The sequence below is a fragment of the Micrococcus sp. H39-S4 genome (assembly GCF_027158145.1).
In the GTDB taxonomy this organism is placed as follows: Bacteria; Actinomycetota; Actinomycetes; order Actinomycetales; family Micrococcaceae; genus Micrococcus; species Micrococcus luteus.
This window is the reverse complement of the sequence record NZ_JAPVLT010000001.1, coordinates 312,303-409,263: the sequence shown is the minus strand read 5'-3', so window position 1 is coordinate 409,263 and position 96,961 is coordinate 312,303. Positions and strand designations below refer to the sequence as shown.

Genomic DNA, 96,961 nt, shown 5'->3' with positions numbered 1-96,961 from the left:
CCGGCTCGTCGAAGGCCAGGCCGTCACGAACTGGAAGCAGGCCCTCGCCCAGCTCGCCGCGGCCTACCCCGACCGGATCAACCCCTACCTGTGACCACCCCGCTTACACAGACAAGTTGACACGCCCCCTTCTCATCCAAGGTGTCCCCGTGCTCCGTCATCTGGAAAGTGTCCGTCAGCACAATCCCATTGAACGGTTCGTACCCGACCGCCGCGGCATCGTCCCCGCGCGCCGCGGCCTGCTCCACCATGAGGCCGTGGAACGTGGCCTCGATGTTGATGGCCGCAATGTAGTAGGCCATAAGCAGCAGCTCATTGGCGTGCAGCTCCTGCGTGTACTTGCGCAGCAGATCCTCCGGCCGGATCAGCCCGGACTGCAGCAGCCGCACCACGAAGGTGCCCGTGCCCGTGAACGGATCCAGCACGTGCACGCCCTCATCCGTGACGCCCACACCGAAGTTCTCTCGCAGCGCCTCGTCCACGGCACGGAGGATGAAGTCCACCACCTGCACCGGCGTGTACACGATCCCCAGGGATTCCGCCGTCCGCGGGAACGCCAGCTTGAAGAACCGCTCGTACAGCTCCGTGATGATCTTCTGCTTGCCCTCGGCGCTCTCGATGCCCTCAGCGCGCACCCGCACACCCCGGTAGAACTCCTCGAGGGAGTCCACCTCCGTCTCCAGGTTGCACGAGTCCAACACCTGCACCATGGCGTCCATCACCTGGGACACCGGATTGTGCGCCGCGAAGGAGTAGTCCTCGAACAGCGCCTCGAACACGGGCTTCGTGATGAGGTGCTGGGAGAGCATCTCTACCGCGTCCCGCTCGGTGATGGACTCGTTCAGGTTGCCCTGCAAGCCCTCGAGGAACGCCGCGAACTCCTCCCGCGGCCGCAGGTCCGGGCCGTCCAGGATGCCGCGGATCCGGGTGATGTGCCGATCCGCAATGCCCTTAACGTCCTTGGCCCAGTCCTCCCAGTAGCGCCGATCCCCCACCTTGCGCACCAGACGCGCGTAGATGGCGTCCTTCCACTGCTGAGCGTCCTGCATGGCGAACAGGGCCTGACGCGTGCCCCGAACGGACTTGTCCTCGCCCGAGCCGGGAGCGCCGTCGTCCTCCGCGGCGTCCCCCGAACCGATACCGATTACCTGCACCCGGTCCTCCACAGACCGGCCCAGCGCGATCTGGTTGACCATCGCTTCGAAGCGGTCATCGTGGGCGCGCAGCGCCTGGAGCACGTCCCACACCACCTTGTACGCCTTCGAATCATTCAGCGCGGACTCCGGGTCCGCCGTCGCATCCACCGCGATGGGCAGGATGATGTAGCCGGTCTTCTTCCCGTCTGCTTTCCGCATGACCCGCCCCACGGACTGCACCACGTCCACCTGCGAGTTCCGCGGGCTCAGGAACAGCACCGCGTCCAGGGTGGGGACATCCACGCCCTCCGAGAGGCACTTGGCGTTGGAGAGGACCCGCACCGTGTTCTCCCCCGCCGACTGCTTCAGCCAGTCCAGCTCCCGTACCCGCTGCGCCATAGGGAACGTGCCGTCCACATGGGAGGCCTCCACCCGCAGGTCCGGGGTCATGGGGTCCGTAGAGGTGGCCAGCTGACGGCTCACCTGCTCGAACTGAAGGGCCAGCTGCTTCGACTCCTTGATGTTCCGTGCGAACGCCACCGCACGGTGCATCGGCGCGGCATCCACCTCATCCAGCCGGCCGCCGTCCACCCCGCGCTTGGCCAGCCCGTTCCAACAGCCCACAATCCGCGCGGCGTCGTCCAGGTCCAGGCCCTCGGTGTCCGCGAGCATCTGCTGGAAGGAGGCGCCGATCGCGTTGGTGTCCACCGCAAGGATCAGCACCTTGTAGTCCGTCAGGTGGCCCTGCTCCACCGCCTTGCCGAACCCCAGCCGGTGGAACTCCGGGCCGTAGATGGACTCATCGTCCATCGAGTAGACCGTGACCTGGTCCTGCGCGGCCTTCGCCTTGGCCTCCTGCACGTAGATGCGCGGCGTGGCCGTCATGTACAGGCGCTTGGCCGCCCGGATCTTCGCAGCGTCGTGGACCATCGTGAACACCGAGCCGTCCTGGCCCTGCTCGGTCACACCCGTGGTGCGGTGGGCTTCATCGCAGATGACCAGGTCGAACTCAGCGAGGCCGAGGTCCTGGGCCTGCCGGACCACGTCGATGGACTGGTACGTGGAGAAGACCACCGTCACAGCCTCGTCCCCGGTGGAGACGGCCGCGCGGGCCGCGAGCTTCGCCGGGTCCGTGCTGGCCGGGAAACCCAGGTCCGAGGCAGCGATGTCCTCACTGGCCCGGCGCCGCCCCACAGAAGCGTCCGAACACACGGCGAACGGGCGCAGCGGTACGTCCGCATTGGCCGTCCACTCATTCAGCGTCTGCTGCAGCAGCGCAATCGACGGCACCAGGAACAGCACCGTGCCGCCCACCGGCACCATCCGCTCCACCAGCTTCAGCGACGTGAACGTCTTGCCCGTTCCGCAGGCCATGATCAGGCGGCCACGGTCCTTGGTCTCGAACCCGGCCACGACGTCGTCGATCGCCTCCCGCTGGTAGCGACGGGGCTCCTTGCGTGGGCGCTGGGTCAGCTCCTCCGGACGCTCGAACGTGAAGTCGGACCAGTCGATGGCCGAGTCCACCAGCGTCTGGATCCCCACCCTGGTGACGTCCTTGGACTGGCCCGCCCGCGCGGCTTCCGCAGACGAGGACCACTCGAGCGCCGTGTCAATCACCATGCCGTTGGCGAAGTCCACCTTGCCCAGCTCGGTGAAGAATGAGTCAATGCTGCCCTTCTGCAGCTTCTTCTCCGGATCGAAGAACTTCACCTGGACGCCGGTGAGTTCACCGGTGTAGCGATCCTTCGCGACGATGTCGATACCGTTGTCTGGCCTATTCTCCCGACCGGGCCATTCGTTCCACAGCCACACGTTCGAGAACTGGTCTGCGAACTTCGGCTCCACCTCGAGGAAGCGCTTGGCCAGCCGCTCGAAGCGACGGCCCTGTTCCTGGCGGGAGAGCTCCGAGAGCCAGAGACGATCAAGCACCTCGTCGAAACCGACGCGGGACTCACCCCCAGGGTCCGCCTGGTCCATGGCGGAGGGGTCTGTCGAGGATGCGGCGTCCGGCGTCGAGATGGTCATGCGGACCATTGTGGCCCGTGAGCCGTAGCCGCACCCAACAGGCCTCGGGGTGTCGCTTGACGGACAACCTAGTGACACGACGCAAGCAGGAGAGCGCAACAGCGCTGTACCACGATAAAGCCCAGCGGGCCGGGACGCGTGGTCCCGGCCCGCTGGATGTGTGACAAGAGCGTTCCCCAATGGGAATTGCTGTCATCACATGGATTCACGTGTCAGCGGACACGAGTAGGGCGGATGCGAATGGTACGACGGATGCGAATGCGCACACGGGTTGCCACTGCAACCACCTCCTTCCAACTCGTAACGTCCCGACTCGTTCATTCGAGCCGTCTCCAAGACACGTACGTTTGGAATCCAACTGACAAGTTGACTCCGGGCACGATCTCGGAACTTCCTCGGGGCGGACGCGTTGCAGGCGTCCGCCCCGAAGTTTTTGTCAGAGCATGCAGCTCACGCAGCCCTCGACCTCGGTGCCCTCCAGCGCGAGCTGGCGCAGGCGGATGTAGTAGATCGTCTTGATGCCCTTCGTCCACGCGTAGATCTGCGCGCGGTTCAGGTCACGGGTGGTGGCCGTGTCCTTGAAGAACAGCGTCAGGGACAGGCCCTGGTCCACGTGCTGCGTCGCCGCGGCGTACGTGTCGATGATCTTCTCGTAGCCGATCTCGTACGCGTCCTCGTAGTACTCGAGGTTCTCGTTGGTGAGGTACGGCGCCGGGTAGTACACGCGGCCGAGCTTGCCCTCCTTGCGGATCTCGATCTTCGAGGCCACCGGGTGGATCGAGGAGGTCGAGTTGTTGATGTACGAGATCGAACCCGTCGGCGGGACGGCCTGCAGGTTGCGGTTGAAGATGCCGTGCTCCATGACGGAGGCCTTCAGCTCACGCCAGTCGTCCTGCGTGGGCAGGGCGATGCCGGCCTCAGCGAACAGCTCGGCGACGCGCTCGGTGGCGGGCGCCCACTCCTGGTCCGTGTACTTGTCGAAGAACTCCCCCGAGGCGTACTTCGAGTCCTCGAACCCGCCGAACCGCTGGCCGGTCTCGATCGCGATCCGGTTCGAGGCACGCAGCGCGTGGAACAGCACCGCGTAGAAGTACATGTTCGTGAAGTCGATACCCTCCTCGGAGCCGTAGTGGACGCGCTCGCGGGCCAGGTAGCCGTGGAGGTTCATCTGCCCCAGGCCGATGGCGTGGGAGGCCGCGTTGCCCTTGGCGATGGACGGCACCGACTGGATGTCGGACATGACCGACACGGCCGTCAGCGCCCGGATCGCGGTCTCCACGGACCGGCCGAAGTCCGGCGAGTCCATGGTCTTGGCGATGTTCATCGAGCCGAGGTTGCACGAGATGTCCTGGCCCACGTGGGCGTAGCTCAGGTCCTCGTTGTACTCGGAGGCCTCGGAGACCTGCAGGATCTCGGAGCACAGGTTGGACATGGTGATGCGGCCCTTGATCGGGTTCGCGGCGTTCACGGTGTCCTCGAACACGACGTACGGGTAGCCGGACTCGAACTGGATCTCGGCGATGGTCTGGAAGAACTCGCGCGCGTTGATCTTGGTCTTCTTGATCCGCGCGTCGTCGACCATCTCGTAGTACTTCTCGGTCACGGAGATCTCGGAGAACGGCACCCCGTAGACACGCTCGACGTCGTACGGCGAGAACAGGTACATGTCCTCGTTCTTCTTCGCCAGCTGGAACGTGATGTCCGGGATCACGACGCCGAGGGAGAGGGTCTTGATGCGGATCTTCTCGTCCGCGTTCTCGCGCTTGGTGTCGAGGAAGCGGTGGATGTCCGGGTGGTGCGCGTTGAGGTACACCGCTCCGGCGCCCTGGCGCGCGCCGAGCTGGTTGGCGTAGGAGAAGGAGTCCTCGAGGAGCTTCATCACGGGGATGACGCCGGAGGACTGGTTCTCAATCTGCTTGATGGGCGCGCCGTGCTCGCGGATGTTGGTCAGCGAGAGGGCCACGCCACCGCCGCGCTTGGACAGCTGCAGGGCGGAGTTGATGCCGCGGGCGATCGACTCCATGTTGTCCTCGATGCGCAGCAGGAAGCAGGAGACGAGCTCGCCGCGCTGCTTCTTGCCCGAGTTGAGGAACGTGGGGGTGGCCGGCTGGAAGCGGCCGGCGATCATCTCGTCCACCAGGTGGGTGGCCAGCTCCTGGTCGCCCCGGGCCAGGTGGAGGGCGACGACGGCGACGCGGTCCTCGTAGCGCTCGAGGTAGCGCTTGCCGTCGAAGGTCTTCAGGGCATACGAGGTGTAGAACTTGAACGCGCCGAGGAAGGTCGGGAAGCGGAACTTGGCCTTGTAGGCACGATCGAACAGGCCCCGGATGAACTCGAACGGGTACTGCTCGAACGTCTCGGTCTCGTAGTAGTCGTTCTTCTGCAGGTAGTCGAGCTTCTCCTCCAGGTCGTGGAAGAACACCGTGTTGGTGTTGACGTGCTGCAGGAAGTACTGGCGCGCGGCCGCGTGGTCGGCCTCGAACTGGATGCGACCGTCGGCGCCGTAGAGGTTCAGCATGGCGTTGAGCTCGTGGTAGCCGAGGTTCTGCCACTCGGCGGGCATGTTCTTCGCCTGGCGGATGAGGTCCGCCTCGGTGGGTGCGGTGGTGGTCATGTCCACAGTCCTTCCAGGCCGCCGCGGACGCGTTCGACGTCGTCGGGCGTGCCCATCAGCTCGAATTTGTACATGAGGGGCACCTGGCACTTGCGGGAGATGATGTAGCCGGCCAGGCAGTAGCCCTCATGGAAGTTGGTGTTCCCGGACGCGATCACGCCCCGAATCCAGTGACGGTTCTCCGGGACGTTGAGGAACTTGATCACCTGCTTCGGGACCGCGCCCGGCCCGCTGCCCCCGCCGTAGGTGGGGGTCAGCAGGACGTACGGGGCGGTGGCCCCGAGGGTGGGCTCCCGGGTGATCAACGGCAGTCGAGCCACCCGGTCCTCGGGCAGCTCGAGCTTCTCGACGAAGCGGTGCGTGTAGTTGGAGGCGGAGGAGAAGTAGATCAGTCCCGCGTCGGTGGGGACGAGCCCCTGCGCCTCGGCCGAGCGGATGTGGCCCGGGTCCGCGGCGACGGTCATGTCGACTCCGGTCAGGCCACCGATGCCGCGGCGGACTCGGCGAGCTCGGCGATCTTGTCCGGGCGGAAGCCGGACCAGGAGTCGGTCTCGGTGACGACGACGGGGGCCTGCATGAAGCCGAGGGCACGGACGCGCTCGAGGGCGGCGGGGTCCTGGGACATGTCCACGACCTCGTAGGCGATGCCCTTCTTGTCCAGTGCACGGTAGGTGGCGTTGCACTGCACGCAGGCCGGCTTGGTGTACACGGTGACGGTCATGGCGATCCCTGTTCCTTCGTGGTCTCTGGTGGTCTGCGGGTGTCGGCGCGGCGCTCGCGAGGTGCATCGCGGGGCGTGCCGAACATCTGCGTCGATACTACATCTAGTGATCACGGCCGGGAACCATCCCTACATGTAGTAGTCACACCGCTGTAGTTACGTATCCCCACCCTCTGCCCATCCTGTCCACACCCTGCTGTGCGAGACGATCCGCGCGGACATGCGGGACACGCCGGGACCGAGGTCGACTGTCCACAGCCGGTGGAGATCTCGGGGCCGGGTTCCCACAGCCGGAAAGTCGGGTTCGCCACGTCCGCGAGCGGCGTGTCCGGCCCCCGCGGACCACTACATGTAGGAGCCCGCCGCCGGCCGGCGTCGGAATACCCCGTGACCACCGGGGGTTGCCCCGGCATGAGCACCTCCCCCACCGTCACCCGCAATGACGCCGAGTCCCGCTACGAGCTCCACGACGGCGGCACACTGCTCGCCGTCCTCGACTTCCGGGACAACGGCGCGGCCGTCTCCCTGAACCGCGCGTTCACCATCCCGGTGCACCGCGGCCGGGGCCACGCCGCCGCGCTGACCGCGGGCGCCGTCGAGGACATCGCGACGAACGGCGGCCCCGCAGGGGGCCGCCGCATCGTGCCGATGTGCTGGTACGTCGCCCAGTGGTTCGACGAGCACCCGGAGAAGAGCGCGCTGCTCGCGCCCCGCTGACCGGCGCGGTCAGGCCGCGACGCGGTGCCGGCGCACCACGGCCAGGACGCCCGCGGCCAGCACCGCGACGGCGACGGGCCACGCCGCCGGACCACGCCCGGTCTCGACCGTGTCCGGCACCGTGTGCTCGCCGTCGGCCGGATCCGCAGGGGTCTCGGGCTCCGCCGGCGAGGTGGGAGTGTCGGGATCGGCCGGCTGGCCCGGAGCGTCGTCGAACAGGCCGGCCACGGGGAAGGTCACGAACCCCGGGATCCGCCCGTTCTCCCAGTCGTAGAGGTCTACGCGGGGATCGCCGAACCGCACGGTCACCGTCCGCGTCGTCGTCACGCCGTCCCTCGTGGCCCGCAGGGTGACGGTGTCGGATCCGGTGAAGCCCTCGGGCGCCTGGTACACGTAGCCGCGCGGCCCGCCGGTCTCCTCCTCCGTCACCTCGACGACCCGGCCCTCGGCCGGGCCCGCGACGAGCGTCAGCGGCGCCGCCTCATCGCCCGGGTTCGAGGAGATGAACACGTATCGCTCCCCCGGCGCCGCGAGCAGGGTGGTGTCCCAGACGGTGGGGAGCATGTGGAAGCCGAGCTCATGACGCTGGTCGGCGCGCAGTGGCTCGCCCGGGTCAGCATCGGTGAGGTCGGCGTCCGGACCGTAGGTGAGGGCGGCCACCTCGCCGCCCAGGACGTAGAGGGCGTAGACGACGGGGCCGGTCCCCGACTCGCCCAGGCTCCGCCGGGCCGCGGCGACGTCGAAGTCACCGCGCTCCAGCTCGTCGTCGTACGTGAACGGGACCTCGGTCTCGGCGCCGCGGGCCTCCCCCTCCAGCACCGGAGCCACCGTCAGGCGGACGTCGGACTCGTCCACCTCGAACTCGGTGCCGAAGGAGGCGCCGGTCTCACCCTCCGCGCTGGCCACGAGGAAGGATCCGCCAGGCAGGCCGTGCTCGGCGGTCCATCCGGCGGGGTGGGCGGGTGAGGCGAGGGCGGGGGTCGCCCCCACGAGAAGGACGCCGGCGCCCAGGGCGGCGGCGAGGCGGGTTGGTCGGGCGGTGCGCATCGTGCTCCTCCAGGGGTGCGGTGCTGCGACGGGCCGAAGGGTTCCCCGGCTCGGACGCCCGAGGTCGACCGGATGCCGCACTCGCCGCGTCGGCACGAATCTACGCCGCACGGACGTGATGCGGGTCACCGTCCGGTGACGAAGCGCTATCGACTCGGTCACGGCGACGCCCGATGCGGATCGGGCCGGCCTGCCGACGCGGCGCGTCAGCGGGACGCGCTGGGCGAGGGGCTTGCCCCGGAGGAGGGGCGCGGGGTGGCCTGCGCCGTGTCGGCCGGGCTGGGCGACGGGCTCGCCGATGCGGCGTCCCGCCCCCGCTGGTCCTCGGCGTCCCGGCCGGACGCGCTGGCGGAGCCCGAAGCGCTGGAGGAACTGGGCGAGCTCGACGACGGCAGCACCGGCTTCTGGGTGGCGCGGAAGTTGCGCACCCGCTGCACCGGCTCCGGGACGAAGTCCGAGGGGACGGAGCCGCCGTCGGCGCCGGTGCCCTCGATCTTGATGGGGCCGGTGAACCCGGACGGTTCCGCCGTGCGCGCCCCGCTCGACCCGATCACGCCCATCTCCCCGAGCGTCGCGGCCAAACTCTCCAGCTCCTTGCGATGGCCCTCGACCACGCTGGAGGCCAGCTCCTTCGCCGCGTCGTCCGAGCCGTCCTCCGCCTCCGTGGCGGAGATCGTCAGCGCGCCCTGATAGAGGCGGCGCATCTGGAGCAGGTAGATCCGTCCTGCCTCCTCCGGCTCGGCGGCGGCCAGCACGTTCTTCTCCCGGTCGGACAGGAGTCCGGCGCGCAACTCGTCGCCCACGATCTGGGTCGGCTCCGCGTCCTCCGTGGACTCGGGCTGCGCAGACGGGGTCGACTCGGCACCCGCACCGCGCACGTCATCCGAGGGGACGCCCCAGCCCTCGAGCATCGACTCGAGCCGGCGCGCCCGCTCCTCGTGCTCGGACTTCATCCGTTCGGCGGTGGCCCGGATCTCCTGGTCCACGCCGTCCTTGCCCAGCACCTCATCGGACTGCTGGATCGCGTCGCGGTGGTTGCGCAGCAGCAGACCCGCGAACTGGATGTCCGCCGCGAGCGGGTCGGCGGACGTCTGGCTGGGGCTGGCCAGCACGCCCTCCAGGTAGGTGTTCCCCGCCTCCGTGCCACCGGTCTGTCCGGGCTCCTCGGCGACGCTGCAGCCGCCGGTGGCCAGGGTGATGCTCAGGAGCGCCCCTCCGACGGCCACGCTCCAGCGGCGGGGGCGCACGCGGGCGGGGGCGATGTCGGCTCGGCTCATGGGCGCAGGTCCTCTCGGCGGTCGTCACCCGGTCACGGGGTCAATGGCGGTCCGACGCGGTCGGCCGCCCCGGCCTCCCCAGGGTACCCCTCCGGCCTCCCTGCCCCGGGGTCGCCGCGGCCTCAGGCGACGCGGGTGGCCTGCACCACCCAGTTGTTGAAGGCGTTCCCGGCCATCCCGGTGCCCGGCACGAGGTCGCACGTGATCAGCGTGACCTTCGCGTCGTCGCCCCCGGGCTCCCAGGCCCAGCGGTGCGCCGGATCCTGGGTGAGCGCCTCCTTCTCCACCGAGACCGCGTCCGCGTCCGCCTCGAAGGCGGCCTGCGTGCCGTCGTCGTACGTCACCACGACGACGGCGCCCGCCCGCACGTCGCCCAGGTTCCAGAACACGTCCCGCACGCCGTAGTAGACGACGTGCCCGGCCAGGACCCCCGCGTACGGGGAGCGCTCCCCCGGCGTGGTGCCCCACTGCGGCGGACCGTACCAGCCGACCGTCTGCGGCTCCGGGTCCAGGTCGCCGCCCTCGTCCAACTGCGTGAGGTCGATCCCCGCTCCGACGATCTGCTCGCCGTCCTGGTGGACGTCCACGTGCACGGGTGTCGCCGTGATCTCGTCCCACGGGGCGGCGGGGCCGGAGAGGTGGGCGGCCGCGGCGGGGGCCGGCTCCTCGGTGGGGGTCGGCTCCTCGGACGGCGTGGGCTCCGCCGATGTGGGCGTGCCGGCGGGTTCCTGGGTCCCGCCGGGAACCGCCGCTTCGCCCGTGGGTGCCGCGGAGGACGGGGTCGGCGTCGGGGTCGGTGTGGCCGTCGGTGCAGGGCTGGGCGTGGAGCGTGCTGAGGACGACGGCGACGGGGTCGCGGACGCCGTGGCGCTGAGGGTGGGGGCAGCGCTGATCGGCACGGCGCCGACCGCCAGCACCCCGCGCAGCGCGAGGAACACGAGGCCCAGGCACAGCAGCACCAGGACCACCCACAGGGCGCGTCGGACGGTGGTGTTCATCCGGGTTCTCCCCTCGTCTGCATCGGCCCGGCCCGCCCGGGGCCGTGTCCGACGACGGCATGGTCTCACGCGCTCCGGCCTCAGCCCGGCGCGTCGTCCGTTCGGGACGGCCGAGGCGGCCGGGACGCGGGTGCGCCCCGGCCGCCTCGGCGCGGGCGCCGGGTCGATCGGAGTGGGCGTGGAGTCGCCCGGCAGGTCGAGCACCTCGACGGTGAACTCGACCGTGCGGGTGACGCCGTTCGCGGTCACCACCACGGTGGAGGTGTGAGGTGGGTCAGGGACACCTCGACCCCATCTGCCACATGTGCATCTGGTGAGCGCTGCCTGACCACAGCCGCCGAATCACTCACTCTTCATGTGAGACGCCGCATCCCCGGGCTCGGCATAGCGGTCCCAGACGAAGGCCTGCAGCCGACGGGCGATCGCCTCCAGCGTCTCGGCGGCGAAGTGGTCCTCCCGCCATGCCGCGTGCAGTCGCACCGTGAGCGTCCGCCCCTGCGCGATGACCCGCACCGGCGTCAACCCGAAGGCCGGGTCCTCGGTGACGACGGCGACGCCCGCCCCCGTCGCGACCAGGGCCTGGGCCACCCGCCCGGAGTTCGCCTCGACGAGGGCCGGCGGCGTGAGGCCCGCCACGGCCACGGCGCCGTCGAGGACGCGCCGCGCCATGAAGGTGCGGGCGGGCGCGACGACGGGCTGGGCCACGAGGTCGTCGAGGGACACCCGCGTCCGGCCCGCCCAAGGGTGACCCGGGGCGACGTACGCCCAGACCGGCAGGTCCATCAGCGGCAGCGACGCGACGGAGGGCGGCGGCACCGTCGGCATCACCACGAGGTCGTGCCGCGCGACGGCGTCGAGCAGCGAGTCGTCCAGCTGGGTCTCCGCGACGCGCGGGCGCGGGTCCTCCTCCCCGAAGGTGGCCACGAACGGCAGCACGACGTCGATGAGGGTGGTGCCCGGCGCGGCCACGGCCACGTCCGTGAGCCGACCGGAGGCGAGCGCGCGGGCCGCCTGCTCCGCCCGTCGATGGGCGACGAGGACCTCGCGCGCCACCGGGAGGAACGCCTCGCCGGCCGTCGTCAGCTCGAGCCGACCGGCGACCCGGGCGAACAGGGGCAGGCGCAGCTCACGCTGAAGCCGCTGCAGCTGCCGACTGAGCGCGGACTGTACGAGATCCAGGCGGATCGCGGCCCCCGAGACCGTGCCGACCTCTGCCACCGTGACGAAGGCCCTGAGCAGTTTCTCCTCCATGCCGAATGAGCATAGCCACCATGCAAGATCATCACTGGACGGCATGCACTCAACGCCCCACCATGGGAGGACGCGGCCCGACGCGTCGTCGTCGTGCCCACCCGTCGTCCCCGCTCCCGTGAGCCGTCCCCAGGAGGCATCCCCATGACCGCCACCCCCGACCTCGAGCAGACCCGCCACCTGGCCACCGAGCTGCCCGGCCCTCGCTCCCGTGAGCTCGCCGAGCGCCAGAAGCGCGCCGTCCCGGCCGGCGTGGCCACCACCATGCCGGTGTACGCGGCCCGCGCCGCGGGCGGCATCCTCGAGGACGTGGACGGCAACCGCCTGATCGACCTGGCCTCCGGCATCGCCGTCACCTCCGTGGGCGCCTCCCACCCGCGCGTCGTGGCCGCCGTCCAGGAGCAGGTCGCGCAGTTCACCCACACCTCGTTCATGATCACGCCCTACGAGGGCTACGTGGCCGTGGCCGAGCAGCTGGACCGCACCAGCCCGATCCCCGGCGAGACCCGCACCGCCCTGTTCAATTCCGGCGCCGAGGCCGTGGAGAACGCCGTCAAGGTGGCCCGCGCCTACACCGGCAAGCAGGCCGTGGCCGCGTTCGACCACGCCTATCACGGCCGCACCACCCTGACGATGGCGCTGACCGCCAAGTCCATGCCCTACAAGCACAGCTTCGGACCGTTCGCCCCCGAGATCTACCGCGTGCCCGGCTCCTACCCGCTGCGGGACGGCCTGTCCGGCGCCGAGGCCGCGCAGCGCGCCATCTCCGCGCTGGAGAAGCAGATCGGTGCCGACAACCTGGCCGCCGTGATCATGGAGCCGATCCAGGGCGAGGGCGGCTTCATCGTCCCGGCCGAGGGCTTCCTGCCGGCCGTGGTCGAGTGGTGCAAGGCCAACGACGTCCTGTTCATCGCGGACGAGGTCCAGTCCGGCATCGCCCGCACCGGCGCCTGGTTCGCCTCCGAGACCGAGGGCATCGAGCCGGACCTGATGGCGACCGCCAAGGGCATCGCCGGCGGCATGCCGCTCTCCGGCGTCACCGGCCGCGCCGAGGTGATGGACTCCGTGCACCCGGGCGGCCTCGGGGGCACCTACGGCGGCAACCCCGTCGCCACGGCGGCGGCGCTCGCCGTGTTCGAGGCCGTCGAGGAGGACGGTCTCCTGGAGAAGGCCCGCCGGATCGAGCAGGTCATCCGCGAGCACTTCGCGCAGAACGCCGACGACCGCATCGCCGAGGTCCGCGGCCGCGGCGCGATGATGGCGATCGAGTTCGTGGACCCCGCCACCGGCGAGCCGGACGCGACGCTGACCGCCACCGTGGCCGCGGCCGTGCGCGCCGCCGGCGTCATCCTGCTCACCTGCGGCACCTACGGCAACGTCGTACGCTTCCTGCCGCCGCTGACCATCGGTGAAGACCTCCTCAAGGAGGGCCTGAGCGAGGTCACGAACGCGCTGCAGTCCGCCTGAGCCCCCGCCACCGGCGGACCGACGACGACGGCCCCGCATCCCTGCCCGGGATGCGGGGCCGTCCGCCTGTCGGCGGAGGACTCAGATGTCGTCCTCGTACGCGGGGCCGCCTTCGTTCTCCATGGCCTCGATGCGCCGGGACTTCTCGGCGGTGAAGATCCGGCGGACCCCCGTGCCGCCGAACTCGTCCTCCGGGACCAGCCCGACGCCGTACTTCAGCAGGGCCTTCTCCAGACGCAGACGCTCGTCCACCCGCAGGTCGGCCAGCCCCTTCTCGAAGCGGCGCAGCTGCTCCTTCTCGAGACCGGCCGCGGTGGCCAGGGTGCGGACACTGACCTGGGCGAGAGCGCGGCCGGCGCGCGCCACGTCGAAGGTAATCGGGGTGGGGTACATCAGACATTCTCGATTCTGCAGTTCTCGACGGGGATCCGGTCCATGATGGCCACGCCCCGGATGAAGGGACAAGGGCGCGCCAGCCTAGAACCCGCTGTGTGACAGGCGCGTCGCTGACGGAGACGGCCCCGGCCGACGATCGGGGAGAATATGGCGGTCATCACTTCCCCACCCCCCGAGAAAGGGGGCTCCATGAGCCACGTGACCTCCTCCCCGCCCGCGACAGGGCCGGGTCTCAAGAAGACCCTCTCGTCGCTCGACGCCTACGCCATGGGCTTCGGCGCCATGATCGGCTTCGGCTGGGTCGTCCTCGTGGGCGGCTGGCTCAAGGACGCCGGCACCATGGGCTCGATCATCGCGATCGTCTCCGGCGGCCTGATCATGACCGTCGTCGCGCTGGTGTACGCCGAGCTCGTCGCAGCGATCCCGAAGGCCGGCGGCGAGCATCACTACCTGCTGCGTGGCATGGGCGCGCGGTGGAGCTTCCTCGGTTCGTGGGGCATCACGGGCGGCTACATCTCGATCGTCGCGTTCGAGGCCGTCGCCCTCCCCCGCACCGCCGCGTACATCTGGCCCGAGATCGAGTCGATCCCGCTGTGGAACGCCTTCGGCTCGGACGTCTACCTCGTCTGGGCGCTGGTCGGCGCCGGGGCCGCCGTGGTCATCACCTGGATCAACTACATCGGCGTCAAACTGGCCGGCATCGTGCAGACGATCGTCGTCGCCACGCTGCTCGTCATCGGCGCTCTCCTGGTGTTCGGGGCCGGAACGGGTGGCTCCGTCGCGAACTTCGAGCCCCTCTTCACGGACGCCCGGGGCCTCTTCACGGTGATGGTCGTCGTGCCGTTCCTCTTCGTGGGCTTCGACGTCATCCCGCAGTCGGCCGAGGAGCTCAACATGCCCCCTCGCCGCATGGGCGTGATGATCATCGTCTCGGTGGCCGCCGCGACCCTCTGGTACATCATGGTGATCCTGACGAACGCGTCCTCGATGCCCCGTGAGCAGCTCGTGAACTCCGACCTCGTGACGGCTGACGCCATGGCGGCCCTGTTCCACAGCCCGGCCATGGCCAACGTGCTGCTCGTGGGCGGCATGGCCGGCATCCTCACCTCCTGGATCGCCCTGCTCATGGGCGCGGCTCGCCTGCTCTACGCGATGGGCGTCTCGGGCATGCTGCCCCGCTGGTTCGGACACATCCACCCGAAGTACCGGACCCCGTCGAACGCGGTGCTGTTCATCGGCGTGCTCTCCATCGCGGCGCCGTTCTTCGGCGCGGGCGCCCTGGGCTGGTTCGTCGACTCCGGATCCCCGTCCATCGTGTTCACCTACATGATGGTCTGCGTCGTGTTCCTGCTCCTGCGCCGCCGCGAGCCGGAGATGGACCGCCCCTTCCGCGCGGGCGGCGCGACCGCCGGGCGAGTGCTGGGCGTGACCGGTGTGATCCTCACTGCGGGGCTGCTCAGCCTCTACATTCCGGGGATGCCCGCCTCCATCGCCCCGATGGCCTATGCCTTCTTCGGCCTGTGGTGGCTGCTCGGCTTCGTTTTCCTGTTCCGCATCCCGCGCGGGATCACCCCGGGCGAGGACGCAGAGGAGCGTCTGCTGGAACGTCTGGCGCGTCACTGACTCATCGCTCCCGCCTCGCCGGGGGACGCGGACGGGCCCGCCTCCGGTCACCGGAGGCGGGCCCGTCGTCGTCGTGGGGTGTCAGTCCTGGACGAAGTACGTCTGCTTGTTGACGAACTCGTCCATGCCGAGCGGGCCGAGCTCGCGGCCGAAGCCGGAGCGCTTGACGCCGCCGAAGGGGATCTCCGCCCCCTCGCCCGCCGGCGTGTTGACGTTGGCCATGCCGACCTCGAGCTGCCGGGCGATCCGCTCGGCCTTGGCCTCGTCCTGGGAGAACACGGCGCCGCCCAGGCCGTACTGGGAGTCGTTGGCGAGGGCGAGCGCCTCGTCCGCGGACTCCACCTTGTAGACGACGGCGACGGGGCCGAAGAGCTCCTCGCGGTAGGCGTCCATCTCGGAGGTGACGCCCGTGATCACGGCCGGGGCGAAGCGGGCGCCCGCCTCGTCCGTGACGGTCCCACCGACATGGACGGTCGCCCCCTGCTGCCGGGCCCGCTCCACCTGCTCGGCCAGGCGCTCGGCGGCACCGCGCGAGGACAGCGGGGTGAACACCGTCGGGTCCTCGTCGGCGGCCTCCCCGGGCTTCATGGCCTCGGCCAGGGACACCAGCTCGGCCACGAAGGCGTCGTGGATGTCCGCCGTGACGATCATGCGCTTGTTGGAGTTGCAGGCCTGGCCCATGTTGTACATGCGGGTCGCCCACGCGGTGCGGGCGGCCTCGGCCGGGTCCTCGGCGTCGAGCACGATGTACGGGTCCGACCCGCCGAGCTCGAGGACGGCCTTCTTGAGGTGCTGGCCCGCGAGCGCGCCGATCACGGAGCCGGCCCGCTCGGAGCCGGTCAGGGACACGCCGGCCACGCGCGGGTCGGCGATGAACTCGGCGATCTGGTCGTGCGTGGCGAAGACGTTGGTGTACACGCCGGCCGGCACGCCGGCGTCGTCCATGATCTGCTGCACGGCCAGGGCCGAGCGCGGGCAGATCTCGGCGTGCTTGAGCACGATCGCGTTGCCGAGCATGAGGTTCGGCGCGGCGAAACGGGCGATCTGGTAGTACGGGAAGTTCCACGGCATGACGCCCAGCAGCACACCCAGGGGCAGGTGGCGGATCATGGCGCGGCCGCCCCCGTAGGTCTCGATGGGGCGGTCCGCGGCGAGGGTGGGGCCCTTGTCCGCGAAGTAGCCGAAGATGGCCGAGCTGAACTCCGCCTCCTCGACGCCCTCGGTCACGCGCTTGCCCATCTCGGTGGCGATGATCTGCGCGAGCTCGTCCTTGCGCTCCTCGAAGAGGTCCGCGACCTTCTGCACGATGGTGGCGCGCTCCTCGATGGGGCGGGCGGCCCACGCACGCTGGGCGGTCTCGGCGGCGGCCAGCAGCTGGTCGACCTCACCGTCGGCGAGGGTCGGGAAGGTCTCCACGACCTGGTCGGTGCTGGGGTCCTGCACGCGATAGCCGGTGGGGGTGCTCATGAGTGCGTCCTCTCGTTCGGGTCCCGGACCACGGCAGTGCCGTCGTCGTCCGGACGGATGATCGGGATGGGTCGGGTCGAGTCCGTCTGCGGCAGGGTCTCGCCACGGAAGTAGGCCGGGTGGCGCAACCGCGTCCACATCATCAGTACCACGCCGATGGCCAGCACGCCCATGCCCAGGATGAACACCGTGCCCACGCCGAACACGGTCGAGCCGGAGCCGTAGTCGGGGTCGGTGGAGTCCAGCGCGGTCACGCAGAACATCACCAGCAGCACGAGGCCGGGGAGCACCGCGAAGATCGGCTCCTGGCTGTCCGGGTTGCCCGCGCCCATGGCGGGCCTCGGCGACTGACCTACGGACCGCCGGCCGCGTGTCATGCCGGCACGGACGCGCCGCCCCTCCGCGTGAGAGGGGCGGCGCGTCGACGGATCTGTGTGCGGCGGGCTGTCAGTCGGTCAGTCCCAGACGACGGCGGGCCGCGACCAGCACCCCCGCGGCGGCGGCGCCGAGGCCGGCCAGCCACCAGCCGGTGGACTGCCCCGTCTCGACGGTGTCCGGGGTCGTGTGCTGCTCGTCGGCGTCGTCCTCGACCGGAGCGGGCTGCTTCTCCGCGCCCTCCGGAGCCGGGGCGGCCTCGTCGCCCCGGAACGCGGCGAGCGCCGCAGCGGTGTGCGGGTCGGTCAGGTCGAGCGGCTTCCCATTGAGGACGCCGTCCTCGGCATCGAGGAAGCCGTCGTACGCGGCGGGGATCTCCTCGCCGACATGCACGGTGACGGTCTGGACATGGGCGACATGGTCGCTGTGGAAGTCGACGGTGAAGGTGTCCGTGCCGACGAAGCCCTCGTCGGGGATGTACCAGGCACGGAGCTCGGAGTGCTCCGAGTCACGGAACGCGAAGACCTCACCGTGGGCCGGCTCGGCCACGACCGCCGCGTAGGTGTTCTCCATCGTCGGCGCGGCGACCAGGTGAACGATCTCGGCACCCTCCACCCCAGGTGCCAACTGCATGGCCGAGTCCCAGGCCAGGGGCCGGTCCCCGAGGTGGCCCGTCTGCGGTCCGTCGACGGAGTGCACGGCCGCCCCCTGATCGTCGGCGAGGTCAGCGTCCGCCTGGAGCGTGATGCCCATGTTCAGCATCTGCCCGTCCACTTCCACGTCGTACCGGACGAGGCCTTCCCCGGCCGCGCCGAGCGCGCGGCGGGTCTCGAGGACGTCCACGACGCCGCCATCGATGACGTCCAGGGCCGTGAACTCGACCTCCTGGCCGCCCTCCAGGCGGGTGCCGTCCTCGGCCACCGGGGTGAGCGTGAGCGTGAGGTCCTCCGGGTCGTAGCCGTCGTAGGTCTGGAAGAAGGCGGCGGTGACGTTCTCGTGGTCGACGGCCTGGAAGGAGCCGGCCTGGGGGCCATGGCCGTCGTCCCAGGCGGCGGCGGGGCCGGCGAGGGCGACGGACGTGACGAGGCCTGCGGTGGCGACGGCGGCGGGCAGGTGACGGAGGGAGGGACGACGGGTACGGATGACGGACATGGCAGCTCCTCACTGAGTCGGCCGGACAGGGCCGGCGGCCCCCGCCTCTGCAGCACCGGCGTTCCGGGCTCCACGGGTGGGGACGCCTCGAGTCTGTCCGCCGAGAGCCTGCCGTGAAAGGGCTGTGCGACGTCGATGCGTGATCGACGCGGGACTGCAACCCGGCCGTGACCGGCGGGGGTGCTGTGCGGGCGCGGAGCGCAGAGGGGTCACGACGGCGAGCCGGCCGCCACGACGACGAAGGCCCGGTCCGTACGGACCGGGCCTTCTGACGGGTGGAGGTAAGGGGATTCGAACCCCTGACCTTCTGCATGCCATGCAGACGCGCTACCAACTGCGCCATACCCCCAGGTGGGTGGTGACTCCGTTTCCGGCGGACCGGCCGGAGCACCTGGATAGGATACCCGGCCCGCGGCAACCGCGCAAACCGGCTGGGCGGCGTCGATGGACCGACGCGGCCCCACGGCCTAGCGTGCAGGAGACACCCCCACGCCCACCGCCCACCAGGAGGCCCCCGATGTCCCCCACCGACGCACCGATCCCCACCGCGCTGATCGGCTATGGGTTCGCCGGGAAGACGTTCCACGTCCCCCTGCTTCACGCCACGGAGGGACTCGCGCTCACCCATGTCGTCTCGAGCCGCCCGGACGCGGTGCACGCGGATCTGCCGGACGTCGTCGTGGTGCCCGACGTGGACGCGCTCCTGGCGTGGCACGACGTGGACCTCGTGGTGATCGCCGCCCCGAACGACCAGCACACGCCGCTCGCGCGCGCCGCCCTCAGGGCGGGCAGGCACGTGGTGGTGGACAAGCCGTTCACGCTGAGTCTCGCCGAGGCGCGGGAGCTGCGCGACCTCGCGGCCGAGACGGGGCGGGTGCTGCGGGTGTTCCAGAACCGCCGCTTCGACAGCGACTTCCTGGGCATCGCCGAGCTCGTCCGCTCCGGCCGGCTCGGAGACGTCGTCCACCTCGAGTCCCGGATCGACCGCTTCCGCCCGACCGTCCGGAGCCGCTGGCGGGAAGCCTCGGTGCCCGGGGGCGGCATCTGGTTCGACCTCGGACCGCACCTGGTCGACCAGGCGCTCCTGCTCTTCGGCGTCCCCGAACGCGTGGACGCCGACCTCGCGGCCCTGCGTCCGGGTGCCCCGGTCGAGGACTGGGCGCACTGCGTGCTGCAGTATCCGGGCCGGCGCGTGGTCCTGCAGGCGTCGATGCTCGTGGCCGGCGGCAGCCCGCGCTTCGCGGTCCACGGCACGCGTGGCACCGCGGTGAAGGAACTGCCGGATCAGCAGGAGGCGCAGCTGCGCGCGGGTCTGCTCCCCGGCGCCGAGGGCTGGGGCGTCGACCCGGACCCGATCCTCCTGCACGACGGGGAGGGGAACACCGAGCGCGTCCCCGCGCCCACCGGAGCCCAGCAGCGGTCCTACACGGGTGTGCGCGACGCGATCCTGGGCCGCCCGAACGGTGACGCCGCCACCCCCGACCAGGCCGTCGCCGTGATGGCGGTGCTCGAGGCCGCCGTCGCCTCGGCGCGGGAGGGCCGTGCGGTGGAACCCGCACTCACGGCGGTCGAGCGCGCCGCGTACCCCGGCGTGTCCCCCGCACCGACCGCGGCGGAGCGACATCACCGCAGTGCCGCAGCGCGGTGATGTCGCAGGGCGGCGGTCGCCGCCCGGGCCCGCACGGGAGCCCGACGACGACGAAGGCCCGGTCCGTACGGACCGGGCCTCCTGACTGGTGGAGGTAAGGGGATTCGAACCCCTGACCTTCTGCATGCCATGCAGACGCGCTACCAACTGCGCCATACCCCCAGATGTGTGCGTCACCCGCGATGTTCACGCTCCGTTTCCGGGCCGTTCGCCTCGCTGGCAACTCGACCAGCGTACACGGTCCCCGCGCGGGCGCCAAATCGGCGTCCGGGCCGAGGCGCGCTCAGATGCCGTAGCCCTCGAGGGTCCAGTCGCCCCAGCCCTCGGCCCCGGTGTCGGCAGTGAACGCGCCCTGCAGCACGGCGGCGCGAGCGTTGCCGATCCGTTCCATCGCCGCGAAGGCCTCGCCCTCGTGACGCAGGAGCAGCCCCGTGGCCGCGCGGATCAGCGCACCGTGGGCCACGACGAGCAGAGTCTGGGCACCACCGTCGCGCGGAGTGTCTGCCCAGTGCGGGGGCACGTGTCCGCGCAGCGCACGCAGGGCCCGCTCGCCGCCCCCGCGCAGGGTCTCCCCGCCCACGGGGCCGGCGTCGAGAGCCGGCTCGGGCCGCCAGAGGCGGTGCTCGTCCGGCCAGCGTTCCGCGATGGAACTGAGCTCCAGGCCCTCCCACTCTCCCCCGGCCAGCTCCATCAGCTCCGGGTCGACGGCCACGGACGCCGCGCCCACCCGGGCTTGGAGGACGATCTCGGCCGTGCGCCGCGCCCGGGCCAGCGGGGAGCACACGGCCACGAGCTCCTCCGCGTCCTCGATCAGGTCGCCCACGGGCCCGCCGGCGGCGCGACGCGCCTGGCCCTCCCCCTCGGCGTTCAGCTCGATGTCCGTGTGCCCCTGGTACCGGTCCAGGGCGTTCCAGTCGGTCTCGCCGTGTCGCAGCAGGATCAGGCGCATCTCCCGGCCCGCTCAGGAGGCGTGCGAGGCGGAGGCGCCGTCGTCCTGGGTGGCCGCGTCCGGTCGGGTGCTCTCCTCCGGCAGGCCGAGGTCGATCGCCGGGGTGTCCTTCCACAGGCGGTCCAGCGCGTAGAACTCGCGGTCCTCGCGATGCTGGACGTGCACCACGAAGTGTCCGTAGTCGAGCAGCACCCAGTGGCCGTCGGACCGGCCCTCGCGACGCAACGGCTTGAGCTGCTCGTCCTTCAGCAGCGCCTCCTCGACGCCGTCGACGATCGCGTTGACCTGACGCTCCGAGGCGCCGGAGGCGATCAGGAAGGCGTCGGTGAGGCCGAGCCGCTCGGCGACGTCGAACGCGACGATGTGCGTGCCGAGCTTGTCCGCGGCGGCGGCCGCGGCGGTGGTGAGGGCGTCCAGGGTGGTCTGGGGAACGGTCACGAGGTCTCCTCTTCCGAGACGTAGAGGTGGTGCTTGGCGATGTATTGGACGACGCCGTCCGGGACGAGATACCAGACGGGCCGGCCCCGGCGGACGCGCTCCCGGCAGTCCGTGGAGGAGATCGCCATGGCGGGGATCTCCATCAGGGAGACGTCGGCGCCCAGGCCCATGTCCGAGAGGTCGTGGCCGGGACGGGTGACACCGACGAAGTGCGCCAGGTCCCAGAGTTCGTCCACGTCCTTCCACGTGAGGATCTGGCCCATGGCGTCCGCGCCGGTGATGAAGAACAGCTCGGCGTCCGGGTGCAGGCGGCGCAGGTCCCGCAGCGTGTCCACGGTGTAGGTCACGCCGGGGCGGTCGATGTCCACGCGGGAGACGGTGAACCGGGGGTTGGAGGCGGTGGCCACCACGGTCATGAGGTAGCGGTCCTCGGCCGGGGAGACCTGCCGGTCCGACTTCTGCCACGGCTGGCCCGTGGGGACGAAGACGACCTCGTCCAGCTCGAACTCGGCGGCCACCTCGGAGGCGGCCACGAGGTGCCCGTGGTGGATCGGGTCGAAGGTGCCGCCCATGATGCCGAGGCGACGACGGTGCGCGCCCCCGGCGGTGGGCGCGGGGACGGGTGTGCGGGAGGCGACGGTCATGCGCTCAGGAGACGAACGGACGGCCCGCCGCGTCGCCCCCGGCGGAGGCGGCGACGCGGCGGGCCGGTGAGACGTCAGTGACCGGAGGTGTGCGAGCCGCGGCCGGTGCCGTGGTGCTGGACCGCGGTGGTGGGCTCGGGCAGGCGCAGCGCGCGGGAGCGCATGGACATGGTGGCGGCCAGGGCGGCCATCAGCAGCGCGAAGACGAGCAGGCCGTACCAGATGGGGTCCATCGGCAGCTCGTTGACGACGTGGTGGCCCTCCTCGGCGGCGGCCAGGATCAGGGAGGTGTTCAGCATGGATGCTCCTCGGTGCAGCGGGTCAGACGGCCGGGCCGGGGCCGGGCCGAAGGGGTCCTGGTGTCCATCGTAGCCCGGCTCAGCGGCGGATCTGCCCGTCGCCGCGCAGGATCCACTTGGTGGTCGTGAGCTCCTCCAGGCCCATGGGCCCGCGGGCGTGCATCTTCTGGGTGGAGATGCCCACTTCGGCGCCGAGGCCGAGCTCGCCGCCGTCGGTGAAGCGCGTGGACGCGTTCACGATGACGGCCGCGGCGTCCACCTCGGTGATGAACCGCTCGGCCGCGGCCAGGTCGTTCGTGACGATGGCCTCGGTGTGGCCCGTGGACCACCGGCCGATGTGCTCGATCGCCTGGTCGAGGGAGTCCACGACGCGCACGGCCATCTCCATGTCCAGGTACTCGGTGCCCCAGTCCTCCTCGGTGGCGTCCACGGCGTCCCGGGCGTGGTCGCCGCGGTCGGCGAGCGTGGGCAGCCAGGCCCGCGCGGCCTCGTCCACGTGCAGCAGCACGCCGGCACGGGTGAGGGCGCGCAGCACTTCTCGGCCCACCTCCTCCGCGTCCCGGTGGAGCAGCAGGGTCTCGGCCGCATTGCACACGGAGGTGCGGTGGGTCTTCGAGTTGAGCACGATGTCCACCGCCATCTGCTTGGGTGCGGAGGCGTCCACGTACAGGTGCACGTTGCCCTCACCCGTCTCGATCACGGGCACCCGGGCCTCACGGACCACGCGCTGGATCAGCTCACGGCCGCCGCGCGGGACGAGGACGTCCACCGCGCCACGGGCGGCCATCAGGGCGGCGACGCCAGGACGTCCGAGGTCGTCGATGCCCTGGATGATGTTGGGGTCGAAGCCCTGGTCCACGAGCGCCTCCCGCAGCACCTGGATCAGGACCGCATTGGTGGACTCCGCGGCCGAGCCGCCGCGCAGGATCACGCCGTTGCCCGACTTCAGGGCGATGCCGGCGATGTCCACCGTGACGTTCGGACGGGCCTCGTACACGGCGCCCACGACGCCCAGGGGCACCCGCACCTGGCTCATCCGCACGCCGTTGGGCAGCGGGCCGCCGCGGACCACGGTGCCCACGGGGTCCGGCAGGCCGGCCAGGGTCTCCAGGGCGAGGGCCAGCGCCTCGACGCGCGCCTCGTCCAGCTTGAGGCGGTCCAGCATGGCCGCCGAGGTGCCGGCCTCGCGGCCGCGGCTGCGGTCCTCGCGGTTGGCCGTGATGATCGCGGCCGCGTTGGCGCGCAGGGCCTCGGCCATGTGGCGCAGGACGGCGTCCTTGCGGACGCGGCCGGCGGTGGCCAGCTCGGGCACGGCCTGACGCGCCCACTCGGCCCGTTGGCGGACGGCCTCCTCGACCTCGGGCGTCGGCGCCTCGGCGTCCTGGCGGCCGGACTGATCCTGGGGTGCGGTGCTCTCGGTGGTCTGCATGCCCCCAGCCTATCGAGCGCCCCGGACGAGGCACGAGGCCCCGGTCCGTCGCCGCGGCCGGAGCCCGTGCCGGTCAGCGCTGCGGCGGAGCCAGGCGCACCCAGTCGTCGGCGTGCACGACGACGCCGTCGTAGCCCGCGCCCAGGTCCTCGCGGAGGTCGGCGGTCGTCCGCCCGAGCATGGCGGGCAGCTGCGACGAGGAGTACTGCACGAGGCCGCGCGCCCGCACCCGGCCGTGCGCGTCCACGATCTCGACGACGTCGCCCGGCGTGAAGTCGCCCGTGCAGCCGGTGATGCCCGCGGCCAGCAGGGAGCGGCCGCGGTCGATCGCCCCGGCCACCGCGCCGTCGTCGATGACGAGCCGGCCCCGGACCTCCGCCGTGAGGCCGAGCCACGCCGCGCGCGCGGACCGGCGGCGGCCGGTGGCGGAGAACCACGTGCCCACGTCCTCCCCCGCGAACGCGGCGCCCGCGTTCGCGGCCGAGGTGAGCAGGGTCGGGATGCCGGTGGTGGCCGCGATGCCGGCCGCGTCCACCTTGGTCACCATGCCGCCCGTGCCCACGCCCGCGGAACCGGGCACGCGCACGTCGACGCCGGCCAGATCGTCGTCCGAGGTGACCTCCGGGATGCGCCGTGCGTCCGGGTTCGAGGGGTGGCCCGTGTAGAGGGCGTCCACGTCCGAGAGCAGGACCAGCAGGTCCGCCTTGCAGAGGTTGGCGGTGAGGGCCGCGAGGCGGTCGTTGTCACCGAAGCGGATCTCGCGCGTGGCCACGGCGTCGTTCTCGTTCACGATCGGCATCACGTCGAGCGTGAGCAGCCGCGACAGAGCGCGGTGCGCGTTCGTGTACTGGGTGCGCCGCATGAGCTCCTCGGCGGTCAGCAGCACCTGGGCCACCTCGGTGTCGTGCCGGCCGAAGCTCGTGGTGTAGTGCGCCATGAGCTTGCTCTGTCCGACCGCCGCCGAGGCCTGCTGGGTGGCGGTGTCCTTGGGGCGTCGGCCCAGCCCGAGGTGGGGGAAGCCGGCCGCGACGGCACCGGAGGACACGAGCACCACCTGGGTGCCCTTCTGCCGCTCAGCGGCGAGGACGTCCACGAGGCGGTCGATGGCCTCCACGTCCAGGCCGTCCGGGGTGGTCAACGAGGACGAGCCGATCTTCACGACCACCCGGCGTGCGGCCTGCATCGTCTCCCGCGAGGTCACGGGGTTGGCCCGCGGGTCCTCGGAGCCGCGCGTGGCGGGGGTCGGATAGCGGGTGACGACGGTGCGCCGCACGGACATGGATCATCCCTCTCGATCGTCGGTGCCGTTCCACAGGCCGGAGCGTCGCTCGGCCTCCATCTCGGCCCGGGTCGCCGCACGGGCGGCGCGCCGGGCATCCTGCTCGGCGCGCTTCTCCGCGCGGGTCGCGCGGGTGCGCTCGTCGAGCCGCAGGTCGGTGCCCCGGGGCCCGGCGAGCAGCTCGGCCCCCGCGGACAGCGTGGGCTCCCAGTCGAAGACGACGCCCGTGACGTCGTCGCCGATCACGACGGCGTCGCCCGGCTTCGCACCGGCCTTGAACAGGCCGTCCTCGACGCCGGCCCGCTGGAGCCGGTCCGCAAGGTAGCCGATCGCCTCGTCGTTCTGGAAGTCCGTCTGGGCGACCCACCGCTCGGGCTTCTCGCCGCGCACGCGGAACAGCGGCTCGAGGTTGCGCTCCTCGCGGCGGATCGTGAATTCGGCCCGCTCGCCACGGCGGCGATGCCGGCGCGGCACCTCGACGGGCGCGGCCGGCACGGGCTCGACCACCCGGGAACGGGCCTCGGCCACGAGCTCGGCCATGGCGTACTTGAGGGCGTCCAGGCCCTCGCGGGCCAGCGCGGAGATGTCGAAGACCCGCAGGCCGCGGCCCTCGAGCTCGTCGCGGACCATGTCCGCCATCGCGGCGCCGTCGGGCAGGTCGGTCTTGTTCAGGGCGATGAGGCGGGGCCGCTCGTTCAGCGGCACGACGCCCTCCCCGCCCTGGGAGAAGACGGGCTCCACCGCGTAGGCCTCGAGCTCGGCCTCGATGGCCTCGAAGTCGGCGATCGGGTCCCGGTCGGACTCGAGGCTGCCGCAGTCGAGGACGTGCACGAGCGCGGCGCAGCGCTCCACGTGGCGCAGGAACTCCAGGCCGAGGCCGCGGCCCTCCGAGGCGCCGGGGATCAGGCCCGGGACGTCGGCCACGGTGAAGCGCACGTCGCCGGCCTGCACGACCCCGAGGTTGGGCACGAGCGTGGTGAACGGGTAGTCCGCGATCTTGGGGCGGGCCGCAGACAGGGCCGCGATGAGGGAGGACTTGCCGGCCGAGGGGAAGCCCACGAGCGCGACGTCCGCCACGGTCTTGATCTCGAGCGTCAGGTCCCGGCTCTCCCCCGGCAGGCCGAGCAGCGCGAAGCCGGGCGCCTTGCGCTTCACCGAGGCCAGGGCCGCGTTGCCGAGGCCGCCCTGACCGCCGGCGGCAGCCACGTAGGTCGCGCCCTCCCCCACGAGATCGGCCACGATGTTGCCCTGCTCGTCCTTGACTACCGTGCCGTCCGGCACGGGGAGCACGAGCGACTGGCCGTTCTTGCCCTCGCGGTGGTCTCCCATGCCCGGCTGGCCGTTCTCGGCGGACCTGTGCGGGGCGTGGTGGTAGTCCAGCAGCGTGGTGGTCTGCGAGTCCACCACGAGGGTGATGTCGCCGCCGTCGCCCCCGTCGCCGCCGTCGGGGCCACCCAGGGGCTTGAACTTCTCGCGATGCACGGAGACGCACCCGTGCCCGCCGTTGCCGGCGGTGAGGTGGAGGACCACGCGGTCCACGAAGGCTGCCATGGGAGTGCTCCTAGGGGCTGGAGGGATCGGACTCAGACGGCCCAGGGGCCGGAGACGCCGACGGCGGGGGCGGGTCCGGTGGATGCCGGGCCCGCCCCCGCCGGGGCGTCAGGGGGTGCGGGTGTCCTCGCCGGGCGAGGGTCCGCACGCAGACCGCACGAGTGTCAGATCACTCCGCGGCGGGGACGATGTCCACGACCTTGCGGCCGCGGCGCTGGCCGAAGGCCACGGAGCCCGCGGACAGCGCGAAGAGGGTGTCGTCCTTGCCGCGGCCGACGTTGCGGCCCGGGTGGAACTTGGTGCCACGCTGGCGGACGATGATCTCGCCGGCGTTAACGTCCTCGCCGCCGTAGCGCTTGACGCCGAGGTACTGCGGGTTCGAATCGCGGCCGTTCTTCGAGGAACTGCCGGCCTTCTTATGTGCCATTGCTGTTGCCTAACCTCTCGGATGCTCGGTTTCGCTGGTGCCGGTGACGGCTCAGGCGATCCCGGTGATCTTGACCGTGGACAGCTCAGAGCGGTGGCCCTGGCGCTTCTTGTAGCCGGTCTTGTTCTTGTACTTCATGATGACGACCTTCTTGCCACGGGAGTGGGAGACGACCTCGGCGGTCACCTTCACACCGGCGGCATCGGCGCCAGCCTTGACCTCGTCCCCGTCCACCAGCATCAGAGCGGGCAGCTCGACGGAGCCACCGGTCTCAGCGGGAACGCGGTCAAGGGTAACGAGGTCTCCGACGGAAACCTTCTCCTGGCGGCCGCCAGCGCGGACAATCGCGTACACCACTTGGGACTCACTTCTCTCGACGTTTCAATGGATCAGATCGGGTTCTGCTCGCCCGCACCTCGACCGCGGCTGCGTCCGGGTCCGGCGGTCCCTCACCGGGACATGCGGGAGCGTGCGGGCGGTGAACACCGATGGTCCAGCATACTCGCTGCCGGGCGTCCGGACCAAACAGAGGCGTGTCGGCGCGTCGCCGCCGCCCGGGGCAGACCCGGGACGGCGGCACCGACGACGGTCAGCGGCCGCGACGGGCCAGGTCGGCGGCCTTCACGCCGACGCCGAGCATCACCGGGGCGGCACCCTGCGGCTCGGCGGGGGTGGACGCTTCGGCCACGGCCGCGGTGAAGCGGCCGCCCTGGGCGCCGCCGGGCGCGGCCTGGACCTGGACGTGGACGCCGTCGGACGACACGGCGCGACGCGAGCGCCGGCGCGGCGATCCGGGCGCCGGGGCCGCCTGGGCCTCGGCCGGGGCGTCCGCGGCGGACGCCTGTTCCGCGTCCGCCGCGGGCTCCGCCGTCGGGTCGGTCGCCGCAGGCTCCACCATCACGGCCTCCTCGACGGCGGCCGGGGCGGCGGGCTGCTCGTGGACCTCGGTGGCGTCCGTGGACTCCTCGGGCGAGGGCTCGGTGGCCTCCACCGGAGCCGCGTCCGTGCGGTCGGCCGTCCGCTCGGCGGACGCGTCCGCACCGGCGGCCGTACGGACGACACCGTCGCTCGAGGCCCGGCGGGACCGGCGGCGCCGGGGCGCCGGGGCATCCTCGGCGGGCACCGGCTCCGATGCGTCCTCCGCGGGCGCGGCCGCCGAGGACTCGGCGTCCGCGGCGTCGTGTCGCGACGGCGTGGCGCGCTCCGCGCCCTGGTCCTCGGCGTCGGTCTCGGTCGAGGCCGCCTCGCCGTCCCGCCGGGACCGCCCACGGCCACCCCGGCGACGCCGGGACCGGCGGGGACGGTCGTCCTGCGCCTCCGCGTCCTCCGGGGACTCGGCCTCGGCGACGGCGGCCACGGCCTCCTCGGCCTGCGCGACCGGGTCCTGGTGCTCGGGGACCTCGGAGGCGGCCGGCTCGGCGGCCTCCTCCTCGGTCTGACGGGGCTGATCGGCGGACGCGGCGGTGCCGTCGTCGTGCGACCGCGCGGCATCCTCGGAGCCCGCGGCCTCGGCGCCGGTGTCCGCCGACTCCTCGGTGCGGCCCCGGCCACGGCGGCGGCCCCGACGACGCCGGCGACGCGGCGTCTCCTCCTCGTCCGTCCCGGCCGGCTGCCCGGCCTCCGCGGGCCCGGCCGACGCGGCCTCGACGGCCTCGGCCGCGGAGTCCTCGGCGGGGGCGGACTCCTGCTCGGCGGGGGCGGACTCCTGGGCGGGGGTCTCGTCCTCGGCCACCTTGCCGGAGGCCTTCGCGATCGAGTGCAGGGCGACCCGGGCGGCCTCGGCCCGCTCACGGCGCTGCCGCTCGTCCTCGGAGTCGACGTGCTCGGCGCCCGTCGTCGTGGCCGCGGCGGCGTGGGCGTGCTCGCCCTCGCCGTTGCCCCGGCGCCGGCGACGACGGCGGCCCTCCGCTTCGCCGCGCTGCTCACCGCCGGAGCGGCCCCGCTCGACGGGGGTGTCCTTGATGATGATGCCGCGGCCGGCGCAGTGCTCGCAGGTCTCCGAGAACACCTCCACGAGCCCGGTGCCCATGCGCTTGCGCGTCATCTGGACCAGGCCGAGCGAGGTCACCTCGGCGACCTGGTGCTTCGTGCGGTCCCGGCCCAGGCACTCCACGAGACGGCGCAGCACGAGGTCGCGGTTGGCCTCGAGCACCATGTCGATGAAGTCGATGACGATGATGCCGCCGATGTCCCGCAGGCGCAGCTGCCGGACGATCTCCTCGGCGGCCTCGAGGTTGTTCTTGGTGACGGTCTCCTCGAGGTTGCCGCCGGAGCCCGTGAACTTGCCGGTGTTCACGTCCACCACGGTCATGGCCTCGGTGCGGTCGATCACGAGCGAGCCGCCGGAGGGCAGGTACACCTTGCGCTCGAGCGCCTTGTGGAGCTGCTCGTCCACGCGGTGGGTGGCGTACAGGTCCTCGCCGTCGTGGTCCTCCGGCACCCAGTGGTGCAGACGGTCCAGCAGGTGCGGGGCCACGTAGGTCACGTAGGCCTCGATGTTGTCCCACGTGGCCTCGCCCTGCACGAGCATGGCGGAGAAGTCCTCGTTGAAGACGTCGCGGACCGTCTTGATGGTCAGGTCCGGCTCGGCGTAGAGCAGCTCGGGGGCGAGCACCTTGGTGCCGGACGCCTTCTCCTGGATGCCCTCCCACTGGGCGCGCAGACGGTTGATGTCGTTCTGCAGCTCCTGCTCGGAGGTGCCCTCGGCCGCGGTGCGCACGATCACGCCGGCGTCCTGCGGCAGGTGGTCCTTGAGGATCTTCTTCAGACGCGAGCGCTCCACGTCCGGCAGCTTGCGGGAGATGCCGGTCATCGAGCCTCCCGGCACGTACACGAGGTAGCGGCCGGGCAGGGAGACCTGGCTGGTCAGACGGGCGCCCTTGTGGCCCACCGGGTCCTTGGTGACCTGGACGAGCACGGTGTCGCCGGACTTGAGCGCGTTCTCGATCTTCCTCGGCTTGCCGTCCAGCTGGGCGGCGTCCCAGTTGACCTCGCCCGCGTAGAGCACGGCGTTGCGTCCGCGGCCGATGTCCACGAACGCGGCCTCCATGGACGGCAGCACGTTCTGGACCTTGCCCAGGTACACGTTGCCGATCATCGAGTCCTGCGTGGTGTGCGAGACGAAGTGCTCGGCCAGCACGCCGTCCTCGAGCACGGCGATCTGGATGCGCTGGTCGCGCTGGCGCACCAGCATCTTGCGGTCCACGGCCTCGCGGCGGGCCAGGAACTCGGCCTCGGTGATCACGGTGCGGCGACGCCCGCCCGAGCGGGAGTCGCGGCGGCGCTGGCGCTTCGCCTCGAGCCGGGTGGAGCCCTTGACGCTCTGGACGGTGTCCGAGGCGGTGCCGACGGCCTGGCGCGGCGCGCGCACGCGGGTGACGGTGTGCTCGGGATCGCCGGCCTCGCCGCCGTCGAGCTCCATGTCCACCTCGCCGCGGCGGCGTCGGCGGCGCCGCCGGGAGACCACGGCGCCCTCGGCCCGGTCCTCGGACTCTCCGGCGTCCTCGTCCTCGGAGCGCTGCCGGGACGTGGTCTCGGTGCGCAGGACCTCGATCAGGTTCGCCGGCACGGCGAACGGGTCGGTCGGGTCGACCTGCAGCGTCGGCGCGCTCGGCTCCTCGGCCGGGTCCGCGGCGTCGTCGGACGCGGCGGTCCGCTCCGGCTCCGCCCCGTCGGCGGTGTCCGCCGCGGTCTGCGTCACGGCCTGCTCGGCCGTCTCCTCCACGCGTTCGTCTGCGCGGGTCGTGTCCTCGTTGTTGGCCGCCATGGCAGCACCTCCCGCCGACCGACGACGCCACACTCGCCGCCGCCCGGCGTGTCCGCGTCCGCCGCCGGCCGCGTTGCCCCGGGCGCCGTGCGCCACGGGTGCGCCGGGAGGCGGACTCCGAGAAGTCATCGGGTGGACCGCGTCGACCGTCAGGGCCCGGCGCGGAACCGCTGCGCCCTCGAGATCGGGGCCTGGGCGTCACGTGCCGTCCGCCGGCCGGCGCACGGACGCACACGGGCGAGGCCCGGCGTCCACCTCCCGCACGATGCTCGACGCGGGGGCGCCTCGGCGGCGGCCCGACGTCGGGCGCGCAGCGGGCTGCCCCGCGGTGTGGCCACGGGACGGCCAGGGCCGATTCTCTCACATCCGCCCCGGGCACGCGCCTAGAATCGTGTCCATGCCTGCGACCCCGCTGACGGACGACATCCGCCTCTCCCCCGCCGACGACATCCCCGCCGAGGAGGCCCGGCTCACCTGGTACGCCCGGCCCGCGGGCACGGCGGCGCTGCTCCTGATCACCTCGCTCGTGGCGCTGACGGCCACCATCATCATCATCGTCGAGCGCGCCCTCCTCACCGCGGACCCGACGCACCGCACGTCCTGCGACCTCAACCCGTGGGTGTCCTGCGGCCAGGTGATGCAGTCGTGGCAGGCCCACACCTTCGGCTTCCCGAACACGTACATCGGCGTGGTCGCGTTCTCCGTGCTCATCACCGTGGGGATGTCCCTGCTCGCCGGCGCCCGCTTCGCCCGCTGGTACTGGCTGCTGATGAACGCGGGGATCCTGGCGGGCTTCGCGTTCTGCGTGTGGCTCTGGTACTCGGCCGTCTACAGCATCGGCACGCTCTGCCTCTACTGCATGATCGTGTGGGCCATGGTCATCGCCCAGCTCGTGCTCGTGACGTCCCGGAACCTGCAGACCGGCACGCTGCCGGCCCCGGCCGGTCTCGTCCGCCTCGCCCGGGAGCTGGCCTGGCCCGTGATCGTGCTCCTCTACGTCCTGGTGTTCGCCTCGATCCTGCTGGAACTGGGCCTCGGGGTCATCGGGATCGACTGAGCCCGCGCTCCCCCACCGGGCACGACGACGGCGGCCGGTCACCCCACCAGGGTGACCGGCCGCCGTCGTGCGGGCCCGGAACGGGCTCAGCCGAACCAGATCGCGAGCTCGCGCTCGGCCGAAAGGGTCGAGTCCGAACCGTGGACGAGGTTCTTCTGGACGGCCTCGCCCCAGTCCCGGCCCAGGTCGCCGCGGATGGTGCCCGGGGCGGCCACGGTGGGGTCGGTCTTGCCGGCCAGCGAGCGGAACCCCTCGATCACCGAATCGCCCGTGACGCGCGCGGCCACCACGGGGCCGGAGGCCATGAACGCGACCAGCGGCTCGAAGAACGGCTTGCCCTGGTGCTCCTCGTAGTGGCGCTCCAGCATGGCACGGGTGGGCGTGAGCATCTTCAGATCGGCGATCACGTAGCCCTTGCGCTCGATGCGCGCGAGGATCTCGCCGACCAGGTTGCGGGCCACCCCGTCCGGCTTGATGAGGACGAGGGTCTCTTCGGTCTGGTGCGTCATGGGGTGTGCTCCTAGCGTCGTCGGACGGCCGCGAGCGCGGTCCGGTTCCCGCCCCACCCTAGTGGGGCCCGGGTCTCAGCGTCCGTGCTCGGCCTCCCAGGCGGCCTCGAGGCGGTCGCGCTGGGCGTTCTCGACGTCCATGGCCCCGCCCTTGATCACGGCGTACGCCCACGTCAGCGCGAAGAGGGCCCCCACCACGAACATCGAGTACTCCCAGAAGCCGGAGGCCAGCAGGACGGCCTGGATCGCCCAGCCGATCGCGATGCCGACGGGCCTGCGCACCAGGGCGCAGGTCAACACCGCGACGACGGCCAGCGCGGAGTAGCCCGCCACGAACCACCAGGCGCCCGGCTCGTCCCGGTGCATGCCGAACAGCATGAGCCCGAGGAAGAAGATGAGCACCGCCTCGAGCATGAGGATCGTGGAGGTGAACAGGGCGCGCACGGAGCGGCGGCGCCGACGAGTGCCGGGGCGCCACTGCCGCTGGGCTCGCGTCTCACGCGCGGGGCGCCAGGACTCGTCGCCGAAGCGCCCCTGCTCCGTGGCGCCTCCGGTCTCCGGCTGGTCGGGGGTCATCGGTCCTCCTCCGGCCGGCGGCGGGCGCCGGCGTCGTCGCGGTCCTCGAGCAGCTCGAGGATCTCCGGATCCAGATCGTCCTCGTCGGCGTCCGCCAGCCCGACGGCGTCGAGCAGGTCGGCGGGGTCGAGGCCGCGGGCGGCCACGGTGACGGGGCCGGCGTGGCGGGGCTCGCCCACGAGGGTGCGGACCTCCGCGGCCAGGGTGATCGAGCCGAGCACGAGCACGCCGCCGCCGGTGCCAGAGGCCAGTTCATCCGCACTCGTCTCCAGGGCCTCCGCGCGGCCGACCGCCCACTCCAGGGCGTCCGGCACGGACTCGGTGGCGTACACGTCATCCTCGGGCCAGCCGGCGTCGACGGCCATGCGGGCCAGCTCCCCGGCCGGGATGGCGCGGGCCGAGGAGGACTGCGTCACCGCGAGGTCCTCCACGTCGTCGCCGAACGCCCGGTAGAGCGCCGCGAGCATGCCCGGCGCGTCCTTCTCCTGGAGGATCCCGACGACCAGCGAGAGGCGGGTGAAGCCGAACGCCTCCTGCACCGCGCGGGCCGTGGCCCGCACGCCGTCCGGGTTGTGGGCGGCGTCCACGATGAGCGTGGGGGCGGTGCGCAGCACCTCGAGCCGGCCGGGCGAGGTGACCTGGGACAGCCCCTCGCGCAGCAGCTCCTCGTCCAGCGGTCGCTCGCCGCCGCCCAGGAACATCTCCAGGGCCGCCACGGCCACCGCGAGGTTCTGCGCCTGGTGCTCCCCGAGCAGCGGCAGGAACAGGTCCCGGTACTCGGCCGCGAGGCCACGCACGGACACCTGCTGGCCGCCCACGGCCAGGGAGCGCTCGAGCACGCCGAACTCGACGCCCTCGAAGCGGAACGGCACGTCGGCCGCTCGGGCCGCCTCGAGCAGCACCTGGGCGGCGTCGCGCTCCTGGGCGGCGGAGACGAGGGCGCCGCCGGGCTTGATGATGCCGGCCTTCTCCTCGGCGATCTCGGCCTCGGTCTCCCCCAGCAGGTCCGTGTGGTCCAGGGAGATGGGGGTGACCACGGAGACGACGGCGTCCGCGACGTTGGTCGCGTCCGTCACGCCCCCGAGGCCCACCTCGAGGACGACGACCTCGACGGGCTCGTCCGCGAACACCGCGAAGCCCAGCGTGGTGACCGCCTCGAAGTACGTCAGCGGGACCTCGCCCGCCGCCTCGAGCTCCGCGTCCACGGTCTGCACGATCGGGAGGATCTCCCCCCACACGCGCACGAAGGTCTCGTCGGCGACGGGGGCGCCGTCGATGCTGATCCGCTCCGTGACGCGCTGCAGGTGCGGCGAGGTGTAGCGCCCGGTGCGCAGCCCGTAGGCGCGCAGGACGGCCTCGACCATCCGCGCCGTGGACGTCTTGCCGTTGGTGCCGGTCAGGTGGATCACCGGGGCCGCGTGCTGCGGGTCGCCGAGCAGCGCGAGCACGCGCCGCATCGGCTCGAGCCGCGGCTGCATCTTGTTCTCCGGAGCGCGGGCGAGCAGGTCCCGGTAGACCTCCTCGACCGTGCCCGGGACGTCCCCGCGCATCACGCGTCCGCCTTCGCGACGGTGACGGCCACGGTCTTCATGGCGTCGTCGGCCGGGTCCTTGCGCGGGTCGGCCGCGCCGGAGTCCACGAGCTCCAGGTCCACCGTGAGGGTCTCCTCCGCCACGAGGCCGCGGTGGGCCTCGAGCGCCGCCACCACGGCGGTGGGGCCCTCGATCCGCGTGCGCACGCGGTCGGAGACGTCCAGGCCGGCGTCCTTGCGGGCCGCCTGGACGGCGCGGACCACGTCCCGGGCGGTGCCCTCGGCGGCCAGCTCCGCGGTGACCTGCGTGTCCAGGACGAGGAAGCCGGCGGTGCCGGGCAGCACGCCCACCGTGGTCCCCTCGGGGGCACCGGTGGAGACGGTGCGCAGCTCGTAGAGCGCGGGGGCCAGGGTCACGGTCTCGCCGTCGGCGAGCGTGACCGCCAGGCCCTCGGCCGTCTCCTCGTAGGCGCCGGCGTCGACCGCCTGCTTCACGAGCGGCACCTGCCTGCCGAACGCCTTGCCGAGCTCGCGGAAGTTCAGCTTCAGCTCCGTGCCGATGCCGTAGCGGGCGATCGCCTCCTCCGAGAGCTCGGTGAGCTCGACGTCCTTGAGGTTCAGCTCGTCCGCCACGATGCGGGCGTAGGTGCCCTCGAGGCCCGCCGCGTCCGGGACGACGACGGACAGGCGGGGCAGCGGCAGGCGCACCCGGCGCCCGGCCCCCTTGCGCAGGGCCGAGCCGGCCGAGCTGATGCGGCGCACGGCGTCCATGCGGGCCACGAGGGAGTCCGCCTCGGGCCCGTGGGGGAACAGGTCGGCGTCCGGGTAGTCGGTCAGGTGGACCGAGCGGCCGCCCGTGAGACCGCGCCAGATCTCCTCGGCGATCAGCGGCATCAGCGGCGCGGCGGCCCGGGTGAAGGCCTCGAGAACGGTGTAGAGGACGTCGAAGGCGACGGTGTCCTCGTCGAAGAACCGCTCACGGGACCGGCGGATGTACCAGTTGGTCAGCGTGTCCATGAAGCCGCGCAGCGCGTCCGTGGCGTCCGAGACCTCGTAGGCGTCCAGGCCGGTCTTGACCTCCCGCAGCATGCGGCCCGTGGCGGCCAGGATGTACTGGTCCAGGGGGTCCTCGGCGGTGTGCCGCTCCTGCGCGCGGTACCCCTCGGGGCGGGCGCCGCCGTCGTGCGCGGTGTTCGCGTACAGGGTGAAGAAGTGGTAGGCGTTCCACGCCGGCAGCAGCACCTGGCGGACGCCCTCGCGGATGCCCTCCTCCGTGACGATCAGGTTGCCGCCGCGCAGGATGGGGCTGGCCATGAGGAACCAGCGCATGGCGTCCGCGCCGTCGCGGTCCAGGACCTCCGTGACGTCTGGGTAGTTGCGCAGCGACTTGGACATCTTCTGTCCGTCCGAGCCGAGCACGATGCCGTGCGAGATCACGTGGGAGAAGGCCGGCCGGTCGAACAGGGCGGTCGCCAGGATGTGCATGGTGTAGAACCAGCCGCGCGTCTGGCCGATGTACTCCACGATGAAGTCCGCCGGGTTGTGCGTGGGGAACCAGTCCGCGCGCTCGAACGGGTAGTGCACCTGGGCGTACGGCATGGAGCCGGAGTCGAACCAGACGTCCAGCACGTCCTCGACCCGGCGCATGACCGCACCGGCCGCGGCGGCCTCGGGGTCCGGGTGGGGGCGGGTGAGGTCGTCCACCCACGGGCGGTGCAGGTCCACCTCGCCCTGGGCGTTGCGCGGCAGGCGGCCGAAGGCCTCCTCGATCTCCGCGAGCGAGCCGTAGACCTCCTGGCGGGGGAAGTCGGGGTGGTCGGACTCCCACACCGGGATGGGCGAGCCCCAGTACCGGTTGCGGGAGATGGACCAGTCGCGCGCGTTGGCGACCCACGTGCCGAACTGCCCGTGCTTCACGTTGCCGGGGATCCAGGTGATCTCCTCGTTCAGCTCGAGCATGCGCTCCTTGATCTGGGTGACCTTGACGTACCAGGACGTCACCGCGCGGTAGATCAGGGGCGTGCGGCACCGCCAGCAGTGCGGGTAGGAGTGCTCGTAGGAGGCTTCGCGGGCCACGCGGCCCAGGGCGCGCAGGGCGCGGATGATCGTGCGGTTGGCCTCGAAGACCTGCACGCCGGCGATCTCGCGCAGGTCGCCGCGCCCGACGTCCTCGCGGGCGAACAGCGGCAGGAACCGGGCACCGGAGTCCACGGAGAGCAGCACGGGGATGCCGTTGGCCTCGCACACGCGCTGATCGTCCTCACCGTAGGCCGGCGCCTGGTGGACCACGCCGGTGCCGTCCTCGGTGGAGACGTAGTCGTCCACGAGGATGCGGTGGGCGCCCTCGACGCCGAGGTCACGGCCGTTGACGGTGAAGGTCTCCCCGCGGTGGGCGTCGAACACGTCCGTGAACAGCGGCGCGTAGGCCAGGCCGCCGAGGCGGGCGCCGGGGATCGTCTCGGTGACCGCGGCGCGGGCGGCGTCGGCATCGGCGTAGCCGAGCTCCCTGGCGTGGGCGCCCACCAGGTCCACGGCCAGGAGGAAGCGGTCCCCGTCCGCGGTCGCGCCCTCGGGGCCGGCCGGCACCACGGCGTACTGGATCTGGGGGCCGACGGCGAGGGCCGCGTTGGTCGGCAGCGTCCAGGGCGTGGTGGTCCAGGCCAGGACGTGGACGCCGGCCAGGTGCGCGGCGAGCGCCGCGTCGGCGCCGCCGTCGGGCACGAGGGCGGGGTCCGCCGGGAGGCCGGTGATCGGGAACGTGACGGTGACCGAGGGGTCCTGGCGCATCTTGTAGACGTCGTCGTCCATGCGCAGCTCGTGGTTGGACAGCGGGGTCTCGTCGTTCCAGCAGTAGGGCAGGACGCGGAAGCCGCGGTAGGTCAGGCCCTTGCGGTGCAGCTCGGAGAAGGCCCAGATCACGGACTCCATGAAGTCCGGGGTGAGGGTCTTGTAGTCGTTCTCGAAGTCGACCCAGCGGGCCTGGCGGGTCACGTAGTCCTGCCACTGGTCCGTGTACTTCAGGACCGAGGAGCGGCAGGCGTCGTTGAACTTGTCGATGCCCATGGCCTCGATCTCGGACTTGTCCGTCATGCCCAGCTGCTTCATCGCCTCGAGCTCGGCGGGCAGGCCGTGGGTGTCCCAGCCGAAGCGGCGCTCCACGCGGCGGCCCTGCTGCGTCTGGTAGCGGGCCACGAGGTCCTTGACGTACCCGGTGAGCAGGTGGCCGTAGTGCGGCAGGCCGTTGGCGAAGGGCGGGCCGTCGTAGAAGACGAACTCGTTCTGCGAGCCGTCCTCGTTGAAGGCGGGACGCTGGTCGATCGAGGCCTGGAAGGTGCCGTCCTCGTCCCAGTACGCCAGGATGCGGCGCTCGATCTCCGGGAAGCGCGGGGAGGCGGGGGTGCGGCCGTCAGGGGCGGAGGAGGCGAGGGGGTACACGGGGGTCCTTTGCGTCCGGGGCGTCGGTTCCGTGCAAGGACGCCCGAGGGCCCGACCCTCCGGCCGGCCGCGGACGCGGTACCACCTTGCTTGCCGGCGTCGGGAGGTCCCCGGGGTGCCGGCCGCTTGATGACTGCTGTGACGGGCTTACCCGTCCGGTTCTACTGGGGCCGTGCGGCCCGTTCTTCCGGAGGCTCGCCGGTGATGGCCGGGTCGACGCCTGTGCCCGCCAGTGTAGTGGACGATGCGCCGGCCCGTGGCCGCGGGCCGGAGCGCATCAGAGGGCGGTGCGCACGGCCGCCGACGCGTCGCCGTCGAGCTCCACGTGGACGGCGTCCCGGCCCGAGGCCCAGAGGAGGAGCTCCCCGACCTCGCCGGTCACCGTGACGGGCGCCCGCAGCGCCACGGCCCCACGGGTGACGGTGACCGGGGCGCGACCCGGGCCCTGGAGGACCACCGGCGCCGCGGACTTACGCAGGAACAGCGGGGCCATGCGGCGCAGCGAGCGGTAGAGGGCGTCCTCCTCGTCCGGGGAGAACGAGCGCGGGGCGGGCAGCGAGCCGCCGGCCGACGACTCGCCGCGCCGGACGTCCTCGAGGTGGATGAAGTGCTCGGCCGCGTTCACGTGCCTGTCCGCCGCCCGCATGGGGTTCAGCGCCGACGGGCCCGCGGCCCACTCCCGCACGACCTCGGCGTAGTCGCGGCGCTTGGTCTCCGCGGTCAGGCGGTCGAGGTGGCGGGACAGCGGCGGGATGAACAGGGCGGCGAAGGCGTCGGGCCGGCGCTCCCGCAGCCAGAGGTGGGCGGCGAGGTCGCGGGTGCTCCAGCCGCCGCACAGGGTGGGCGCGTCGGGGCCCTTCTCAAGCAGGAGGTCAGCGAGGCGGGCGCGTTCGGCTGCGGCGAAGGTGGTCATGGGCACCACGGTAGGGAGCGGGCCGCGGCGCGGGCGAGGGGTGGGCCGCGCCCGGCCGCGAATCCACCCGACGGGAGGGCTCAGCCTCCGGCGCCGAGGAGGACGCTCTCCCGGGAGATGCGGGTCATCTCCTCCCGGTCCACGACCTTCACCCGCTCCCGCGCCACCGGACCGGTCTGCGTCGCCTGCGCACCCAGGGACTTCTCATGCTCATCCAGAGCATGCCACCCAGCCCACGTCGTGTACGGCACCTCACGGGACTCGAGCAGCTCGATCACCGACTCCTCCGAGGGCTCCTGAGCCCTCCACAGCCCCGGCTCGTCCTCGATCAGATGCTTGATCGTCTCCAGAGAGTCACCCTTGGTGTGCCCGATCAACCCCACCGGGCCCCGCTTGATCCACCCCGAGGCATACAGGCCCGGCACCGGGGCACCGTCCGCGTCCAGCACCCGGCCTTCCGCATTCGGGATCACCCCACGCACCTCATCGAACTCCACCCCCTCCACCGGGGACCCGAAGTACCCCACGGCCCGGTAGACCGCCTGCACCGGGTAGTCCACGGTCTCGTCGGTCGGGCGGACCCCACCGGAGCCGTCGAGCTCCATGCGGCGCATCCGCAGACCGTCCACCCGGCCGTCCCCGTCCTCGTCCAGGAACTCCTCCGGAGCCTGCAGGAAATGCAGGTGCAGCCGGCGCGAGGCGCTCTGCTGACGATCCTCCTGCTCCATGAGCCAGTTCGTCAGCGTCCCGACCATGGTGCGGACCTGGTTGTTCTCCTCGATCGCCTTCTCCGAGGCCTCATCGAAGTCGAAGTCCTCCTCGTACAACACGATGTCCACATCCCGGGAATGCGCCAGCTCCCGCAGCTCCAACGGGGTGAACTTCACCTGCGCGGGTCCGCGCCGGCCGAACACGTGCACGTCCGTGACCGGGGACGCGGCCAGGTCCCGGTACACGTTGTCCGGGATCTCGGTGGGCAGCAGGTCCTCGGCATGCTTGGACAGGATCCGGGCCACATCCAGGGCCACGTTCCCGTTGCCGATCACCGCGACCTGCGTGGCCTCCAACGGCCAGTGCCGCGGCACGTCCGGGTGCCCGTCGTACCAGGACGCGAAATCCGCGCCACCGAACGAGCCGGCCAACTCCACCCCCGGCACGTCCAGGGCCGCGTCCCGCACAGCCCCGGTGGAGAACACGATCGCGTCGTAATGCCGACGCAGATCCGCCATCGTCAGGTCCGTGCCGTAGTCCACGTTGCCCAGGAAACGGATGTCCCCGCGGTCCATGACCTTGTGCAGGGCGGTGACGATGCCCTTGATGCGCGGATGGTCCGGGGCCACCCCGTAACGGATCAGACCGAACGGGGCCGGGTACCGGTCGAACAGGTCGATGCTGACACGGAAGTCCCGCTCCTCCTTGGTCAGGATGTCCGCCGTGTACACCCCGGCGGGTCCGGCACCGATGATGGCGATGCGCAACGGGCGGTCAGGCCTCGAGGACGAGGGGGTCGGGGTCATGCTCGTGCTCCTTCGGAGGTCGGGTTCAGGGTCGAGATCGGGGCAGGGATGCCGGCCGCAGGCGCGCCGGTGGCGTAGGGGCTCAAGCGCACGACGTCGCCCACGACGATCACGGCGGGGTTCTCCACACCGACGGCGGCCGCCTGCGCGGCGATGGTCTCCACCGTGCCCACGGTGACCCGCTGGTCCGGCATCCAGCCGCGCTCGATGATCGCCACGGGCGTCGCACCGTCGAGGCCGCGCTCCGTCAGTCGGCGCGCGGTGTCCGCGAGCCGGCGCACGCCCATCAGCAGGACGAGCGTGTGGTCGGACCGGGTGGGCACTTCGGACAGCTCTTCGTGGCCGGTCACCAGCGTGAAGCCGGTGGCGACGCCGCGATGGGTGACCGGGATCCCCGCGGCGGCGGGCACCGAGACGGCGCTCGTGACACCGGGCACCACCTCGACGTCGACGCCGTGGGCGCGGCAGTGCGCTGCCTCCTCGCCGCCGCGGCCGAGCACGTACGGGTCGCCGCCCTTGAGCCGGACGACGAGGCGGCCGGCCCGGGCCTCCCGGACCAGGACGGCGTTGATCTCGTCCTGCGTGGCCAGGTGGTTCCCGGGGGCCTTGCCGACCTCGATCACGGGCACCGCCGGGTCCAACTCGGCCAGGAGGGCGCGCGGGCCCAGCCGGTCGGCGACCACCACGTCGGCCTCCGCGAGCAGCTGCCGGCCGCGCACGGTGATGAGCCCGGAGTCGCCGGGGCCGCCGCCGACGAGGGCCACGCGGCCGGGCTCGGAGGACGCGCGCCGCCGGCGCAGGGGCAACCGCCCCGTGGACAGGGCGAGGGTGATCGCGTCCTTCAGGGCGCGGGCGCGGCGAGGGTCTCCCCCGGCGTTGACGGCCACGGTCACGTCCCCGGCCCGGACGACGGCGGGCGTCCAGGCGGCGGAGGACTCGGCGTCGGAGGCGTCGACACACCAGACGCGGCGGGCCTCGGCGTCGGAGGCCACGGCCCCGTCCACGGCCCGGTCGCCGGTGGCGGTCTGGGCGAACCAGACCCCGTCGAGGTCGGACGGGCGGTAGGGGCGGCGGTGCAGGGTGAGCAGACCGGCCGCCGCGAGCCGCTCCACCTCCTCCCCCGGCTCCGGGGCCACCACGGTGACGAGCGCACCGGCGTCGAGGAGGGCGCCCACGCGGCGGCCGGCCACGCGCCCGCCGCCCACCATCAGGACGGGCCGGCCGAGCAGACGCAGGGAGGTGGGGTACAGATCGGACGCGGTCATCGCGTGCTCCCTTCCAGCAGCCCCCGGCGGCGCAGCATGCGCCGCTCGACGGGGCCGAATGCGGTCAGTTCGACGAGGACGCCGACGGCCAGGATGGCCAGGACGGCGCAGAGGACGACGGCGAGGTCGGACTCGGTCCGTCCCTGGTGGAGCAGGGTCCCGAGTCCGACGCCCATGGGCCCGCCGACGGCGATGATCTCGGCGGCCATGAGGCCTCGCCACGCGAAGGCCCAGCCCTGGCGCAGGCCGGAGACGAAGGCGGGCAGGGCGGCCGGGAGGACCACCAGCAGGGCGGTCTCGAGGCGCGAGGCGCCCAGCACGCGGGCCGCGCGACGCAGCTGCGGCGGCACCTGGTCCGTGCCGGTGGTGAGGCCGGCGACCACGGCGGGGACGGCGCCGGTGAGCATCACGAAGTACGCGGTGGCGTCGCTGAGGCCGAACCACAGCACCGCGAGCGGCACCCAGGCCACGTTGGGCAGCACCATCAGTGCCGTGAGCAGCGGGCCGAACGCCCGTCGCAGGACGCCGACCTGTCCGAGCACGAGGCCCAGCCCGACGCCGACGACCACGGCGAGTGCGAAGCCCACGACGGCGCGGCCCACCGACGTCGCCACTGCTTTCTGGACGAGGCCCTGGGCCCACAGCGCCCCGAAGGCCCCGAGGACGTCGCCGGGACCGGTGATCGGCTCGCCGCGCGCACCGGCCAGCCACGCGGCGACCTGCCAGATCGCCACGAGCAGGACGACGGCGGCCACCGGGAGCAGGACCCGGCTCCAGTCCCACCCGGCCAGACCCGCCCGGGGGGCCGAGTCGACGGCCTGGAGCGCGTCGAGGCCGCTGTCGAGCTCGCGCAGCTCGTCGTCGGCGGCGGCCCCTGGCGCGCGGCCGGGGGCGTCGAGGGTGGGGGTGTCAGTGCGCATGGCGACGGATCTCCTGACCGAGTCGGGCAGTGATGGCGGCCGTGAGGGCGGCCGCGGCGGGCGCGTCGTGGCGGGCGGCTGCGGGCACGTCCCATTCGGCGACGACGTGGCCCGGCCGTGAGGACAGCAGCAGCACCCGCTGGCCGAGGCGGACGGCCTCGGCCACGTTGTGGGTGACGAACACGACCGTCCGACCGGTCTGACTCCACACCCGCTCGAGCTCCACGTGCAGCAGGTCGCGGGTGATCGCGTCCAAGGCCGCGAACGGCTCGTCCATGAGCAGCAGGGGGCGGTCCTGGGCGAGGGCCCGGGCCAGGGCGACGCGCTGGCGCATGCCGCCGGAGAGCTGGTGGGGTCGCAGGTCGGCGGCGTCGCCCAGGTGGACGAGGCGCAGCAGCTCCCCGGCACGCTCCCGACGCTCCCCCGCGGCCACACCGGCGAACCGGAGGGCGAGCTCGATGTTGCCGCGGGCGGTGAGCCACGGGAAGAGGGCGGCGTCCTGGAACATGAACGCGGCCCCCTCCCGGGGGGTCTTGACGACGCCCGCGGTGGGCGCCTCGAGCCGGGCGATGAGGTTCAGCAGGGTGGACTTGCCGCACCCGGACGCGCCGAGCAGGCAGACGAACTCGCCCGGCTCGATCCGCACGGAGACGTCCTCCAGCACGGGCGTGGGCCCGCCGAAGCTCTTGCCCACGTCCTCCATCACCACTGTCATGACCGCTCCCGTCGCGCCGTCGTCATCCGGATCAGGCCTCGTTGCCGCCACGCACCATGCCGGCGGCGAGCGTGGCCCCGTCCTGGGGGTCGATCACGAGGAACGCCCCGGTGCGCCGATGCACGGCGTAGGGCTCCACGGGCAGCGGCGCGGCCAGGTGCAGGCGCACCTGTCCGATGTCGTTGAGCCCGAGGGTCTCGGCCGGGTCGAGCCGCAGGGTGTCGAGGTCGAGCCGACCGGCCACCTCCTGGACGAGCGCCCGGACGACGGCGGTGCCGTGCTTGACGAGGACCTGCTGCCCGACGCGCAGCGGTGCGGCGGAGACCCAGCACAGCGCGGCGGCCACCTCCGTGGTGGGGCGCGGGGCGGTGTCCGCGGCGGCGATCGTGTCCCCGCGGGCCACGTCCACCTCGTCGGCCAGGCGCAGGACCACCGACTGCGGGGAGGAGGCCTCCTCGAGGGATTCCCCGGCGGCGTCCACGCCCACCACGGTGGTGGTGCGCGCCGGCTGCCCCGGGGTGAGGACGGCGACGGCGTCCCCGGGCCGGACGGTGCCCGCCACGACCTGCCCGGCGTAGCCGCGGTAGTCGCGGAACACCTCGGGGTCGAGGCCGGGGGCCAGGGCGCCCTGGGGGCGCACCACGAGCTGCACCGGGAAGCGGAAGGAGGCGGCGGCGTCGTCCTCGGCGTCCGCCCCGGGCAGGGACTCGAGCAGCTCCATGAGCGTGGGGCCGGTGTACCAGTCCGTCCGCTCGGAGCGGGTGACCACGTTGTCGCCCTGGAGGGCGGACACCGGGACGCTCACCGCGTCGGAGAGGCCGAGCTCCCGGGCCACGCGCCGCACGTCCTCGGCGATCGCGGTGAAGACCTCCTCGGCGTAGTCCACGAGATCGATCTTGTTGACCGCGACGATCACGTGCGGCACCCGCAGCAGGGCCACCACGCTGAGGTGGCGTCGGGTCTGCTCCACCACGCCCTTGCGGGCGTCCACGAGCAGCACGACGGCGTCGGCCGTCGAGGCGCCCGTGACGGTGTTCCGGGTGTACTGCACGTGCCCGGGGCAGTCGGCCAGCACGAAGGTGCGCCGGTCCGTGGCGAAGTACCGGTACGCGACGTCGATCGTGATCCCCTGCTCCCGCTCGGCGCGCAGGCCGTCGGTCAGCAGCGCCAGGTCCAGCCCGCCCTCGGCGCCGCCGAAGCCCCGCTCGGCGGAAGTGCGGGCCACGGCCTCGAGCTGGTCGGCCAGGACGGCCTTGGAGTCGTGCAGGAGGCGGCCCACGAGGGTGGACTTGCCGTCGTCGACCGAGCCGGCCGTGGCCAGGCGGAACAGGGTCCCGGCGGGGGCGCGCCGGTCCAGCAGTGCGGTGCTCATCAGAAGTACCCGTCCTTCTTGCGATCTTCCATGGCCGCCTCGGAGATGCGGTCGTCGGCGCGGGTGGCCCCGCGTTCGGTCAGGGTGGAGGCGGCGACCTCGAGCACGACGTCCTCGACGGTGGCGGCCTCCGAGAGGACGGCGCCGGTGCAGGACATGTCGCCCACCGTGCGGTAGCGCACCGTCCGCGTGGTGACCTCCTCGTTCTCGGCCGGGCGGGAGTGCTCCCCCACGGCGCGCCACATTCCGTCGCGGCGGAAGACCTCCCGCTCGTGCGCGTAGTAGATGGAGGGCAGCTCGATGCCCTCGCGGGCGATGTACCGCCACACGTCCAGCTCGGTCCAGTTGCTGATGGGGAACGCGCGGACGTGCTGGCCGGGGGTGTGACGGCCGTTGTAGAGGTTCCACAGCTCGGGGCGCTGGTTGCGCGGGTCCCACTGGCCGAACGCGTCCCGCAGGCTGATGATCCGCTCCTTGGCCCGCGCCTTGTCCTCGTCACGGCGGCCTCCCCCGAAGACGGCGTCGAACCGGTTGGTCCGGATCGTGTCCAGCAGGGGGGTGGTCTGCAGGGTGTTGCGGGTGCCGTCGGCGCGCTCACGCAGCTCGCCGCGGTCGATGTACTCCTGCACGGAGCCCACCACGAGCCGCAGGCCGAGCCGCTCCACCGTGCGGTCGCGGAACTCGAGGACCTCGGGGAAGTTGTGGCCGGTGTCCACGTGGACCACCGGGAAGGGGATCCTGCCCGGCCAGAAGGCCTTCGCGGCCAGGTGGAGCATCACCACCGAGTCCTTGCCGCCCGAGAAGAGCATGGCGGGGCGCTCGAACTCGGCCACCACCTCGCGGACGATGTGGATCGCCTCGGCCTCCAGGGCGTCCTGGACGTCGGGCCCGGCGGGGCTCACGGTCCCCGGGTCGGGGGCATGGGTGAGGGTCATCGTGTCTCCTTGGTCTGTCTCGGGTGCGGCGCTCAGACGTGGATGCCGCACTCGGTCTTCGCGGTCCCGGCCCAGCGCCCGGCTCGGGGGTCCTCCCCGGGGGCGACGGGGCGGGTGCAGGGACGGCAGCCGATCGACGGGTAGCCGTTCTGCAGGAGCAGGTTCACGGGCACGTCGTGGTCCGTGGCGTAGCCGACCAGGTCGTCGAAGCTCCACGGGGCGACGGGGTTGACCTTGACCATGCCGTGGGCCTCGTCCCAGCCCACCAGCGGGGTGTTCGTGCGCGTCGGCGCCTCGTCCCGGCGGACGCCGGTGAACCACAGGTCGTATCCGGCCAGCGCCCGGTTGAGGGGCTCGACCTTGCGCATCGCGCAGCACAGCCCCGGGTCACGGGCGAACAGGTCCTTGCCGTGGCGCTCGTCCTGCTCGGCCACGGTCAGCTCCGGCAGCACGTCCACCACGGTGACGTCGAGGCGGCGGGCCACCTCGTCGCGCGTCGCGAGGGTCTCGGTGAAGTGATAGCCGGTCTCCAGGAAGAGGACGTCCACGCCGGGCATTCGCTGCGCCACCAGGTGCGGCAGGACGGCGTCGGCCATGGAGCAGGCGACGGCGGCCCGGCGGAGGTCCACATGGCGGGCGGCCCAGTCGACCACCGCCTCGGCGGGGGCGTCCCAGCCGAGCTCGGCGGCGCCGGACTCCGCGAGCGCCTGCAGGCGCTCGAGGTCCTCGGTCGGACGGGTGGGGGGAATGGTGCTCATCGGAGGGCCTCCTCGTCGACTCGGTGCGCCCACCGGGCGAAGGTCTCGCCCGGCTCGCGCTGCTCGTCGTACCGGCGGACGAGGCGCTCGACGTAGTCGACCAGCCCGTCCGCGCGGACCTTCAGGCCGCGGACGCTGCGTCCGAGGCCGGCCTCGGCGCGGTCCACGGAGGCCAGGCCGCCGCCCAGGTGGACCTGGAAGCCGGGCGTCTGGCCGCCGTCGTCGTCCGGGAGCAGCTGGCCCTTCAGGCCGATGTCCGCGGTCTGGATGCGGGCGCAGGAGTTGGGGCAGCCGTTCACATGCAGGCTCAGCCGCTCGGGGAGGCGGTCGGCGAGGTCGGCCAGGCGCTCCTCGAGCTGGGCGATCGCGGCGGTGGCGGTGTCCTTCGTGTCCACGATGGCGAGCTTGCAGAACTCCAGGCCCGTGCAGGCGATGGTGGAGCGGCGGAACACGGACGGCTCCGGGTCCAGTCCCAGCTCCTTCAAGCCGGCCACGACGGCGTCCACACGGTCCCGCTCCACGTCCAGCACCACGATCTTCTGGTGCGGGGTGGTCCGCAGCCGGGTGGAACCGTGGGCCTCGAGCAGGTCCGCGAGGGCGGTGAGGGTGGTGCCGCTGGAGCGGCCGACGACGGGGGCGGCACCGATGTAGAAGCGGCCGTCCTTCTGCTCGTGGACCCCCACGTGGTCGCCGGGGCGGGTGGGCGGGGCCGGGGCGGGTCCGTCGGGCAGGGCGTAGCCGAGGTACTCCTCCTCCAGCACGGTGCGGAACCTCTCCGGCCCCCAGTCCTCGAGCAGGTACTTCATGCGGGCCTTGTTGCGCAGGCGCCGGTAGCCGTAGTCACGGAAGATGCTCACGACGGCGTGCCACACCTCGGGGGCGCGCTCGGCCGAGACGAAGGCGCCGATCCGGTCGGCCAGGCGGGCCTTCGTGGACAGGCCGCCGCCGACCCACAGGTCGTAGCCGGGGCCCAGCTCGGGGTGCACCACGCCGATCAGGGAGACGTCGTTGATCTCGTGGACCACGTCCTGGGAGGGATGTCCGGTGATGGCGGTCTTGAACTTGCGGGGCAGGTTGGAGACCTCGAGGTCGCCGATCCAGCGGTCCGCGATCTCCCGGATCACGGGCGTGGGGTCGATGATCTCGTCCGCGGCGATCCCGGCCACCGGTGAGCCGAGGATCACGCGCGGCACGTCGCCGCAGGCCTCGGTGGTGGACAGGCCCACGGACTCCAGGCGCCGCCAGATCTCGGGGACGTCCTCGACACGGATCCAGTGCAGCTGGACGTTCTGCCGGTCGGTGATGTCCGCGGTGTCACGGCCGAAGTCGGTGGAGATCCCGCCGATCACGCGCAGCTGCTCGGTGGTGAGGTCACCGCCGTCGATGCGCACGCGCAGCATGAAGTAGCGGTCCTCGAGTTCGTGGGGCTCCAGGGTGGCGGTCTTGCCGCCGTCGATCCCCTGCCGGCGCTGGGTGTACAGGCCCCACCAGCGGAAGCGGCCGTGCAGGTCGTCCGAGGGGATCGAGTCGAAGCCCTCGTGGGCGTAGACCTGCTCGATGCGCTCGCGGACGTTCAGGCCGTCGTCCTGCTGCTTGAACTCCTCGTTGTGGTTCAGGGGGGCGGTCCCGTCCACCTTCCACTGGCCGTGCGGCTTGGCGGAGGGACGGCGCGGAGTGCGCGCCGGCCTCGACGTCTCGTTCACCTGGGTCATGGCCGCCACGCTAGGAACCCGGCATGCCAGCCCCCAAGATCGTCGACGCGGTTCGTCACGTTCCCGGGGCCGGGCCGCGGTCGGTGCCCGGCCCGGCCCCGGTCGTGTGACGAACGGCTCAGCGGCCTCCGGCGGCTCCCCTCGGGGCCTCAGCGAGGGCGGACCGCAGCCGGTCCAGGGCGATCCGCGCCACCAGCGGATGCGGCAGCAGGGGGTCGGTGACCGCGTCCGCGCCGGCCTCGCCGAGTCGGTCGTGGAAGTACCCGGGGGCCAGCAGGTGGGCGGCCACCACGGCGCGACGGCCGGCGGCGCGCACCCGGGAGACGGCGTCGGGCACCCGGGGGGTGGCCGCCGCCCCGAACGCCGCGGTCACGGGCAGTCCCGTGGCCCGGGCCAGGGCCCCGGCCAGGGCGTGCACCTGGGCCTGGCCGTCCGCGGCGCGAGTGCCGGCCGCCGCCAGGATGATGTCCGATGTCGCGGCCTCACCGGCCGGCACCGCCTGGGCCACCCGTTCGGCCAGAACGGTCACCAGGCGCGGCTCGACGTCGTCCCCGACCCCGGCCAGCGGTGCGGCGGCGATCGTGTCGGGCCGGGCGGCCGCGGCGTGGTGGATGTCGTGGTGGACGTGATGGCCCAGGGACAGCAGCAGCGGCACGATCACGGCCGACTCCCCCGGGGGCAGGTCCGCCACGACCTCGTCAAGGGAGGGGCTCTGCACGTCCACGTAGGCCTCGTGGACCTGGGCGCCCGGCCCCTCGGCGTCCAGGAGGGCCGCCAGGTCGGCACGGAGGCCGTCGATCACGACGCGGCCGGCCGCGTCGTGCGTGCCGTGGGCGCAGGCGATCACGTGCAGCACGGGCGCGCTCATGCCGAGCCCACCGCGTCGGCCCACACGTTCTGCGGCCCGCCGCTCACCGGCGGATCACCTTGTGCTGGGCGGCCTGGGCGACCGGCCGCATCACGATCTGATCCAGGTTCACGTGGTGGGGCAGCTCGACGGCGTGGACGCACACCTCGGCGACGTCCTCGGCGGTGAGCGGCTTCTCCACGCCCGCATACACGGCGTCCGCGGCGGACTGGTCGCCGCCCAGGCGGTTGCGGGAGAACTCCTCGGTGTGGACCATGCCCGGGAGCACCTCGATCACCCGCACGTTGTGCTCGGCCTCCTCCAGGCGCAGCGCGCCGGTGAGCCCGTGCTGGCCCATCTTCGCGGCGTTGTAGCCGGCGCCGCCCTCGTAGGCGGTGACGGCGGCGGTCGAGGTCAGGTTGAGCACGGTGCCCTCGCCGTGGGCGCGGAGCATGGGCAGGAACGCCTGGCACATCGTCAGGGTGCCGAGCACGTTGACGCGGTACATCCACTCCCAGTCGGCGCGGTCGCCCACGCCCACCGCGTCCGTGCCGAGCGCGCCGCCGGCGATGTTGACGAGGGTGTCGGCGCCGCCGTCGGCCTCGACGCGCGAGGCCAGCGCGGCGACGGCGGCCTCGTCCGTGACGTCCAGGGCGGCGGGGACGACGTCGCCGCTCACGCCCTCGGCCCGGGCGTCGGCAGCGAGGGTCTCGAGGCGCTCGGCCCGGCGGCCGACGGCGTACACGCGCCAGCCGCGGCGGGCGAGCTCGAGGGCCGTGGCGCGGCCGATGCCGCTCGTGGCCCCCGTCACGACGGCGGCGCGGGCGGGGTTCTTCGCAGGTTCATGGGTGTGGCTCACGCCTCCGACCGTAGCCGAGCCGTGCCGTTCGGAGCACCGCCCGGATCACCTCCGCCAGGTCGAGCGGCTGAAAGGGCGGGACGTCCCGGGCGTCGTCGCAGGCCCGGCCCGCCGCCCCGGTCATGGGAGGATGGCGGGCATGGCTGAGAACACGCAGGGCACAGACACGCCCATCGACGCATCGACCCCGTCCACCCCCGCCGCCGGCGCCGTGGCCGTGCCGGACAAGCCGGCCCTCGAGGGCCTCGAGGAGAAGCTGACCGCCCGCTGGGCCGACGAGCGCACGTACGCGTTCGACACGCAGACCACCCGCGAGCAGGTCTACTCGATCGACACTCCCCCGCCGACCGCCTCCGGCTCCCTGCATGTGGGCCACGTCTTCTCCTACACGCAGACCGACGTGCTCGCCCGGTACCAGCGCATGAACGGCAAGAACGTGTTCTACCCGATGGGCTGGGACGACAACGGCCTGCCCACCGAGCGCCGTGTGCAGAACTACTACGGCGTCCGCTGCGACCCCGCCAAGCCGTACGTGGAGGGCTACCGCCCGCCGGAGAAGCCGGCGAAGAACCAGCGCGACTGGGACGTGATCTCCCGCAAGAACTTCATCGAGCTCTGCGAGGAGCTCGCCGTCGAGGACGAGAAGGTCTTCGAGGACCTCTTCACCCGCCTCGGCCTGTCCGTCGACTGGGACATGACCTACCGGACCATCGACGACGTCTCCCGCGCCGTCTCCCAGCGCGCCTTCCTGGCCGGCATCGCCTCGGGCGACGCCTACCTGGCCGAGGCCCCCACCATGTGGGACGTGACCTTCCGCACCGCCGTGGCCCAGGCCGAGCTCGAGGACCGCGAGGTCCCCGGCGCCTACCACCGCTACGCCTTCACCGCTGCGGACGGCGAGCAGGTCTTCATCGAGACCACCCGCCCCGAGCTGCTGGCCTCCTGCTCCGGCCTGGTCGCCCACCCGGACGACGAGCGCTACCAGCACCTGTTCGGCACGACCGTCACCTCCCCGCTGTACGGCGTGGAGGTCGAGGTCTTCCCGCACCCGCTGGCCAAGCCGGACAAGGGCTCCGGCATCGCCATGGTCTGCACCTTCGGCGACCTCAACGACGTCACCTGGTGGCGCGAGCTGCAGCTGCCGACCCGCACCCTGATCGGCCGTGACGGCCGCTTCGCCGCCGACACCCCCGAGTGGATCACCACGGACGCCGGCCGACAGGCCTATGCGGACACCGTGGCCGGCAAGACCGTGTTCTCCGCCAAGCAGGGTGTGGTGGACGCCCTCACCGCGGCCGGCCTGCTGGACGGAGAGCCGAAGAAGATCATGCACGCCGTGAACTTCTACGAGAAGGGCGACAAGCCGCTCGAGGTCGTCACCTCCCGCCAGTGGTACATCCGCAACGGCGGCCGCGACGCCGACCGCCGCGCGGAGCTGATCGAGCGCGGCCGCGAGCTCTCCTGGCACCCGGAGCACATGCGCCACCGCTACGAGAACTGGGTCGAGGGCCTCAACGGTGACTGGCTCGTCTCCCGCCAGCGCTTCTTCGGGGTGCCGATCCCGGTCTGGTACCCGCTGGACGCGGAGGGTGAGCCCGACTATGAGAACCCGATCCTCCCGGCCGACGAGCAGCTCCCCGTGGACCCGGCCGCCGAGGCCGCCCCGGGCTACTCCGAGGACCAGCGCGACGTCCCCGGCGGCTTCACCGGCGACCCGGACGTCCTGGACACCTGGGCCACCTCCTCGCTGACCCCGCAGATCGTGGGCCGCTGGTCCCGTGACGAGGCGTTCTTCAACAACGTCTTCCCGTTCGATCTGCGCCCGCAGGGCCACGACATCATCCGCACCTGGCTGTTCTCCACCGTGGTGCGCGCCCACGCCCTCAACGGCTCCGTGCCGTGGACGGACACCGCGCTCTCCGGCTGGATCCTCGACCCGGACCGCAAGAAGATGTCCAAGTCCAAGGGCAACGTGGTGGTCCCGACCGACATCCTGGACCAGTTCGGCTCGGACGCCGTCCGCTACTGGGCCGCCTCGGCCCGCCTCGGCGCGGACACCGCCTACGAGGTGGCGCAGATGAAGATCGGCCGCCGCCTGGCCATCAAGCTGCTCAACGCCGCCAAGTTCGTGCTGAACCTGGGCGCCACGCAGGACGCCGTCATCCGTACGGCCGACGACGCCGCGGCCGTCACCAACCCGCTGGACGCCTCCCTGCTGACGCGCCTCGCGGCCACCGTGGAGCAGGCGACCCGCGCGTTCGAGGCCTACGACTACGCACGTGCCCTCAACGTGACCGAGCAGTTCTTCTGGGCCTTCACGGACGACTACGTGGAGCTCGTGAAGGACCGTGCCTACGGTGGCCACGGCGAGGCCGAGCAGGCCTCGGTGGTGACCACGCTGGCCACCACCCTGGACGCCCTGCTGCGTCTGCTGGCCCCGTTCCAGCCGTTCGCCACCGAGGAGGTGTGGAGCTGGTGGCGCGCCGGCTCCGTGCACACCGCCGCGTGGCCGGGCGCCGCGGACGAGGTGGCGTCCCTGTCCTTCGCCGCCTCCGCCGGCGACGCCGAGGTCCTGCCCACCGTGGCGCAGGTCCTGGGCGGCATCCGCAAGGCGAAGTCCGAGGCCAAGGTGAAGCAGCGGACCGAGGTGCGCTCCGCCGTGGTGACCGGACCGGCCGACTGGCTCGAGAAGCTGCGCGGCGGCCTGGCGGACCTCAAGGCGGCCGGCAACATCGCGGACCTGTCCCTCACGCAGGGCGAGGCCGGCGAGTCCGCGCCCCTGACCGTCTCCGACGTGCAGCTCGCACCGGTCGACGACGACTGACCCGCGCCGCGCGTTCCCGGACGGTGTCTCGGGAGCGCACGCGGCACGACGACGGCCCCGTCGCCCATCACGGGCGGCGGGGCCGTCGTCGCGCCCGTGCTGCAAACCCGAGTCTGCCGTCAGCGTGGGATGTTCGTGGCCCGGATCCGGTAGGGCACAGCACGCGTCGGACAGTCCGCCGCCGGATCGGAGTTCGTCGGGAGGCGGCCCTCCCGGGGGTGTCGTGGTGCACCTCCCGGTCGTGCTCCTGCCGCATGTCGCAGTGCGGTCACCGCGGCGGGGGTGGACACTGAGAGGATGAGACCGACACCCGATCCCGCCCCGGCCGGCCGCCGCGCCTGCGACTCCTCCGCCCGGCGGATGTCCGCCGCCCTCGCCGCCATGGGCGTGCTCCACTTCGTCCGACCTGAGCCCTTCGACGGGCTGATCCCGCCGTTCCTGCCCGGCTCGGCCCGCGCGTGGACCCACGGCTCCGGCGTGGCCGAGCTGGCCGTGGCGGGTCTGCTGGCCGTCCCGCGCACCCGGCGCGCGGGCGGACGCGCCGCGCAGGCGCTCTTCCTCGGCGTGTGGCCCGGCAATGCGTGGATGGCCTGGCGGTGGCGACGCCGGCCCTGGCCGGCGCAACTGGTCTCCCTCGGGCGGCTGCCCCTGCAGGTCCCCCTGATCCGCGCGGCCGGCAGAGTGGCGCGCAGCTGACCCCCGCCGCCCCGCACCCCGACGACGCCGGCCCCACACCTTCGCGCTGAAGGTGTGGGGCCGGTCTCGTGCGAGCCGGGGGCTCAGTCGAACTGCGGATCCGTGGTGCGGGCCCGCTTGATCTCGTAGAAGTACGGGAAGTCGGCCAGGGCGACGGCGCCGTCGAAGATGCGGCCCGCCTCCTCGCCGCGCGGGATGCGGGTCATCACGGGACCGAAGAAGGCCGTGCCGTTGAACGCCACGACGGGCGTGCCGACGTCGTTGCCCACGAGGTCCTCCGCCTCCTTCTGGCTGGCGCGCAGCTGCTCGTCGGCCACGTCGGTGCGGGCGGCGTCCAGGATGTCCGCGTCGTGGCCCAGCTCCTCGAGGGCCTCGGCCACCACGGCCTCGTAGTCCGTGCGGCCCTGCTCGTGGATGCGGGTGCCGACCGCGGTGTACCACGGGCCGAGCGCCTCGGCACCGTGCCGCTCGCGCACCTGCACGGCGGCGCGGGCCGGCAGCCAGGCCTTCTCGAGGCGGGCCAGGTAGTCGGGGTCCAGGTCGCGGCCCTCGTTCAGGACGGCGAGCGACATGATCTTGAAGACCACCCGCACGTCGCGCACCTTCTGGACCTCCAGGATCCACCGGGAGGTGATCCAGGCGAACGGGCACGTGGCGTCGAAGTAGAAGTCGACGGTGGGCTGCTGCGTGGTGTCGGTCATGCTGTGCTCCTTGCGGTCAGGGAGCCGTCTCGGCTCCGGTCGGTCCTGCTGGGCGACGGCGGTCAGGCGCTCCGGCCGCGTCGACGTCGTTCCACCTCGGCCGGGATGAGCGTGGGCTCGGCCTCGCCGCGCACCACGTCCCCGGAGATGACGACCGTGCCCACATCCGAACGGGAGGGCAGCTCGAACATCACGGGCTTGAGGACGTTCTCCATGATGGAGCGCAGGCCGCGGGCGCCGGTGCCGCGGGCCTCGGCCTGGGCGACGACGGCGTCCAGGGCGTCCTGCTCGAACTCGAGCTCCACGCCGTCCATGAGGAACATCTTCTGGTACTGCTTGAGCAGGGCGTTCCTCGGTTCGGTCAGCACCCGCACGAGCTGTTCGTGCGTGAGGTCCTCGACAGTGGTGATCACGGGCAGGCGGCCGATGAACTCGGGGATGAGGCCGAACTTCAGCAGGTCCTCCGGCCGCACGTCCGCGTAGGTGACGTCCCCCGCGCCCAGGTGGTTCAGGGGCGCGCCGAACCCGATGCCCTTGCGTCCGGCACGGGAACCGATGATCTCGTCCAGGCCCGCGAACGCGCCCGCCACGATGAACAGCACGTTGGACGTGTCGATCTGCAGGAACTCCTGGTGGGGGTGCTTGCGCCCGCCCTGCGGCGGCACCGACGCCACCGTGCCCTCGAGGATCTTCAGCAGGGCCTGCTGCACCCCCTCGCCGGAGACGTCCCGGGTGATGGAGGGGTTCTCGGACTTCCGCGAGATCTTGTCGATCTCGTCGATGTAGATGATGCCCTGCTCGGCCTTCTTCACGTCGTAGTCCGCGGCCTGGATGAGCTTGAGGAGGATGTTCTCCACGTCCTCGCCCACATAGCCGGCCTCGGTGAGGCTGGTGGCGTCCGCGACCGCGAACGGGACGTTGAGCCGCCGGGCGAGGGTCTGCGCGAGATACGTCTTGCCGGAGCCGGTGGGGCCGACCATGAGGATGTTCGACTTGCCGACCTCGACGTCCGCGAGGTCGTCCCGCTCGGTGAGGCGGTCGGCCAGGTCACCGCCCCGCGCCTGCGGCCCACGCACGCGCTTGTAGTGGTTGTACACGGCGACGGCGAGGGAACGCTTGGCCGCCTCCTGACCGATCACGAAGCTCTCGAGGTGGTCGAAGATCTCCTGCGGGGTGGGCAGGACGGTCTCGTCCGCCTCCGCCGCCTCGCCGAGCTCCTCCTCGATGATCTCGTTGCACAGCTCGATGCACTCGTCGCAGATGTAGACACCCGGGCCGGCGATGAGCTTGCGCACCTGCTTCTGGCTCTTCCCGCAGAACGAGCATTTCAGCAGGTCAGCGCTCTCTCCGATACGCGCCATGGTGGTACTCCTCGAAGGCCGGGCGGAGACGTCCGCCCCGCGCGGGCGTCGTCGCTGTCAGATTCCGTCCAGCATACGGCCGTGGACGGACACGTTAAGGGACCGGGTCCCCGGTCGGCGCCGAGGGGCCCGGCCGCGCGGCCGGACCCCTCGGCGGGCGTCGTCGGTCAGGCAGACGGGCGGGTGATCTTGCGGGAGGCGAGGACCTCGTCCACGAGGCCGTACTCGAGGGCCTGCTCGGCCGAGAGGAACTTGTCCCGGTCGATGTCCTGCGAGACCTCCTCGGGCGTGCGGTTGGTGAGGGAGGCCAGCGTCTCCTCCATCCACACGCGCATCCGGTTGATCTCCTGGGCGTGGATCTGCAGGTCCGTGGCGGTGCCGCGGTCGCCCTGCATCGCCGGCTGGTGGATCAGCACGCGCGCGTTGGGCAGCGCCAGACGCTTGCCGGGGGCGCCCGCGGCCAGCAGCACGGCCGCGGCGGAGGCGGCCTGGCCCAGGCACACGGTCTGCACCTCGGGGCGGATGAACTGCATGGTGTCGTAGATCGCCGTCATGGCCGTGAACGAGCCGCCCGGCGAGTTGATGTACAGGGTGATGTCACGTTCGGAGTCCATCGCCTCGAGCACGAGCAGCTGGGCCATCACGTCGTCGGCCGACGCGTCGTCCACCTGCGCGCCGAGGAAGACGATGCGGTCCTCGAAGAGCTTGGCGTAGGGGTCCTGACGCTTGAAGCCGTAGGGGGTGCGCTCCTCGAACTGCGGGAGGATGTAGCGCGCGTCCGGCGTGGGCAGGGAGGGCATCCCGGTGGGGAGCCCGGCGGGGAACTGGGTCATTCTTGGTCTCCTGGAGAGGGTCGGGACGGTCCGGGCCGGGCTCAGCCCCGGACGCCGCCGCCGCCGGTCACGGACGCGGCACGGTCGGCGATGTGGTCGATGAAGCCGTACTCGAGGGCCTCCTGCGCGGTGAACCACTTGTCACGCGCGTTGTCCTCGAGGATGGTCTCCACGGACTGGCCGGTCTGCTCGGCGGTCAGCTCCGCCATCACCTGCTTCATGTGCAGGATCAGCTGGGCCTGGATGCGGATGTCCGACTCGGTGCCGCCGATGCCGCCGGAGGGCTGGTGCATCAGCACGCGGGCGTGGGGGGTGGCGTAGCGCTTGCCCTTGGTGCCGGAGGCGAGCAGGAACTGGCCCATGGACGCGGCGAGGCCGGTGGCCACCGTCACGACGTCGTTGGGGATGTACTGCATCGTGTCGTAGATCGCCATGCCCGCGGTGACGGAGCCGCCCGGGGAGTTGATGTACAGGTAGATGTCCTTCTCCGGGTCCTCGGCCGAGAGCAGGAGCAGCTGGGAGCAGATCGCGTTGGCGTTGTCGTCACGGACGTCCTCGCCCAGCCAGACGATGCGCGACTTCAGCAGCTGGGTGTAGAGGAAATCCTCGCGCTGCGCCGGGTCCACCGAACGCATGCTGGGGGTGATGTCGGTCATCACTTCCGCCTTCCTGTCGAGATGTCCACGGGCCTCCCGAACGGCGGCCGCTCGCGCGGACGGACGGGTCCCTGATCGAGTCCGACACTAGCCGGGCGTCCGGGCCAGCGCGCGGGACGCCGTCGGCGTTTCGCTGTTGGCGCAGGTTGTCGCGGACCCCGCCCGGGGCCGCCCACCGGGGCCCCGGGACGACGACGGCGCCCCCACCGGCGTGGGCGGGGGCGCCGTCGTCGTGGCTCGGCGGGGGTGCGTCCCCACCGGCCGGGATCAGGCCTGCTCGGCCGCCGCGGCGTCGTCGGCCTCGGCCTCGGCGTCGAGGGCCTCCTGGCCGCCCGGGGTCACGAACGCCGTCAGGTCGACGGCCTTGCCGTCGGTGTCGGTGACCTCGGCGTACTCGAGGACCTTGGCCAGGGCCTTGCGGCGGCGGACCTCGCCCATGATCATCGGGATCTGCCCGCCCTGGTCGAGCATCATGGCGAACTGGTTCGGGTCCATGCCGTACTCGGAGGAGGTGGCGATGATGTACTCGATCAGCTCACCCTGGTCGACCGTGACCTCCTCGGCCTCGGCGACCTCGTCCAGGATGACCTCGTTGGCGAACGCCTCGCGGGTGTTCTGCTCGAGCTCGGCACGGTGCTCGGCGGTGTCGTGGTCGTCGCCCGCGGTGTGGCCGCCGGCGGAGAAGTGCTGCTCGACCTGCTCGGCGATGACGCCGTCCGGCACCGGGACCTCGACGAGCTTGGCCAGCTCCTCGAGGACCTTGTCGCGGGCCTCGACGCCCTGGCGGTTCACGGCCTCCTCGGCGGCCTGCTTCTTCAGGTCCTCCTTGAGCTCGGCGATGGTGTCGAACTCGGAGGCCAGCTGGGCGAACTCGTCGTCGGCCTCGGGCAGCTCGCGCTCCTTGACGGCCGTCAGCTCCAGCTTGACCACGGCGGTCTCGCCGTCGTGCTCGCCGCCGTTGAGCGTGGTCTCGAAGGTGGCGTCCTCGCCGGCGGACAGGCCGTCGAGGGCCTCGTCGATGCCCTCGAGCATGGTGCCGGCGCCCACCTGGTAGGACAGGCCCTCGGCCTGGTCGACCTGCTCGCCGTCGACCGTGGCGGTCAGGTTCATCGTGACGAAGTCGTCCTGGGCGGCCGGGCGGTCCACATCCTTGAGGGAGCCGAAGCGCGAGCGCAGGGCGTCGAGGGCCTTCTGCTCGTCCTCCTCGGTGGCCTGGGCGGGCTCCACCGTCACCTTGAGGCCCTTGTAGTCGGGCAGCTCGATGGTCGGGCGCACGTCGAACTCGGCGGTGAAGGCCACCGGGCCCTCGGCGTTCTCCGCGTCCGGGGTGGCGGTCACGTCGACCTCGGGGCGGGAGATCGGCGTGACCTCGGCCTCGGCGATGGCGGCGGAGAACCAGGTGTTCAGGCCCTCGTTGACGGCCTGGTCCACGACGATCTCGCGGCCGAAGCGCTGCTCGATCAGGCGCGCCGGGATCTTGCCCTTGCGGAAGCCCGGGATCTGGACCTGGTTGGCGATGTCCTTGAACGCCTTGTCCAGGGCGGGCTTCACCTCCTCGAACGGCACCTCGACGGTCAGCTTGACGCGGGTCGGGCTGAGGTTCTCTGCGGTGGACTTGACCACGGATGACTCCTGTTGGTGGTGGTGGATGGTCTTGACGTCGAGTCGGGGTGACAGGATTTGAACCTGCGGCCTCACGCTCCCAAAGCGCGCGCTCTACCAAGCTGAGCTACACCCCGCCGTCGTCCCCGACGCCGGCGGGCTCACGCGGTGGAGGCTCGCCGGACACCCGAGGGACTGCCCGAGGGCAGACTGTGGAATCCTAGCGCGCCGTCTCGCGCCCCGCGAAAAGCCGCGACCGCCGGCCCGTGAAGCCGTCCATCGTGGCGTTGACCCCGAGGACGTCCATCGCGCGGTCGAAGACGGGCGCCGGCAGGGCGCGCAGGGGCGCGATCAGACCGACGGCGCGCGGCAGCAGCAGGCGGGTGCGGCCGGCCTCGACGGCGTCCAGCACCTCCTGCGCCACGTGGCGCGGATCCAGCACGGGCAGCAGCCAGGGCACCCGGCTGCGCACGCCCGCGAACATCCCGGTGTCGATGTAGAAGGGGCAGACGGCGAGGGAGGTGACGCGGCTGCCGTCCTTGCGCAGCTCCGCGGCGAGGGACTCGGCGAAGCCGACCGCGGCGTGCTTGGTGGCGGAATAGTCCGTCTGGCGCGCGACGCCGACCAACCCCGCGGCCGAGGCCACCGTGACCACGGCCCCGCGGTCCCGGGCCCGCATTCCGGGCAGGACCGCCCGGGTCAGCCAGTACGGCGCGAGTGCGTTCACCTCGAAGGTGCGGCGGATGCCCTCCTCCGTGGCGTCCTCGAGGCGCACGCCCGTCACGACGCCCGCGTTGTTCACGGCGACGTCCACCTCTCCGGCGCGGGCGGCGGCGGCCTCGACGGCGGCCGCGTCCGTCACGTCCACGCGCTCGGCCTGGGCGTCCGCGCCCTGAGACCGGATCTCGGCGGCGACGGCCTCAGCCCCCTGCAGGTCGAGGTCCCAGACGACGACGCGGCCCGCGCCGCGGCGGGCGGCCCCCAGGGCGATCAGTCGACCGATGCCGGACGCGCCGCCCGTCACGAGGACGGTGGCGCCGCGCAGGGACAGGGGACGACGGCCGGCGAGGGCGGACGCGGCCCTGCGGAGGGCGGGACGGGAGCCGTGCATCATGCCTCTTCCCCCACGGCCGACGCGGGCCCGCCGTGATACGGTGTCAGCCGCTGGTCCGCGCCGAGCGCGGCCCCGCGGGGATGTAGCTCAATGGTAGAGCCCCAGTCTTCCAAACTGGCTACGCGGGTTCGATTCCCGTCATCCCCTCCGGACCTCATGAGCCGGGTCATCGTGTGCACACGATGGCCCGGCTCATGGCTTTCTCGGGTGCGTCGTCGTCCGCGCCGGTGCCTTGACCGCTGTGCCCGGTCGGGCCTGCTACAGGCCCCTCAGCTCTGACAGGTGAGGCACCGGTAGAGCTTCCGGGCCGCCATCTCCTCCACCACGATCGTCTCGCGCCCGCACACGAGGCAGGCCAGGCCCTGCCGCTGGTACACGTAGTTCGCGTGCTCGGGCCAGGCCGATTCGGCAGGGATCCCCGGCCGGTGCTCGGGCCGCGTGGTGACGATCCGCCCGAGCCGCACGCCCTCCCGCATGAGCGCGGCGTTGTCCGCCCAGAGGAATGCCAGGTCCGACGCGGAGACCTCCCGGGCCGGCCGCCACGGGTCGATGCCGGCGCGGAACAGCGCCTCGGCCCGGAAGATGTTGCCGATCCCGCTGACGGCCGCCTGGTCCATCAGCACGACGCCGATCGGCCGCCGTGTCCGCCGGGCGAGGTCGTAGAACGGCGCGGGATCGTCGTCGCTCAGCGGATCCGGGCCCAGGCCGGCGACGACGTCGGCAGCCTCGGCCGGAGTGAGCGCGCGGCACCGGCTCGCGCCGATCAGGTCGGCCCAGCCGTGCTCGGCGCGCAGTCGCAGCCGGACCGTGGCGGCCGGCGGCGGGGGCTGGACCCAGCCGTCGGCGTCGCGAGCGGGCTCGGCGGCCGGGGCGCCGTCGTCGTGGACCTCCCGCTCGCCGATCCGGCGGGGTGCGCCGATCGAGGACGCGGCCGCGAAGTCCTGATCCCCGCCGAAGGTCCACGCCCCGTACATGCCCAGGTGGACGTGGAGCACGTGGCCGCCGGAGACGTCGGCGAAGAAGTGCTTGCCGTGGGCCCGGGCGCGCTTCAGGACCTGGCCGTCGAGCAGGGCGGCCCCCTCGGCGAAGCGGCCCTGCGGACTCGTGGCGCGGATCCGGCGGCCGCCGAAGACGTCGGTGAACTGGCGCGCGAGACGGTGGACGGAGTGGCCCTCAGGCACTCACATCAGCACCTCTCCGGTGGTCTCGTAGTGCGCGATCTTCCCGATGCGGCGCACGTGGCGCTCGTCCTGGGAGAACGGTTCGGCCAGGAACGCCTCGATGAGCTCGGTGGCCTCCTCGAGCGAGTGCTGTCGACCGCCGACGGCCACGACGTTCGCGTCGTTGTGCGCGCGGGCCAGCCGCGCCGTGTCCAGGTTCCAGGCCAGGGCGGCTCGGACGCCGGCCACCTTGTTGGCGGCGATCTGCTCGCCGTTGCCGGAGCCGCCCAGCACGATGCCGAGCGAGTCCAGTCCCTGCTCGCGGTCGGCGACGACGGCGCGGGCGGCGTTGATGCAGAAGCCCGGGTAGTCGTCCTGCGCGTCGTACTCGGTGGGTCCGTGGTCCACCATCTCGTAGCCAGCGGCGGTGAGGTGCTCCACCAGGTGGGCGGACAGCTCCATGCCGGCGTGGTCGGTGGCGATGTGGACGCGCATGCGCAGACTCCTCCAGAAGGACGACGGTCGGGTGGGGTCAGTCTACTGACGGCCCCACCCGACCCCCTGCCCCGGGGCGGGCCGGCTCAGATCAGCGCGACCGATCGCTCGGGCTCGCGCACCGGCATGGGCTCGGGCTCCCCACTCGCCGAGGAGAGGAAGCCCTCCCCGGTGAAGTGGCCGTTGCGGGCGCGGAAGTCGTAGGCGTAGTCGGGCCAGATCAGCGTCAACTTGCCCGAGCGGGGGTCGACGTACCAGGAGTGGCAGCCGCCGTCCACGAGCCACACCGAGGTGGCGGCCCGCTCCTGGAGACGGTCCACGTACTCCTCCTGGGCGAGTGTCTCGGGGACCATCGTCCTAATTCCCTCGTGCTCCACCCGGTCCAGGGCCTCCAAGATGTACGCGATCTGCGACTCGATGATGTAGACGATCGAGTTGTGCCCCAGCGAGGTGTTCGGCCCGTTGATGGCGAACAGATTCGGGAATCCCGCCACGGCCGTGGAGTCGAACGCCGCCATGCCGCTGCTCCAGTGATCGGCCAGGGAACGGCCCTCACCGTCGTGGACGCGCTCGGCGAACGGCGGCTGGGCCGCCTCGAAGCCGGTGCAGAGGACGACGACGTCGACCTCGTACCCGTGACCGCTCACGCCGAACAGCCGGCTCCCCTCGACGCGGTCCAGCGCGCTGTCCTCCAGGGTGACGTTGTCCCGGGCCATGGCCGGGTAGTAGTCGTTGGAGACGAGCACACGCTTGCAGCCCGGCAGGTACCGCGGCGTGAGGCGCTCGCGGAGCTCGGGGTCAGAGACCGCGGCGGCCAGGTGCCCGAGGGCCTGGGCCCGGACCTGGTCCAGTGCGGCCGGCACACCGCGGCGCTGGGCATAGTTCGACTCGGCGAACCAGAAGATGTCGTCGCGCTCGCGCTGCATGGTGTGCGGGGCGCGCTCGAACATGCGGCGCACGGCCGCGGAGTACGGCTTGACCACGCGCGGGGTGACCCACGCGGGGGTGCGCTGGAAGACGACGAGCTCGGCCGCCGTCGCCGCCAGCTCGGGGATGACCTGGATCGCGGAGGCGCCGGTGCCGACGACGGCGACACGCTTGCCCTTCAGGTCCACCGTGTGGTCCCAGCGGGCGGAATGGATGACCTCGCCCTCGAAGGCGTCGAGACCCGGGACGTCCGGCAGGCGGGGGTCGGCGAGGTGCCCGGTGCCCATGATGAGCCAGCGTCCCGTGTAGGTCCCGCGCGGCGTCCGCACCGTCCACCGCTCCGTCTCGGGGTCCCAGTGCGCTTCGAGCATGTCCGCCCCGAGACGCAGGTGCGGGGTGAGGCCCTCGTCCTCGGAGAAGCGCACGAGGTAGTCCTGGATCTCCGGACCCGGTGTGTAGAAGCCCGACCACTGCGGGTTCGGCGCGAAGGAGAAGCTGTAGAGGTGGCTCGGGACGTCGCACGCGGCACCCGGGTAGGTGTTGTCCCTCCAGGTCCCGCCGACCTGCTGGGCGCGGTCCAGGATGAGGAAGTCCTCGCGGCCGTGACGCCGCAGCTGGGCGCCCATGCCGAGGCCGGCGAATCCGGAGCCGATGATGAGGATCTCGGCGGACTCGTCGCGCGGTGCGGGGCGCACGTCGGTGGTGGTGGTCATGGCGGTGGTCATGGCTGGCCCCTCTCTCAGGCGTGGGTCTCGGGGATGATCGCGCCGGCCGGGTGGCGGTCGGGCTCGCGCAGGTACAGGTCGACGATCTGCATGAGTTCGGCCGGGCGCTCGAGGAAGAAGGCGTGGCCGCTCGTCATGGTCGTCAGCCGCGCGTCGTCGATGATGCCGAGCAGCTCGTACTGGTGATGGGGCGGGACCATGATGTCCTCGGCACAGGAGACGATCAGTGTCCGCGCGGTGACGGCGGAGAGACGGTCGGCGACGTCCACGCGGGCGTTCAGGTCCATCTGCCGGGCGGTGAACTCGTCCGCGGTCAGGGAGGCGAGCGCCCCGTCGAGCATGGCCGGGGTCAGGGAGCGCAGGGCCAGCGGGGACAGGCCGCAGAAGGCCGTGTAACGGGCCAGGGCATCAGGGCTCGTGGCGTACAGGTGCCGCCAGACCTCGTTGCGCAGGCGCTGGTGGACATCCGTCGTCGCCCAGCCGGCCACGAGCACGAGGTTCTCCACACGGCGACCGAGGTCGGCGGCCAGCTGCCCGGCCACGACGGCGCCGAGTGAGTAGCCCAGCAGGTCGAACGCGGCGTCGGGGCCGAGGAGCTCGTCGACGACAGCCCGCACCTGGCCGACCAGCAGGTCGACGGTCAGGTCTGCGGCGGGGTCGGCCGTCGGCGCCCAGTCCACGGCGATGACGCGCGTCCGCGTGGCCATCATCGGGAACAGGTGGCCGAAGTGCGAGGCGGTCGTCCCGCCCGTGCCGTGGACCAGCACGAGAGGCCGGTCGAGCTCCCCGGGTGTCACCGAGTCGTGGCAGGTGACGGAGGCACCGTCCACGCTGACGGTGCGCGTGACGGTCGATGCGGTCAGTGGCATGAGGCTCCTCCTGGAAACCGATATGTGGACTATGGGGCCCGACACCTGCGATGTGACGCGCCCTACATTTCCCAGCATGGCGCTATCAGGCCCAGCAATGCAAGCAGGGGGCTAGGTCGCTCAGTCCATCTAATGGAACTAGCTCTGACGCCGGAGCTGCGGCACGATGGACCGGTGACCCCTTTGCCCCCGCCCACCGGCGTCCTGCCCCGTGCCGCCCTCGTGATGCGTCTGCTGCACGAGGCCGGACCCGCCGGCCTGCGGCTGAGCCAGCTCGTCCAGCGGACGGGTCTGCCCCAGCCCACCGCCCATCGGCTGCTGGCCGACCTGGCGGAGCAGGGTGCTGTGACCCGGCGCGGGGCCGCCTATGCACTCGGTGATCGGTGGGGCCCGGTCGGGTTCGAACCGGTGACGCCGCGGTGCCTGATCGAACGCGAGGCCAGCCGGGCCGTGGTCCAGGCCGCCGCGGACGAGCTGGGGGACACGGTCTACCTGGCGGCACGGGCTGCGGGCGGAGTGGCCTACCTCCTGCGATGCGACGGCGACTCCCCCGTGCGCGTCTTCACCGTGGAGGTCGGCGAGGTCAAGCGGCTTGCCGCCGGGTACGCCGGCATCGCGCTCCTGGCCGCCCTGCCGCCCGAGCGCCGGCGAGCGGAGGTGGACGCGGTCGTCGCCCGGCCTCCCCGCCGCTGGAACCTGACGGATGACGGGGCCCTGCACGACCTGCTGAACACCCTGCTGCGTCAGATGGACGAGCAGGGGTGGTGCGGCGGTGTGCCGGTCGTGCCCGGGGTGGCCGGAGTCGCCTGTGGCGTTCCGGCGCGGACGGGAAGCATCCCCCAGGTGTCCCTCACGGCCTCGGCGGCCGAGCAGCGGATGCCACCGGCACGCGTGCCCGAGGTGGCTGAGGTGCTGCGTGCGGCGGCGACCCGACTGGCCGAGATCGGGGGCTGAGCACGCCGGCTGGCCCGCCCTTCCGCGGCCGTCCACGACGCCCGGGCCAGGTGGCACACTGGGGAGCACCGTGCCATGGCCCCCATCACAGGCGCCCGGCCGTGCCGCATCCACCCGACCCCAGGAGGAGTCCGACCGTGACCACCGCCGCCGCCATGAACATCACCCGTGAAGAGGCCGCCGCGCGCGCGGCCGCCCTCACCGTGGACGCGTACGAGGTGAGCCTGGACCTCACCCGCGGAGCGGAGCACTTCCGCACGGCCACCACCGTGACGTTCGCGGCCACGCAGGACGCGGTGGGCACCCACACGTGGATCGACTTCGTGGCGGAGCAGGCTCCCACGGTGACCCTCAACGGCGAGGCGCTGGACGTGGCGGACTTCGACGGCGCCCGACTGCGGATCGGCCCGCTGGCGGCGCAGAACACCCTCGTGGTCGACGGGCTCGGAGACTACAGCAACACCGGCGAGGGCCTGCACCGGTTCGTGGACCCCGTGGACCAGGAGGTCTACCTCTACACCCAGTTCGAGGTGCCGGACTCCCGCCGCATGTTCGCGGTGTTCGAGCAGCCCGACCTCAAGGCCGCCTTCCGCTTCACGGTGACCGCGCCGGCGCACTGGGCCGTGGTGTCCAACCAGCCGGAGGCCTCCCGCCGCACCCTCGGCGTCGTGGCGACCGAGGAGAACCCGCAGGGCGTGGATGCCGCGGTCTGGGAGTTCACCCCCACCCCGCGCATCTCCTCCTACATCACCGCGCTCGTCGCCGGCCCGTACGCCTCCGTGCACTCGGAGCTGACCAGCGCCGACGGCCGCACGATCCCCCTCGGCGTCTACTGCCGCGCGTCGCTGGTGGAGCACCTGGACGCGGAGAACGTCTTCGAGCTCACCCGCCAGGGCTTCGAGTTCTTCGAGGCCCAGTACGGCCACGCCTACCCGTTCGAGAAGTACGACCAGCTGTTCGTGCCCGAGTTCAACGCCGGCGCCATGGAGAACGCCGGCTGCGTGACCTTCCTCGAGTCGTACGTCTTCCGCGGGACCGTGCCGGAGGCGCTGATCGAGCGCCGCGCCATCACGATCCTCCACGAGCTCGCCCACATGTGGTTCGGCGACCTGGTCACCATGCGCTGGTGGAACGACCTGTGGCTCAACGAGTCCTTCGCCGAGTTCATGTCCACGCTCGCCGCCGCCGAGAACACGCAGTACACCGGCGCCTGGACCACCTTCTCCTCCATGGAGAAGAACTGGGCCTACCGTCAGGACCAGCTCTCCTCCACGCACCCCATCAAGGCCCGGATCCGCGACCTCGACGACGTGCTCGTCAACTTCGACGGCATCACCTACGCCAAGGGCGCCTCCGTGCTCCGCCAGCTCGTGGCCTGGGTGGGCCAGGAGAACTTCATGGCCGGCGTCCGCGCGTACATCGCCCAGCACGCGTGGGGCAACACCGAGCTGCCGGACCTCATGTCCGAGCTCGAGGCCGCGTCCGGCCGAGACCTGTCCGAGTGGACCCGCCTGTGGCTCGAGACCTCGGGCGTGAACACGCTGCGCACGGAGGTGGAGACGGATGAGGCCGGCACCATCACCGCGCTGCGCCTGCGCCAGAGCGCCCCGGACGGCTCGCCGTCGGCGCCCGGCGACGACGTGCTCCGCCCCCACCGCCTGGCCGTGGGCTTCTACGACGTGGACGAGGCCACGGGCCGCCTGACCCGCACCGAGCGCTTCGAGCTCGACGTGGCCGGGGAGGTGACCGAGGTCGCCGAGGCCGCCGGCCGCCGTCGTCCCGCCGTGATCCTGCCCAACGACGACGACCTGGCCTACGCCAAGCTGCGCCTCGACGACGCCTCGTGGGAGGCCGCGTCCACCCGTCTGAAGGATGTGGACGGCTCGCTGGCGCGCACGCTGCTGTGGGGGGCGGCCTGGGACACCGTGCGCGACGGCGAGGCCTCCGCCGCCTGGTTCGTCGACCTCGTCCTCGCCAACGTCGGCCACGAGCGGGACTCGTCCGTGGTGCAGACGCTGCTGCGCCAGCTCGCGACGGCGATCGGCCTGTACCTGCCCGAGGACCAGGCCGAGGCCGTGCGGGTCGCGGCGGCCGACCGTCTGTGGGGCCTCGTCGCGGAGGCCGAGGACGGCTCGGACAACCAGCTGCAGTTCGTCAAGGCGTTCGCCCTGCACGCGCGCACCACGGCGCAGCTGGACCGCCTGGCGGCCCTCGTGGACGGCACCCGCACCGTGCCCGGGCTGGACCTCACCACGGACCTGCGCTGGGAGCTGCTCACTGCGCTGGTGGCGGCCAGCCGTGCCGGGGAGGCCGAGATCGCCGAGGCCGAGCGCGCCGACGCGACCGCCACGGGCGCGCTCGCCGCGATCCAGGCCCGGGCCGCCGTGCCGACGGCCGAGGCCAAGCGCGCGGCCTGGGACCGAGTGATGGCCGGCGAGCTGTCCAACACGGAGCAGCGCCAGGCCCTGATCGGGTTCGCGCGGGTCCACGACGCCGCGCTGATCGCGCCCTTCGCGGACTCCTATTTCGAAGGCGTCGAGGCGATGTGGGACTCCCGTTCTCACGAGATGGCCGAGACCGCCGCGACGCTGGGCTACCCGACCGCCCAGGTCACCCGGGAGATCGCCGACCGCGCCACCGCCCTGTCCGAGCGGCTGGCCGGCACCCGCGCGGGGCTGTCCCGCGTCCTCGCCGAGGGCCGGGACGAGACCGTCCGCGCCCTGGCCGCGCGCGAGCACGCGACGGCGCACGTGCATCAGGTCCACGCCGGGGCCTGAGCCGGACGGCGGCGGCAGCCGCGGCTGACGCCTCTGCTGGCGCCTGCGGGGCGGTGCTGGTGGGCATTCCACGGAAGATGCCCTCCAGCACCGCCCCGGCCGCCGTCGAGGCGCGGGCTGGCTAGGCTGGAACCCATGAAGCACACCTTCTCCCTGCGCACCGAGTGGACGGGCGACCGCGGCTCGGGCACCTCCGGCGTCCGCGACTACGACCGCTCCGTGGTGATCCAGGACGCCGCCGTCGGCGAGATCCAGGCCTCGGCCGCCCGCCCCTTCCGCGGCGACGACTCGAAGTGGAACCCGGAGACCCTCCTGCTCGGCGCGCTCGCCGAGTGCCACGTGCTCTCGTACCTCCATGTCGCGGCGACCTCCGGGGTCGTGGTCACGGGGATGACGTGCGGGGTCGAGGGCGAGCTCGAGGTGGACGGCGACGGCGCCGGGCGGTTCATCGCGATCACGCTGCGGCCCGAGGTCACGCTGCAGGACGAGGCCGACCGGGAGCGGGCCGAGGCCCTCCACGCCGAGGCGCACCGGCTGTGCTTCATCGCGAACTCGCTCTCGGCCCCGGTCACCGTCGAGCCGGTCCGCCCCGAGGCCCTGCCCACCGGCACGCCGACGCTGCCGGACCACTCCGCGCGCCTGGGCGCCCCCCTGGCGGTGCTGCGGCCGCGCGTCGCCAAGGGCCCGTCCCGTGTGACGGGCCTGGCGGAGCGGCCCACCGAGGTCGAGCCGGTGATGCAGGAGGGCACGCCCGCCCCGGTGGAGCAGGTGCGCGCCCGCGACGCCGCGGCGGGCCCCGCCGGTGCGACCCCGGGGACCCCGGCCGCGCCCGGTCAGGCCACCAGCTTCTACGACGCCGTCGGCGGCCGCCCGACCTTCGACCGGCTGACCGCCGAGTTCTACGCCCGCGTGCGCGAAGACGAGATCCTCGCCCCGATGTATCCGCAGGACGACTTCGAGGGCGCCCAGCGCCGGCTGCTGATGTTCCTGGAGCAGTACTGGGGCGGACCGCGGACGTACTCCGAGGAGCGCGGCCACCCCCGCCTGCGCATGCGCCACGCCTCGTATCGGATCGACCCGGCCGCGCGCGACGCGTGGCTGCGGCACATGCGCGCCGCCGTGGACACGCTGGAGCTGTCACCGCTGCACGAGGCCGAACTCTGGGACTACCTGGAGCGGGCCGCCCACTCCCTGCAGAACTCGGCCTGACCGGCCCGCGGTCCGCGCCCCGACATGGGGCGCGGGCTCACACCGCCATGGCGGGGCGGCCCAGTACGAAGCCGCCGGGGGCGTCCAGGCGCGTCCATGGCCCCGCCGTGCTGAGCCGGGCGCGGCCGCCGGGCCGCAGGAAGCCCAGCGCGTGCGCGCCGAAGGCCATGCCGGCCGGGAACTGCAGAGCGTCGCCCCCGAGCAGGGGTCCCCACATCTGCGCCCGGATCTTGCGGACCAGCGCCTCCCCCGGGTTCTCGGGCAGGGCGTCCCGCACGGCGTCGGCGCCGCGCGTGGCCACTTCGGCCAGCTCCTCGTCGGCGACCTCGGCCACGGGCGTCCAGCCGCCGCGGGGCGGGGTCAGCGCGGTCCAGGTGACGTGCTCGCGGCCCGGCGGCACGGCGAACGCCAGGTCGACGGGGTCCTGGCCGCGCATCCGGGCGGTGCGCTCGGTGACGGAGCCCAGGGCGACGACGGCGTCCAGGTCCGCCACGCCGTCGGCGGTCGCCAGGGGCACGGTGCGCAGCCCCAGGACGACGGGCACCCCGTCTCCGAGCCCGGCCGGCTGCAGCACGGAGACCCACTGGGCGAGCATCGGGGTGCGGGAGCGCCCTGCCTCAGGCACGACGTGCAGGCGCATCCCCGTGTCGGCGACGCGACGGGCGCGGGTGGCCAGCTGCTCGAGGTCCCGCACAGCGCGGTCGTCGACGAAGCGGAGGACTGGTGCGGCGGCGGAGTGCTCGGTCATGCAAGCATTGTCCCAGGTCCGTCGCGTCCCGGGCCGCCCCGCCGTCGCGGGGTCCATCCACGTCGAAGGAGCCGTTCGTGCCGCAGCGCCATCCCCGTCCCCGCCCCAGTCGCGCACCGGGCCGTCCGGCCTCGGCCCCGAAGGACCCCACCGACGTGCTGCGCGGGATCCTGGAGCTGACGCCGGCCGCGCCGGACCCGGTGACGGGTCAGGTCCGCTTCACGGGCACGACTCCCCGGCAGACGCGCGGCCGGGTGTTCGGCGGCCAGGTGCTCGCCCAGTCGCTGGCGGCCGCCTCCCGCACGGTGCCGGGCGCCCGCCCCGCCCACTCGCTCCACGGCTACTTCATCCGCCCCGGGGACGCGCTGCAGCCCATCACGTTCACCGTCGAGACGCTGCGGGACGGCCGCTCCTTCTCCGTCCGCCGGGTGCTGGCCTCTCAGAACGAGAAGGCCATCCTCGCCCTGACCTGCTCCTTCCAGGAACCCGCCGGCAGCGCGCTGGACCACCAGGTGGCCATGCCCGAGGGCGTGCCCCGGCCCGAGGACCTGCCCACGACAGCGGACGTGCTGGGCGGCATCAACCACCCCGTGGCTCAGGAGTGGGCGTGGGCCCGGCCGTTCGACATCCGTCACGTCACCCCGGCCCTCTACGTGGACCCGGCCCCGGAGACCGAGAACCGCAACATGGTGTGGATGAAGACGTTCACGCCGCTGGCCGACGACCCCGCGCTGCACCGGGCGGCGCTCACCTACGCCTCGGACTACACGCTTCTCGAGCCGATCCTGCGGCAGCACGGCGTCGCCTGGATCCAGCCCGGCATGTCCGTGGCGTCCCTGGACCACGCGATGTGGTTCCACCGGCCCGCCCGCGTCGACCAGTGGCTGCTCTACGTCCAGGACTCCCCCAGCGCCCAGGGCGCGCGCGGCCTCGGCACGGGCGCCGTGTTCACCGAGGACGGGACGCTCGTGGCCACGGTCGCCCAGGAGGGCATGATCCGCCTGCCCGAGGGGGCCGCCGCCCGGCGGGCGCGCGTGCGTGGCGCGGCCCAGCGCATGGCCCTGCGGACGGTGCTGCGCCGCAGCTGGCGGCGCTGACCCCGCCCCGGCGCGACGACGGCCCGTCGCGATCACGTGATCGCGGCGGGCCGTCGTCGGCGCGGCGCCCGGGGGCGCGTCGGCTCAGTCGCGCGTGAGCTTGCGGTGCGTCATCCGGTGCGGGCGGGCGGCCTCGGGGCCGAGCCGATCGACCTTGTTGGCCTCGTAGGACTCGAAGTTGCCCTCGTACCAGTACCAGTTGGCCGGGTCCTCCGCGGTGCCCTCGTAGGCCAGCATGTGGGTGGCCACGCGGTCCAGGAACCAGCGGTCGTGCGAGACGACGACGGCGCAGCCCGGGAACTCGAGCAGCGCGTTCTCGAGGGAGGTCAGGGTCTCCACGTCGAGGTCGTTGGTGGGCTCGTCGAGGAGCAGCAGGTTGCCGCCCTCCTTGAGGGTCAGGGCCAGGTTCAGGCGGTTGCGCTCACCGCCGGAGAGCACGCCGGCCTTCTTCTGCTGGTCCGGGCCCTTGAAGCCGAACGCGGACACGTAGGCGCGCGAGGGCATCTCGACGTTGCCGACCTTGATGTAGTCCAGGCCGTCCGAGACGACCTCCCACAGCGACTTCTCGGGGTCGATGTTGGAGCGGGACTGGTCCACGTACGAGATCTTCACGGTCTCGCCGATCTTCAGCTCGCCGCCGTCCAGGGGCTCGAGACCGACGATGGTCTTGAACAGGGTGGTCTTGCCGACGCCGTTCGGGCCGATCACGCCGACGATGCCGTTGCGGGGCAGGGAGAAGGACAGGCCGTCGATGAGGACGCGGTCCCCGAAGCCCTTCTTCAGGTCCTTGGCCTCGATCACGACGGTGCCCAGGCGCGGGCCCGGCGGGATCTGGATCTCCTCGAAGTCCAGCTTGCGGGTCTTCTCGGCCTCGGCCGCCATCTCCTCGTAGCGGGCCAGGCGGGCCTTGGACTTCGCCTGGCGGCCCTTCGTGTTGGAGCGGACCCAGTCGAGCTCATCGGCCAGGCGCTTGGCGAGCTTGGCGTCCTTCTTGCCCTGCACCTCGAGGCGGGCGCGCTTGGTCTCCAGGTAGGTGGAGTAGTTGCCCTCGTACGGGTAGAGGCGGCCGCGGTCGACCTCCGCGATCCACTCCGCGACGTGGTCGAGGAAGTACCGGTCGTGGGTGACGGCGATGACGGCGCCCGGGTAGGAGGCCAGGTGCTGCTCGAGCCACAGCACGGACTCGGCGTCCAGGTGGTTGGTGGGCTCGTCGAGCAGGAGGAGGTCCGGCTTCTCCAACAGCAGCTTGCACAGCGCGACGCGGCGCTTCTCGCCACCGGAGAGGTTTGTGACCGGCTCGTCCCCCGGGGGCGTGCGCAGGGCGTCCATCGCCTGCTCGAGCTGGGAGTCGATGTCCCACGCGTCCGCGGCGTCGATGGCGGACTGCAGTTCGCCCATCTCCTCCATGAGGGCGTCGAAGTCCGCGTCCGGGTTCGCCATCTCCTCGGAGATCTGGTTGTAGCGCTGGATCTTGCCGTAGATCTCGCCGACGCCCTCCTGGACGTTCTCGAGCACGGTCTTGGACTCGTCCAGCTTGGGCTCCTGCATCAGGATGCCCACCGAGTAGCCGGGAGAGAGCCGCGCCTCGCCGTTCGAGGGCTCGTCCAGCCCGGCCATGATCTTCAGGATCGTCGACTTGCCGGCGCCGTTGGGGCCGACCATGCCGATCTTCGCCCCGGGGTAGAACGACATGGTGACGTCGTCCAGGATCAGTTTGTCGCCCACCTTCTTGCGGGCCTTGACCATCGTGTAGATGAATTCCGCCATGCGGCCCAGGCTAGTCGGTGGCCGCGGGATTCCACTCATCGTGCCGATCCCGCGACCACCGAGCCCGCTCCCCCTCCGTGCCGCCCCGTGGTCAGGCGACGCCGGCCGCCGCCGGCTCGCGCTCGGGGGCGCCCGCGTCCGACTCGTCCGGGCCGGGCGAGGCCGGGGCGTCGCCACCCTGGAACCCGTCCGGCAGGCCCGCGCTGAACCCGTCGCCGACCGCGCCGGCCCGTCCGCCCGACGCGTCGTCGCGCGGGGCCGACTCGGGGCGCGGCACGGCCGCGCGCTGGCTGCGCTGGAACGCCGCCGAGCCGAAGCCCAGGTCCAGCCCGACGGCGTCCGCCACCACGTCCACGGACGTGCCGGAGCGATCGCCCGAGGACCAGTCGCGGACCCGGAGTCGACCGGTGACGATCACGGGGTTGCCCTTCTTCACGGACTGGGCGGTGTTCGAGCCGAGCTGGCCGAACGCCGAGATGCTGTACCAGTTGGTGTGGGCGTCCACCCACTCGGCGGTCTCGCGGTCGAAGCGCCGCTCGGTGGTGGCCAGGCGGAAGCCGGTCACGGCGGCCCCGGATGCGGTGTGGCGGGTGGCGGGGTCCGTGGCCACGAAGCCGCGCACGGTGATGAGGTCCTGCATGGTGTGCCTCCTGGGCTGGGCCCCGGTGGGCGCCGGGGCGGGTCGTCGGCGCATCGGCTGATCCGCCACCGCCAGACAACCCCGCCGCGGGGCGCCCCGGCAGGATCGGGGGCCGGCTTGGGGACGCGCGGAGGTCCCCGGGCGACTGTGCAGGAGTCGACGGCGCCGCGGCCGGTGGCCGTTAGACTGACACGGCCCAGCCCCAGTAGCTCAGCTGGACAGAGCAGCGGCCTTCTAATCCGCCGGTCGGGGGTTCGAATCCCTCCTGGGGCACCCAGACCAGGGGCGGAGCCGTCCGAGCACGCCCGACGCCCGCCCGAAGGAGACCGTCCTGGACCGCCTGCGCTCCTGGCTCCGTGCCCCGCGACCCGCCGTCCCCGAGGTCCGTGTGACGCGTCGCGAGGGCGTTCAGCTGGCCGCCCTGCTCGTCGCGGCCGCGGTCTTGTACGTGACGCACTCCTTCCTGCGGTACGCCACCTACGAGGCCAAGGGCTACGACCTGGGCATCTTCGACCAGGTGGTGCGGCAGTACGCGCTGTTCAACGCCCCCCTCAGCTCCGTCAAGGGCGTGGACTTCCACATCCTCGGCGACCACTTCCACCCGATCCTCGCGCTGCTGGCGCCCTTCTACTGGGTGTGGCCGGACCCCCGCATGCTCGGCGTGGTCATGGCGCTGGCCCTCGCCGCGTCCGCCGTGCCGGTGTACCTGTTCGCCCGTCGTCGCGCGGGACACGGGGTGGCCCTGGCCGCCGTCGCCGCCCTGCTGCTCTCCTGGCCCTTCCAGGCGATGGTGAACTGGGACTTCCACGAGGTCACCCTCGGCGTGCCGATCCTCGCCTGGCTCGTGTGGGCCCTGGACGGGCAGCGGGCGTGGCTCGCCACCGGCCTGGCGGCGCTGCTGCTCACGGTCCGAGAGGACATGGGCGTGACCCTGCTGGCCGTGGCCCTGGTGATGGCGATCCGGCGCTTCTGGCCGCAGGCCGCGGTCACCGCCGTGCTGGGTGTGCTCGGCTACTGGTTCGCCACGTCCGTGGTGATCCCCCACTACTCCCCCACCGGGGCGTTCGGCTACTGGCAGTTCACCGCCCTGGGCCCGGACATGCGCAGTTCGGTCCTGTTCCTGCTGACCCAACCGTGGAACGCCGTCGCGGTGCTGTTCGACCACCCGCTGAAGGTGGCCCTCTGGCTCCTGCACTTCGTCCCGCTGCTGTTCCTGCCGGTCCTGAGCCCGCTCACGCTGATGGCCCTGCCGATCCTGCTCTCGCGGCTGTTCAACGACCGCCTCAACGTGTGGGCCCCCGTGTACCAGTACGACGCGATCCTCGCCCCGCTGCTGCTCATGGCCGCGCTCGAGGCGGCCCACCGGCTGGCCGGACGCCGGGACACGCTGCGCCGGCTGCCCGCCGTCCTCGTCTCCACGGCGCTGGCCGCCGGTCTGATCGGCACCGCGTTCTTCCCGCAGGTGTACCCGCTGCACCGCACGATCGTCGGCGACATGACGATGACGCAGCACGCCCGCGACCTCGACCACGCGGTCGCGCTGATCCCGGACGGGGTGTGCGTCGAGGCCGCCGACAACGCCGTGCCGCACCTGACGGCCCGCACCCACGTCGGGCTGCACGGGGACATCGGAGACGAACTGGCCACGTGGATGATCGTGGACACCTCGGTGCCCGAGCTCGGCGGCTGGGACCCCCTCACCCCGGAGCAGGCACTGGCCCGCGCCGAGCGGCTCGGCTTCGAGCGGGTCTGGTCCGCGGGCGACGTCGTCGTCCTGCACCACCCGGACCGCGCGGTCTCGCCCACCTGCACGACGTACCTCGAACACCGCTGAGCCGCGCCCCACGGCGTCGGCGGACCCGCCCCGCCGTCAGCGGTCCGCGGACCCGCCGAGCGGCTGCAGGCCGCGTCCGGCCGGGGGCAGGAGCAGTCGGTCAGGTGCACCGGTGAAGACGCCGGCGTGTGGGTCCTCCGCCACCCCCGGGGCGATCTCGGGGGCGCCCTGGTCGAGGGCGGTGCGGCGCACCGGGTCACGGGCGGGGTCCAGGACGTCCTTGACCACCGTGGTCATGAGCCACACGAGGGCGACGATGTGCGCCACGATCCCCGAGGCGTACCAGGCGGTGATCCACCAGGCGCCGCCGGCGAACGCCCCGTCCGAGGTGATGCGGGCCGACTCCATCCACACCCCGCCCCAGTGGTAGACCTCCACGGCCTGCCAGATCCAGAACGCGCGCCACCGCGGCGTCGCGAGGACCACGAGCGGGATCAGCCACATCACGAACTGCGGCGAGTACACCTTCCCCCACAGGATGAAGGACGCCACGATCAGGAAGCACAGCTGGGCCATGCGCGGACGGTGCCGCGCCGCGAGGGCGAGGTAGGCGATCCCCGCGCAGCACACCAGGAACAGGCCGTTCTGGAGCGTCGTGAACGTCTCCCCGGACCATCCTGTCCAGGCCAGCGCCAGCCAGGTCGAGGAGAAGGAGACCGCGCGGTCCCCCGAGAACGTGTAGAAGCGGGACCACTGGTCGAACGCCGTCAGCATGAACGGGAGGTTCACGGCGAGCCAGGCCGCCGCCCCGGCCACGGCCGCCTTCACGAACCCGGCCCAGCGGCCCGTGCGCAGCGCCAGCACGAAGATCGCGCCGAAGAAGAACAGTGGGTACAGCTTCGTGGCGGTGCCGAGTCCGATGAGCATGCCGGCGAGGGTCGGACGGCCCGCCGTCCACGCCCACAGGGCCAGGGCGGCCAGCATCACGGCCCACAGGTCCCAGTTGAGCATCGAGGTGAGGATGATCCCCGGGGCCAGGGCCACGAGGAGGGCGTCCCGGGAGCGACCGCGGGCGGTGTACGCGGTCGCGACGACCAGCACGATCCAGCACAGCACCACGCCGATCGCGTTCACGTCGAAGTAGGTCACGGTGCGCTCGTGCAGGTCGCCGGACGCGGGCACGAACCACATGGTCACACCCGCGACCACGGCCAGCAACGCCGGGTACTCCATCCACTGCTCGGGCGGCAGCGGCGTGTAGAAGGGGAAGTGGCCGTCGGAGAGGCCACGCGTGGGGAACAGCTGGGCGAAGTCCGAATAGCACATGTGCGCGTGCACGCCGGGGGCCGCCCAGCCGTTCACGCGGCACCACTGCTTGGTCAGCACGCCGACGGCGGCAGCCACCACGGTCAGGCCGACGAGCAGGCCGACCCAGCGGGCGCTCGGGCGGGTCGGGGCGGGACTGCGGGGGTGGGAGGTCACGGTCTCTCCTGGGGGATGCGGGTGGACGAGGAGGCGGAGTGCGAGGCGGTCGACGGCGGCCCGTCGGGCGGTGCGTCCGGCGGCACGCCCGCCTCCGGAGGCGTCGACGACGCCGCCTCGGCCCGCGGCTCGACCACCTCCAGGGGAGGACGCCGCCGCCCGGGGAACAGGGGCGCGGTGACGGGATCGCGGTGGATGATCCATCCGATCCCCGCGAGCATCAGGACGAGGGTGAACACGCGGACGGCCAGGACCGGCAGCCACTGTGCCACCGAGAGCTGGTCCACCACGCCGACGCCGGTGAGCAGCAGCACCGCGAGCGCGGTGACCCACCCGAGCCAGCGGGGATGGTCGGCGCCCCACGGCAGCGGGCGGAGGGCGCACGCCAGCAGCGGCAGGACCCAGAGCAGGTACCACGGCTGGATGATCGGGGCGGTGGCGACGGCCACCACGAGCACGGCCGCCGCGCTGAACACCGGGTCCAGGGGGCGGCGGCGCAGGGCCAGCCACGCCGTGAAGCCGAGGGCCGCCACCGTCATCACGGTGTAGAAGGCCGCGGCCACGTCGCGCGCCCCCAGGGGCGTCACGGCGTCGACGACCGCGCCGAGCAGCAGGCCGAGCAGGCCCACGGGAGCGTACGGGAACGCCGCGTCCCCGCTCGTGAGCATGGCCGGCACCCAGCCGAACCAGAGGCCGGAGCCGGCGCCGAGGATCGTGAGGACAGCCAGGGAGATCACCGCCGTCGTGAACCACGGGCCGAGCCGGTCCCGCCGGCGCAGGCGCGGATCGGCCGCGCGGAACCGGGCCCAGCCGGTGGGCAGGAGCAGGGCCACGAAGGGCAGCACCAAAGCTGTCAGGGGCTTGATCGCGACGGACAGGGCGATCAGCACGATCCCCCACAGCGCATGCACGCGGCGGCGGGGCGGGCGGACCATGAGCAGGATGCCCGCGAGCATCAGCCCCGACATCAGCGCGTCATTGTGCGCGCCGGCGATCATGTAGAGCAGGAACAACGGGTTCGCCACGGCCACCCACGTGGCCCACGGCCCGCACCGGCCCGCGACGGCGGCCAGCCGCGGCACCGCCCACAGGCACAGTGCCAGGCCCGCCAGGGCGAGGAGGCGGAACGCCGTGACGGACAGTTCGATGCTGCCGCCCGTGGCCCGCCACGTCGTCTCGGCGAACAGCAGGAACAGCGGCCCGTAGGGGGACGGGGACTCGGCCCAGATGGAGTCCGCCCCCTGCATGAACCAGCCGGGCAGGGCGGACACGCCCTGGGAGTACGGGTCGAGACCCGACGCGAGGAGCCGGCCCTGCTGGAGGTAGGAGAACACATCGCGGGAGAAGATCGGCAGCGCGAGCATCAGCGGGGCGGACCACCACCAGGCGGCGTGGGCCACCAGCCGGCCGTGCTCCTCCCAGCGGCCCCGCAGCGCGCGGCCCAGCTCGAGCCAGGATCGGACGAGGAGCAGCGAGCCGGCGGCCAGCAGCACGGTGCTGAGCAGCACGCCGGGAAGGTAGACCCGCAGCGGGTTGAGCAGGGTGGTGCCGGAGAACACCGAGTCGGGCGTCATCGGCAGCCACCCCACGCCCCAGGAGCCCACCGTGATGAGCACGGACGCCCACGTGCCCCGGCGGACGGCCGCCTCCGGCTCGGGCTGCGCCGCCACGCGGCTCGGACGGGGCCCTCGGGCGCCGGTCGTCGCGGGGGCGGCGGGCCTCACTCCCCCGGCTCCACGGGTCGAGGGGCGCCACGGAGCCGGGCCAGGCCGGCGCGCACGGCGGGGCGCACGTGCCAGTGGTCCTTCACGAACCGGCTGGTGCGGCGGTCCACGACGAGGATCCACAGCAGACACACGGCGGAGACGATCAGGGACACGGCCTTGACCTGGTCCGCGATGTCCAGGAACTGCCAGGTGAAGAGCTGGTCCGACGCGCCGAACGCCAGGAAGTAGCCGACCGTGAACACGACCCACTTGATCTGCCAGTTGTCCCGGATGCCGATCACGGCGAAGAACGGGAGCAGCCACAACAGGTACCAGGGCTGGATGATGGGCGAGAGGATCACCAGCGCGGTGAACGCCCAGGTCATGCGCGTCATCACGCGGTCCTGGCGGCCGAGGAACATCAGGGCCAGCACGATGAGCACCGAGAGCACGCGTCCGGCGGTCTTGTACACCCCCTCGACGGCCTGCACGTCCGCCCCCTGCCCGAGGAGCTCGCTCGCCCCCACCGTGATGAGGGACAGCATGCCGATCGGCCCCCACGGCACGGTGCCCGTGCCCGTGCCGACCATCACGGCCACCCAGCCGAAGCCGAAGCCGTTGAGCACGCCCACCAGGGCCATGAGGCCGAAGGAGATCCCGGCGGTGAGGGCCCAGAAGGCGAACCGGCGCGGCCATCGGGCCGTCGGGCCGGCCCACAGCAGGCCGATGAACGGGAGCAGCACGAGGGTGATGGGCTTGATGCCCAGGGACAGGGTGACCAGCACGACGCCGGCCACCCCCCACGCGACGGACTGCCCGGGTCGCTGGGGGCGGAGCGGATGTCCGGCGCGCAGCGCGCACCACGTGCCGGCCAGGGCGAGGCCGACCATGAGGGCGTCGTTGTGCCCGGACGCGACGAAGCTGATGGTGAAGAGCGGGTTGGCGGCGCTGATCCACTGCGCCCACGCACCGTTGACGCCCAGCCGGCGGGCGAGCAGCGGCACGAAGACCATGATCAGCGCGACGCCGGCCACCGCCACCAGGCGGAACAGGAAGATCGCCAGGTCCGGGTTCATGTCCCCCGAGATCGCGACGACGGCCTGCTCGATCCACAGGAAGATCGGACCGTACGGGGTCTCGGAGTCCGCCCAGGTCGCGTCCGCTCCGAGCTGGAACCAGTTGGACAGCGAGGAGATCGTGTCCACGTAGGGGTCCTGCCCCGCCACCATGAGACGGCCCTGCCCCACGTAGGCGAAGATGTCCCGGCTGAAGATCGGCAGTGCCACGACCTGGGGCAGGCACCACAGGACGGTGGCGAGGTTGACCGTGCGCAAAGCGCCGCGGCCGAAGGGGCGGATCGTCTGGCCCAGCCGCAGCCAGGCCCAGAACATCACCCAGCAGCCGAGGGTGAGGAGCACCGTGCCGGCCAGCACGCCGGTCTCCTGGGTGCGCCACGGGATCAGCCACTGCCAGCGGTTGATCGGGGAGGCCGAGGCCAGCCAGCCGACGGAGTACGAGCCCACCACCAGGAGGAGGGAGCCGAGGGTCCCCACCAGGATGGGCCACCAGTCCGCGCCGGCGACCTGGGGGTCCGCGCGGAGGCCGCCGACGCCGACGTACTCCGGCCGGTGGGCCGTGGACCCGGACGGACGCGGGGTCGACACGCTCATGCGACGGGTCCTTCCGTGCGGTCCTGCGTGGGCGCGCGAGGGCGCGGCTCGCTCGAATCTACCATCGTGACACGCGAGTAGCCTGGGGGCATGAGCGAGACGAGCACCCCCGCGCCGGAGAGCGCCCCCCTGGTCTGGATCGACTGCGAGATGACCGGCCTGCACCCCCAGGTCGACGAGCTCGTCGAGGTGGCGGTGCTCATCACGGACGCCGAGCTGAACATCCTGGACGAGGGCATCGACCTGGTGATCCGTCCCTCCGCGGCCGCCCTCGAGCAGATGGACCCGTTCGTCCGGGACATGCACACCACCTCGGGCCTCCTGCCGGAGCTCGCGGAGGGCCTCGAGCTCGACGACGCCGCCGCGCGCGTCCTCGAGTACATCGCCGCCCGCGTGCCCGCCGGCAAGGGCCTGCTGGCCGGCAACACGGTGGGCCAGGACAAGCTGTTCCTCGCCCGCTACATGCCCGCCGTCGTCGACCACCTGCACTACCGGATCGTGGACGTGTCCACCGTGAAGGAGCTGGCCCGGCGCTGGTACCCGCGCGCCTACTACCAGGCCCCCGCCAAGACCGGCGGCCACCGCGCCCTCGGGGACATCAAGGACTCCATCACCGAGCTGCGTTACTACCGGGCCGCCGTCATGGCCCCCGCCCCCGGCCCCACCACGGAGGAGGCCCGCGCCATCGCGGAGGTGGTGTCCGGGGCGCAGGCCTGAGCCGTCACCCCCGGCCTCGCCGCCCCGATTCGGCGCTGCGCGGGATCTCGTGTACTGTGGACCCCGCTGCGCCGCGCGGATCCGTCCGTGTGAGGCAGGCATGGTGGGCGTAGCTCAGTCGGCAGAGCGTCTGGTTGTGGTCCAGAAGGTCGCGGGTTCAATCCCCGTCGCTCACCCCACCCGAAGCCCCCGGAATCCTTACTGGTTCCGGGGGCTTCTTCGTGTGCTCCCCGAGCGGGCCGCGCTCCCCCTGCGCCCGCAGCTGCGGGATCGTGGTGCCAGCCGAGTCCCGCGTGGCCGCGGCGAGCGAGTCGGCCGCCGGACCGGTGAGGCCGGCGTCGTCCAGGGCCGCGGGCAGCGTGGCGGCGAGGGCGATGGACAGGGTGGCCCCGGCGAACGCGGTGCCCAGCGCTGAGCCGATCTGCCGGACCGTGCTCTGCGTCGCGGCGCCCTGACCCGAGATCTGCACGGGGATGTCCTGGAGCACCATGTCCGTCAGCTGCGCCGAGGCCAGGCCGAGCCCGAGGCCGTACACGACGAGGGGCACGGCGACGAGCCAACCCGAGGTGTCCGGGCCCAGGAGCAGGGCGAGCGCCACGACCCCGGCCACCTCCAGGCCCAGCCCGATCAGCACGGTGCCCGGGGCGCCGAACCGGGCCGCCAGGTGACGGGCCGCGGCGTCCGAGAGGAACGCGCCTGCGGCCATCGCGGCCAGGACCAGGCCCGCCCCCATCACGTCCAGGCCGAGCGGCGCACCTTCTCGCGGTGTCGCTCCAACCCTTCGAACAGCGCGAGGGCGAGCGCCGCGACCGCGAGCGCGACGGGGACGACGCCGCCGGGCATCAACCGCTCGACGGATCCCCGGTCCGCTGCCGGGCGTAGAGTCGGCCGGTGAGGGCGTCGACCCGACGCCGCACCCCCGCCGACGAGGAGGCCAGCCCATGTCCGTCGTGAAGATCAACGCCATCAGCGTCCCCGAGGGCGCCGGCCCGGAACTCGAGAAGCGGTTCGCCGCCCGCAAGCACGCGGTGGACCAGGAGCCGGGCTTCGAGGGCTTCCAGCTGCTCCGGCCCACCGCGGGCGAGGACCGCTACTTCGTGGTCACGACGTGGGCGTCGGAGGAGGACTTCCAGCGCTGGCGGGACGGGCGCATGCCCGCCGCTCACGCCGCCGAGCAGGGCGGCCGCCCGGCGCCGGTCGCCACGGGCGCCGACCTGCTCGAGTTCGAGGTCGTGGACCTGGGCTGACCCGGGCGCCGCAGCAGGCGCATCGCGTTCACGATGACCAGCAGCACGGACGCCTCGTGCACGAGCATGCCGACGGCCATCGTGACGCCGCCGGCGAAGACGCCGGCCAGCAGGGCCACGACGGTCACGAGGGAGATCGCGATGTTCTGCCGCATCACCCGCACCGTGCGCCGGGCCAGATCGAGCGCCTGCGGCAGCGGCTCGAGCCGGTCGCCCATCAGGGCGATGTCCGCGGTCTCGATGGCCACGCCGGAGCCGGCCGCGCCCATGGCCACGCCGATGTCCGCCGTCGCCAGGGCCGGGGCGTCGTTGACGCCGTCACCGACCATCGCGACGACGCGGCCCTCGGCCTGCAGGGCCTCGATCGCCTCGAGCTTGTCCTGGGGCAGCAGGCCCGCCCGCACGTCGTCGACGCCCACCTGCCGGGCCACGGCCTGCGCGACGCCGGGCTGGTCGCCGGTCAGCATCACGACCTCGCGGACGCCGATCCCGTGCAGCGCCCGGATCATGCCCGCGGCCTCGGGCCGGAGGGTGTCTGCGATGGCGAGGACGCCGAGCGGGATGCCGTCGACGACGACCGCCGCCGGGGTCCGGCCCGCCTCCGCGAGCTCGGCCGCGACGGTCTCGACCCGGTCGGTCGCGGCCGGATCCACGCCGCGCTCGCGCAGCAGCGCCACGTTGCCCACGGCGACGACGCGGCCGTCCACCTCTCCGGTGAGCCCGCGGCCGAGGACGACGTCCACATCCGTGGCCAGCGGGCCGTCCAGCAGGCCGCGGTCCCGGCCCGCCGCGACGACCGGCGCGGCCAGCGGGTGGTCCGAGGCCGCCTCGAGCCGTGCGGCCCAGCGCAGCACCTCGTCCTCGGCCCCGGGCTCGAACGCGACGACGTCTGTCAGCTCGGGGGTGCCCGACGTGAGGGTGCCGGTCTTGTCGACGGCGACGGCGTCGACCTTAGCGGAGCGCTCAAGGAACTCCCCTCCCTTGATGAGCACGCCGTCCTTGGCGCCGCGGCCGATCCCTGCCACGATCGCGACCGGGATGGAGATCACGAGGGCGCCCGGGCAGCCGATGACCAGCAGGGTCAGGGCCAGGGGGACGTCCCGCGTGATCAGGCCGGTAGCGAAGGCCAGCACCATGATCGCCGGGGTGTACCAGCGGGAGAAGCGGTCCATGAACTGCTGGGTCCGCGCACGGGCCTCCTGCGCCGCCTCGACGCGGTGGATGATGCGCGCCAGCGTGGTGTCGGCGCCGACGCCCCGGGCCTGCACCTGCAGCAGGCCGGCCGTGGCGACGGTGCCCGCGTACATGGCGTCACCGTCGGTCTTCTCCGCCGGGATGGACTCGCCCGTGATGGATGCCTCGTCCACGGCGCCGACCCCGGTGAGCACCACGCCGTCCACCGGCACCCGAGCGCCGACCTTGACGAGGACGGTCGCGCCGGGGGCCACCTCGTGGGCAGGCACGGTGCGCTGGGTCCCGTCTGCGTCCACGACGACGGCGGTCTCGGGCGCCGTGGAGACGAGGTCCGCGAGCGCCGAGCGAGTCTGAGACAGGGTCGCGTCCTCGAGGGCGTGGCCGAGGGCGAAGAGGAAGGTCACGGCGGCGGCCTCCCAGAAATTGCCGAGCAGTGACGCGCCGATCGCGGCGGTGGCGACGAGCAGGTCGATGCCGACGGTCTTCACCCGCAGGGCGGCGATCGCGTCGCGCGCGATCGGCAGGCCGGCCACGACGGCGGCGGCGAGCATCAGGCCCGCCGCCACGAGGTGTCCGGTCCCGTGGGCCAGCTGCTCGGGCGCCAGCACGAGCGAGACGGCGATCAGCAGGCCGGCCACCACGGGGCGCCGCCAGCGGCGGGACAACGCGAACCGGGCACGAGGGCGGCCCGGACGTGTGACGGCGGGGGTGGACATGGCGGACTCCGTTCGTCGGGGGCGGGGCGGTGTCAGAAGGCCGACGGCCGGGCGGTGTAGCCGACCTTGGCGACGGCCTCGACGAGGTCCTGGGCAGTGGTGGTCTGCGGGTCGTGGTCGACCTCGATGCGCTGGGTCTCGAAGTGGACCTGCGCGCCGGTCACGCCGGGCAGGGCGTCGAGGGCCTTCTCGATCTTCCGGACGCACGAGGGGCAGCTGAAGCCCTCGGCGCGGAGCAGGGTGTGCGTGGTGGCGGTCATGGTCACTCCTGTGGGTCGTCACCGGCGCGGCCGCCGATGAGGCTGAGCGGACGGGCGGGTGCCCGGTCCGATCCCCGGCCTCCGGGGATGTCACTGACGCTACGAAGGGGACGGCGGGCCCGCCTTGACCGCGGTCAAGCCGCCGTGTGGGAGGCTGATGGCGTGCGTATGGACCTGCCCCTCGCCCCCATGGACGAACCAGAGCCGTGCGCGGCCCGGGTCCCGCTGTTCACCGGGCTGGATCTGGAGCAGCTGCGCCGGGTCTCCGCCCTGGCGCGGCCGCTCGTGCTCGAGGCCGGCGATGCCCTGCACCTGGCCGGTGACCGCACGGACCGCCTGTGCGTCGTGCACAGCGGCCGCCTGGCGCTGACGCTCGGCTCAGCGACCGGCCGGGAACGCGTGGTGCGGATGGTCGAGCCCGGGGACTCCGTGGGCGAGCACGAGTTCCTCACGGGCGAGCCGGCCCGGCACGGGGCGCGCGCCGTGGCCGCGACCCGCCTGTGCACCTTCTCCCAAGCCGAGGTCGCCCGACTCCTGGCCCAGCATCCGGGCATCGGGGGACGCGTGATGCGTACGCTGGCCGTCCGCCTGGCCGAGGCGGAACAACGGCTGGCCCGGGAGCATCAGCCTGTCACCGCACGGATCGCCGGACATCTGCTCGGCCTGCCGGCCCTCCGGGACGAGGCCGACCTCGTCGTGGTGCTGGCCGCGCCGAAGAAGGACGTCGCCTCGCTGCTGGGCACCACCCCCGAGGCGTTCAGCCGCGGGCTGCGCCGCCTCGCCGACGACGGCCTGATCGCCATGGCGGGCCCGCGGGTGGCGCTGCTGGACCCGGATGCGCTGGAGGCCCTCGCCGCGGAATGACGGCCGTCGTCGTGGTGTCCCCGGCGGTAGGCTGGGGACTCCCCCGTCCCCCCACCCACGCAGGCCCGCAGCCCGGGCCGGGAAGCGCAGTGCCATGGCCTCCATCCGTCCCATCACCGTCTACGGCGAGCCCGTGCTGCACCGGCGCGCGGCCGAGGTGGAGGTGATCGACGACGAGATCCGCGAGCTGATCGAGGACATGTACGTCACGCAGGACGCCGCGCACGGCGTGGGCCTGGCCGCCCCGCAGGTCGGGGTCGGGCTGCGGATCTTCACGTGGACGTTCCCGGACTCCGGCGACGCGCCGAACGTGGGCCACGTGATCAACCCGGTGCTGACGCACCTGGACAAGGCGCCGCGGGAGGAGCCTCACCCGGACGAGCACACCGAGGGCTGCCTCTCGGTGCCCGGGCTCGGCTTCCCCCTGCAGCGCCCGACCCGCGTGCGCCTGTCCGGCCAGCGCGTGGACGGCGAGATGTTCGAGTTCGAGGCCGAGGGCTGGTTCGCGCGCATCATGCAGCACGAGTACGACCACCTCAACGGCACCCTCTACGTGAACCGGCTCGAGGGCAAATGGCAGCGGCGCTGGAAGCGCGCGCAGCGGGCCGAGCGTCTGAACGTGCCCGGTGTGACGTGGCTGCCCGGCACGGACGAGGACCCCTTCGGCCACGACGCCGACGACCACGCGGACCACGAGCACGGCCCCGACGGCGACCACGGGCCCAAGGAGGACTGAGCCTCGGCTCGACGTCCGACCCGTGCGGATACGACGACGGCCCGTCCCCTCCGCGGGGACGGGCCGTCGTCGTCGGCGGGTCAGGCCTGCGGGAAGGCGGGGACCTGCTGGCCCGCCATCTTCTCCACCACGCGGATCACCTGGTGCGAGTAGCCGTACTCGTTGTCGTACCAGACGTAGAGGATGGCGTTCTTGCCGTCGTTGTTCACGAGGGTCGCCAGGCCGTCCACGACGCCGGCGCGGTCCGAGCCGACGAAGTCGGTGGACACGACCTCCGGGGAGTCCACGTAGCCGACCTGGCCGCGCAGGGGGCCGGTGAGGGACTCCTGCTTCAGGCGGGCGTTGAGCTCCTCCACCGAGGTGGGCTTGGTCAGCTCCAGGTTCAGGATGGCCATGGACACGTCCGGGGTGGGGACGCGGATGGCGTTGCCGGAGAGCTTGCCCTTGAGCTCGGGCAGGGCCTTGGCCACGGCCTTGGCGGCGCCGGTCTCGGTGAGCACCATGTTCATGCCGGCGGCACGGCCACGACGGGCGCCCTTGTGGAAGTTGTCCACGAGGTTCTGGTCGTTGGTGTAGGCGTGTACGGTCTCCACGTGGCCGTGGTCGATGCCGTAGTCGTCCTGGATGACCTTGAGCACCGGGGTGATGCCGTTGGTGGTGCAGGAGGCCGCCGAGACGATCGTGTCCTCGGGCGTGATGTCGTCCGAGTTCACGCCGAACACGATGTTCTTCATCTCGCCCTTGCCCGGGGCGGTCAGGAGGACCTTCGCGGCGCCCTTGGCCTGCAGGTGCTGGGACAGGCCCTCGTCGTCGCGCCAGCGTCCGGTGTTGTCGATGACCAGCGCGTCCTTGATGCCGTAGGAGGCGTAGTCCACCGTGGTCGGATCGTTCGAGTAGATGACCTGGATCTCGGTGCCGTTGGCGGTGATCACGTCGCGGTCCTCGTCCACCACGATCGTCCCGTCGAACGGGCCGTGGATCGAGTCGCGGCGCAGCAGGGAGGCGCGCTTGATCAGGTCGTCCTCCGAGTTCTTGCGCACGACGACGGCACGCAGGCGCAGCTTGGAGCCACCGCCGGCATGGTCGAGGAGGATGCGGGCCAGCAGGCGGCCGATGCGACCGAAGCCGTAGAGCACGACGTCCTGGGTCTCGCCCAGGCCCTCACCGGCCTTGCCCTTGACCTCGGCGAGCTCGGCGTCCAGGAAGGCCTGGACGTCCTGGCCCGAGGCCTTCTGCTTGGCGGCCAGCTCGGCCAGGTCGACGGTGGCGGCGCCCAGGTCCATCGCAGCCATGGCCTCGACCAGGGGGTAGGTGGACTCGACGCTCAGCGGGGCCTCCTGCACGCGGCGGGCGTAGCGGTGGGCCTTGATGATGTCGATCACGCCGCGGTTCACGAGGGAGCGCCCGTAGATCGAGGTGACCACGTTGTGCTCGCGGTACAGGGTGCCCAGCAGGGGGACCATCTTCTCCGCGAGCTTCTGCTGCGTGTTCCACTCGGGGGTCTGGGTCGAGGCGGTGTCTGCCACGGGAGTCCTTCCTTGAAACCTGGCGGGGCCGTCCTGGGCAGGCCCCATCCCCCGACCTCGTTGTCGGCGGACTCCGCCATTCTAGGCGAGGACACGTCCGGAGCGGCCCTGCGGTCGCGACGGGGCGTACACTGGTCGGTCGGGACGGATCGGCGGACGGCCGCGTGCCCCTGCGGGGGGTGCGAGGAAAGTCCGGGCACCGCAGAGCAGGATGGTGGACAACATCCACCCGGGGCGACCCGCGGGCCAGTGCCACAGAGAGAAGACCGCCTCCGCGCCGTGTGCGCGGCGGTAAGGGTGAAAGGGTGGTGTAAGAGACCACCAGCGGCCCCGGTGACGGGGCCGGCTCGGTAAACCCCATCCGGTGCAAGGCCGAACAGGACGCGTCACGAGGGCTGCTCGCCCCAGCGTCCGGGTTGGCCGCTCGAGCCCGTCAGCGATGGCGGGCCCAGATGGATGGCCGTCACCTCGCGCGGGGCAACGCGCGCGAGGCACAGAACCCGGCTTACAGCCGGTCCGTCCCACCTCACGGCCCCCGGCTGGGGTCAGAACCCCTCGTCGTCGAGGATCCGTTCGAACTCGAGCTCCACCACGTGCTCGCGCTCCCGCTTGTCCAGCAGGCGGTACCCGTACGACTCGCCGATCGAGACGACCTTCGCCAGGCTCGGGCGTCGCCGGTCCCGCGGCCATTCCAGCGTCACGCGATCCTGCCCCGTGAAGGTGTGCTCCCGCAGGCGCTGCTCCAGAGCGGAGGCGTGCGTGCGCTCCCGCCCGCTGGAGCGGATCCCGAGCCACACGGCGGCCGCGATCACGAGCAGGACGAACGGGTACACCACGCCGAACACGTTCATGGCGGTCATCGGGCGACTCCTGGGATGCGGGGCGGCTGTGCGGACCCCACCACTGTGCCAGGTCCGGACGACGACGTCGGCCCGGCCCGTCCGCGCGTCGGTCCGGGGGCGCCTGGCTAGGCTGGCCCGGTGCTGATCCTGCTGCCGCCCTCCGAGGGCAAGACCGCGCCCCGCTCCGGGGCCCCGCTCGACCTCGATGCCCTCGCGTTGGCCGATGACGCCGCGGTGACGGGCGCCCGCGCGGACCTGCTCACGCGGCTCACCGCGGTCTCGGCCGCCCCGGATGCCCTGGCGGCTCTCGGCGTCGGGGCGTCGCTCACCGGCGAGGTCGAGGCGAACACGCGCCTGGCCGTCGCCCCCGCCGCGCCCGGTCACCGGGTGTTCACGGGCGTGCTCTTCGATGCGCTCGACCACGCCTCCCTGTCCGCGGCGGCGAAGCGCCGCGCCCGCGCGTCCGTGCTGGTCTTCTCCGCGCTGTTCGGCGCCACCGCGCTGGCGGACCGGATCCCCGCCTTCCGGCTGCCCGTCGGCGCGAAGCTGCCGGGGCTGCCCGGGCTGGCCGCGCACTGGCGCCCCGTCCTGACCCCCGCCCTCGACGCGCTCGCCGCACGGGACGGCGGGCCCGTCGTCGACTGCCGCTCCGGCGGCTACGCGGCCCAGTGGCGGGCACCGGCGGAGCGGACCCTCGCGGTCGACGTGTTCCAGCTGCGCGACGGCGAGCGGACCGTCGTCTCGCACTTCGCCAAGCACACCCGCGGCCTCGTGGCCCGCGCGCTGCTGGAGGCGGGGGCGCGGGAGACCTCGACGCTGGAGCGCGTCGCGGACGTGGTCGCGCGGGCCGGGGACGGCCACGGCTGGGAGGTCGAGCTGGCCCGGCCGTCCGGCGGCAAGCCCGGCGCGCTGCGGGTGATCCTGCCCGAGGGGTGACCCCGGGCGAGGCGCGGTCTGCCCAGACGCGGCCTCAGTCCTCGACGGCCACCAGCTCCACCTCGAAGCCGTCCGCGGTCTCGAGGTAGGCGGCGTAGTGGTCCGCTCCCCCGGCGTGCGGGTGGCGGTCCTCGAAGAGCAGGCGGAACCCCCGGTCGCGCGCGGCGGCGGTGAGCTCGTCCACGCGGGCGCGCGATCCGGCCCGGAAGGCAAGGTGGTTCAGGCCCGGGCGGGTGCGCTCGTGGGCGCCCGCGGCGACGTCGGGCCCGGCCTCGAGCACGAGGTACTCCCCCGCGCCCTGGTAGGTCCGGCCCTCGGCCCACCCCTCCCCGGGCACGTAGCCGAGCTCGCCGAACAGCCAGCCGAGGCTCGCCTCGGCCGCCGCCAGATCCGCGACCCAGATCTCCACGTGGTGCAGCCGTCCCGTGGGCGCGGGCGCCGGGGTCGCATCATCCGGCGAAGCGACGACGTCGGACCCGTCCGCCTCCACGGCCCGGACGTCCGCGTCCGCGTCGAGGCCGGACCCGGCCACCGCCGATGCGGGGGTCGTGGACGCCTCCGCGGCGGTCGACCCCGCGGCCGCGGGGGCCGCGACCGGCACCTCGGACGCGCCCGCGTCCCATTGGCCGCCCCGCGCGCCGGCGTCCATGGCCTCGTTGGAGAGGCGGTCGGCGTCCTTGTTCCGGTTGCGCGGGATCCATTCGTAGGTGACGCGCTCGGGGGGCAGCACGGACCGGGCCTCGGCCGCGAGGCGCCGCATGTCCTCGTGCTTGATCTTCCACCGCCCGGACATCTGCTCCACCACGAGCTTGGAGTCCATCAGCACGTGCACCCGCGCCTCGGGGTCGAGGTCCCGGGCCATCCGCAGCCCGGCCACGAGCCCGGAGTACTCGGCCACGTTGTTCGACGCCTTCCCCAGCGGGGCGGCGTCGGTCCGGAGGATCTCGCCCGTGGCCGGGTCGCGCACCAGGGCACCATAGCCGGCGACGCCGGGGTTGCCCCGCGACCCGCCGTCGGCCTCCACCTGCAGGACTCGTCCGCTCACCGTGCGCCTCCTCGTGTCCGTGGTCGCGCCGTCCGACGCGGCCCCCCACTCTACTGATCGCGCCGGGGGCGGGGCCCGGGGTCAGTCCCGGATGAGGATGGCGCCGGACTCGGGGCAGCGGGCGACGGCGGCCGGCGGGAGGGCCCGGATGCGCGCGACCTCCGCGGGCGACAGCTCCGTGCCCGCGGCCGCGGACCGGTTCCCGACGAGCCGGGCCGCGCCGATGCCGCCGTTGCGCTCCCGCGCCTGCTCGTACAGGGCCAGCAACGACGCGGGAAACTCCGCGGCCAACGCCGCCCGGCGCTGGATGAGGTCCCGGCCACGCTGGGTCACGGCCTGCCCCTCGCGGCGCACCTCCGCCGCGCGGGCCTCGACCTCGGCCCGTGCCTGCTCCAGAGCGGCGTGGCCCTTCGCGAGCCGGGACTCGGCGGCGTCGGCGGTCTCCATGGCCTCGAGCGCCGCGGCCTCGTGGTCATCGAGCAGTGCGGTGAGCGTGTCGTCCTCGTGCTGCATGGCCTGCAGCTCCTTGGACCCGCCCTGGCCCGCTTCGAGCCGCTCCCGGGTCCGGTCCCGACGGGCGCGGGTGGCGGCGGCCTTCTCGGTGGCCTCGGCTCCCGCCCGGTCGGCGGTGCGGGCGGCATCCTCGAGGCCGGGCAACGCCTCCTCGAGTTCCAGCGCGCGGGCGCGCAGCCGGGCGTGCTCCGGGTCCGCCTTGAGCCGACGGACGGCGGCGCGGGCCTGGTCCAGGGCCGTGTCGAGCTCCTGCAGCTCCAGCAGCCGGGCCTGGACGGCCGGCGGTGCGGTGACCTCACTCATGCGTGACTCCCCTCGTCGGCCCGCTCTCCCCCGACCAGGAAGTCCCAGGGGTCGCTGCGGTGATCTGAGAACAGGGTGGTGACGCCCAGTCCCCGCTCCGCCAGGGCGGCCTCCAGGGCGCGGGCGCCGTGCTCGAGCCATAGGGACTCGCTCGCCCAGTGCGAGACGTCCACGAGCGCGGGACGTCCCTCCCCCGGCGCGGCCGTCTCCCGGGCCTCCGAGGCCGGGTGGTGGCGCAGATCGGCGGTCACGTAGACGTCCGCGCCGGACGCGCGGACCGCGTCGAAGAGGCTGTCTCCGGCACCGCCGCACACGGCGACGCGGCGGATGCGCTGGGCGGGGTCGCCCGCCACGCGCACGCCACCGGCCGTGGCGGGCAGCGCCGCGTGCACGGCCCGGGCGAAGGCGGCCAGGTCGGTCTCCTCAGGCAGGTCGCCCACCCGGCCGATGCCTTCGGCCCCGGTGCCGGCGGCGGAGGTCGTCAGGGGCGAGAGCGCTCCGATGACGCCGACGGCACGGGCCAGCACGTCCGAGACGCCGCCCACGACGGCGTCGGCGTTGGTGTGCGCGGCCAGCAGGGCGACGCGGTGCTCGATCAGGGTGTGCAGCAGGCGGCCCTTCGCGGCGGCGGCATGCCCGACGGCGGCCACGGACGAGGTCCCGCGCAGCAGGAGCGGGTGGTGGGTGACCACGAGGTCGGCCCCGCGGGCGACGGCCTCGTCGGCCACGGCCTGCACCGGGTCCAGCGCCCACAGGACGGTCCGCACCGGGGCCTCCGGGCGCCCGGCCACCGGCCCGACGGCGTCCCACGGCTCCGCCAGCTCCCGCGGCCACAGCCCCTGGACGACCTCGAGGACCTGCCCGAGCGTCGGCGGGGCCAGGGCGTGCTCCGGCGAGGCGGGGACGGTGGGACGGGACACGGTCATACCGGCCATGATGGCCCACCCGGCCCGGGCACGCACGACCCGGCTGCCCTGGGTGAGGGCACGGCGCGGCGACGTCGGGAATGAAAAGCGCGGGCCGCGTTGCTGTGCCTGCCATGACCGACTCCCCCCGTACCGAGCCCCTCGGCGCCTCCGACGCGCCCGCCGACGTCCGCGAGCTGACGCTCGCCGGCGGCTGCTTCTGGTGCCTCGACGCCGTCTACCGTCGCGTGCGGGGCGTGCTCGCCGTCGAGTCCGGCTACACCGGAGGCGACGACCCCGCCCCGAGCTACGAGTCCGTGTGCACCGGGACCACCGGCCACGCCGAAGCGGTCCGCGTGCGCTTCGACGCCGCCGTCGTGCCGCCCGAGGTGATCATGGACCTGTTCTTCACCAGCCACGACCCCACGTCGTTGAACCGCCAGGGGGCCGACGTCGGCACCCAGTACCGATCGGCCGTCTTCGCCCATGACGAGGCCGAGACCCGGTTCTTCGCGGACGAGATCGCCCGGGCGCAGGCGAACTATGACAGCCCCATCGTCACACGCGTCGAGCCGGCGTCCGCGTGGCACCCGGCCGAGGACATTCACCAGGACTTCTATGCGCGGCGCCGTTCCAACGGATACTGCCGTGTGGTCATCGATCCGAAGCTCGCGAAGGTGCGCCGGAACTACTCCGCGTGGCTCGTGGACGCCTGAGCGGCGCCGCGGCTCGATAGCCTGACGCAGGAACACCCACTAGATCGCCCGCGCCCCGAGGCGCACCACCACCGGAGGTATCACCATGGCCCGCATCCTCGACGACATCACCCAGGCGGTCGGCAACACGCCCCTGGTCCGGCTGAACCGCCTCGCGAAGGACCTGCCCGGCGACGTCGCCGTGAAGGTCGAGTTCTACAACCCGGCCAACTCGGTGAAGGACCGCATCGGCACCGCCATCGTCGACGCCGCGGAGGCGGCCGGCGAGCTGACCCCCGGCGGCACCATCGTGGAGGGCACCTCCGGCAACACCGGCATCGCCCTGGCCATGGTCGGCGCGGCGCGCGGCTACCGCGTGATCCTGACCATGCCCGAGACCATGTCCACCGAGCGCCGCGTGATGCTCAAGGCGTTCGGCGCCGAGATCGTGCTGACCCCCGGTGCAGACGGCATGCGCGGCGCCCTCGAGCGCGCCCAGGAGATCGTCCGCAGCACCCCGAACTCCATCTGGGCCCAGCAGTTCGCGAACCAGGCCAACATCCAGGCCCACTACACGGGCACCGGCCCGGAGATCTGGGACGCGTCCGAGGGCGCCGTGGATGTGTTCATCGCCGGCGTCGGCACCGGCGGCACCATCACGGGCGCGGGCCGGTACCTGCGCGAGCAGAAGCCGGACGTGAAGCTCATCGCCGTCGAGCCGGCCGACTCCCCCATCCTCTCCGGCGGCCAGGCCGGCCCGCACAAGATCCAGGGCATCGGCGCGAACTTCGTGCCGGAGATCCTGGACACCGACCTCTACGACGAGGTCTACCCGGCCACCTTCGAGGAGTCCATCGAGACCGCCCGTCGGCTCGGGACCGAGGAGGGCATCCTCGGCGGCATCTCCACCGGCGCGATCATCTCGGCCGCCCTCAAGGAGGCCGCCAAGCCCGAGTCCGAGGGCAAGCTGATCGTCGCCATCGTGTGTGACTTCGGCGAGCGCTACATCTCCACCGCCCTCTTCGAGGACATCCGCGGCTGACCGCCGCCCGCTCACCGACCGCACCGACCCGAAGGGGCCGCCCGTGGGACTGTTCTCCCGCATCAAGGAAGACATCGCGACCGTCCGCAGCCATGACCCGGCGGCGCGCGGTGACCTCGAGGTGGCCCTCGTCTACTCGGGTCTGCACGCCGTGTGGGCGCACCGCGTCGCGCACCGGATGTGGCGGCACGACCGGTTGAAGATGCCCGCCCGCGTGCTCTCGCAGGTCACGCGCGCGGCCACGGGCATCGAGATCCACCCCGGCGCCTCGATCGGTCGCCGGTTCTTCATCGACCACGGCATGGGCGTCGTGATCGGCGAGACCGCGGAGATCGGCGACGACGTGATGCTGTACCACGGGGTCACCCTCGGCGGCCGCTCCCTGGCCAAGGTGAAGCGGCACCCCACGTTACGCGACGGCGTCGTCGTGGGGGCCGGTGCCAAGATCCTCGGGCCCGTCGAGATCGGGGAGGGGACGGCGGTGGGCGCCAACGCCGTCGTCGTGAAGGACACCCCCGCCGACGCGATCGCCACCGGCGTGCCGGCCACCGTGCGCCCGCGCAAGGGCCCGGCCGAGGGCAAGCCGCTCGTGGACCCCGCGGAGTACGTGGACCCGGCCCTCTGGATCTGAGGGCCGGGCCCCCGCCGGGTCAGTCCTGCGTGGGGTCGCCCTCGGTCGGCTGCGGCATGACGACGGGCACGCCCTCGCCGTCCACCTCGGTGCGGTCGCCGGACCACAGCGTGTGGAAGGAGCCTTCGCGATCGACGCGCAGGTAGGTGTGGGCGCCGAAGAAATCGCGCTGGCCCTGCACGAGGGCGGCCGGCAGGCGGTCGGCCCGCAGGCCGTCGTAGTACGCCAGGGCCGAGGAGAACACCGGCACCGGCACGCCCGCGGCGACGGCGGTGCCGACCACGCGGCGCCAGGCCGGCAGGGCCTCGGCGATCGCCTGGGCGAACTCGGGGGCGAAGAGCAGGTTGAGCGGCTGGCCGGGGGCGCGGGTGCCCGGCGCCGGGTGGCGGGAGGTGTCGCGGCCGCCGAAGGCCTGCATGATCACGTCGAGCAGGTCGGCGCGGATGATGCAGCCGTCCCGCCACAGCGAGGCGATGGTGCCCAGGTCCAGCGACCAGCCGTACTCCTCGGCGGCGGCGGCGAGCATGTCCATGCCCTGCGCGTAGGCCACGAGCTTGGAGGCGAACAGCGCCTGGCGCACGTCCTCCACGAACGTGTCCGTGTCCTGCGGGGCGCGCTGCGCCTCCTCGTCGACGCCGGCCGCGAGGGTCTCACGGGCGACCTGGCGCACCGCGCGCTGAGAGGACAGCGAGCGGGCGAAGACGGACTCGGCGATCGCGGCCACCGGGGAGCCGACGTCGAGACCCGAGATCGCGGTCCAGCGGCCGGTGCCCTTCTGCCCGGCCTCGTCCACGATCACGTCCACGAGCGGGCGGCCCGTGGCCGCGTCCACCTGGGCGAGCACCTCGGCCGTGATCTCGATGAGGTAGGAGGCCAGGTCGGTCTGGTTCCACGCCGTGAACACCTCGGCCTGCTCGGCGGGCTCGAGGCCGCCCACGCGGCGCAGCAGGTCGTAGGCTTCGCCGATGACCTGCATGTCCGCGTACTCGATGCCGTTGTGGACCATCTTCACGTAGTGGCCGGCGCCGTCCGTGCCGACCCAGGCGCAGCACGGCTCCCCCTCGAACTGCGCGGAGATCTTCTCGAGCATCGGGCCGAGGGCCTCGTAGGACTTCTCCGGACCGCCGGGCATGATCGCCGGACCGTGCAGGGCACCCTCCTCGCCGCCGGAGACACCGACGCCCACGAAGTGCAGGCCCTTCTCGGCGAGGGCCGCCTCGCGGCGGCGGGTGTCCTCGAAATGGGAGTTGCCGGCGTCGATGACGATGTCGCCCTCGTCCAGCAGGGGGACGAGTTGGTCGATGACGGCGTCCACGGGGGCGCCCGCCTTGACCATGATGAGCACCCGGCGCGGCACGGCGAGGGACTGCACGAGCTCGGCGAGCGTCTCCGTCGCCACGAACGCGCCCTCGTCACCGTGCTCGGCCACGAGCTGGTCCGTGCGGGCCCGGCTGCGGTTGTGCAGGGCCACCGTGTAGCCGTGGCGGGCGAAGTTGCGCGCGAGGTTCGCGCCCATCACCGCCAGGCCCGTGACGCCGATGTCGGCGGCGCCGACGGGGACGGTGGTGGTCTGCTCGGTCATCGCGGGGGCCTCCTGTGGCTCGGACGGTGGGACGGGCCGTGCCGGACACGGACCCGCCCCCAGCCTACGTCGACCGCGGTCAGTCCCCCACGGCGTCGCGGCCGCGGCGCACGATCAGCGGGTCCGGGGTGCCGACGACCTCGTGGTCCTTGCCCTCGTACTCGAACTGGGACAGGAAGTAGCGCATCGCGTTGAGGCGGGCCCGCTTCTTGTCGTTGGAGCGGATGGAGATCCACGGGGCGTGGTCCGTGTCCGTGTGGAGGAACATGGCCTCCTTGGCCTCCGTGTACGCCTCCCAGCGGTCCAGGGACTCGAGGTCCATGGGCGAGAGCTTCCACTGGCGGACCGGGTCGATCTGGCGGATCGCGAAGCGCGTGCGCTGCTCGGTCTGTGTCACGGAGAACCAGAACTTGGTGAGGTGGATGCCGTCGTCCACGAGCATCTTCTCGAACAGCGGCACCTGGTTCATGAAGCGGCGGTACTGCTCGTCCGTGGCGAAGCCCATCACGCGCTCGACGCCGGCGCGGTTGTACCACGAGCGGTCGAACAGCACGATCTCGCCCGCCGTGGGGAAGTGCTGGATGTAGCGCTGGAAGTACCACTGGCCGAGCTCGCGGTCCGAGGGCTTGTTGAGGGCCACGACGCGGGCGGTGCGGGGGTTCATGTGCTCGGTGAAGCGCTTGATGGTGCCGCCCTTGCCGGCGGCGTCGCGGCCCTCGAAGACGATGATGTGGCGCTGGCCGGTGTCCTCGCCCCAGTACTGCAGCTTGAGCAGTTCGATCTGCAGGCGGTACTTCTCCAGCTCGTACTCCTCGCGCGTCATGCGCGTCTCGTACGGGTAGTCCTCTTTCCACGTCTCCACGGCACGGCCCTGCGGATCGATCAGGTCGGGATCGTTGGTGTGGCCGTCCGAGACGGTGTAGCCGCCGTCGCGCAGCTTGTCGATGAACTCGCGCAGGTTCTCGCGGGGGGCGTCGGGCTGCAGCAGCTCCATGGACCGTCTCCTTCACTGGGTGCGTCACCGTGCCCGCCCGTCCCCTCCTCGGTAGGACGACAGCGGGCCGCGGCCTGTGCTCTTCACACCATTATGGGTGGGCGGCGGACGAGGAAGCCGGGCCCGGCAGCGCAGCCGGGTGAACAGCAGGTGAACCCTGGGAGGCGAACGGTCACGACCCCGGGCCGACGAACGCCGGCCGGCTCAGCCGCGCGGGCCGACGCCCAGGAGCTCGTCGATCGCCGCGACGGCGGCACGCGCCGCGTCGACGTCGGCGAACTGGGCGACGGCGTCGTCGTACCGGCGGTGCCCGGGAAGCTTGAGGCCGACGGAGGCGCCGTCCGTGGCGGGGAGGATCCAGATCCGGCCGCGCGGCTCGACGTCGCGCTGCTCGGCCACGTCGGCCTCCTCGAACTCGCGGTCGTAGCCGGCCCACTCGACACCGGGCCGCGGGGTGTCGGCACCGTCGAGGACGTCACGGCCGCCCATGCGCAGACAGGTGACGGACTGCAGGAGCGCGTCCAGGGTGCGGGCGGCGGCCTTGCCGGCCAGCTCGTCCTGGAAGAGGGCGAGGATGGACCATTGCCCGTCCTGGAGGAAGAGCATGGTCTGCTGCGCCTCGCCCCCGGTGATGACGGCGAGGTGACGGGCGGCGCCGTCGGGACGTGCGGGCAGCTTCCAGAAGCCGAGGGGGGTCGCGGACATGCGCTCCACCCTAGTGCGCCCCGGACGCCGACGACGCGCCGCCGCCCGGCCCCTGCCCCGCATCCCGGGTTGAGTTGTCGCCCGCAGGCGGGCCCCGCACCCCC

Annotated in this window: 84 protein-coding genes, 6 tRNA genes, 1 other RNA gene and 2 pseudogenes; 26 read left to right on the top strand and 67 right to left on the bottom strand. The window is 72.6% G+C overall.

Going from position 1 to position 96,961, the window contains the following annotated elements:
• Nucleotides 1–77: 77 nt before the first annotated feature.
• The 4 genes from O3T09_RS01940 to nrdH all read right to left on the bottom strand — a co-directional run bounded on the left by O3T09_RS01940 (nt 78) and on the right by nrdH (nt 6,496).
• The gene (locus O3T09_RS01940; protein WP_269295304.1) at nt 78–3,161 is read right to left on the bottom strand and encodes a restriction endonuclease; all 3,084 of its coding nucleotides are present in this window, start codon (nt 3,159–3,161) and stop codon (nt 78–80) included.
• A 436-nt stretch (nt 3,162–3,597) separates the two neighbouring features.
• Nucleotides 3,598–5,724 (bottom strand): class 1b ribonucleoside-diphosphate reductase subunit alpha, encoded by a 2,127-nt coding sequence (nrdE, locus tag O3T09_RS01935; protein WP_180537555.1) that lies wholly within the window; start codon nt 5,722–5,724, stop codon nt 3,598–3,600.
• Between the two features lie 47 nt (nt 5,725–5,771).
• On the bottom strand, nt 5,772–6,239 hold the full coding sequence (nrdI, locus tag O3T09_RS01930; RefSeq protein WP_119217330.1) for a class Ib ribonucleoside-diphosphate reductase assembly flavoprotein NrdI: 468 nt from the start codon (nt 6,237–6,239) through the stop codon (nt 5,772–5,774).
• 11 nt (nt 6,240–6,250) lie between these two features.
• Nucleotides 6,251–6,496 carry a glutaredoxin-like protein NrdH gene (gene nrdH / locus O3T09_RS01925; protein ID WP_036313172.1) on the bottom strand — a complete coding sequence of 82 codons (246 nt, stop codon included), beginning with the start codon at nt 6,494–6,496 and terminating at the stop codon, nt 6,251–6,253.
• 411 nt (nt 6,497–6,907) lie between these two features.
• Here nrdH and O3T09_RS01920 point away from each other — a divergent pair, with 411 nt between their 5' ends.
• Entirely contained in the window at nt 6,908–7,213 is a 306-nt protein-coding gene (locus O3T09_RS01920) for a GNAT family N-acetyltransferase (RefSeq protein WP_036338933.1), read from the top strand.
• Between the two features lie 9 nt (nt 7,214–7,222).
• On the opposite strand, the gene O3T09_RS01915 is transcribed toward O3T09_RS01920, so the two are convergent.
• From O3T09_RS01915 to O3T09_RS01905, 3 genes are all read right to left on the bottom strand, one after another.
• A complete protein-coding gene (locus O3T09_RS01915; protein ID WP_069941368.1) occupies nt 7,223–8,260 on the bottom strand; it encodes a hypothetical protein in 1,038 nt (345 codons plus the stop codon).
• A 206-nt stretch (nt 8,261–8,466) separates the two neighbouring features.
• Nucleotides 8,467–9,537 carry a DUF305 domain-containing protein gene (locus tag O3T09_RS01910; RefSeq protein ID WP_063189608.1) on the bottom strand — a complete coding sequence of 357 codons (1,071 nt, stop codon included), beginning with the start codon at nt 9,535–9,537 and terminating at the stop codon, nt 8,467–8,469.
• 122 nt (nt 9,538–9,659) lie between these two features.
• The gene (locus O3T09_RS01905) at nt 9,660–10,535 is read right to left on the bottom strand and encodes a class F sortase (protein ID WP_041103013.1); all 876 of its coding nucleotides are present in this window, start codon (nt 10,533–10,535) and stop codon (nt 9,660–9,662) included.
• A gap of 130 nt (nt 10,536–10,665) precedes the next feature.
• Between O3T09_RS01905 and O3T09_RS01900 the strand changes: the two genes are divergently transcribed.
• Entirely contained in the window at nt 10,666–10,803 is a 138-nt protein-coding gene (locus tag O3T09_RS01900; RefSeq protein WP_176726076.1) for a hypothetical protein, read from the top strand.
• A 74-nt stretch (nt 10,804–10,877) separates the two neighbouring features.
• Here the strand turns inward: O3T09_RS01900 and O3T09_RS01895 are convergent, their stop codons facing one another.
• Nucleotides 10,878–11,786 (bottom strand): LysR family transcriptional regulator, encoded by a 909-nt coding sequence (locus O3T09_RS01895; RefSeq protein WP_069941369.1) that lies wholly within the window; start codon nt 11,784–11,786, stop codon nt 10,878–10,880.
• Nucleotides 11,787–11,930: 144 nt separating this feature from the next.
• Here O3T09_RS01895 and gabT point away from each other — a divergent pair, with 144 nt between their 5' ends.
• Nucleotides 11,931–13,253 (top strand): 4-aminobutyrate--2-oxoglutarate transaminase, encoded by a 1,323-nt coding sequence (gabT, locus tag O3T09_RS01890; protein ID WP_041103009.1) that lies wholly within the window; start codon nt 11,931–11,933, stop codon nt 13,251–13,253.
• Between the two features lie 81 nt (nt 13,254–13,334).
• Here the strand turns inward: gabT and O3T09_RS01885 are convergent, their stop codons facing one another.
• The gene (locus O3T09_RS01885) at nt 13,335–13,646 is read right to left on the bottom strand and encodes a hypothetical protein (RefSeq protein WP_036340936.1); all 312 of its coding nucleotides are present in this window, start codon (nt 13,644–13,646) and stop codon (nt 13,335–13,337) included.
• 192 nt (nt 13,647–13,838) lie between these two features.
• On the opposite strand from O3T09_RS01885, the gene O3T09_RS01880 reads away from it, so the two are divergent.
• Nucleotides 13,839–15,272, top strand: a complete 1,434-nt coding sequence (locus O3T09_RS01880; RefSeq protein WP_069941371.1) for an APC family permease — start codon at nt 13,839–13,841, stop codon at nt 15,270–15,272.
• 81 nt (nt 15,273–15,353) lie between these two features.
• On the opposite strand, the gene O3T09_RS01875 is transcribed toward O3T09_RS01880, so the two are convergent.
• From O3T09_RS01875 to O3T09_RS01860, 4 genes are all read right to left on the bottom strand, one after another.
• Entirely contained in the window at nt 15,354–16,739 is a 1,386-nt protein-coding gene (locus tag O3T09_RS01875; protein ID WP_069941372.1) for an NAD-dependent succinate-semialdehyde dehydrogenase, read from the bottom strand.
• Complete coding sequence (locus O3T09_RS01870) at nt 16,736–17,071, bottom strand: hypothetical protein (protein ID WP_069941373.1); 336 nt, start codon at nt 17,069–17,071, stop codon at nt 16,736–16,738. The genes O3T09_RS01875 and O3T09_RS01870 overlap by 4 nt, the downstream gene beginning before the upstream one ends.
• A 115-nt stretch (nt 17,072–17,186) precedes the next feature.
• On the bottom strand, nt 17,187–18,266 hold the full coding sequence (locus O3T09_RS01865) for a hypothetical protein (protein ID WP_069941374.1): 1,080 nt from the start codon (nt 18,264–18,266) through the stop codon (nt 17,187–17,189).
• 276 nt (nt 18,267–18,542) lie between these two features.
• Nucleotides 18,543–18,615, bottom strand: a tRNA-Ala gene (locus O3T09_RS01860).
• A gap of 168 nt (nt 18,616–18,783) precedes the next feature.
• Between O3T09_RS01860 and O3T09_RS01855 the strand changes: the two genes are divergently transcribed.
• Entirely contained in the window at nt 18,784–19,914 is a 1,131-nt protein-coding gene (locus O3T09_RS01855; RefSeq protein WP_269295303.1) for an oxidoreductase, read from the top strand.
• Between the two features lie 86 nt (nt 19,915–20,000).
• On the opposite strand, the gene O3T09_RS01850 is transcribed toward O3T09_RS01855, so the two are convergent.
• The 11 genes and pseudogenes from O3T09_RS01850 to O3T09_RS01800 form a co-directional block, all read right to left on the bottom strand.
• Nucleotides 20,001–20,076, bottom strand: a tRNA-Ala gene (locus O3T09_RS01850).
• 121 nt (nt 20,077–20,197) lie between these two features.
• On the bottom strand, nt 20,198–20,863 hold the full coding sequence (locus O3T09_RS01845; RefSeq protein WP_269295302.1) for a histidine phosphatase family protein: 666 nt from the start codon (nt 20,861–20,863) through the stop codon (nt 20,198–20,200).
• A 12-nt stretch (nt 20,864–20,875) separates the two neighbouring features.
• Nucleotides 20,876–21,301 carry a ribosome silencing factor gene (gene rsfS / locus O3T09_RS01840; protein WP_036316941.1) on the bottom strand — a complete coding sequence of 142 codons (426 nt, stop codon included), beginning with the start codon at nt 21,299–21,301 and terminating at the stop codon, nt 20,876–20,878.
• Complete coding sequence (gene nadD, locus O3T09_RS01835) at nt 21,298–21,945, bottom strand: nicotinate-nucleotide adenylyltransferase (protein ID WP_036316939.1); 648 nt, start codon at nt 21,943–21,945, stop codon at nt 21,298–21,300. Before nadD ends, rsfS begins: the two co-directional genes overlap by 4 nt.
• Before the next feature lie 74 nt (nt 21,946–22,019).
• A complete protein-coding gene (locus O3T09_RS01830; protein ID WP_036316935.1) occupies nt 22,020–22,244 on the bottom strand; it encodes a hypothetical protein in 225 nt (74 codons plus the stop codon).
• Between the two features lie 79 nt (nt 22,245–22,323).
• Complete coding sequence (locus tag O3T09_RS01825; RefSeq protein WP_036316932.1) at nt 22,324–23,673, bottom strand: glutamate-5-semialdehyde dehydrogenase; 1,350 nt, start codon at nt 23,671–23,673, stop codon at nt 22,324–22,326.
• Nucleotides 23,674–23,746: 73 nt separating this feature from the next.
• The gene (gene proB / locus O3T09_RS01820; protein WP_036316929.1) at nt 23,747–24,952 is read right to left on the bottom strand and encodes a glutamate 5-kinase; all 1,206 of its coding nucleotides are present in this window, start codon (nt 24,950–24,952) and stop codon (nt 23,747–23,749) included.
• A gap of 30 nt (nt 24,953–24,982) precedes the next feature.
• Nucleotides 24,983–26,503, bottom strand: a pseudogene (obgE, locus tag O3T09_RS01815) (GTPase ObgE); the annotation flags it as partial.
• A 169-nt stretch (nt 26,504–26,672) separates the two neighbouring features.
• Complete coding sequence (gene rpmA / locus O3T09_RS01810) at nt 26,673–26,930, bottom strand: 50S ribosomal protein L27 (protein WP_002853915.1); 258 nt, start codon at nt 26,928–26,930, stop codon at nt 26,673–26,675.
• A 51-nt stretch (nt 26,931–26,981) separates the two neighbouring features.
• Nucleotides 26,982–27,287 (bottom strand): 50S ribosomal protein L21, encoded by a 306-nt coding sequence (gene rplU, locus O3T09_RS01805; protein ID WP_002853919.1) that lies wholly within the window; start codon nt 27,285–27,287, stop codon nt 26,982–26,984.
• Between the two features lie 232 nt (nt 27,288–27,519).
• Nucleotides 27,520–30,696, bottom strand: coding sequence for an Rne/Rng family ribonuclease (locus tag O3T09_RS01800; RefSeq protein WP_230297497.1), 3,177 nt, complete (start codon nt 30,694–30,696; stop codon nt 27,520–27,522).
• A 397-nt stretch (nt 30,697–31,093) separates the two neighbouring features.
• On the opposite strand from O3T09_RS01800, the gene O3T09_RS01795 reads away from it, so the two are divergent.
• On the top strand, nt 31,094–31,753 hold the full coding sequence (locus tag O3T09_RS01795) for a vitamin K epoxide reductase family protein (protein ID WP_044659082.1): 660 nt from the start codon (nt 31,094–31,096) through the stop codon (nt 31,751–31,753).
• An 86-nt stretch (nt 31,754–31,839) separates the two neighbouring features.
• Here O3T09_RS01795 and ndk read toward each other — a convergent pair whose 3' ends face one another.
• The 15 genes from ndk to O3T09_RS01720 all read right to left on the bottom strand — a co-directional run bounded on the left by ndk (nt 31,840) and on the right by O3T09_RS01720 (nt 49,617).
• Nucleotides 31,840–32,262, bottom strand: coding sequence for a nucleoside-diphosphate kinase (ndk, locus tag O3T09_RS01790; RefSeq protein ID WP_044659083.1), 423 nt, complete (start codon nt 32,260–32,262; stop codon nt 31,840–31,842).
• A gap of 75 nt (nt 32,263–32,337) precedes the next feature.
• Entirely contained in the window at nt 32,338–32,838 is a 501-nt protein-coding gene (locus tag O3T09_RS01785) for a DUF4233 domain-containing protein (RefSeq protein ID WP_044659084.1), read from the bottom strand.
• On the bottom strand, nt 32,835–34,388 hold the full coding sequence (locus O3T09_RS01780; protein ID WP_044659085.1) for a bifunctional folylpolyglutamate synthase/dihydrofolate synthase: 1,554 nt from the start codon (nt 34,386–34,388) through the stop codon (nt 32,835–32,837). Before O3T09_RS01780 ends, O3T09_RS01785 begins: the two co-directional genes overlap by 4 nt.
• On the bottom strand, nt 34,388–37,804 hold the full coding sequence (ileS, locus tag O3T09_RS01775; protein WP_049147772.1) for an isoleucine--tRNA ligase: 3,417 nt from the start codon (nt 37,802–37,804) through the stop codon (nt 34,388–34,390). Before ileS ends, O3T09_RS01780 begins: the two co-directional genes overlap by 1 nt.
• A 277-nt stretch (nt 37,805–38,081) precedes the next feature.
• Nucleotides 38,082–38,717 carry a TIGR03085 family metal-binding protein gene (locus O3T09_RS01770; RefSeq protein WP_041104913.1) on the bottom strand — a complete coding sequence of 212 codons (636 nt, stop codon included), beginning with the start codon at nt 38,715–38,717 and terminating at the stop codon, nt 38,082–38,084.
• Nucleotides 38,718–38,797: 80 nt separating this feature from the next.
• A complete protein-coding gene (locus tag O3T09_RS01765) occupies nt 38,798–40,234 on the bottom strand; it encodes an FAD-dependent oxidoreductase (protein WP_269295301.1) in 1,437 nt (478 codons plus the stop codon).
• Complete coding sequence (gene cobA / locus O3T09_RS01760) at nt 40,231–41,499, bottom strand: uroporphyrinogen-III C-methyltransferase (protein ID WP_144825992.1); 1,269 nt, start codon at nt 41,497–41,499, stop codon at nt 40,231–40,233. The genes O3T09_RS01765 and cobA overlap by 4 nt, the downstream gene beginning before the upstream one ends.
• Nucleotides 41,496–42,419 (bottom strand): ABC transporter permease, encoded by a 924-nt coding sequence (locus O3T09_RS01755; RefSeq protein ID WP_144825993.1) that lies wholly within the window; start codon nt 42,417–42,419, stop codon nt 41,496–41,498. Before O3T09_RS01755 ends, cobA begins: the two co-directional genes overlap by 4 nt.
• Entirely contained in the window at nt 42,409–43,134 is a 726-nt protein-coding gene (locus O3T09_RS01750; RefSeq protein ID WP_144825994.1) for an ABC transporter ATP-binding protein, read from the bottom strand. Before O3T09_RS01750 ends, O3T09_RS01755 begins: the two co-directional genes overlap by 11 nt.
• A gap of 31 nt (nt 43,135–43,165) precedes the next feature.
• Nucleotides 43,166–44,506, bottom strand: a complete 1,341-nt coding sequence (locus O3T09_RS01745; RefSeq protein ID WP_269295300.1) for a sulfate adenylyltransferase subunit 1 — start codon at nt 44,504–44,506, stop codon at nt 43,166–43,168.
• Nucleotides 44,506–45,441 carry a sulfate adenylyltransferase subunit CysD gene (cysD, locus tag O3T09_RS01740; protein ID WP_061867768.1) on the bottom strand — a complete coding sequence of 312 codons (936 nt, stop codon included), beginning with the start codon at nt 45,439–45,441 and terminating at the stop codon, nt 44,506–44,508. The genes O3T09_RS01745 and cysD overlap by 1 nt, the downstream gene beginning before the upstream one ends.
• Nucleotides 45,442–45,473: 32 nt before the next feature.
• Nucleotides 45,474–46,199, bottom strand: coding sequence for a phosphoadenylyl-sulfate reductase (locus O3T09_RS01735; protein WP_044659092.1), 726 nt, complete (start codon nt 46,197–46,199; stop codon nt 45,474–45,476).
• Complete coding sequence (locus tag O3T09_RS01730) at nt 46,196–47,911, bottom strand: nitrite/sulfite reductase (RefSeq protein WP_095353801.1); 1,716 nt, start codon at nt 47,909–47,911, stop codon at nt 46,196–46,198. Before O3T09_RS01730 ends, O3T09_RS01735 begins: the two co-directional genes overlap by 4 nt.
• 118 nt (nt 47,912–48,029) lie before the next feature.
• Nucleotides 48,030–48,779: a sirohydrochlorin chelatase gene (locus tag O3T09_RS01725; protein WP_036338855.1), complete on the bottom strand. Its 750-nt coding sequence runs from the start codon at nt 48,777–48,779 to the stop codon at nt 48,030–48,032.
• Nucleotides 48,780–48,822: 43 nt separating this feature from the next.
• Nucleotides 48,823–49,617, bottom strand: a complete 795-nt coding sequence (locus O3T09_RS01720; protein ID WP_044659094.1) for an SDR family oxidoreductase — start codon at nt 49,615–49,617, stop codon at nt 48,823–48,825.
• Nucleotides 49,618–49,756: 139 nt separating this feature from the next.
• Between O3T09_RS01720 and valS the strand changes: the two genes are divergently transcribed.
• Both valS and O3T09_RS01710 read left to right on the top strand, forming a co-directional pair.
• Complete coding sequence (gene valS / locus O3T09_RS01715) at nt 49,757–52,441, top strand: valine--tRNA ligase (protein ID WP_049146115.1); 2,685 nt, start codon at nt 49,757–49,759, stop codon at nt 52,439–52,441.
• A gap of 360 nt (nt 52,442–52,801) precedes the next feature.
• Nucleotides 52,802–53,137 (top strand): DoxX family protein, encoded by a 336-nt coding sequence (locus tag O3T09_RS01710; RefSeq protein ID WP_036316984.1) that lies wholly within the window; start codon nt 52,802–52,804, stop codon nt 53,135–53,137.
• A gap of 83 nt (nt 53,138–53,220) precedes the next feature.
• Here O3T09_RS01710 and O3T09_RS01705 read toward each other — a convergent pair whose 3' ends face one another.
• The 7 genes from O3T09_RS01705 to O3T09_RS01675 all read right to left on the bottom strand — a co-directional run bounded on the left by O3T09_RS01705 (nt 53,221) and on the right by O3T09_RS01675 (nt 59,404).
• Nucleotides 53,221–53,838: a mycothiol-dependent nitroreductase Rv2466c family protein gene (locus tag O3T09_RS01705; protein WP_036316880.1), complete on the bottom strand. Its 618-nt coding sequence runs from the start codon at nt 53,836–53,838 to the stop codon at nt 53,221–53,223.
• 62 nt (nt 53,839–53,900) lie between these two features.
• A complete protein-coding gene (gene clpX, locus O3T09_RS01700; RefSeq protein WP_036316877.1) occupies nt 53,901–55,199 on the bottom strand; it encodes an ATP-dependent Clp protease ATP-binding subunit ClpX in 1,299 nt (432 codons plus the stop codon).
• Nucleotides 55,200–55,366: 167 nt separating this feature from the next.
• Nucleotides 55,367–56,032 carry an ATP-dependent Clp protease proteolytic subunit gene (locus O3T09_RS01695; RefSeq protein ID WP_041104792.1) on the bottom strand — a complete coding sequence of 222 codons (666 nt, stop codon included), beginning with the start codon at nt 56,030–56,032 and terminating at the stop codon, nt 55,367–55,369.
• A 41-nt stretch (nt 56,033–56,073) separates the two neighbouring features.
• Nucleotides 56,074–56,688 (bottom strand): ClpP family protease, encoded by a 615-nt coding sequence (locus tag O3T09_RS01690; RefSeq protein WP_169577765.1) that lies wholly within the window; start codon nt 56,686–56,688, stop codon nt 56,074–56,076.
• Between the two features lie 267 nt (nt 56,689–56,955).
• Nucleotides 56,956–58,311 carry a trigger factor gene (gene tig, locus O3T09_RS01685; protein ID WP_101965505.1) on the bottom strand — a complete coding sequence of 452 codons (1,356 nt, stop codon included), beginning with the start codon at nt 58,309–58,311 and terminating at the stop codon, nt 56,956–56,958.
• Between the two features lie 42 nt (nt 58,312–58,353).
• Nucleotides 58,354–58,427 (bottom strand) — tRNA-Pro (locus O3T09_RS01680).
• Nucleotides 58,428–58,510: 83 nt separating this feature from the next.
• The gene (locus tag O3T09_RS01675) at nt 58,511–59,404 is read right to left on the bottom strand and encodes an SDR family oxidoreductase (protein ID WP_036316872.1); all 894 of its coding nucleotides are present in this window, start codon (nt 59,402–59,404) and stop codon (nt 58,511–58,513) included.
• Between the two features lie 76 nt (nt 59,405–59,480).
• Here O3T09_RS01675 and O3T09_RS01670 point away from each other — a divergent pair.
• Nucleotides 59,481–59,551 (top strand) — tRNA-Gly (locus tag O3T09_RS01670).
• A gap of 122 nt (nt 59,552–59,673) precedes the next feature.
• On the opposite strand, the gene O3T09_RS01665 is transcribed toward O3T09_RS01670, so the two are convergent.
• The 4 genes from O3T09_RS01665 to O3T09_RS01650 form a co-directional block, all read right to left on the bottom strand.
• Nucleotides 59,674–60,585 carry an Fpg/Nei family DNA glycosylase gene (locus tag O3T09_RS01665; RefSeq protein WP_041104798.1) on the bottom strand — a complete coding sequence of 304 codons (912 nt, stop codon included), beginning with the start codon at nt 60,583–60,585 and terminating at the stop codon, nt 59,674–59,676.
• Nucleotides 60,586–61,059, bottom strand: coding sequence for a ribose-5-phosphate isomerase (locus O3T09_RS01660; protein WP_044659097.1), 474 nt, complete (start codon nt 61,057–61,059; stop codon nt 60,586–60,588). It lies immediately after the preceding gene.
• An 86-nt stretch (nt 61,060–61,145) separates the two neighbouring features.
• On the bottom strand, nt 61,146–62,711 hold the full coding sequence (locus tag O3T09_RS01655) for a flavin-containing monooxygenase (protein WP_049146108.1): 1,566 nt from the start codon (nt 62,709–62,711) through the stop codon (nt 61,146–61,148).
• A gap of 14 nt (nt 62,712–62,725) precedes the next feature.
• Nucleotides 62,726–63,580, bottom strand: a complete 855-nt coding sequence (locus tag O3T09_RS01650; RefSeq protein ID WP_049146105.1) for an alpha/beta fold hydrolase — start codon at nt 63,578–63,580, stop codon at nt 62,726–62,728.
• Nucleotides 63,581–63,754: 174 nt separating this feature from the next.
• Between O3T09_RS01650 and O3T09_RS01645 the strand changes: the two genes are divergently transcribed.
• The 4 genes and pseudogenes from O3T09_RS01645 to O3T09_RS01630 all read left to right on the top strand — a co-directional run bounded on the left by O3T09_RS01645 (nt 63,755) and on the right by O3T09_RS01630 (nt 68,520).
• Entirely contained in the window at nt 63,755–64,534 is a 780-nt protein-coding gene (locus O3T09_RS01645; protein ID WP_169577766.1) for an IclR family transcriptional regulator, read from the top strand.
• Between the two features lie 155 nt (nt 64,535–64,689).
• Nucleotides 64,690–67,311 (top strand): aminopeptidase N, encoded by a 2,622-nt coding sequence (gene pepN / locus O3T09_RS01640; protein ID WP_254184110.1) that lies wholly within the window; start codon nt 64,690–64,692, stop codon nt 67,309–67,311.
• A gap of 135 nt (nt 67,312–67,446) precedes the next feature.
• A pseudogene (locus tag O3T09_RS01635) lies at nt 67,447–67,878 on the top strand (OsmC family protein); the annotation flags it as partial.
• Between the two features lie 168 nt (nt 67,879–68,046).
• On the top strand, nt 68,047–68,520 hold the full coding sequence (locus O3T09_RS01630) for a globin (RefSeq protein WP_158184944.1): 474 nt from the start codon (nt 68,047–68,049) through the stop codon (nt 68,518–68,520).
• 37 nt (nt 68,521–68,557) lie between these two features.
• Here O3T09_RS01630 and O3T09_RS01625 read toward each other — a convergent pair whose 3' ends face one another.
• The gene (locus O3T09_RS01625; RefSeq protein ID WP_044659098.1) at nt 68,558–69,268 is read right to left on the bottom strand and encodes a hypothetical protein; all 711 of its coding nucleotides are present in this window, start codon (nt 69,266–69,268) and stop codon (nt 68,558–68,560) included.
• A 77-nt stretch (nt 69,269–69,345) separates the two neighbouring features.
• Between O3T09_RS01625 and O3T09_RS01620 the strand changes: the two genes are divergently transcribed.
• Entirely contained in the window at nt 69,346–70,365 is a 1,020-nt protein-coding gene (locus tag O3T09_RS01620; RefSeq protein WP_036316850.1) for an acyl-CoA thioesterase, read from the top strand.
• Nucleotides 70,366–70,449: 84 nt separating this feature from the next.
• Here O3T09_RS01620 and ettA read toward each other — a convergent pair whose 3' ends face one another.
• Together ettA and O3T09_RS01610 are read right to left on the bottom strand one after the other, a co-directional pair.
• Complete coding sequence (ettA, locus tag O3T09_RS01615) at nt 70,450–72,132, bottom strand: energy-dependent translational throttle protein EttA (RefSeq protein WP_060974242.1); 1,683 nt, start codon at nt 72,130–72,132, stop codon at nt 70,450–70,452.
• A 91-nt stretch (nt 72,133–72,223) separates the two neighbouring features.
• Nucleotides 72,224–72,772, bottom strand: a complete 549-nt coding sequence (locus O3T09_RS01610) for a single-stranded DNA-binding protein (RefSeq protein ID WP_036316845.1) — start codon at nt 72,770–72,772, stop codon at nt 72,224–72,226.
• Between the two features lie 199 nt (nt 72,773–72,971).
• On the opposite strand from O3T09_RS01610, the gene O3T09_RS01605 reads away from it, so the two are divergent.
• Together O3T09_RS01605 and O3T09_RS01600 are read left to right on the top strand one after the other, a co-directional pair.
• A tRNA-Arg gene (locus O3T09_RS01605) sits at nt 72,972–73,045 on the top strand.
• 115 nt (nt 73,046–73,160) lie between these two features.
• Nucleotides 73,161–74,606: a DUF2079 domain-containing protein gene (locus O3T09_RS01600; RefSeq protein WP_101965508.1), complete on the top strand. Its 1,446-nt coding sequence runs from the start codon at nt 73,161–73,163 to the stop codon at nt 74,604–74,606.
• A 36-nt stretch (nt 74,607–74,642) separates the two neighbouring features.
• On the opposite strand, the gene O3T09_RS01595 is transcribed toward O3T09_RS01600, so the two are convergent.
• Genes O3T09_RS01595 through mptB (O3T09_RS01585) form a run of 3 tightly spaced genes read right to left on the bottom strand, consistent with a single transcriptional unit; the run spans nt 74,643 to nt 79,404 of the window.
• On the bottom strand, nt 74,643–76,028 hold the full coding sequence (locus O3T09_RS01595) for a glycosyltransferase family 87 protein (protein WP_101965509.1): 1,386 nt from the start codon (nt 76,026–76,028) through the stop codon (nt 74,643–74,645).
• Complete coding sequence (gene mptB, locus O3T09_RS01590; protein ID WP_256748704.1) at nt 76,025–77,698, bottom strand: polyprenol phosphomannose-dependent alpha 1,6 mannosyltransferase MptB; 1,674 nt, start codon at nt 77,696–77,698, stop codon at nt 76,025–76,027. Before mptB (O3T09_RS01590) ends, O3T09_RS01595 begins: the two co-directional genes overlap by 4 nt.
• Before the next feature lie 50 nt (nt 77,699–77,748).
• The gene (gene mptB, locus O3T09_RS01585; protein ID WP_036316838.1) at nt 77,749–79,404 is read right to left on the bottom strand and encodes a polyprenol phosphomannose-dependent alpha 1,6 mannosyltransferase MptB; all 1,656 of its coding nucleotides are present in this window, start codon (nt 79,402–79,404) and stop codon (nt 77,749–77,751) included.
• Nucleotides 79,405–79,494: 90 nt separating this feature from the next.
• Here mptB (O3T09_RS01585) and orn point away from each other — a divergent pair, with 90 nt between their 5' ends.
• Together orn and O3T09_RS01575 are read left to right on the top strand one after the other, a co-directional pair.
• On the top strand, nt 79,495–80,121 hold the full coding sequence (gene orn / locus O3T09_RS01580) for an oligoribonuclease (protein WP_002857127.1): 627 nt from the start codon (nt 79,495–79,497) through the stop codon (nt 80,119–80,121).
• Nucleotides 80,122–80,224: 103 nt separating this feature from the next.
• Nucleotides 80,225–80,300 (top strand) — tRNA-His (locus O3T09_RS01575).
• Here O3T09_RS01575 and O3T09_RS01570 read toward each other — a convergent pair.
• Nucleotides 80,279–80,854: a hypothetical protein gene (locus O3T09_RS01570; RefSeq protein ID WP_377663064.1), complete on the bottom strand. Its 576-nt coding sequence runs from the start codon at nt 80,852–80,854 to the stop codon at nt 80,279–80,281. The genes O3T09_RS01575 and O3T09_RS01570 overlap by 22 nt on opposite strands.
• Nucleotides 80,855–81,062: 208 nt before the next feature.
• On the opposite strand from O3T09_RS01570, the gene O3T09_RS01565 reads away from it, so the two are divergent.
• The gene (locus tag O3T09_RS01565; RefSeq protein WP_010078879.1) at nt 81,063–81,368 is read left to right on the top strand and encodes an antibiotic biosynthesis monooxygenase family protein; all 306 of its coding nucleotides are present in this window, start codon (nt 81,063–81,065) and stop codon (nt 81,366–81,368) included.
• Here O3T09_RS01565 and O3T09_RS01560 read toward each other — a convergent pair.
• Together O3T09_RS01560 and O3T09_RS01555 are read right to left on the bottom strand one after the other, a co-directional pair.
• On the bottom strand, nt 81,284–83,278 hold the full coding sequence (locus O3T09_RS01560; protein WP_377663063.1) for a heavy metal translocating P-type ATPase: 1,995 nt from the start codon (nt 83,276–83,278) through the stop codon (nt 81,284–81,286). The genes O3T09_RS01565 and O3T09_RS01560 overlap by 85 nt on opposite strands.
• A 32-nt stretch (nt 83,279–83,310) precedes the next feature.
• The gene (locus tag O3T09_RS01555; protein ID WP_010078881.1) at nt 83,311–83,538 is read right to left on the bottom strand and encodes a heavy-metal-associated domain-containing protein; all 228 of its coding nucleotides are present in this window, start codon (nt 83,536–83,538) and stop codon (nt 83,311–83,313) included.
• Nucleotides 83,539–83,706: 168 nt separating this feature from the next.
• Between O3T09_RS01555 and O3T09_RS01550 the strand changes: the two genes are divergently transcribed.
• On the top strand, nt 83,707–84,402 hold the full coding sequence (locus O3T09_RS01550) for a Crp/Fnr family transcriptional regulator (protein WP_269295306.1): 696 nt from the start codon (nt 83,707–83,709) through the stop codon (nt 84,400–84,402).
• Between the two features lie 94 nt (nt 84,403–84,496).
• Nucleotides 84,497–85,138, top strand: a complete 642-nt coding sequence (gene def, locus O3T09_RS01545; protein ID WP_269295299.1) for a peptide deformylase — start codon at nt 84,497–84,499, stop codon at nt 85,136–85,138.
• A gap of 80 nt (nt 85,139–85,218) precedes the next feature.
• Here def and O3T09_RS01540 read toward each other — a convergent pair whose 3' ends face one another.
• The gene (locus O3T09_RS01540; RefSeq protein ID WP_098093020.1) at nt 85,219–86,664 is read right to left on the bottom strand and encodes a glyceraldehyde-3-phosphate dehydrogenase; all 1,446 of its coding nucleotides are present in this window, start codon (nt 86,662–86,664) and stop codon (nt 85,219–85,221) included.
• 144 nt (nt 86,665–86,808) lie between these two features.
• Here O3T09_RS01540 and rnpB point away from each other — a divergent pair.
• Nucleotides 86,809–87,188: RNase P RNA component class A (gene rnpB / locus O3T09_RS01535), an RNA gene on the top strand.
• A 21-nt stretch (nt 87,189–87,209) separates the two neighbouring features.
• Here rnpB and O3T09_RS01530 read toward each other — a convergent pair.
• The gene (locus tag O3T09_RS01530; RefSeq protein WP_012750836.1) at nt 87,210–87,524 is read right to left on the bottom strand and encodes a hypothetical protein; all 315 of its coding nucleotides are present in this window, start codon (nt 87,522–87,524) and stop codon (nt 87,210–87,212) included.
• A gap of 120 nt (nt 87,525–87,644) precedes the next feature.
• Here O3T09_RS01530 and O3T09_RS01525 point away from each other — a divergent pair, with 120 nt between their 5' ends.
• Complete coding sequence (locus O3T09_RS01525; RefSeq protein ID WP_159228117.1) at nt 87,645–88,442, top strand: YaaA family protein; 798 nt, start codon at nt 87,645–87,647, stop codon at nt 88,440–88,442.
• Between the two features lie 34 nt (nt 88,443–88,476).
• Here O3T09_RS01525 and O3T09_RS01520 read toward each other — a convergent pair whose 3' ends face one another.
• The 3 genes from O3T09_RS01520 to O3T09_RS01510 all read right to left on the bottom strand — a co-directional run bounded on the left by O3T09_RS01520 (nt 88,477) and on the right by O3T09_RS01510 (nt 91,229).
• A complete protein-coding gene (locus tag O3T09_RS01520) occupies nt 88,477–89,487 on the bottom strand; it encodes a reverse transcriptase-like protein (RefSeq protein WP_159228118.1) in 1,011 nt (336 codons plus the stop codon).
• Between the two features lie 81 nt (nt 89,488–89,568).
• Nucleotides 89,569–90,303, bottom strand: coding sequence for a zinc ribbon domain-containing protein (locus O3T09_RS01515; RefSeq protein ID WP_122054245.1), 735 nt, complete (start codon nt 90,301–90,303; stop codon nt 89,569–89,571).
• Nucleotides 90,300–91,229: a Nif3-like dinuclear metal center hexameric protein gene (locus tag O3T09_RS01510; protein WP_060974037.1), complete on the bottom strand. Its 930-nt coding sequence runs from the start codon at nt 91,227–91,229 to the stop codon at nt 90,300–90,302. Before O3T09_RS01510 ends, O3T09_RS01515 begins: the two co-directional genes overlap by 4 nt.
• A gap of 113 nt (nt 91,230–91,342) precedes the next feature.
• On the opposite strand from O3T09_RS01510, the gene msrA reads away from it, so the two are divergent.
• The 3 genes from msrA to epsC all read left to right on the top strand — a co-directional run bounded on the left by msrA (nt 91,343) and on the right by epsC (nt 93,576).
• The gene (msrA, locus tag O3T09_RS01505; protein WP_069941180.1) at nt 91,343–91,924 is read left to right on the top strand and encodes a peptide-methionine (S)-S-oxide reductase MsrA; all 582 of its coding nucleotides are present in this window, start codon (nt 91,343–91,345) and stop codon (nt 91,922–91,924) included.
• An 85-nt stretch (nt 91,925–92,009) separates the two neighbouring features.
• Complete coding sequence (cysK, locus tag O3T09_RS01500; protein ID WP_002856838.1) at nt 92,010–92,945, top strand: cysteine synthase A; 936 nt, start codon at nt 92,010–92,012, stop codon at nt 92,943–92,945.
• 43 nt (nt 92,946–92,988) lie between these two features.
• A complete protein-coding gene (epsC, locus tag O3T09_RS01495; protein ID WP_020624780.1) occupies nt 92,989–93,576 on the top strand; it encodes a serine O-acetyltransferase EpsC in 588 nt (195 codons plus the stop codon).
• A gap of 19 nt (nt 93,577–93,595) precedes the next feature.
• On the opposite strand, the gene gndA is transcribed toward epsC, so the two are convergent.
• From gndA to O3T09_RS01480, 3 genes are all read right to left on the bottom strand, one after another.
• The gene (gene gndA / locus O3T09_RS01490) at nt 93,596–95,158 is read right to left on the bottom strand and encodes an NADP-dependent phosphogluconate dehydrogenase (RefSeq protein WP_060974035.1); all 1,563 of its coding nucleotides are present in this window, start codon (nt 95,156–95,158) and stop codon (nt 93,596–93,598) included.
• A 79-nt stretch (nt 95,159–95,237) separates the two neighbouring features.
• Nucleotides 95,238–96,152: a polyphosphate kinase 2 gene (ppk2, locus tag O3T09_RS01485; RefSeq protein WP_036340172.1), complete on the bottom strand. Its 915-nt coding sequence runs from the start codon at nt 96,150–96,152 to the stop codon at nt 95,238–95,240.
• Between the two features lie 204 nt (nt 96,153–96,356).
• Nucleotides 96,357–96,857 (bottom strand): hypothetical protein, encoded by a 501-nt coding sequence (locus O3T09_RS01480; protein ID WP_041103632.1) that lies wholly within the window; start codon nt 96,855–96,857, stop codon nt 96,357–96,359.
• Nucleotides 96,858–96,961 lie beyond the last annotated feature (104 nt).

Coding starts and splice junctions, on each gene's coding strand:
- O3T09_RS01940 (WP_269295304.1), bottom strand. CDS start 3,161: ATGACCATCTCGACGCCGGACGCCGCATCCTCGACAGACCCCTCCGCC.
- nrdE (WP_180537555.1), bottom strand. CDS start 5,724: ATGCCCGCCGAGTGGCAGAACCTCGGCTACCACGAGCTCAACGCCATG.
- nrdI (WP_119217330.1), bottom strand. CDS start 6,239: ATGACCGTCGCCGCGGACCCGGGCCACATCCGCTCGGCCGAGGCGCAG.
- nrdH (WP_036313172.1), bottom strand. CDS start 6,496: ATGACCGTCACCGTGTACACCAAGCCGGCCTGCGTGCAGTGCAACGCC.
- O3T09_RS01920 (WP_036338933.1), top strand. CDS start 6,908: ATGAGCACCTCCCCCACCGTCACCCGCAATGACGCCGAGTCCCGCTAC.
- O3T09_RS01915 (WP_069941368.1), bottom strand. CDS start 8,260: ATGCGCACCGCCCGACCAACCCGCCTCGCCGCCGCCCTGGGCGCCGGC.
- O3T09_RS01910 (WP_063189608.1), bottom strand. CDS start 9,537: ATGAGCCGAGCCGACATCGCCCCCGCCCGCGTGCGCCCCCGCCGCTGG.
- O3T09_RS01905 (WP_041103013.1), bottom strand. CDS start 10,535: ATGAACACCACCGTCCGACGCGCCCTGTGGGTGGTCCTGGTGCTGCTG.
- O3T09_RS01895 (WP_069941369.1), bottom strand. CDS start 11,786: ATGGAGGAGAAACTGCTCAGGGCCTTCGTCACGGTGGCAGAGGTCGGC.
- gabT (WP_041103009.1), top strand. CDS start 11,931: ATGACCGCCACCCCCGACCTCGAGCAGACCCGCCACCTGGCCACCGAG.
- O3T09_RS01885 (WP_036340936.1), bottom strand. CDS start 13,646: ATGTACCCCACCCCGATTACCTTCGACGTGGCGCGCGCCGGCCGCGCT.
- O3T09_RS01880 (WP_069941371.1), top strand. CDS start 13,839: ATGAGCCACGTGACCTCCTCCCCGCCCGCGACAGGGCCGGGTCTCAAG.
- O3T09_RS01875 (WP_069941372.1), bottom strand. CDS start 16,739: ATGAGCACCCCCACCGGCTATCGCGTGCAGGACCCCAGCACCGACCAG.
- O3T09_RS01870 (WP_069941373.1), bottom strand. CDS start 17,071: ATGGGCGCGGGCAACCCGGACAGCCAGGAGCCGATCTTCGCGGTGCTC.
- O3T09_RS01865 (WP_069941374.1), bottom strand. CDS start 18,266: ATGTCCGTCATCCGTACCCGTCGTCCCTCCCTCCGTCACCTGCCCGCC.
- O3T09_RS01855 (WP_269295303.1), top strand. CDS start 18,784: ATGTCCCCCACCGACGCACCGATCCCCACCGCGCTGATCGGCTATGGG.
- O3T09_RS01845 (WP_269295302.1), bottom strand. CDS start 20,863: ATGCGCCTGATCCTGCTGCGACACGGCGAGACCGACTGGAACGCCCTG.
- nadD (WP_036316939.1), bottom strand. CDS start 21,945: ATGACCGTCGCCTCCCGCACACCCGTCCCCGCGCCCACCGCCGGGGGC.
- O3T09_RS01830 (WP_036316935.1), bottom strand. CDS start 22,244: ATGCTGAACACCTCCCTGATCCTGGCCGCCGCCGAGGAGGGCCACCAC.
- O3T09_RS01825 (WP_036316932.1), bottom strand. CDS start 23,673: ATGCAGACCACCGAGAGCACCGCACCCCAGGATCAGTCCGGCCGCCAG.
- proB (WP_036316929.1), bottom strand. CDS start 24,952: ATGTCCGTGCGGCGCACCGTCGTCACCCGCTATCCGACCCCCGCCACG.
- rpmA (WP_002853915.1), bottom strand. CDS start 26,930: ATGGCACATAAGAAGGCCGGCAGTTCCTCGAAGAACGGCCGCGATTCG.
- O3T09_RS01800 (WP_230297497.1), bottom strand. CDS start 30,696: ATGGCGGCCAACAACGAGGACACGACCCGCGCAGACGAACGCGTGGAG.
- O3T09_RS01795 (WP_044659082.1), top strand. CDS start 31,094: ATGCCTGCGACCCCGCTGACGGACGACATCCGCCTCTCCCCCGCCGAC.
- ndk (WP_044659083.1), bottom strand. CDS start 32,262: ATGACGCACCAGACCGAAGAGACCCTCGTCCTCATCAAGCCGGACGGG.
- O3T09_RS01785 (WP_044659084.1), bottom strand. CDS start 32,838: ATGACCCCCGACCAGCCGGAGACCGGAGGCGCCACGGAGCAGGGGCGC.
- O3T09_RS01780 (WP_044659085.1), bottom strand. CDS start 34,388: ATGCGCGGGGACGTCCCGGGCACGGTCGAGGAGGTCTACCGGGACCTG.
- O3T09_RS01770 (WP_041104913.1), bottom strand. CDS start 38,717: ATGACCACCTTCGCCGCAGCCGAACGCGCCCGCCTCGCTGACCTCCTG.
- O3T09_RS01765 (WP_269295301.1), bottom strand. CDS start 40,234: ATGACCCCGACCCCCTCGTCCTCGAGGCCTGACCGCCCGTTGCGCATC.
- cobA (WP_144825992.1), bottom strand. CDS start 41,499: ATGACCGCGTCCGATCTGTACCCCACCTCCCTGCGTCTGCTCGGCCGG.
- O3T09_RS01755 (WP_144825993.1), bottom strand. CDS start 42,419: ATGCGCACTGACACCCCCACCCTCGACGCCCCCGGCCGCGCGCCAGGG.
- O3T09_RS01750 (WP_144825994.1), bottom strand. CDS start 43,134: ATGACAGTGGTGATGGAGGACGTGGGCAAGAGCTTCGGCGGGCCCACG.
- O3T09_RS01745 (WP_269295300.1), bottom strand. CDS start 44,506: ATGAGCACCGCACTGCTGGACCGGCGCGCCCCCGCCGGGACCCTGTTC.
- cysD (WP_061867768.1), bottom strand. CDS start 45,441: ATGACCCTCACCCATGCCCCCGACCCGGGGACCGTGAGCCCCGCCGGG.
- O3T09_RS01735 (WP_044659092.1), bottom strand. CDS start 46,199: ATGAGCACCATTCCCCCCACCCGTCCGACCGAGGACCTCGAGCGCCTG.
- O3T09_RS01730 (WP_095353801.1), bottom strand. CDS start 47,911: ATGACCCAGGTGAACGAGACGTCGAGGCCGGCGCGCACTCCGCGCCGT.
- O3T09_RS01725 (WP_036338855.1), bottom strand. CDS start 48,779: ATGAGCGCGCCCGTGCTGCACGTGATCGCCTGCGCCCACGGCACGCAC.
- valS (WP_049146115.1), top strand. CDS start 49,757: ATGGCTGAGAACACGCAGGGCACAGACACGCCCATCGACGCATCGACC.
- O3T09_RS01710 (WP_036316984.1), top strand. CDS start 52,802: ATGTCCGCCGCCCTCGCCGCCATGGGCGTGCTCCACTTCGTCCGACCT.
- O3T09_RS01705 (WP_036316880.1), bottom strand. CDS start 53,838: ATGACCGACACCACGCAGCAGCCCACCGTCGACTTCTACTTCGACGCC.
- clpX (WP_036316877.1), bottom strand. CDS start 55,199: ATGGCGCGTATCGGAGAGAGCGCTGACCTGCTGAAATGCTCGTTCTGC.
- O3T09_RS01695 (WP_041104792.1), bottom strand. CDS start 56,032: ATGACCCAGTTCCCCGCCGGGCTCCCCACCGGGATGCCCTCCCTGCCC.
- O3T09_RS01690 (WP_169577765.1), bottom strand. CDS start 56,688: ATGACCGACATCACCCCCAGCATGCGTTCGGTGGACCCGGCGCAGCGC.
- O3T09_RS01675 (WP_036316872.1), bottom strand. CDS start 59,404: ATGATGCACGGCTCCCGTCCCGCCCTCCGCAGGGCCGCGTCCGCCCTC.
- O3T09_RS01660 (WP_044659097.1), bottom strand. CDS start 61,059: ATGCGCGTCCACATCGCCACCGACCACGCCGGCATGGAGCTGTCCGCC.
- O3T09_RS01655 (WP_049146108.1), bottom strand. CDS start 62,711: ATGACCACCGCCATGACCACCACCACCGACGTGCGCCCCGCACCGCGC.
- O3T09_RS01650 (WP_049146105.1), bottom strand. CDS start 63,580: ATGCCACTGACCGCATCGACCGTCACGCGCACCGTCAGCGTGGACGGT.
- pepN (WP_254184110.1), top strand. CDS start 64,690: ATGAACATCACCCGTGAAGAGGCCGCCGCGCGCGCGGCCGCCCTCACC.
- O3T09_RS01630 (WP_158184944.1), top strand. CDS start 68,047: ATGCAGGAGGGCACGCCCGCCCCGGTGGAGCAGGTGCGCGCCCGCGAC.
- O3T09_RS01625 (WP_044659098.1), bottom strand. CDS start 69,268: ATGACCGAGCACTCCGCCGCCGCACCAGTCCTCCGCTTCGTCGACGAC.
- ettA (WP_060974242.1), bottom strand. CDS start 72,132: ATGGCGGAATTCATCTACACGATGGTCAAGGCCCGCAAGAAGGTGGGC.
- O3T09_RS01610 (WP_036316845.1), bottom strand. CDS start 72,772: ATGCAGGACCTCATCACCGTGCGCGGCTTCGTGGCCACGGACCCCGCC.
- mptB (WP_036316838.1), bottom strand. CDS start 79,404: ATGAGCGTGTCGACCCCGCGTCCGTCCGGGTCCACGGCCCACCGGCCG.
- orn (WP_002857127.1), top strand. CDS start 79,495: ATGAGCGAGACGAGCACCCCCGCGCCGGAGAGCGCCCCCCTGGTCTGG.
- O3T09_RS01570 (WP_377663064.1), bottom strand. CDS start 80,854: ATGGGGGCGGGCCTGGTCCTGGCCGCGATGGCCGCAGGCGCGTTCCTC.
- O3T09_RS01565 (WP_010078879.1), top strand. CDS start 81,063: ATGTCCGTCGTGAAGATCAACGCCATCAGCGTCCCCGAGGGCGCCGGC.
- O3T09_RS01560 (WP_377663063.1), bottom strand. CDS start 83,278: ATGTCCACCCCCGCCGTCACACGTCCGGGCCGCCCTCGTGCCCGGTTC.
- O3T09_RS01555 (WP_010078881.1), bottom strand. CDS start 83,538: ATGACCGCCACCACGCACACCCTGCTCCGCGCCGAGGGCTTCAGCTGC.
- O3T09_RS01550 (WP_269295306.1), top strand. CDS start 83,707: ATGGACCTGCCCCTCGCCCCCATGGACGAACCAGAGCCGTGCGCGGCC.
- def (WP_269295299.1), top strand. CDS start 84,497: ATGGCCTCCATCCGTCCCATCACCGTCTACGGCGAGCCCGTGCTGCAC.
- O3T09_RS01530 (WP_012750836.1), bottom strand. CDS start 87,524: ATGACCGCCATGAACGTGTTCGGCGTGGTGTACCCGTTCGTCCTGCTC.
- O3T09_RS01515 (WP_122054245.1), bottom strand. CDS start 90,303: ATGAGTGAGGTCACCGCACCGCCGGCCGTCCAGGCCCGGCTGCTGGAG.
- O3T09_RS01510 (WP_060974037.1), bottom strand. CDS start 91,229: ATGACCGTGTCCCGTCCCACCGTCCCCGCCTCGCCGGAGCACGCCCTG.
- msrA (WP_069941180.1), top strand. CDS start 91,343: ATGACCGACTCCCCCCGTACCGAGCCCCTCGGCGCCTCCGACGCGCCC.
- cysK (WP_002856838.1), top strand. CDS start 92,010: ATGGCCCGCATCCTCGACGACATCACCCAGGCGGTCGGCAACACGCCC.
- gndA (WP_060974035.1), bottom strand. CDS start 95,158: ATGACCGAGCAGACCACCACCGTCCCCGTCGGCGCCGCCGACATCGGC.
- ppk2 (WP_036340172.1), bottom strand. CDS start 96,152: ATGGAGCTGCTGCAGCCCGACGCCCCCCGCGAGAACCTGCGCGAGTTC.
- O3T09_RS01480 (WP_041103632.1), bottom strand. CDS start 96,857: ATGTCCGCGACCCCCCTCGGCTTCTGGAAGCTGCCCGCACGTCCCGAC.